Source organism: Pseudarthrobacter cellobiosi, assembly GCF_023913815.1.
Lineage (GTDB): Bacteria > Actinomycetota > Actinomycetes > Actinomycetales > Micrococcaceae > Arthrobacter > Arthrobacter cellobiosi.
In genome coordinates this window covers 55,238-168,382 of the sequence record NZ_JAMXBK010000025.1, presented here as the reverse complement: position 1 = coordinate 168,382, position 113,145 = coordinate 55,238, and the positions used below count along the sequence as shown (strand labels likewise).

At 65.1% G+C, this 113,145-nt stretch carries 108 protein-coding genes (2 of these 108 only partly in view); 58 read left to right on the top strand and 50 right to left on the bottom strand.

What is annotated here, in order from left to right; all coding sequences use genetic code 11:
• Positions 1 to 490, bottom strand: partial view of a hypothetical protein gene (locus tag NG701_RS12715; protein WP_252567967.1) — the 5' portion only. 107 nt of this gene lie to the left of the window's left edge; 490 of the gene's 597 nt are visible here — the first part of the coding sequence; it begins with the start codon at positions 488 to 490; its stop codon lies beyond the left edge, outside the window.
• Positions 491 to 1,079: 589 nt separating this feature from the next.
• A complete protein-coding gene (gene serS / locus NG701_RS12710) occupies positions 1,080 to 2,360 on the bottom strand; it encodes a serine--tRNA ligase (protein ID WP_252567965.1) in 1,281 nt (426 codons plus the stop codon).
• A gap of 90 nt (positions 2,361 to 2,450) precedes the next feature.
• Here serS and NG701_RS12705 point away from each other — a divergent pair, with 90 nt between their 5' ends.
• Positions 2,451 to 3,509, top strand: a complete 1,059-nt coding sequence (locus NG701_RS12705; RefSeq protein ID WP_252567963.1) for a diacylglycerol/lipid kinase family protein — start codon at positions 2,451 to 2,453, stop codon at positions 3,507 to 3,509.
• Positions 3,510 to 3,521: 12 nt separating this feature from the next.
• On the opposite strand, the gene NG701_RS12700 is transcribed toward NG701_RS12705, so the two are convergent.
• From NG701_RS12700 to NG701_RS12690, 3 genes are all read right to left on the bottom strand, one after another.
• Positions 3,522 to 3,731, bottom strand: a complete 210-nt coding sequence (locus tag NG701_RS12700; RefSeq protein WP_056347667.1) for a hypothetical protein — start codon at positions 3,729 to 3,731, stop codon at positions 3,522 to 3,524.
• A 124-nt stretch (positions 3,732 to 3,855) separates the two neighbouring features.
• Positions 3,856 to 4,794: a prephenate dehydratase gene (gene pheA, locus NG701_RS12695; RefSeq protein WP_252567961.1), complete on the bottom strand. Its 939-nt coding sequence runs from the start codon at positions 4,792 to 4,794 to the stop codon at positions 3,856 to 3,858.
• A gap of 39 nt (positions 4,795 to 4,833) precedes the next feature.
• A complete protein-coding gene (locus NG701_RS12690) occupies positions 4,834 to 5,160 on the bottom strand; it encodes a rhodanese-like domain-containing protein (protein WP_056347663.1) in 327 nt (108 codons plus the stop codon).
• A 110-nt stretch (positions 5,161 to 5,270) separates the two neighbouring features.
• Here NG701_RS12690 and NG701_RS12685 point away from each other — a divergent pair, with 110 nt between their 5' ends.
• From NG701_RS12685 to NG701_RS12675, 3 genes are all read left to right on the top strand, one after another.
• On the top strand, positions 5,271 to 6,014 hold the full coding sequence (locus tag NG701_RS12685; RefSeq protein WP_252567959.1) for a Type 1 glutamine amidotransferase-like domain-containing protein: 744 nt from the start codon (positions 5,271 to 5,273) through the stop codon (positions 6,012 to 6,014).
• Positions 6,007 to 7,461, top strand: coding sequence for an amidase (locus NG701_RS12680; RefSeq protein WP_252567957.1), 1,455 nt, complete (start codon positions 6,007 to 6,009; stop codon positions 7,459 to 7,461). Before NG701_RS12685 ends, NG701_RS12680 begins: the two co-directional genes overlap by 8 nt.
• A gap of 83 nt (positions 7,462 to 7,544) precedes the next feature.
• The gene (locus NG701_RS12675) at positions 7,545 to 7,748 is read left to right on the top strand and encodes a hypothetical protein (protein WP_252567955.1); all 204 of its coding nucleotides are present in this window, start codon (positions 7,545 to 7,547) and stop codon (positions 7,746 to 7,748) included.
• A gap of 91 nt (positions 7,749 to 7,839) precedes the next feature.
• On the opposite strand, the gene NG701_RS12670 is transcribed toward NG701_RS12675, so the two are convergent.
• Entirely contained in the window at positions 7,840 to 8,436 is a 597-nt protein-coding gene (locus NG701_RS12670) for a DUF4190 domain-containing protein (RefSeq protein WP_252567953.1), read from the bottom strand.
• 78 nt (positions 8,437 to 8,514) lie between these two features.
• Entirely contained in the window at positions 8,515 to 9,426 is a 912-nt protein-coding gene (locus NG701_RS12665) for a nuclease-related domain-containing protein (protein ID WP_252567951.1), read from the bottom strand.
• 287 nt (positions 9,427 to 9,713) lie between these two features.
• Between NG701_RS12665 and pgm the strand changes: the two genes are divergently transcribed.
• Complete coding sequence (gene pgm / locus NG701_RS12660; RefSeq protein ID WP_252567950.1) at positions 9,714 to 11,372, top strand: phosphoglucomutase (alpha-D-glucose-1,6-bisphosphate-dependent); 1,659 nt, start codon at positions 9,714 to 9,716, stop codon at positions 11,370 to 11,372.
• A gap of 117 nt (positions 11,373 to 11,489) precedes the next feature.
• On the opposite strand, the gene NG701_RS12655 is transcribed toward pgm, so the two are convergent.
• A complete protein-coding gene (locus tag NG701_RS12655; RefSeq protein ID WP_056347654.1) occupies positions 11,490 to 12,095 on the bottom strand; it encodes a malonic semialdehyde reductase in 606 nt (201 codons plus the stop codon).
• 233 nt (positions 12,096 to 12,328) lie between these two features.
• On the opposite strand from NG701_RS12655, the gene NG701_RS12650 reads away from it, so the two are divergent.
• Positions 12,329 to 13,330, top strand: a complete 1,002-nt coding sequence (locus NG701_RS12650; protein ID WP_252567948.1) for a serine hydrolase domain-containing protein — start codon at positions 12,329 to 12,331, stop codon at positions 13,328 to 13,330.
• A complete protein-coding gene (locus NG701_RS12645) occupies positions 13,327 to 14,679 on the top strand; it encodes a uracil-xanthine permease family protein (protein WP_252567946.1) in 1,353 nt (450 codons plus the stop codon). Before NG701_RS12650 ends, NG701_RS12645 begins: the two co-directional genes overlap by 4 nt.
• A gap of 42 nt (positions 14,680 to 14,721) precedes the next feature.
• On the opposite strand, the gene NG701_RS12640 is transcribed toward NG701_RS12645, so the two are convergent.
• From NG701_RS12640 to NG701_RS12625, 4 genes are all read right to left on the bottom strand, one after another.
• A complete protein-coding gene (locus NG701_RS12640; RefSeq protein WP_252567944.1) occupies positions 14,722 to 15,585 on the bottom strand; it encodes an SGNH/GDSL hydrolase family protein in 864 nt (287 codons plus the stop codon).
• On the bottom strand, positions 15,582 to 16,400 hold the full coding sequence (locus tag NG701_RS12635; RefSeq protein ID WP_252567942.1) for a GAF domain-containing protein: 819 nt from the start codon (positions 16,398 to 16,400) through the stop codon (positions 15,582 to 15,584). Before NG701_RS12635 ends, NG701_RS12640 begins: the two co-directional genes overlap by 4 nt.
• A gap of 122 nt (positions 16,401 to 16,522) precedes the next feature.
• Positions 16,523 to 17,038, bottom strand: coding sequence for a hypothetical protein (locus NG701_RS12630; protein ID WP_252567940.1), 516 nt, complete (start codon positions 17,036 to 17,038; stop codon positions 16,523 to 16,525).
• A gap of 42 nt (positions 17,039 to 17,080) precedes the next feature.
• Complete coding sequence (locus tag NG701_RS12625) at positions 17,081 to 17,980, bottom strand: SDR family oxidoreductase (protein ID WP_252567938.1); 900 nt, start codon at positions 17,978 to 17,980, stop codon at positions 17,081 to 17,083.
• 186 nt (positions 17,981 to 18,166) lie between these two features.
• Between NG701_RS12625 and NG701_RS12620 the strand changes: the two genes are divergently transcribed.
• Together NG701_RS12620 and NG701_RS12615 are read left to right on the top strand one after the other, a co-directional pair.
• Complete coding sequence (locus NG701_RS12620) at positions 18,167 to 18,661, top strand: DUF6328 family protein (RefSeq protein WP_252567936.1); 495 nt, start codon at positions 18,167 to 18,169, stop codon at positions 18,659 to 18,661.
• 50 nt (positions 18,662 to 18,711) lie between these two features.
• On the top strand, positions 18,712 to 19,374 hold the full coding sequence (locus tag NG701_RS12615; protein ID WP_252567934.1) for a DUF6766 family protein: 663 nt from the start codon (positions 18,712 to 18,714) through the stop codon (positions 19,372 to 19,374).
• Between the two features lie 70 nt (positions 19,375 to 19,444).
• Here the strand turns inward: NG701_RS12615 and NG701_RS12610 are convergent, their stop codons facing one another.
• The 3 genes from NG701_RS12610 to NG701_RS12600 form a co-directional block, all read right to left on the bottom strand.
• On the bottom strand, positions 19,445 to 20,569 hold the full coding sequence (locus NG701_RS12610; protein ID WP_252567933.1) for a glycerate kinase: 1,125 nt from the start codon (positions 20,567 to 20,569) through the stop codon (positions 19,445 to 19,447).
• 72 nt (positions 20,570 to 20,641) lie between these two features.
• On the bottom strand, positions 20,642 to 21,466 hold the full coding sequence (locus NG701_RS12605; RefSeq protein WP_252567931.1) for a class I SAM-dependent methyltransferase: 825 nt from the start codon (positions 21,464 to 21,466) through the stop codon (positions 20,642 to 20,644).
• Between the two features lie 54 nt (positions 21,467 to 21,520).
• Entirely contained in the window at positions 21,521 to 21,907 is a 387-nt protein-coding gene (locus NG701_RS12600; RefSeq protein WP_252567929.1) for a DUF7793 family protein, read from the bottom strand.
• A gap of 134 nt (positions 21,908 to 22,041) precedes the next feature.
• Here NG701_RS12600 and NG701_RS12595 point away from each other — a divergent pair, with 134 nt between their 5' ends.
• The 3 genes from NG701_RS12595 to NG701_RS12585 all read left to right on the top strand — a co-directional run bounded on the left by NG701_RS12595 (position 22,042) and on the right by NG701_RS12585 (position 26,456).
• The gene (locus tag NG701_RS12595; protein WP_252567927.1) at positions 22,042 to 23,667 is read left to right on the top strand and encodes a sensor histidine kinase; all 1,626 of its coding nucleotides are present in this window, start codon (positions 22,042 to 22,044) and stop codon (positions 23,665 to 23,667) included.
• Positions 23,668 to 23,687: 20 nt separating this feature from the next.
• Positions 23,688 to 25,226, top strand: a complete 1,539-nt coding sequence (locus NG701_RS12590; protein WP_252567925.1) for a putative bifunctional diguanylate cyclase/phosphodiesterase — start codon at positions 23,688 to 23,690, stop codon at positions 25,224 to 25,226.
• Positions 25,227 to 25,496: 270 nt separating this feature from the next.
• The gene (locus NG701_RS12585; RefSeq protein ID WP_252567923.1) at positions 25,497 to 26,456 is read left to right on the top strand and encodes an EAL domain-containing protein; all 960 of its coding nucleotides are present in this window, start codon (positions 25,497 to 25,499) and stop codon (positions 26,454 to 26,456) included.
• Positions 26,457 to 26,529: 73 nt separating this feature from the next.
• Here NG701_RS12585 and NG701_RS12580 read toward each other — a convergent pair whose 3' ends face one another.
• The 3 genes from NG701_RS12580 to NG701_RS12570 form a co-directional block, all read right to left on the bottom strand.
• Complete coding sequence (locus NG701_RS12580; protein WP_374208686.1) at positions 26,530 to 27,336, bottom strand: glycerophosphodiester phosphodiesterase family protein; 807 nt, start codon at positions 27,334 to 27,336, stop codon at positions 26,530 to 26,532.
• 27 nt (positions 27,337 to 27,363) lie between these two features.
• Positions 27,364 to 27,612, bottom strand: coding sequence for a hypothetical protein (locus NG701_RS12575; protein ID WP_104060210.1), 249 nt, complete (start codon positions 27,610 to 27,612; stop codon positions 27,364 to 27,366).
• Between the two features lie 104 nt (positions 27,613 to 27,716).
• Positions 27,717 to 28,535, bottom strand: a complete 819-nt coding sequence (locus NG701_RS12570) for an HAD family hydrolase (protein WP_252567921.1) — start codon at positions 28,533 to 28,535, stop codon at positions 27,717 to 27,719.
• Between the two features lie 216 nt (positions 28,536 to 28,751).
• On the opposite strand from NG701_RS12570, the gene NG701_RS12565 reads away from it, so the two are divergent.
• Together NG701_RS12565 and NG701_RS12560 are read left to right on the top strand one after the other, a co-directional pair.
• The gene (locus tag NG701_RS12565; protein ID WP_252567919.1) at positions 28,752 to 29,936 is read left to right on the top strand and encodes an ABC transporter substrate-binding protein; all 1,185 of its coding nucleotides are present in this window, start codon (positions 28,752 to 28,754) and stop codon (positions 29,934 to 29,936) included.
• Positions 29,937 to 30,092: 156 nt separating this feature from the next.
• Positions 30,093 to 31,007 carry a YdeI/OmpD-associated family protein gene (locus tag NG701_RS12560; RefSeq protein WP_252567918.1) on the top strand — a complete coding sequence of 305 codons (915 nt, stop codon included), beginning with the start codon at positions 30,093 to 30,095 and terminating at the stop codon, positions 31,005 to 31,007.
• Positions 31,008 to 31,052: 45 nt separating this feature from the next.
• On the opposite strand, the gene NG701_RS12555 is transcribed toward NG701_RS12560, so the two are convergent.
• Positions 31,053 to 31,991, bottom strand: a complete 939-nt coding sequence (locus NG701_RS12555) for a PfkB family carbohydrate kinase (protein ID WP_252567916.1) — start codon at positions 31,989 to 31,991, stop codon at positions 31,053 to 31,055.
• 66 nt (positions 31,992 to 32,057) lie between these two features.
• Between NG701_RS12555 and NG701_RS12550 the strand changes: the two genes are divergently transcribed.
• The 13 genes from NG701_RS12550 to NG701_RS12490 all read left to right on the top strand — a co-directional run bounded on the left by NG701_RS12550 (position 32,058) and on the right by NG701_RS12490 (position 47,679).
• A complete protein-coding gene (locus NG701_RS12550) occupies positions 32,058 to 33,812 on the top strand; it encodes a sialidase family protein (protein WP_252567914.1) in 1,755 nt (584 codons plus the stop codon).
• Positions 33,813 to 33,954: 142 nt separating this feature from the next.
• Positions 33,955 to 35,577 (top strand): ABC transporter substrate-binding protein, encoded by a 1,623-nt coding sequence (locus NG701_RS12545; RefSeq protein ID WP_252567912.1) that lies wholly within the window; start codon positions 33,955 to 33,957, stop codon positions 35,575 to 35,577.
• A gap of 164 nt (positions 35,578 to 35,741) precedes the next feature.
• The gene (locus tag NG701_RS12540; protein WP_256475805.1) at positions 35,742 to 36,698 is read left to right on the top strand and encodes an ABC transporter permease; all 957 of its coding nucleotides are present in this window, start codon (positions 35,742 to 35,744) and stop codon (positions 36,696 to 36,698) included.
• Positions 36,699 to 36,701: 3 nt separating this feature from the next.
• Positions 36,702 to 38,837 (top strand): dipeptide/oligopeptide/nickel ABC transporter permease/ATP-binding protein, encoded by a 2,136-nt coding sequence (locus NG701_RS12535; RefSeq protein ID WP_252567910.1) that lies wholly within the window; start codon positions 36,702 to 36,704, stop codon positions 38,835 to 38,837.
• Positions 38,834 to 39,649 (top strand): ATP-binding cassette domain-containing protein, encoded by an 816-nt coding sequence (locus NG701_RS12530; protein WP_252567908.1) that lies wholly within the window; start codon positions 38,834 to 38,836, stop codon positions 39,647 to 39,649. Before NG701_RS12535 ends, NG701_RS12530 begins: the two co-directional genes overlap by 4 nt.
• Before the next feature lie 48 nt (positions 39,650 to 39,697).
• Positions 39,698 to 40,627, top strand: a complete 930-nt coding sequence (locus NG701_RS12525) for a dihydrodipicolinate synthase family protein (protein WP_252567906.1) — start codon at positions 39,698 to 39,700, stop codon at positions 40,625 to 40,627.
• A 187-nt stretch (positions 40,628 to 40,814) separates the two neighbouring features.
• Entirely contained in the window at positions 40,815 to 41,762 is a 948-nt protein-coding gene (locus tag NG701_RS12520) for an ROK family protein (protein ID WP_252567904.1), read from the top strand.
• An 85-nt stretch (positions 41,763 to 41,847) separates the two neighbouring features.
• Positions 41,848 to 42,531, top strand: a complete 684-nt coding sequence (locus NG701_RS12515) for an N-acetylmannosamine-6-phosphate 2-epimerase (protein WP_252567902.1) — start codon at positions 41,848 to 41,850, stop codon at positions 42,529 to 42,531.
• Complete coding sequence (nagA, locus tag NG701_RS12510; RefSeq protein WP_252567900.1) at positions 42,528 to 43,769, top strand: N-acetylglucosamine-6-phosphate deacetylase; 1,242 nt, start codon at positions 42,528 to 42,530, stop codon at positions 43,767 to 43,769. The genes NG701_RS12515 and nagA overlap by 4 nt, the downstream gene beginning before the upstream one ends.
• Positions 43,770 to 44,122: 353 nt before the next feature.
• The gene (locus NG701_RS12505; protein WP_252567898.1) at positions 44,123 to 44,587 is read left to right on the top strand and encodes a CPBP family intramembrane glutamic endopeptidase; all 465 of its coding nucleotides are present in this window, start codon (positions 44,123 to 44,125) and stop codon (positions 44,585 to 44,587) included.
• 329 nt (positions 44,588 to 44,916) lie between these two features.
• A complete protein-coding gene (locus NG701_RS12500) occupies positions 44,917 to 45,726 on the top strand; it encodes a hypothetical protein (protein ID WP_252567896.1) in 810 nt (269 codons plus the stop codon).
• A gap of 863 nt (positions 45,727 to 46,589) precedes the next feature.
• A complete protein-coding gene (locus tag NG701_RS12495) occupies positions 46,590 to 46,934 on the top strand; it encodes a hypothetical protein (protein ID WP_252567894.1) in 345 nt (114 codons plus the stop codon).
• Between the two features lie 349 nt (positions 46,935 to 47,283).
• Positions 47,284 to 47,679: a MepB family protein gene (locus NG701_RS12490; protein WP_308292602.1), complete on the top strand. Its 396-nt coding sequence runs from the start codon at positions 47,284 to 47,286 to the stop codon at positions 47,677 to 47,679.
• 15 nt (positions 47,680 to 47,694) lie between these two features.
• Here NG701_RS12490 and NG701_RS12485 read toward each other — a convergent pair whose 3' ends face one another.
• From NG701_RS12485 to NG701_RS12465, 6 genes are all read right to left on the bottom strand, one after another.
• The gene (locus NG701_RS12485) at positions 47,695 to 48,516 is read right to left on the bottom strand and encodes an MBL fold metallo-hydrolase (protein ID WP_252567892.1); all 822 of its coding nucleotides are present in this window, start codon (positions 48,514 to 48,516) and stop codon (positions 47,695 to 47,697) included.
• Positions 48,517 to 48,694: 178 nt separating this feature from the next.
• A complete protein-coding gene (locus NG701_RS12480; protein WP_252567890.1) occupies positions 48,695 to 49,306 on the bottom strand; it encodes a hypothetical protein in 612 nt (203 codons plus the stop codon).
• Positions 49,307 to 49,425: 119 nt separating this feature from the next.
• Entirely contained in the window at positions 49,426 to 50,049 is a 624-nt protein-coding gene (locus NG701_RS21150; protein ID WP_252567888.1) for a suppressor of fused domain protein, read from the bottom strand.
• The gene (locus NG701_RS21385) at positions 50,046 to 50,573 is read right to left on the bottom strand and encodes a DUF2199 domain-containing protein (protein ID WP_374208685.1); all 528 of its coding nucleotides are present in this window, start codon (positions 50,571 to 50,573) and stop codon (positions 50,046 to 50,048) included. The genes NG701_RS21150 and NG701_RS21385 overlap by 4 nt, the downstream gene beginning before the upstream one ends.
• Before the next feature lie 145 nt (positions 50,574 to 50,718).
• Positions 50,719 to 51,147, bottom strand: coding sequence for a RidA family protein (locus NG701_RS12470; RefSeq protein WP_252567886.1), 429 nt, complete (start codon positions 51,145 to 51,147; stop codon positions 50,719 to 50,721).
• A complete protein-coding gene (locus NG701_RS12465) occupies positions 51,131 to 52,018 on the bottom strand; it encodes a helix-turn-helix transcriptional regulator (protein WP_252567884.1) in 888 nt (295 codons plus the stop codon). The genes NG701_RS12470 and NG701_RS12465 overlap by 17 nt, the downstream gene beginning before the upstream one ends.
• A 142-nt stretch (positions 52,019 to 52,160) precedes the next feature.
• Here NG701_RS12465 and NG701_RS12460 point away from each other — a divergent pair, with 142 nt between their 5' ends.
• Both NG701_RS12460 and NG701_RS12455 read left to right on the top strand, forming a co-directional pair.
• Positions 52,161 to 53,633, top strand: coding sequence for an MFS transporter (locus NG701_RS12460; protein ID WP_308292601.1), 1,473 nt, complete (start codon positions 52,161 to 52,163; stop codon positions 53,631 to 53,633).
• Between the two features lie 80 nt (positions 53,634 to 53,713).
• Positions 53,714 to 54,916 carry an MFS transporter gene (locus NG701_RS12455; RefSeq protein WP_252567883.1) on the top strand — a complete coding sequence of 401 codons (1,203 nt, stop codon included), beginning with the start codon at positions 53,714 to 53,716 and terminating at the stop codon, positions 54,914 to 54,916.
• A gap of 75 nt (positions 54,917 to 54,991) precedes the next feature.
• On the opposite strand, the gene NG701_RS12450 is transcribed toward NG701_RS12455, so the two are convergent.
• On the bottom strand, positions 54,992 to 55,450 hold the full coding sequence (locus tag NG701_RS12450; protein WP_252567881.1) for a VOC family protein: 459 nt from the start codon (positions 55,448 to 55,450) through the stop codon (positions 54,992 to 54,994).
• Positions 55,451 to 55,494: 44 nt separating this feature from the next.
• On the opposite strand from NG701_RS12450, the gene NG701_RS12445 reads away from it, so the two are divergent.
• The 4 genes from NG701_RS12445 to NG701_RS12435 all read left to right on the top strand — a co-directional run bounded on the left by NG701_RS12445 (position 55,495) and on the right by NG701_RS12435 (position 57,893).
• Positions 55,495 to 55,839 carry a MerR family transcriptional regulator gene (locus tag NG701_RS12445; RefSeq protein ID WP_252567879.1) on the top strand — a complete coding sequence of 115 codons (345 nt, stop codon included), beginning with the start codon at positions 55,495 to 55,497 and terminating at the stop codon, positions 55,837 to 55,839.
• 169 nt (positions 55,840 to 56,008) lie between these two features.
• Positions 56,009 to 56,395 carry a YunG family protein gene (locus NG701_RS21510; RefSeq protein WP_445260472.1) on the top strand — a complete coding sequence of 129 codons (387 nt, stop codon included), beginning with the start codon at positions 56,009 to 56,011 and terminating at the stop codon, positions 56,393 to 56,395.
• Between the two features lie 155 nt (positions 56,396 to 56,550).
• Positions 56,551 to 57,144 (top strand): RNA polymerase sigma factor, encoded by a 594-nt coding sequence (locus NG701_RS12440; protein WP_252567878.1) that lies wholly within the window; start codon positions 56,551 to 56,553, stop codon positions 57,142 to 57,144.
• Complete coding sequence (locus NG701_RS12435) at positions 57,141 to 57,893, top strand: hypothetical protein (protein WP_252567876.1); 753 nt, start codon at positions 57,141 to 57,143, stop codon at positions 57,891 to 57,893. The genes NG701_RS12440 and NG701_RS12435 overlap by 4 nt, the downstream gene beginning before the upstream one ends.
• A gap of 93 nt (positions 57,894 to 57,986) precedes the next feature.
• On the opposite strand, the gene NG701_RS12430 is transcribed toward NG701_RS12435, so the two are convergent.
• Both NG701_RS12430 and NG701_RS12425 read right to left on the bottom strand, forming a co-directional pair.
• A complete protein-coding gene (locus tag NG701_RS12430; protein WP_252567874.1) occupies positions 57,987 to 58,391 on the bottom strand; it encodes a VOC family protein in 405 nt (134 codons plus the stop codon).
• Between the two features lie 184 nt (positions 58,392 to 58,575).
• Positions 58,576 to 59,241: a class I SAM-dependent methyltransferase gene (locus tag NG701_RS12425; protein WP_252567872.1), complete on the bottom strand. Its 666-nt coding sequence runs from the start codon at positions 59,239 to 59,241 to the stop codon at positions 58,576 to 58,578.
• Positions 59,242 to 59,892: 651 nt separating this feature from the next.
• Here NG701_RS12425 and NG701_RS12420 point away from each other — a divergent pair.
• Complete coding sequence (locus tag NG701_RS12420; protein ID WP_252567870.1) at positions 59,893 to 60,423, top strand: hypothetical protein; 531 nt, start codon at positions 59,893 to 59,895, stop codon at positions 60,421 to 60,423.
• A 114-nt stretch (positions 60,424 to 60,537) separates the two neighbouring features.
• Here the strand turns inward: NG701_RS12420 and NG701_RS12415 are convergent, their stop codons facing one another.
• The 5 genes from NG701_RS12415 to NG701_RS12395 all read right to left on the bottom strand — a co-directional run bounded on the left by NG701_RS12415 (position 60,538) and on the right by NG701_RS12395 (position 64,847).
• A complete protein-coding gene (locus tag NG701_RS12415) occupies positions 60,538 to 61,041 on the bottom strand; it encodes a hypothetical protein (RefSeq protein WP_252567868.1) in 504 nt (167 codons plus the stop codon).
• 60 nt (positions 61,042 to 61,101) lie between these two features.
• Positions 61,102 to 61,911 (bottom strand): ArsR/SmtB family transcription factor, encoded by an 810-nt coding sequence (locus tag NG701_RS12410; RefSeq protein ID WP_252567866.1) that lies wholly within the window; start codon positions 61,909 to 61,911, stop codon positions 61,102 to 61,104.
• Between the two features lie 266 nt (positions 61,912 to 62,177).
• Positions 62,178 to 62,945, bottom strand: a complete 768-nt coding sequence (locus NG701_RS12405) for a glucosamine-6-phosphate deaminase (RefSeq protein ID WP_252567864.1) — start codon at positions 62,943 to 62,945, stop codon at positions 62,178 to 62,180.
• A 71-nt stretch (positions 62,946 to 63,016) separates the two neighbouring features.
• Positions 63,017 to 63,742, bottom strand: a complete 726-nt coding sequence (locus NG701_RS12400) for a FadR/GntR family transcriptional regulator (RefSeq protein WP_374208693.1) — start codon at positions 63,740 to 63,742, stop codon at positions 63,017 to 63,019.
• 157 nt (positions 63,743 to 63,899) lie between these two features.
• The gene (locus NG701_RS12395; RefSeq protein ID WP_256472025.1) at positions 63,900 to 64,847 is read right to left on the bottom strand and encodes an alpha/beta hydrolase; all 948 of its coding nucleotides are present in this window, start codon (positions 64,845 to 64,847) and stop codon (positions 63,900 to 63,902) included.
• A 292-nt stretch (positions 64,848 to 65,139) separates the two neighbouring features.
• Between NG701_RS12395 and NG701_RS12390 the strand changes: the two genes are divergently transcribed.
• From NG701_RS12390 to NG701_RS12365, 6 genes are all read left to right on the top strand, one after another.
• Entirely contained in the window at positions 65,140 to 65,901 is a 762-nt protein-coding gene (locus NG701_RS12390) for a GDSL-type esterase/lipase family protein (protein ID WP_252567860.1), read from the top strand.
• A 206-nt stretch (positions 65,902 to 66,107) separates the two neighbouring features.
• Positions 66,108 to 66,833 (top strand): GAF and ANTAR domain-containing protein, encoded by a 726-nt coding sequence (locus tag NG701_RS12385; RefSeq protein ID WP_252567858.1) that lies wholly within the window; start codon positions 66,108 to 66,110, stop codon positions 66,831 to 66,833.
• Positions 66,830 to 67,090, top strand: a complete 261-nt coding sequence (locus NG701_RS12380; RefSeq protein WP_252567856.1) for a hypothetical protein — start codon at positions 66,830 to 66,832, stop codon at positions 67,088 to 67,090. Before NG701_RS12385 ends, NG701_RS12380 begins: the two co-directional genes overlap by 4 nt.
• Positions 67,074 to 67,856: a GAF and ANTAR domain-containing protein gene (locus NG701_RS12375; RefSeq protein WP_252567854.1), complete on the top strand. Its 783-nt coding sequence runs from the start codon at positions 67,074 to 67,076 to the stop codon at positions 67,854 to 67,856. Before NG701_RS12380 ends, NG701_RS12375 begins: the two co-directional genes overlap by 17 nt.
• 151 nt (positions 67,857 to 68,007) lie before the next feature.
• Positions 68,008 to 68,751, top strand: a complete 744-nt coding sequence (locus NG701_RS12370; protein WP_252567852.1) for a GAF and ANTAR domain-containing protein — start codon at positions 68,008 to 68,010, stop codon at positions 68,749 to 68,751.
• Positions 68,738 to 69,025 carry a hypothetical protein gene (locus tag NG701_RS12365; RefSeq protein WP_252567850.1) on the top strand — a complete coding sequence of 96 codons (288 nt, stop codon included), beginning with the start codon at positions 68,738 to 68,740 and terminating at the stop codon, positions 69,023 to 69,025. The genes NG701_RS12370 and NG701_RS12365 overlap by 14 nt, the downstream gene beginning before the upstream one ends.
• 125 nt (positions 69,026 to 69,150) lie before the next feature.
• Here NG701_RS12365 and NG701_RS12360 read toward each other — a convergent pair whose 3' ends face one another.
• The 3 genes from NG701_RS12360 to NG701_RS12350 all read right to left on the bottom strand — a co-directional run bounded on the left by NG701_RS12360 (position 69,151) and on the right by NG701_RS12350 (position 72,734).
• A complete protein-coding gene (locus NG701_RS12360; protein WP_252567848.1) occupies positions 69,151 to 69,975 on the bottom strand; it encodes an IclR family transcriptional regulator in 825 nt (274 codons plus the stop codon).
• 81 nt (positions 69,976 to 70,056) lie between these two features.
• Complete coding sequence (locus NG701_RS12355; protein WP_252567846.1) at positions 70,057 to 71,313, bottom strand: aminopeptidase P family protein; 1,257 nt, start codon at positions 71,311 to 71,313, stop codon at positions 70,057 to 70,059.
• Positions 71,314 to 71,375: 62 nt separating this feature from the next.
• Positions 71,376 to 72,734 carry an MFS transporter gene (locus NG701_RS12350; protein ID WP_252567844.1) on the bottom strand — a complete coding sequence of 453 codons (1,359 nt, stop codon included), beginning with the start codon at positions 72,732 to 72,734 and terminating at the stop codon, positions 71,376 to 71,378.
• A 459-nt stretch (positions 72,735 to 73,193) separates the two neighbouring features.
• On the opposite strand from NG701_RS12350, the gene NG701_RS12345 reads away from it, so the two are divergent.
• The 5 genes from NG701_RS12345 (at position 73,194) to NG701_RS12325 (ending at position 78,362) form a co-directional block, all read left to right on the top strand.
• Positions 73,194 to 74,318 carry an S-(hydroxymethyl)mycothiol dehydrogenase gene (locus NG701_RS12345; protein WP_252567842.1) on the top strand — a complete coding sequence of 375 codons (1,125 nt, stop codon included), beginning with the start codon at positions 73,194 to 73,196 and terminating at the stop codon, positions 74,316 to 74,318.
• Positions 74,315 to 74,935 (top strand): MBL fold metallo-hydrolase, encoded by a 621-nt coding sequence (locus NG701_RS12340; protein WP_252567840.1) that lies wholly within the window; start codon positions 74,315 to 74,317, stop codon positions 74,933 to 74,935. The genes NG701_RS12345 and NG701_RS12340 overlap by 4 nt, the downstream gene beginning before the upstream one ends.
• A gap of 107 nt (positions 74,936 to 75,042) precedes the next feature.
• The gene (locus NG701_RS12335; RefSeq protein WP_252567838.1) at positions 75,043 to 77,376 is read left to right on the top strand and encodes an FdhF/YdeP family oxidoreductase; all 2,334 of its coding nucleotides are present in this window, start codon (positions 75,043 to 75,045) and stop codon (positions 77,374 to 77,376) included.
• A 112-nt stretch (positions 77,377 to 77,488) separates the two neighbouring features.
• On the top strand, positions 77,489 to 77,686 hold the full coding sequence (locus NG701_RS12330) for a hypothetical protein (protein WP_252567836.1): 198 nt from the start codon (positions 77,489 to 77,491) through the stop codon (positions 77,684 to 77,686).
• Entirely contained in the window at positions 77,676 to 78,362 is a 687-nt protein-coding gene (locus NG701_RS12325) for an aspartate/glutamate racemase family protein (RefSeq protein WP_252567834.1), read from the top strand. The genes NG701_RS12330 and NG701_RS12325 overlap by 11 nt, the downstream gene beginning before the upstream one ends.
• 78 nt (positions 78,363 to 78,440) lie before the next feature.
• On the opposite strand, the gene NG701_RS12320 is transcribed toward NG701_RS12325, so the two are convergent.
• The 9 genes from NG701_RS12320 to NG701_RS12280 all read right to left on the bottom strand — a co-directional run bounded on the left by NG701_RS12320 (position 78,441) and on the right by NG701_RS12280 (position 92,375).
• Entirely contained in the window at positions 78,441 to 80,597 is a 2,157-nt protein-coding gene (locus NG701_RS12320) for an amylo-alpha-1,6-glucosidase (RefSeq protein ID WP_252567833.1), read from the bottom strand.
• Positions 80,598 to 81,027: 430 nt separating this feature from the next.
• A complete protein-coding gene (locus NG701_RS12315) occupies positions 81,028 to 82,005 on the bottom strand; it encodes an ABC transporter substrate-binding protein (RefSeq protein WP_252567831.1) in 978 nt (325 codons plus the stop codon).
• A 75-nt stretch (positions 82,006 to 82,080) separates the two neighbouring features.
• Entirely contained in the window at positions 82,081 to 84,114 is a 2,034-nt protein-coding gene (locus NG701_RS12310) for an ABC transporter permease (RefSeq protein WP_252567829.1), read from the bottom strand.
• Positions 84,114 to 85,148 (bottom strand): quaternary amine ABC transporter ATP-binding protein, encoded by a 1,035-nt coding sequence (locus NG701_RS12305; RefSeq protein ID WP_252567827.1) that lies wholly within the window; start codon positions 85,146 to 85,148, stop codon positions 84,114 to 84,116. Before NG701_RS12305 ends, NG701_RS12310 begins: the two co-directional genes overlap by 1 nt.
• Positions 85,145 to 86,656: an aldehyde dehydrogenase family protein gene (locus tag NG701_RS12300; protein WP_252568344.1), complete on the bottom strand. Its 1,512-nt coding sequence runs from the start codon at positions 86,654 to 86,656 to the stop codon at positions 85,145 to 85,147. Before NG701_RS12300 ends, NG701_RS12305 begins: the two co-directional genes overlap by 4 nt.
• 38 nt (positions 86,657 to 86,694) lie before the next feature.
• Positions 86,695 to 88,392: a choline dehydrogenase gene (gene betA, locus NG701_RS12295; RefSeq protein ID WP_252567825.1), complete on the bottom strand. Its 1,698-nt coding sequence runs from the start codon at positions 88,390 to 88,392 to the stop codon at positions 86,695 to 86,697.
• A gap of 60 nt (positions 88,393 to 88,452) precedes the next feature.
• The gene (locus tag NG701_RS12290; RefSeq protein ID WP_252567823.1) at positions 88,453 to 90,948 is read right to left on the bottom strand and encodes a GcvT family protein; all 2,496 of its coding nucleotides are present in this window, start codon (positions 90,946 to 90,948) and stop codon (positions 88,453 to 88,455) included.
• 66 nt (positions 90,949 to 91,014) lie between these two features.
• Complete coding sequence (gene purU, locus NG701_RS12285) at positions 91,015 to 91,914, bottom strand: formyltetrahydrofolate deformylase (protein WP_252568342.1); 900 nt, start codon at positions 91,912 to 91,914, stop codon at positions 91,015 to 91,017.
• A gap of 110 nt (positions 91,915 to 92,024) precedes the next feature.
• A complete protein-coding gene (locus NG701_RS12280) occupies positions 92,025 to 92,375 on the bottom strand; it encodes a bifunctional 3-phenylpropionate/cinnamic acid dioxygenase ferredoxin subunit (protein WP_160675681.1) in 351 nt (116 codons plus the stop codon).
• A gap of 234 nt (positions 92,376 to 92,609) precedes the next feature.
• Between NG701_RS12280 and NG701_RS12275 the strand changes: the two genes are divergently transcribed.
• Positions 92,610 to 93,860 (top strand): NAD(P)/FAD-dependent oxidoreductase, encoded by a 1,251-nt coding sequence (locus NG701_RS12275; RefSeq protein WP_252567821.1) that lies wholly within the window; start codon positions 92,610 to 92,612, stop codon positions 93,858 to 93,860.
• Between the two features lie 51 nt (positions 93,861 to 93,911).
• Positions 93,912 to 95,048, top strand: a complete 1,137-nt coding sequence (locus tag NG701_RS12270) for an aromatic ring-hydroxylating oxygenase subunit alpha (RefSeq protein ID WP_252567819.1) — start codon at positions 93,912 to 93,914, stop codon at positions 95,046 to 95,048.
• Between the two features lie 58 nt (positions 95,049 to 95,106).
• Here the strand turns inward: NG701_RS12270 and NG701_RS12265 are convergent, their stop codons facing one another.
• The gene (locus NG701_RS12265; protein WP_252567817.1) at positions 95,107 to 95,916 is read right to left on the bottom strand and encodes an IclR family transcriptional regulator; all 810 of its coding nucleotides are present in this window, start codon (positions 95,914 to 95,916) and stop codon (positions 95,107 to 95,109) included.
• A 136-nt stretch (positions 95,917 to 96,052) separates the two neighbouring features.
• Positions 96,053 to 97,327: a helix-turn-helix transcriptional regulator gene (locus tag NG701_RS12260; protein WP_252567815.1), complete on the bottom strand. Its 1,275-nt coding sequence runs from the start codon at positions 97,325 to 97,327 to the stop codon at positions 96,053 to 96,055.
• A 135-nt stretch (positions 97,328 to 97,462) separates the two neighbouring features.
• Between NG701_RS12260 and hxlB the strand changes: the two genes are divergently transcribed.
• Positions 97,463 to 98,065, top strand: a complete 603-nt coding sequence (gene hxlB / locus NG701_RS12255; RefSeq protein ID WP_252567813.1) for a 6-phospho-3-hexuloisomerase — start codon at positions 97,463 to 97,465, stop codon at positions 98,063 to 98,065.
• A 62-nt stretch (positions 98,066 to 98,127) separates the two neighbouring features.
• On the top strand, positions 98,128 to 98,751 hold the full coding sequence (gene hxlA, locus NG701_RS12250) for a 3-hexulose-6-phosphate synthase (protein ID WP_252567811.1): 624 nt from the start codon (positions 98,128 to 98,130) through the stop codon (positions 98,749 to 98,751).
• A 163-nt stretch (positions 98,752 to 98,914) separates the two neighbouring features.
• On the opposite strand, the gene NG701_RS12245 is transcribed toward hxlA, so the two are convergent.
• Entirely contained in the window at positions 98,915 to 99,568 is a 654-nt protein-coding gene (locus NG701_RS12245; protein WP_252567809.1) for a GntR family transcriptional regulator, read from the bottom strand.
• 175 nt (positions 99,569 to 99,743) lie between these two features.
• Here NG701_RS12245 and glyA point away from each other — a divergent pair, with 175 nt between their 5' ends.
• From glyA to purU (NG701_RS12210), 7 genes are read left to right on the top strand one after another with little or no spacing between them, the layout of a single operon-like run.
• Positions 99,744 to 101,099: a serine hydroxymethyltransferase gene (gene glyA, locus NG701_RS12240; RefSeq protein ID WP_308292600.1), complete on the top strand. Its 1,356-nt coding sequence runs from the start codon at positions 99,744 to 99,746 to the stop codon at positions 101,097 to 101,099.
• Complete coding sequence (locus NG701_RS12235; RefSeq protein ID WP_252567807.1) at positions 101,096 to 102,316, top strand: sarcosine oxidase subunit beta family protein; 1,221 nt, start codon at positions 101,096 to 101,098, stop codon at positions 102,314 to 102,316. Before glyA ends, NG701_RS12235 begins: the two co-directional genes overlap by 4 nt.
• Positions 102,317 to 102,345: 29 nt before the next feature.
• On the top strand, positions 102,346 to 102,654 hold the full coding sequence (locus tag NG701_RS12230) for a sarcosine oxidase subunit delta (protein ID WP_308292599.1): 309 nt from the start codon (positions 102,346 to 102,348) through the stop codon (positions 102,652 to 102,654).
• Positions 102,651 to 105,599, top strand: a complete 2,949-nt coding sequence (locus NG701_RS12225; protein ID WP_252567805.1) for a sarcosine oxidase subunit alpha family protein — start codon at positions 102,651 to 102,653, stop codon at positions 105,597 to 105,599. The genes NG701_RS12230 and NG701_RS12225 overlap by 4 nt, the downstream gene beginning before the upstream one ends.
• Complete coding sequence (locus NG701_RS12220; RefSeq protein WP_252567803.1) at positions 105,592 to 106,227, top strand: sarcosine oxidase subunit gamma; 636 nt, start codon at positions 105,592 to 105,594, stop codon at positions 106,225 to 106,227. Before NG701_RS12225 ends, NG701_RS12220 begins: the two co-directional genes overlap by 8 nt.
• Positions 106,228 to 107,601 (top strand): L-serine ammonia-lyase, encoded by a 1,374-nt coding sequence (locus tag NG701_RS12215; RefSeq protein ID WP_252567801.1) that lies wholly within the window; start codon positions 106,228 to 106,230, stop codon positions 107,599 to 107,601.
• Positions 107,602 to 107,604: 3 nt separating this feature from the next.
• Entirely contained in the window at positions 107,605 to 108,501 is an 897-nt protein-coding gene (gene purU / locus NG701_RS12210; RefSeq protein WP_252567799.1) for a formyltetrahydrofolate deformylase, read from the top strand.
• 171 nt (positions 108,502 to 108,672) lie between these two features.
• Here purU (NG701_RS12210) and NG701_RS12205 read toward each other — a convergent pair whose 3' ends face one another.
• Positions 108,673 to 109,632 carry a DUF559 domain-containing protein gene (locus NG701_RS12205; protein ID WP_252567797.1) on the bottom strand — a complete coding sequence of 320 codons (960 nt, stop codon included), beginning with the start codon at positions 109,630 to 109,632 and terminating at the stop codon, positions 108,673 to 108,675.
• Between the two features lie 160 nt (positions 109,633 to 109,792).
• The gene (locus NG701_RS12200) at positions 109,793 to 111,349 is read right to left on the bottom strand and encodes a helix-turn-helix domain-containing protein (protein WP_252567795.1); all 1,557 of its coding nucleotides are present in this window, start codon (positions 111,347 to 111,349) and stop codon (positions 109,793 to 109,795) included.
• Positions 111,350 to 111,458: 109 nt separating this feature from the next.
• Here NG701_RS12200 and NG701_RS12195 point away from each other — a divergent pair, with 109 nt between their 5' ends.
• Positions 111,459 to 112,985 carry a purine-cytosine permease family protein gene (locus tag NG701_RS12195; protein WP_252567794.1) on the top strand — a complete coding sequence of 509 codons (1,527 nt, stop codon included), beginning with the start codon at positions 111,459 to 111,461 and terminating at the stop codon, positions 112,983 to 112,985.
• Positions 112,986 to 113,037: 52 nt separating this feature from the next.
• Positions 113,038 to 113,145, top strand: the 5' portion of a protein-coding gene (locus tag NG701_RS12190; RefSeq protein ID WP_252567792.1) for a polysaccharide deacetylase family protein. It continues 852 nt past the right edge of the window; the window shows 108 of its 960 coding nt (coding positions 1–108); it begins with the start codon at positions 113,038 to 113,040; its stop codon lies off the right edge, out of view.

Below are 113,145 nucleotides of genomic sequence, written 5' to 3'. Positions count from 1 at the left end.
CGCGGATCCGGTCTTCGCGGAGCTTTTCGCGGTACACAGCTTCCTCGGCGGTCATGTCGCCACGGATATCAACATCCAAGTACTTGGCCTTGCCGTCGAACTCACCCACAACACCGTGCTCCGGCCACCAGCAGTCGCTGCGGCCGATGAAGCCGTCGTCATCCCTGAACTGGTGCTGGAGTACGGGTTGCTCGAAGCCGAGGAAATCGAAAGCGGCCCTGCTGTAGGACTCGCCCGCCGACTCCGCCAGAGGACCAGCCAGCCCCGCAACATGCTCCGCGCGTCGCCGGGCTGCCTCGAACGGATGGGCTGCGATGCCGTGGCGAATGTCGGCCACGCTGAGCAGATTGGCATCATCCGGCAGGACGCCTTCGTCATGCAGCCGTCGAGCCAGCCCGTCAGCAACCACCAGAGCCTGGCTCAGCTTGCTCGCCACCATGACATCCACGGCGGTCTGGGTCACCCCCGTGCATCGGAATTCACCCTGCACGACGGGTTCCACCGCCGTCCTCAGCCGGTACCGAAGTGGATAGGAGCGCGTTTCCCGCACTTCTTTGGCCTAGCTTCCTCGCCGAGAACCATCAGCGGTGATCGTCGCGTCCCGCTGCGTCCGGGGAGTGTCGTTGCAAGTTCGACAAACGCGGGTGTCCTGAGTGTGGGCAGGCCGTTGGCCAGGGCAGCCCTTTCTCCGCACAGCACGGCGCCCTTCACTGATCTGGCAACCGCCGTCGTCGACCAGGCGAAGCGCTCGAGGGGCAGGCCCGAAGCCACTCAGACGTGGGGACGTAGAATCCGCGCCGGATTCTGACCAGCTTTCCTCTCCTGAAGTCACGGTGAATGGCGTCAATGCCGGCCTGTGTCCGCAGCGTGGCGGCAGAATCAATCAGTCCGGGCGTGATTTCCATGCCATCAGGCTGCCTGCAAGGGCCCCCTGTCAGCAGGCAGCGGGCCCTATGTGGACAAGCCAGGCGATGGAGGCGGCCTCGGAAGGAAGATTCCTAGGCGTATCCGCGGATCCGAACCTTCAACGTTCAGATCCACGAACAGCCTAGGAATGGCGCCGCGCCGCGGAGCGAAATCTAGAGGACCGGGAAGACTTCCATGCCGCCGAGGTACTTCTGCAGCGCGGCCGGGACGTTGACCGAGCCGTCGGCGTTCTGGTGGTGCTCCAGGATGGCCACGATCCAGCGGGTGGTGGCCAGCGTGCCGTTCAGGGTGGCCACGGCGCGGGTTCCCTTGGCTACGCCTTCGTCGTTGATCACACGCTCGCGGATGTTCAGCCGGCGGGCCTGGAACGTGGTGCAGTTCGAGGTGGACGTGAGTTCACGGTAGGCGCCCTGGGTGGGAACCCAGGCTTCGCAGTCGAACTTGCGGGCCGCGGACATGCCGAGGTCTCCGGCGGCAGTGTCAATGACGCGGTATGGGAGCTCGCACTTGGCCAGCATCTCCTCTTCCCAGGCCAGGAGCCGTTCATGTTCGGCTGCGGCCTTTTCCACGGTGGTGTAAACGAACATCTCCACCTTGTTGAACTGGTGGACGCGGATGATGCCGCGGGTGTCCTTGCCGTGCGAGCCGGCCTCACGGCGGTAGCAGGAGCTCTGCCCGGCGAACCGGATGGGGCCGGCCGTCAGGTCCAGGATCTCGTCCGCGTGGTAACCGGCCAGGGCAACCTCGGAGGTGCCCACCAGGTAAAGGTCGTCCTCGGCGAGACGGTAGATCTCGGCGTCGTGCTTTACATCAAAGCCGGTGCCCTGCATGGTTTCGGGGCGCACCAACGTTGGGGTGATCATGGGAACGAAGCCGGCCTCGATGGCCTGGTCCATGGCCATCTGCAGCAACGCCATCTCCAGGCGCGCACCCACGCCGCGCAGGAAGTAGAAGCGTGAGCCGGACACCTTCGCGCCGCGCTCCATGTCGATCGCGCCGATCAGCTCACCGATTTCCAGATGGTCCTTCGGCTCGAAATCGGGGAACTCGCGGGGCGTGCCAACGGTCTTGACTACCACATAATCGTCCTCGCCGCCCTCGGGGACCCCGGCCTCAATAAGGTTCGGGATACTGCGCAGCAGTTCGTCCTGCTTGGCCTGGGCAGCGTCTGCTTCGGCCGATGCGGCCTTTACAGTGTTGGCCAGTTCCTTAACCTCGGCGAGCAGGGCTTTCTTCTCATCGCCCTTGGCCTGCGCCACCTTCTTGCCGAAGACGTTCTGCTCGGCGCGGAGGTTTTCAAACCGGATCAGGGCGGCACGCCTGGCGGAGTCTGCGGCGATGATCGCGTCCACCACTGATTCGTCTGCGCCGCGGGCGCGCTGGCTGGCACGGAACTTGTCCGGGTTTTCGCTGAGGTCTTTTACGTCGATCACCAGACAAGAGTATCGAATCCGGCGGAACCAACACTGCCCGGCCGGACGGGGGGAATCGCGGCGCCGCGGCCGGGATACTGTTGGAAGACCATGAACGACTGGCTTCTCTACGTCCTGAGCGCGGCGGCGCTGGCTTTCGCCGTCTCCAGCTGGTGGGGCGTCCGGAAGCTCAAGGCCCTGCACATCCGCAGCGCGGTCCACGAAGAAGCACACGAATCCGGCCTCACCCAGCAACGCGTGGTCGTCATCCTCAACCCCGTCAAGGCACGTGCCCCCGAAGCGAAGGAAGCCATCCAGCGCGCCTGCCTGACAGCCGGGTGGGACGAACCTCTCTTCCTGGAGACGACCGCCGAGGACCCAGGATACTCCCAGGCCCGGTCGGCGCTGGACTACAAGGCCGACGTCGTTCTGGTGGGCGGTGGCGACGGTACTGTGCGGGTGGTGGCAGAGTCCCTCGCACACACGGATGTGGCCATGGGCCTGATTCCGCTGGGGACGGGAAACCTTCTGGCGCGAAACGTGGATCTGGACGTCAACGACCTTCACGCAAACATACAGACAGCTCTTTTCGGCCACCAGCGCTACATCGATACCGCGCGGATGGGCATCGAGAATTCCCGCACGGGACACTCATCCGAGCACGCCTTCCTGGTGATCGCCGGGATCGGCATGGACGCCGAAATACTCGCTGATACCAATGCCGGCCTAAAGAAAGCCGTGGGTTGGCTCGCCTATACCGAAGCCGGAATGCGTCACCTGCCGGGGCGGCGAAGGAAGGTCTCAGTCGCGCTGGATGACAAGCCCGAGCAGGTCCGGAACATCCGCAGCGTCCTCTTTGCCAACTGCGGGCTGGTCCCGGGCGGGATCGATTTCATCCCGGAAGCCATGATCGATGACGGCATGCTGGATGTGGTGGTCATGAGCCCCCGCAGCGCCATCGGCTGGCTGGCCATGTACGCGAAAATCCTCTTCAAACACAAGGGCAACCTGCCCATCATGACGATGTACCGGGCCGGCCGAATCGTCATCAAGTGCCCGGAGCCCATGCCCACACAAATCGACGGCGATACGTCCGGGCTGGCCACCAAGCTCACGGTCCGCGTGGAACCGCGCTCGCTCCTGATAAGGGTCAAGGGCCAACCGGCCTGAGCCGGTCCCGCCTCAGGCGGTTGCCTTCTTGGCAGCTCCAGCCTCTGCAGCAGCTTTCGCGGCACGTGCCTCGGACTGCTCACGGATCATGGCCTGCTCCTCTTCGAAGCGCAGGCGGTCGGCGCGGTCAGCGTCATCCCCGTCCCAGTCCTGGTTGTCGGCTGTGGGCTTCGGATTAACGATCATGCCCTGGCCGTCGTTGTCTGTGCTGCTGGTACTCATGACCTGTTCCCTTCATTAGGGGCCATCCCCCAAGTGGATCAAGCAAGCATACGCACAGTAACTATCCCGCGGAAGTACCTTGGCCTACGCTGTGGGCGAAGCCTCGGGCGGCGTCAAGCTGCGTTCATTCCCCATGCAGAATCCGCCCGACCCATTCATGCGCCGCCCGGAATGCCTCGTCAGAGGTGTGTTGCGCGACGCTGGAGCTTTGGGCGTCAGCCCGCCCATACGAGCCCAGGAAGCGGGTGGCCGGGCTGATGCGGTGGAGCCCTGCCAGTGCATCTGCCACACGGGCGTCCGCGATGTGCCCGTCAGCGTCGATGCTGAAGAAGTAGTGTCCCAGGTACTGACCCGTAGGCCGGGATTCGATCCGGCTGAGGTTCACTCCCCTCGTGGCGAACTGGTCCAGGATTTCCATCAGCGCACCCGGGCGGTCTTCCGGAAGCGGGACTACAACCGTGGTCTTGTCCGCACCGGTCCGTTCGGGCAGTGCGCCGGGCCTGCTCACCAGGATGAACCGCGTCACCGCACCCGGGTTGTCGCCGATGTTCTCCGCCAGGACGGTCAGCTCCGGCTGCTCCTGGGCCACAATCGGCGCACAGATCGCGGCGTCGTAGTGGGCGTCGCCGCCCAGGAGCCCCATGGCGGCCGCCGCCGTGGAGGAGCCGGCAACATATTCTGCGCCTGGAATATTCGCATCCACCCAAAGACGGCACTGTGCCCAGGCATGGCCGTGAGTGGAAATACGGCGGATATCGTCAATGCGCACACCGGGTCGGGCCACCAAGACAAAGCTGATAGGGACCAGAACTTCGCGGATGATTCGCAGTTCCTGCCCGCCGGCGATGGCGTCCAGGGTGGCCGTAACGCCGCCTTCCACCGAGTTCTCGATGGGGACCATCGCTGCATCCGCAGAACCGTCGCGGACCATGTCCAGCGCCGCGTTGACGTTGGAAGCCGGAATGCGGGTGGCCTCTCCGGCATCCGGAACCTGCATCAGTGCCGCCTCGGTGAACGTGCCCTCAGGCCCGAGGAAAGTGTACGTAACAGGTGTCGCGGGCATGGATTCCTCTGTGGTGACGGGACGCAGGTTCGGGCTGAACTACAGAATGAGCGGCTTGAGGCCGTTGTCGGACACGAGCGGCTTGCCGGACTCGAGCCACTGGTCCATGCCGCCGGCCACGTTGATGGCCGTATAGCCCTGTCCGGTGAGCCATTGCGCGGCGCGGAAGGACCGTCCGCCGGTGCGGCAGATGACATAGACGTCCTGGTCCGGGTCCAGTTCGTCAAGCCGCGCCGGAAGCTGGTCCAGCGGAATGTGAACAGCGTCCTCAGCGTGTCCGGCTACCCATTCGTAGTCTTCGCGGACGTCCAGGATCACAGCGTCGGCTGGGACGTCGTTGACGGGCACGGTATCAAAATCGCTCATAGAAGTCCTCTTTCGGAGAATCACGGGTCTCCTTTCAGCCTAGCGCCAGCCGATCGCGCCGCTCCCGAAACCAGGACAAGTTACGCTGTTGAAGACCCGTAGGAGGATCCTTGCCCGCTGAGCAGCCCACCATTTTGGCCACGTCTGGAGGCTACAGGCAAGGTGTTCGAACACGCTTGGAGTTTGACCGCCTGCTGCACTATGCCGTCGAGCTTTCCGGAGCCAGCGGACGGCCGCCGCGGGTCACCCACGTGGGTACGGCCGCAGGGGATCAGCGCGGATTCAATGCGGAAATGGATGAGGCAGCGCGGCTGGCGGGCTTCGACTTCAGCCACCTCAACCTCTTCACCATGCCAAACCACGCAGACCCGGAGGCGCATCTGCTGGAACAGGACGTGGTGTGGGTGAACGGCGGCTCCGTGGTGAACCTGCTTGCCGTCTGGCGTGCCCACGGGCTGGACGGCATCCTCCACCGCGTGTGGCAGCACGGAGTTGTGCTGGCGGGGGTTTCGGCCGGATCAATCTGCTGGTACCAGGGCGGCACCACTGATTCGTTTGGGCCGGAGCTGCGTGCCGTGACCAATGGCTTGGCCTTCCTCCCGTACGCCAATGGCGTCCATTACGACTCAGAGGAAAGGCGGCGCCCGCTGGTGCACCGGCTCGTGGCTGACGGAGTGCTGGGGGAAACGCACTGCACGGACGACGGCGTGGGGCTGGTCTACCACGGCACGGAACTTGTGGAAGCGGTTGCCGAAGTACGGGGCAAGGGCGCCTACATCGTCACCGCGGAAGCCGGTGGAGAGAATGGAGCCACCGCTTCCGAGAGGCGTCTGGAGCCTCGCTTCCTTGGCTGACATCCACGACCTGCCGGCTGTTCGGCTCCGGGATGCGCTCCGCACCGGAGAGCTCTCAGCGCGGGAAGCCACAGCCCATTTCCTGGCCCGGATCGCAGAGCAGAACCCGTTGCTGGGCGCCTTTGTCACGGTCACGTCAGATCAGGCGATGGCCGACGCTGCGGCGGCCGATGCCCGGTTCGTCCAGCTCCGAAAAGACTTCGGAAACGACTCCCCGAGGGACTACGGAGGCAGCGCGAACGGCCTGCCGCTCCTGCACGGCATGCCGGTGGCGTTCAAGGACCTGACCGACGTCGCCGGCGTGGTGACCACGCACGGAAGCGCTGCTATTGACCACAAACCGGCGCCCGCCGACGGCGCCCTGGCCTCAGTCCTCAAGGCCGCAGGCGTTGTCTCACTGGGCAAGACGCAGGTTCCGGAGTTTGGACAGACGGCGTACAGCGAAAACCGCATCGCACCGCCGTCGCGCAATCCCCATGCCCCGAGCCGGAGTTCCGGCGGCTCGTCGGGAGGCAGCGCTGCCGCCGTGGCCGCCGGCCTGCTTCCGTTCGCGCCGGGGACCGACGGCGGCGGTTCCGTCCGCATCCCGGCCGCCGCCTGCGGCCTGGTGGGCCTCAAACCCGGCCGCGGCGTGGTGCCGTCGGGCGAAAGTTCAGGCGATCCCGCCCGACTGGTGGCGGCGGGGCCCCTGGCCCGCAGCGCAGCCGACGCGGCCCTCCTGATGGATGCTCTGGCGCCGTCCGCTGGCAGCAGTTATCTCGACGCCGTGGCACACGAACCGCGTCCTCTGCGAATCGGCCTGACCCTGGACAGCCCCTGGTCCACCACCTTTCCGTTCACGCCGGAACCCGAAGCCTTGGCCGCGCTGCAGACGGGCCTCGAAATGCTGGAGCATACCGGGCACGCCGTCAGCGAAGCCGCCATCCGCTACGACAACCGCTACCCGGACGCCTTCACCACCGCGTGGACCGCCGCCGTCGGAACTGCCCGGATCAGTCCGCACCGCGAAGCGCTTCTGGCCCCGCTGACCCGCACGTTCAGGCGCCGGGCCCAGCAGCGCAGCGCCGCAAAACTCAATGAATCACTGGCGTTCCTGAGGCAATTCGAACGCGACACCATCACGCAGTACGGCGGCTGGGACCTGATGCTGATGCCGGCCCTGGCGCAGACGCCACGCCCCGTGGGCTGGTTTACCGGCGCCACGCACGGCGACGAACCGTGGCCGGCAGCAGAATGGCCCGGGGACGCCGACGGCGACTACCGCCGGCAGTGCGAATTCGCCCCGTGGTCCTCCATGGTGAATGTCTGCGGCCTGCCTGCCATCACCTTTCCCGTGCACTGGACCGGCGGGCAACCGGCTCATGGCCTCCCGATGGGCATCCAGCTCGTGGGGCCGGCGGGATCCGAACTGCTCCTTCTCCAAGTAGCGGCCCAGCTCGGCCTCTGATGCCCGTTTGAACGGCTCTGGGTGTCGACTCCGGGGCCGATCCGGAGGACGATTAAGGGGCAGTCACTATGAGGAGGTCTGTGATGTGCTATTCATCGATGGAGGATTTCGGGTGGCGTACCAAGAAGGAAGCCGACCGGAAACCCGAAGCGCGCCAGGAAACACCGCCGGACCGTCCGGAGCCGCATTACACGGCCCAGGACTTCACCTTCTGGGCCTTCCCGCGTCGCCGGAGGACCCACGAAGCCCAGGAACCGGCCGCTGAGCGCAGGCGCGAGAGAGTCTGATTTTGACAGTCAGGCCCACCTGAAGAAAGGCCCCCTGACGGGGGCCTTTCCGCTGCCCGGCAGTCTCTTAGCCTGGGTCGGCTGCGACCGCTCAGTAGCCGTAGGTGGAGCTGTACGTCAGCCCGATGATGAGGAGCAGCCAGAACGCTCCGTAACCCAGCAGGCAAAGGTAGCCCAGGACCAGCCCGGTGATGGACATGCCCTTGCCAGAGGGTTCACGGCGGAGGGCCAGATGGCCGGTGATGATTGCGGCGATCTGCGGAATCATGAACCAGCCAAGAATGACCGAGGAAATGCCGAGGACCATGCTGGCGATGCTCAGGCCCTTGGGCTCCTGCGCCGGCATGCCGTAGTAGGCAGGCTGGCCGTACGAGGGTTGCCCGTACGCCGGCTGGCCATAAGGGCTGGCACCCTGGCCGTAAGGACCTGCAGGCTGGGCATACGTCGCGCCGTACTGATCCCCGGGCTGGCTGTACGCGCCAGGTTGGCTGTACTGGCCCGGCTGGCTGTACTGGCCTGTGCCGTACTGGCTCTGGCCGTACTGATTCTGGTCATACAGAGGCGGCGCCGGAATGCTCGGGCCCTGCGGCGGCACAAACTGGGGCGGCTCGTAGCCTGCCGGCGAATCGCCTGGTCCTTGGGCGCCGGACCCTTGCGAATCAGGGCGCGGAGTTGGCTGGTCAGTCATGGTTTTCCCCATTCGAAGTCTTCGCTTCCCAGCCTACAGCCGCCTGCTGTACCGGCCTACAGCGGCCGCCGTCCAGTCCTACCGCCCCCAATACGGCAGCACGTAGGCAGCAAAAACCACAAAGGCAGCCAGGAACATCAACGGGGTCATTCCGCTGGCGGCGTGGTGCTGCGCCTTCGACTTCCTGGCACGTATGGAGCCGCCGCCCGCCCCACTACGCGCCCCACGGCCAGTACCGGCGCCGGTGCCGGTGCCAGGGGCGAGTTGCCGGGGCGCGGGCCGGCCTCCTGCCTGCCCGGACCGCGGCGGCCCCGCCACCGGCGGCCGCGGCACCACCGGCCGACCGGCCGCCGGCTTCACGGTCGGTGACTTCACGGACAGCGAGTTCACCGCAGGACTTTCAGCCGCAGATTCCTGCGTGAGCTGCTCGCCGAGGTGCGCATACAGGCCCACCACCGTCTGCTGGTTGAGCACCGGGGGCAGCGCAAGGACGGCACCAACCACACGGTCGGCACCTACAACGGCGACGTCGGAATTGGTGATGCCGAAGAGGCCCGGCTGCCCGGCGAGGCAGATCAACGGGCGAACGAACCGCCGGTGGGGCGGCGCCAGCACGGACGCGACGGCGGCGCACTGCGCCAACGCCCCGTCCACGGACTGCGTCCTCGCAAAACGGCCCTGCCACAGGACGCCCGCGGAAACACGGACCTCGCCGGTCCAGTTCTTGGCATCGACCACCACCACCCCGCCGGGACCCACCAGCACATGGTCAAGGTTCGCTTTGGGCCGGCCGGGCCAGTGCACATCGTTCAGCAGGTACCAGCCGTGCGGAATGAGCCCGCTCAGGCTGTCCGCCACGAGCCGCTCGCCAACCGCACCGGCATCCCACGACTTCGTGGCACGCTCGGCCTGATCGAGCTGGCGTTTCAGCCGCTGCACTCGTTCTGCAGCCAGCCTCGACCGCTCGGCCGCGCCGTCTCCTGTCCCCATGACCTACCCCCTGGCTCCCGCATGCCAACTCACTGCAGTGTGCGACTTACTGCAGTGCCAGACACTTACTGCAGAGCCCGACGGCGGCGCTCCCCGCCGTCGAGCATTCATTCCTGAGTTTTCCGAACGTAGCAGCGTCGCGGGGAGCCGGTATATAGGTACTTTTGGGGCGAGTACTTGCTTTAGCTACTTGCTGCCAAGCGTCCGGCGGGGACTTTTCCGCGTCATAGGGACCGGATTATGGACCGCGCGTTTTGACTCCAGCCCACGTCTGGCATGCTGGTGCCATGGCTAGCCGCGCGGGCACAGTTGCCCAACCCCAGGACCTTGTTGACATCACTGCGCTCCTCGACGCGTATTACGACATCACGCCGGATCTGGGTGATCCCGGCCAGCGCGTGGCGTTCGGCACTTCCGGGCACCGCGGCTCGAGCCTCAAGGCGTCGTTCAACGAAAAACATATCGTCGCGATCACGCAGGCAATCGTGGAATACCGCGCCGGGCAGGGCATCACCGGCCCGCTTTTCCTGGCGAAGGACACCCACGCCCTCAGCGAGCCGGCGCAGAACTCCGCCCTGGAGGTTCTCGCAGCCAACGGCGTACACGTGCTGATCGACGCGCGGCACGGCTACACCCCCACACCGGCACTGAGCCACGCCATCCTCAAATACAACAACAACCGCCAGCCCGGCACTCCGGAAGCGGACGGCATTGTGGTCACGCCCAGCCACAACCCGCCCGGAGACGGCGGCTTCAAGTACAACCCTCCGCACGGCGGCCCGGCCGATTCCGACGCCACGGGCTGGATCGCCAACCGCGCCAACGAACTCCTCGAAAACGACCTGCGGGGCGTGAAGCGCGTCCCCGTCTCCGACGCCCTGGCCGCGGACAGCACCGGCAAGTTCGATTTCCTCAGCAGCTACGTTGACGACCTCCCGTCTGTGTTGAACCTGGACGCCATCCGCGAGGCCGGTGTCCGCATCGGCGCCGACCCCATGGGCGGGGCTGCAGTGGATTACTGGGGCGAGATCGGCGAGCGCCACCACCTGGACCTGACCGTGGTGAACCCCACCGTGGATCCCCAGTGGGCGTTCATGACCCTGGACTGGGACGAGAAGATCCGGATGGACTGCTCCTCGCCGTTCGCCATGGCTTCCCTGATCAACAGGATGTCCGACGGCGGCAGTTCAGCCGCGTTCGACGTCGCCACCGGCAACGACGCCGACGCCGATCGGCACGGGATCGTGACCCCCGACGGTGGCCTGATGAACCCGAACCACTACCTCGCCGTCGCCATCGATTACCTCTACCGCAACCGCAGCGGCTGGAACCCCAACTCGGTGGTGGGCAAGACCCTGGTTTCGTCCTCGATCATCGACCGGGTGGCGGAAAGCCTGGGCCGCAAACTGATTGAGGTCCCCGTGGGCTTCAAGTGGTTTGTGCCGGGGCTGCTGTCCGGCGAAGGCGCGTTCGGCGGCGAGGAATCTGCCGGCGCTTCCTTTAACAAGCTGGACGGCAGCGTCTGGACCACCGACAAGGACGGCATCCTGCTGGCGCTGCTGGCCTCCGAGATCACCGCCGTTACGGGCAAGTCACCGTCCCAGCTGTACAAGGGCCTGACCGACCAGTTCGGCGCCCCGGTCTACGCGCGCATTGATGCAGCAGCCACGCGGGAGCAGAAGGCGGCACTCGGCAAGCTCTCGCCGTCGGACGTCACTGCAACTGAACTGGCTGGCGAAACCATCACGGCCAAGCTGACCGAGGCGCCCGGCAACGGCGCGTCCATCGGAGGGCTCAAGGTGGTTACGGAGAACGCCTGGTTCGCCGCGCGCCCGTCCGGGACCGAGGACGTCTACAAGATCTACGCCGAGTCCTTCAAGGGCGAGGAGCACCTCAAGCAGGTCCAGGCGGAAGCCAAGGCGCTGGTGGACGGCGTCATCGCCTAGCCTGCCGAGAAATACGAACGCTCTCTCACTAAATGCGCTTAAATGACCGACGCTCTCTCACTTTCCTCAGGAAAGTGAGAGAGCGTCGGCGTTTAAGCTGCGAAAAGTGAGAGAGCGTTAGACGGTGCGGACAACGTCCTCGTAGCTGAACTTGGGCTTCGCTGCGCCCCAGGCGTCTGCGCCGGCCTGGCCGATGTTGACCACCAGGAAGCTCTTCTGGTCGCCGGCCGGGAAGAACGCGGCGTCGATGGCGCCGAAGTCGGCTCCGGTCATCGGGCCGGCTGCGAGGCCGAGGGACCGGACGGCCAGGATGAAGTAGCCGGCCTGCAGGTGGGCGTTGTTGTTGCCGGTGGACGCGGCCAGGTCCGGGGCGGCGTCATACATGGCCTTCGGAGCGTTGTACTCGGGGAGGAAGTTGTCCCACTGCTCGGCCCAGGCGGTGTCGTAGCTGAGGATGGCAACCAGCGGCGCGGAGGCGGTCTTGGCCTTGTTGCCGGGCATCAGGGCGTCGACCAGCGTGGCGCGGGCCTCGTCCGAGCGGACGTAGGTCACGCGGAGGGGCTGGGAGTTGAAAGCCGTGGGGCCGAACTTGGTGAGCTCGTAGATGGCGCGGGCCTGGTCCTCGGTCACCTCACCGGTGAAGGAGTTGGCCGTGCGGGCCTCGGCAAAAATGGCGTCGACGGCGGCCGAATCGATAACCGCTTCTTCGTGGGCAATAGTCATGGCGTACCTTTCGCTGGGCCAGCTCATCGCAATCGATGGGCCGGCGGTCTGCTTTCCATAGTTGTAACTTCAAGCAGGCCGGACGTCTTCCCAATACACAGGTGACGTTCACCACAGCGGAGGCGGGAATTCCGATTGACCCCTCCAGAGAGCCTGAGGAACATGGGCAGTACAGGCGCAGCCTGCCTGATCGTGCTCCCTGCGCCGCCCGACCCCAGCAGGGACGTGAAGACATGTCGGAGCCTAGGAAGCGCCCATCACCGGTCCGGTTCTCAGCCGTTCTGGCCGCCATCGTGGCAGTAGTGCTGACGGGCTGCATAGCGGCGCCGCCGGCGCCTGTCCAGGTCACCCGAGCGTCCGTGACATACCGGACCATCCTGGAGGAATTCAGCAAAAGGATGCTGGACCTCGGAGCCCCGGCAGTCCTGATCGAGGCGCGGATCGATGGCGAGACCTTTTCGTCGGCAGGCGGGGTCCGCAGCCTTGAAACGTCGACGCCGGCCGAGGTCACCGACCCGGTCCACGTCGCCAGCTTCACCAAATCCATGGTTGCCGTTTCGGTCCTGAAACTGGTGGAGGAAGGCATCATCCAGCTCCAAGGTCCGGCTGGGAGGCACCTCCCCGAATTCGACAGCCTGATGAAGCCGCCAGGCCCTGTCACGGTGGAGCATCTCCTGCGGCACACGAGCGGCACGCCCAACTATCACGACACGCAGTTGACGTCGCGCACCCTGCAGCAGGCGCTGACGCAGCCCATCACGGCTGAAGAAATTCTTGCCCTGACAGCCAGCGTGCCCTGGGTGCTGACGCCCGGCGACCGCATGCTGTACGCCAACGCGAACTACATTGCCCTTGGCCTCATGGTGCAGCGCCTGCGCGGCCAGCCCATCGCCCAGATCTTCCGGTCAGACATTATCGACCCCCACAAGCTGACCGGCACGCATATGACCGGCCCCGGCCCGGCACCCGCAAACATGGACCATGGCTTCATCACTATCGACGGCGTTCGGCTGGACACGGCGTACCTGGCCGGGCTCACCATTAACCTGGCGCATCCACCTGGACCGCTAAACCTCACCGCCTACGCGCCCAGCAATGAGCTGGCCTGGGAAGTAATGAGGATCGCGAGGAAGGCACTCGATAGCACTTGCTTAACCCGGACCGGGCGCGCGGTATTGTTGCACCGGAAGATCCCAGCCCCAGCGGCAACCCCCTTTGAAAGGCCCCGACCATGAGCATGCTCGGAATGAAATGGAAGCTCCACGGCACCGGCAAATCGATTAAGCCCGGCCACGTGGTTGCTCCGGATGAGCGGCTGGCCTGGCCTCTGACCATCGGCGTGGGCATGCAGCACGTCGTAGCCATGTTCGGAGCCACCTTCCTGGTGCCCATCATTACCGGAATGCCGCCGGCCACCACCCTCTTCTTCTCCGGCATCGGCACGCTGCTGTTCCTGGTCATCACCAAGGGGCGTGTGCCCAGCTATCTCGGCTCCAGCTTCGCGTTTATCGCGCCCATCATGGCGTCCCAGCAGCAGTTCGGCGTGCCCGGCGCGCTGGGCGGAGTGGTGCTCGCCGGCGTCGCACTGGCCCTGATCGGTGCGATCGTGCAGAAGTTCGGCGCGGGCTGGATCAACCGGCTGATGCCACCCATCGTCACCGGCGCCATCGTGGCGCTGATCGGCCTGAACCTTGCGCCCGCGGCGAAAATGAACTTCGACGCCGCCCCCGTCACCGCCGTGATCACGCTGGCCACCATCATCCTGGTCAGCGTTCTTTTCCGCGGAATCGTCGGCCGGCTCAGCATCCTCGTGGGCGTAGTGGTGGGCTACCTCGTGGCCATGCTGCGCGGCGAAGTGAGCTACGAAAAAATGGAAGCCGCCGCCTGGCTCGGCCTCCCGCACTTCCAGACCCCCGAGTTCCACGTGGGCGTGCTTGGCCTCTTTGTGCCCGTGGTACTGGTCCTCGTGGCCGAAAACATCGGGCACGTGAAGTCCGTGGCGGCCATGACCGGCCAGAACCTCGACGGCGTCTCCGGCCGCGCGCTGATGGCCGACGGTGCCGCCACGGTCCTCGCCGGCATCGGCGGCGGCTCCGGCACCACCACTTACGCGGAGAACATCGGCGTTATGGCGGCCACCAAGGTCTATTCGACGGCGGCGTACTGGGTTGCCGGCGTCTTTGCCATTGTGCTGAGTTTCTCGCCGAAATTCGGCGAATTGATTGCAACGGTCCCTCCGGGCGTGCTGGGCGGCGCCGCCACCATGCTCTACGGCATGATCGGCATCCTGGGCGTCAAGATCTGGGTGCAGAACAAGGTGAACTTCTCCAACCCCGTGAACCTGACCACGGCCGCCGTCGCCCTGATCATCGGCATTGCCGACTACACGTGGACCATCGGGGAACTAACATTCACGGGCATCGCCCTAGGCTCAGCCGCCGCCCTGGTGATGTACCACGGCATGAAAGCCATCGCGAAGGTCCGCGGCTCGGTGACCGAACCGGAAACGGAGCAGGCGGGCCTGCCTCCCGCCGTCAAGGCAGCCGTCAACGCAGCAGCGAAACGCGCGCAGAAGAAGCGCTGACCCGTCCGCACCTGCGTCCGGCGGTTGCCTCAGACGCCTGCGTCAGGCCGCGTGACCGCCGCCGATGAATGGTCCGGGCGGGGTTCCGATGCCGAAGACCGGCTGCGGCTCGGGACGCTTGGCGGTCAGCTCCGCTTCTGCGGGGTGCTTCAGTTGCCGGATCACCCATGGAACCAGGTATTCCCGCGCCCAGATGAGGTCCTCGGTCCTGGCTTCCTTCCAACTGCGGGGCAGCGGCGGCTTGGGCGCCAGCGGCTCCAGCGTGTGCGGGACACCCAGGGCCTTCAGCACGGCCGCGGCGATGGTGTGGTGCCCCAGCGGTGAGAAGTGCAGCCGGTCCGGATCCCACATGCCCGGGTTCGACAGTTCGCGCAGGAACCACAGGTCAACCATGACCGCCTCATGGCGGGCCGCCACCGCGTGGAGGTTCTCATTGAAGATGGCCACTTTGCCGCGGATCTGGCTAAAGACAGGCGTCGAACCCCAGTCCGGCCCGGCAAAGAGGACCACGGTGGCGCCGGACCTTGCCAGTTGTGCCACACCGTCGTCGATTTTTTCTGCGAGCCGGTCAGGATCGCTGCGCCGGAAAACAATGTCGTTACCGCCGGCGGAGAGCGTGACCAGGTCGGGTTTCAGGGCGACCGCCGCGGCAAGCTGGTGGTCGAGGATCTGCTGTACCAGCAGGCCCCGGACGGCAAGGTTGGCGTAGGCGAAATCAGACTGGTTCGCACTGAGCTCCTCGGCCACACGGTCCGCCCAGCCGCGCAAACCACCCTCGCTGCGCGGCTCGGGATCCCCGATCCCCTCGGTAAAGGAATCGCCCAGTGCCACGAGCCGGTGCCATGGGTGGGGCGCCGGTTCCACAGCGGTGTTCTTGGCTGCAATGTCCTGTTTCCAGACGTTCATGCCGTGCTCCCTGTTTTGTAGGGTCCCTCGCTGAGGGAGGAGGTTTCAATTCCAGTGAGTCCCCGGAAAGGGGCGTTTTCCTGGCCACGTCCGGCAGGGTCCGGGCGCGAGGCAGCCACAATATTCAGGGCGGTCTCGCGAAGCCCCTGGCGGGTGTGCCGCGCGACGGTCCGGAGGTACTGCAGGGCCGCCTCATGGCCGAGCCCGTAATCGGATTTGAGGGTGCTCACTGCCAGGTCCATAAGCACCATGGAGCTTTGGGCTAACGCCAGTTGCGCGCCGGCTTCGGCCCGCTCCGCCACCCGCACCACCATCCACAGCGACCGGGCCACTTGCCGCGCATACCGGCGCGTCCTGATGATGTCCTCGCTGGTGAAGGCGTGGGGAGTGGACGCGTAGAGGCTCAGTGCGGCGCTCCATCCGGCAGCGGCCGCAATGGGCATGGACAGCAGCGACCTGACGCCGTGGTCCGCGGCAGCACTGGCATAGCCCGGCCATCGCCGGTCGCGGGCGACGTCGGCCAGGTGCACAAAATCCCCCGTGCGTACGGCCTCCAGTACGGGTCCGTCGGCAAACGAGCACTGTTCTTCGTCTGCCGCGCGGGCCGCGGGGGTGCCGGCGGCGGCGGTCCGGGCAGAGCCAGGGCGGAAGAAGGTGGCAGCCCAGCTGATCCCGCGGGAATCGCCGTCGATGTCACGCATGAACTCGCGGGTGACCGCAGCAAGGAAGTCTTCAACATCCGTGCTGTCGAACACCACATCCTGGGGGGCGGGAAGCGATTCCCAGCCCGGCTCTCCCGGTGTCTCCGCGGCCATGTTCCACGCCTAGGTTCGAAACGCGTGGCCCACTGCAAAACCTGCTTCTAGGATACGTCCGGCGAAGGCCCCCAGGGTGTGGTCCAGCCACATAAAAACCGCAGTCGGGCATAGATCAGTGCTTACCCGGCGTCGAAACTTGCGTCGCCGTCGTCCTTCGGTGATTTGTCTTTGGCGTGGTCGGTTCCGCTGCCGTCCGGCAGGCCGGCAGCATCCTGTCCGGATTCCGACGAGAAGGGTTCAGAACCCTGCGAATCGGCGTTGGCGTCGTTGATCTCCGCCTCGGCGGAGGGCACGTCGGCGTCGCGCGGGATAGGCGGTTCGCCCGGCTCGAAGCCGGGATCGTTCGTGTCACTTTCGGCATGATGCTGGTCATCGGTGCCGCCGAAACGGCCGGCACCCGGCTCGCCGGCACTGTCCTTGTCCTCCTCATCGAAGTGGCTGAGATTGGGCGTGCCCGTGGCGAATGTTTCACCGTCGGGGCTGTTCTGGTTCAGGCCGGCGGCATCAAAGTCCTCTTCGTCGCGGGGCTGGGCGACCTGCTTGTTCTCCGCGCCGCCCACCTCCTGTTCCGCCGTCGGCGTGCCGTAGCCGCCCACTTCCTCGTCCGGTTCCGTGCGCTGGTTGTCCTGACTCATGGTTCCTCCTGTTGTGGATGTGAATCTGACGTGCAGACTTCGCTACAGGCCCTTGCCGCCGGTCACCGGCAGCACTGCCCCCGAGATGTAGGATCCCTGATCGGACGCGAGCAGCACATAAGCCGCGGCGAGTTCCGCCGGCTGACCCGCGCGCTGCAACGGCGTGTCCTGCCCGAAGGTGGGCAGCTTGTCCGGCCATTCCGTGGCCGGGATCAGCGGGGTCCAGATGGGACCGGGGGCCACGGCGTTGACGCGAATTCCCTTTGGTCCGAGTTCCTGGGCCATTGCCTTGGTGAAGGCAACCTGCGCCGCCTTGGTCATGGCGTAGTCGATCAGCCCCGGCGACGGTTTAAAGGCCTGGATGGAAGCCGTAGTAATGATCGAGGCGCCGGCTTTCAGGTGCGGAACCGCGGCCCGGGCCGTCCAGATCAAGGAATAGAGATTGGTCTTGAAGACGCGGTCAAATTCCTCGGTAGGAAGGGACTCGAAACTCTCGCGGTTCTTCTGGTAGGCGGCGTTGAGCACCACCACGTCCAGACCGCCGAATTCAGCCACGGCATCAGCGACGATCCGGGTGCTGAATTCCTCCTCCCGTCCGTCCCCGGCCAGCAGCAGCGCGCGCTGGCCCGCTTTGCGGATCCAGGCGGCCGTGTCCTGGGCATCTTCCTCTTCTTCCGGAAGGTAGGAAATTGCGACGTCGGCCCCCTCGCGGGCGAACGCGATGGCCGCCGCCTTGCCGATCCCGGAGTCGCCGCCGGTGATGAGCGCGGCCTTACCCTGCAGCGCGCCGCGCCCTTGGTAGCTGAGTTCGCCATGATCCGGCTTGGGATCCATAGGCGCGGTGAGTCCCGGTTGCTTCTGTTCCTGCTTCGGAAACGGCCCGGAGTGATAGCCGTCCCGGGGGTCTGTGGGCGTGTCTGTCCGTTTCTGCGTGTCGCTCATAGTCCACCTCTTCATTGAATCGGTTTTCGAAGGGCTCCGGCCGGCACCGGCACTTCGAAACTATCCCGCCCGGAGGAGCAAGTCCATCGCCCGGAGGAAATAATCAGTAAACTTAGCAAACGTTGCCCTTGGCGGAACTTCCGCCTAGTTTTGGAGCACACGCCTAGCCCCGGAGCAAGGAGAAACATGTCGGATGTGGAGGACTTCACCGGCAGCACCGGCCGGAATGAAACCCGCGAGGAGCAGCTTGACCGGAACTGGGCTGAGTTGCTGCAGGAACTCCGGGTGCTGCAGACCGGGGTCCAGATCCTAGCCGGTTTTCTCCTGACGCTGCCGTTCCAACAGCGGTTCGAGGACCTGGACAATTTCCAGGTGGGCCTCTACCTCGTCAACGTGGTGATCGCGACGCTGACCACCGCCTTTATCCTGCTTCCCGTCAGCGTCCACCGCCGACTCTTCCGCCAAAGGCTCAAGGAAACCCTGGTCTCCAGCGCAGACACCATTACCAAAATTGCCTTGGCCTGCGTGGGGATGCTCAGTGTCGGGACAGCCGCCCTGGTCTTCGACGTGACAGCGGGCCGCACCGCCGGCCTGACCGCCGGCGGAATCCTGCTGGCGGTCCTTCTGGTGCTGCTGGTCTACGTCCCGCTGCGGCTCAATAAACGCGCAGCCGAACAATAACCAGGCCAACAAGCCAGCAAGCTGCAGGGGATCCATTCGAAGGAGTGCACATGCGCACGTGGGCCAAGGAACACGGGCTTTTGCTCGCCAACGCCGGACTGTTCCTGGCGTTTTTTGTTGGCATGATCCTCTCCGGAGCTGCCGCGTACAGCGAGGACCAGGCGGCCCACGGGCAGCCGGGAGTCTCGGTTCTGGAGTACCTGTCTACGGGCAATTTTGTGGAGGCCACGTTTGAAAACTGGGAATCCGAGTTCCTGCAGATGGCCATGTACGTGATCCTGACCGTGTTCCTTTTCCAGAAGGGGTCCTCCGAATCCAAGCCCGTGGGCAAGGCTGCGCCGCAGGACCAAGATCCGCGCGATGCCACCATCAGTAAGGCCACGCCGTGGCCGGTGAAGCGCGGCGGCCTGGTGCTGAAGCTGTATGAACACTCCCTGTCCATACTCCTGCTGCTGCTGTTTGTTGCCTCGTTCAGCCTGCACGCCGCCGGCGGAACGTCGGCCTACAACGAGGAGCAGCAAACCCACGGCCAGCCCGCCATCACCGTGCTGCAGTACTTGGCCACCAGCAGGTTCTGGTTCGAATCCTTCCAGAACTGGCAAAGCGAATTCCTCGCCGTGGCGGTCCTGGTGGGCGCCTCCGTCTACCTCCGTGAAAAGGGCTCACCGGAGTCCAAGCCGGTGGCCGAGCCGCATTACGAGACCGGGGCCTGAGCAGCGCGCGCCTAGGCCGCCGCAGTAAGCCCGGTGCCGCTGGGGGCGCTTGCCGCCGGGGGGGCGGGCTTCAGGCGCCTTCCAGGACCTGGCTGGTGGCCCAGGCCAGGTATTTTGCGGCGTTGGCGACGGCGTCTTCCGGGCTGGCCGCGACATCCAGCAGCTGCGCTGCGGCTACCACGCCGTGGCTGGCCAGGTCCTCGGGCGTGACCAGGATCCGCCCCGCCACCACGATCACCGGGATCCCGCGCTCCCGGGCTGCGTCAGCGAGCGCGATGGGGGCCTTGCCGGTCAGCGACTGCGAGTCCATGGAACCCTCGCCGGTGATCACCAGGTCCGCGTTGTCCAGTTGGCCCGCGAGGCCGGTGAGCCCGGCGACGAGCTCGAACCCGCCTTCCAGCCGGGCGTTGGTGAAGGCAAGGAACGACGCCGGGAAGCCGCCCGCCGCCCCGGCGCCCGGGATGTTGACGTCCCGGTCAGTGGCCTCGCGGAGCACGGACGCCCAGTTGCGGAGACCGGCGTCGAGCTCTTCCATTGCCTCGTCGTCGGCGCCCTTCTGGGCCCCGAAGACGTGGGCCGCGCCTGTGTGGCCATAGAGCGGGTTCTGGACGTCCACGGCGATCCTGAAAGAGACGGCGGACAGGCGCGGGTCCAGTCCGGTGGTGTCCAAGGCTGCGACGTCGGCGAGTGATCCGCCGCCCAGCGGGACAACGTTGCCGGCGGCGTCCAGCGGCTTGAGGCCCAGCGCGCGCAGGGCCCCGCTGCCGCCGTCGGTCATGGCCGATCCGCCCAGACCCAGCACAATCTCGGTGGCTCCGGCGTCGAGGGCCGCGGCGATCAGCTGTCCGCAGCCGTAGCTGTGGGCCCGCAGGGCGTTGGCGGGGGTGGGCTCCATCTCGGCCAGGCCGGAGGCCTGCGCCGTCTCGATGACGGCGGTAGCACCGCCACCGGCGTTCTTCCGGATGGCCCAGGCGGCGCCCACGGGGGCGAGGATGGGACCCACGACGGCGTTGAGCCGCTCCTCGTAGCCGGCCGAAAAGGCAGCCTCCAGGGTTCCTTCACCGCCGTCGGCGATTGGAAACTGGTTGGCGACAGCGTCCGGGTAGACGCGCAGCGCACCTTCGGCGATGGCGGCGGCGGCCTCCGCGGCGGTGAGCGAGCCCTTGAACTTGTCCGGAGCAATGAGAATGCGCATGCCGTCCATCATGCCAGCCAAGTCCAGGAAAGCGCTTGCCCAATCCGGCATGCGGACAGCACGGGACGCCCCCTACCGGTCGGCGTCGGGATCCTTGGGCTTGAGCACCGCAAAGTAGCCCGGTACGCGGCTGTTCCCCGCAGCGTCCATCAGCGGGTTCGTCTCGATGGTGGCGGCCCCGTCCTCCACCAGCGTCCACCGGTCCTTCGGCATCACACGGGCGAGCTCCTCCGGTCCGAAGTGGCCCGGCATGGGCAGTTTCCGGATCGCCAGCTCCAGCGCGGCCGGGATGCTCCGCAGTGACGCACCCAGGTGGGCGACATACTCCACCGGATTGCCCTGGAAGTTCGTCTCCGCCAGGAAGACTGTGCCACGGGCGCCCACGAGCTCCCTCAGATTTTCCAGAAGCGCGGCCTGATCGGCCGGGGTCAGGACATGCAGCACGCCACGGACAAAGACGTTGGCATCCGTGGATCCCACCAGCCCGGAAGCCGCCCCCAGCTCGGTCATGTCACGGGCCAGGTAGCTGACACCCTCAACGCCCGCCGATTCGTCCCGGGCACGGGCCACCGCGTTCGCAGACACGTCAACGCCCAGGACCTGGGGTGAAAACGCTGTCAGCGCGCGGCTGAAGGCGCCGTGCCCGCACCCCACATCCACCACGGGAAGGCTGGGATCGAAGTGCCGCTGCAGGACGTCCCGGTAGCCCAGCAGTTCGTGGTCAGTGCCCGAGTCCCACAGCACGTCACTCCGGGCGCCCGTCCTGGCGATTCCGGCCCAATACCTGTCCCAGGCCATGGTCCTGTTCTTCGGAGCCGACCAGGACAGCCTGATCAGTTTGGGCAGGATCAGGTACTTCCGCAAGGCGGCTAGCACCGGTTTCGCTGGGGATGACATCGTACAAATATAGGACGCCAAACACGCCGCGGCCGTTTGGCCGGGCTGGTCCGTTCAGGCTGTGGCCGCGGGCTCCTTCAGCAGCCAGGCCATGGCGTCGTCTCGGGACGTAAAGAACCGCGTGGGGCAGGGCAGTTTGTTGATGCCCAGGATGAAGTTGGCCAGTACTTTGTCAACCGGCGACGCCCCCAGTAGCGCAATGCGGGAGGCCTGGCAGGGGCGGCCAAAAACGGCACGGGCTCCCCGGCTGACCTGGGCCGTGGCGGCCATATCCACCAGCATGGGGTGTCGGCGGGCCCCACACAGGTCATTAACCTTCTGCATGGCCGCCTCGGCGTCGGATTCCGTGATGGACACACCCCGCGGCCACTTCAGCTGGATAACACCCTGTCCATCCAGCGTCAGGTCCGCCTTGGCTGCTTCTGCAGGCTGACTCGTCACGATTACCCTCCGCGCATTCTTATAGGAACAGGTGTGCTCCGCCACCCTACAATGTACTCAGTCAGGAGCAAGCGGGTGCTCACTCAGGAGCGAAGGGGGCAGGTTTGCCAGCGAACACACCACATTTCGCAACCGTGCCATACCTGGCTGTCGTTGCGGACCCCGACGCCGGGCGCCGGGAATTCACCACGGCGGCACTGGAGGCGGCGGGCTTCACGGTCAACACTGCCGGCGACGCCGCCAGCCTGTCGGCGCTTCTGGACCAGCGCGAGCCCTCCGTCCTGATCCTGGACAGTTCACTCTCCGACGTCGACGCGACCGCCCCTGTGCTGGTCCTCGTGGATCTCGACAGCCCGGCAGAGGTCAAGTCAGTGGAGCATGCCGGCGTACGGGACTCCATCGCCAAGCCGCCTGCTGCCAAGGAACTCGTCCACCGCGCCACAGCCCTGATCAACCTGGTCTCCCGCCGGAATGAAGCGCGGCAGGAAGCGGAGACGCTCCGCGAAAGGCTGCGGCAGGTATCCGCGGCGGTCCGCGGAACCAACCATCCGCAACAGATCGCCGACTTTGTGGTCAGGGGGTTCGGCGAGACGTTCGGCGCGGACCGCGTCTGGCTGACCACATTCGACGACGACAGGGTGCCACCCATCACCGCCCAGTGGCAGCGGCCCGGCCTGGCTCCGCTGCCCGAACGATTGTTCACGGACGAAGCCCCGGTGCGCAGGACGGCCGACGTGCTGTGGTCGCGGGCTGAAGCCCTGACGGCCGACGGAGCGTTCGCACCGCTGGGCACCGGCGACGTCCAACTGCCGGCCGAACTCGCGAAACTGCGCGCAGCCGCATCCGTGGCCGTCCCGATGGGGGAGGGCAGCTCGTCCTTGGGAATTATCTGGATCGCCCTGCTTAACTCGCCCAGGGAATGGTCGCGGGCCGAGCTGGCACTGATCCAGCACGTGGCCGGCAATACCGCCCACGGCCTGATCCAAAGCCACCTGATCACCAGCCAGCAGCAGGTGGTCAAGCAGCTCCAGCAGCTGGACAAAGCCAAAACAGACTTCCTGGCCACCGTCAACCATGAGCTCCGCACGCCGCTGACATCGATCATGGCGTACCTGGACATGATCCAGGAGAAAACGACCGATCCCGTGTCCAGCGAGGTCCACCAGATGCTGGACATCGTGGTCAGGAACACCGAACGGCTGCGGTTGCTGATCGAAGACATGCTGAGCGTTTCCCGCAACGGGCATGAACAAAGCCCGCTGCACCTGACCCCTGTCCGGCTGGCTCGGACTCTGGAGATCGTCACCGCTGCGCTCAGGCCGCTCGCGAAAGTGCAGAACGTCGCCATTGTGATGGCCCCCGCATCGGAGGATCAGGAAATCCTGGCCGATGAGGTTCAGCTGCAGCAGGTTTTCACGAATCTGGTCTCCAATGCCATCAAGTTCACCCCCGGCGGCGGACAGATCGATGTCGTCAGCCTGACGCGGGCAGATGCAGACGGCACCCGCTGGGCGACGGTCAGCGTCTCGGACACCGGGATGGGGATCTCCAGCGACGAGATAGCCCACATCTTCACCCGCTTCTACCGCGCCTCGAACGCGATGTCCGGGGCGGTTCCGGGCACCGGACTTGGGCTCGCCATCACGCAGGACATCGTCCAACGCCACGGCGGCCGCATTGACGTAACCTCGGAGCTGGGCGTTGGCACCACTGTCACCGTGAACCTCCGCCTTGGAGCCCACGCGTCCCACGGAACCTGAACCCGAAAAGGAGGCACCAGATGTTCGCTGACGATGACCCCAGGCTCTCCCAGCTGCTCGATGGCATCGTCCGGCTCGCCTCCGGAGACCTCCAGTCGCGGATAGAAGTATCGCCGGCCCGGGACGAGCTCGACGCCATCATCATGGGCACCAACCTCCTGGCCGAGGACCTGCAGATCATCTACGAAGAGCTTGAGCAGCGTGTTGAGGTCCGCACACAGCTGCTGCACGAAGCCCACCGCGAAATGCAGATGATGGCCATGCAGGATCCCCTCACCGGCCTCGCCAACCGCTCGGCGCTTCTGTCCGCGCTGAAGTCCGCCCAGGACCACGACGGCGATCCCCTCAGCCAGCCCGTCATCCTCCTCCTTGACCTTGACGCCTTCAAATCCATCAACGACACCCTCGGTCACACTGCCGGCGATCAGGTCCTGATCACCGTGGCGCAACGCATCCGCAGCGCCGTCCGGACCAGCGACGTGGTTGCCCGGCTGGGCGGGGACGAGTTCGCCATCGTTATGCCGGCCACGGGCGCCGACCAGGCCGCCGTCGTAGGCCAGCGCATCCTGGCAGCCATCAAGGAACCCATCGACCTGCCTGACCGGACCGTCCACTGCGGGGCGAGCGTAGGACTCAGCGTCGGGGCGGCCGGGCAGAGGGCCGAGGACATGCTGATGGAGGCCGATGTGGCCATGTACGCCTCCAAAGCCGAGGGCCAGAACCGGCTCCACGTCTTCGAACCCGGGCTCCTGCTCATCCGCAGGCTCCGCAGCCAACTCCTGGAGGATCTCCGGGCCGCCATCAAGGGCAACGGGCTGGTACTGCACTACCAGCCCGTGGTTGAACTGGGCACCGGCCGCATTGAAGGGGTGGAAGCCCTGATCCGCTGGGACCACCCCACCCGCGGCCGCATCATGCCGGACGAGTTCATCCCGCTGGCAGAAGATGCCGGCCTGATCTCCGAACTGGGTCTGTGGGTGCTCGGCACCGCTGTAGGCCAGCTACGCACCTGGATTGATGCCGACCTGGTGGACAGCCGGTTTTCCGTCCGGATCAACATCTCCGCAACGGATCTGCAGAGCCTGCAGTTCATCGAGGACGTCCGCGCCGTGCTCAAGCAGACAGGCGTCCGTCCCGAGCAGGTTGTCCTGGAGCTGACCGAAGCGGCCATCGTCAGGGGCAACGAACTGGACCGGTATTCCCTGGGCGGGCTGCGCGGGCTGGGGGTCGGGATCGAGATCGACGACTTCGGTACCGGATACTCCTCCATCAGCTACCTGCGCCGGCTCCCCGTGGACCGGGTCAAAGTGGACCGGTCCCTGATCGAGGGCCTGGGCACAGACCCCAGCCAGCCGGCACTGGTGGCTGCAGTCCTGCAGTTGGTGCGCGCCTGCGGGCTCGAAGCCGTGTGGGAAGGCGTGGAAACAGCGGAACAGGCCGAGCATCTCCGGAACCTCGGGTGCCTCAGCGCACAGGGCTATTTCTTCAGCAAACCCGTCCCGCCCGAACGGATTCCTGCGCTGCTGGCGGAAACTTCTTCCGAAAGTAGTAGAGGTTGATCGATTAAGGGCTGCGCTTTTTGATCATCCCGATATACCATCAAGTTGCGGTATCCGATTCTTCGAGGCCAGGAAGATCGGCATTAATCAGAAGTAGCGAATTCCGAAGGCATCTGGAAATTTGAAAATAAAGGGTCCAAGGAGCCATTACTTCGTCAACTGGGGGCGTTGCTAATGACGGTTCGGGTACAAGCTTGGGGAGTTATTGCGGCGGTTTTGGCGGATTCCGATCCTGCCGGGGCGGCAATACGTCAGCGCCTTAGCAACCGCTTGGGGGAAAACCCCGGCATGCCGGAACGGGCCCTGCTCGAATATCTTCTGGAACGCCGGCAACAGGACACCACCGAGGCGGATACGCCCGACACCGCGCGCTTCCCGCAGCCTCTCAGCGCCATGCCGCCACAGGTGGCCGAGCAGCTGGACTCCCTGCGCAGCCTGTCACGGATCAGCGCGCTGCTGGAAAACCAGATGCTGATGACCGCGTTCCAGCCCATCTACGGCCTCGAGTCCAAGGCCGTTGTGGGCGTAGAGGCGTTGTCGCGCTTTGTCAGCGACGACGGCGCAAGCGCGGAACTCTGGTTCGCCGAGGCTGCCGCCGTTGGCTTGGGCGCCAACCTGGAATTCTCGGCCCTCGCATCCGCAGCCGCCGCTGCCGCGAAACTCCCCCCGCATCTCTATGTCTCCCTGAACATCTCCCCCACGTCATGCCTGGATCCCCGGCTGCCCGAATTGTTTGACCACATCGAGCTGCCAATAGACCGCATTGTGCTCGAATTAACAGACGGAATTCCGGACGAGGAATACTCGCATTTCGTTTCCGCAATTACGCCGCTCCGGGAACGCGGGCTGCGCATTGCAATCGATGATTCACACCCCGGCGCCGGCGCCCTGAGCCGGATGCTCCATCTGCGGCCCGACTTCATCAAGCTGGGCAGGAATGTGATCAGCGGCGTGGACACGGATACCTCCCAGCACGCCCTGGCCGCGTGCCTGGTGGACTTCGCGGAGCAGATCGGCAGTGTTCTTGTGGCCGAAGGTGTTGAAACCACCGAGGAACTGATGGTCCTCACCGAGTTGGGCTTCAGCGCCGGCCAGGGCTACCTGCTGGGCCGGCCCTCAGTGCGGCCGAAGGATTGGGCGGCATGGAATACGCCGCTCGACCCCGATGGGTTCCGCCACCTCGCCGCCGCAGCCGATCACGGTCCCGACGGTTCCGGCGGCTCCGACTGACGTAGACCACGCGGCGGCATACGGCGGCACAGCGCGTGCCGGCACGCTCGAAAACAGCAGGCTCGAATCCGGGTCAGCTGCCGGGCCACTCGCCTCGCTCCTGCAGGACCTGCTTCAGCAGATCCGCGCGGTCGGTCACGATCCCGTCCACGCCCAGGTCCAGCAACCGGTGCATCTCAGCGGGATGGTTGATGGTCCACACATGGACCACCAGGCCCAGGGCGTGCGCCCGCCGCACATAGGCAGGCGTCACCACGCGGATCGCCCCGTACCGGACCGGAACCTGCAGCGCCTGGATATCCCGCAACGGACCCCGCAGCACATAGCGCAGCCACGCGGCCGGAAGCACCGGACCCAACAGGACGAACAGCGCGTTCGTCACCATCCCTGCCGACGACACCACCGGACGGCTCAGCAGCTTCAGCACCGCCCGGCGTCGGCGGTCTGAAAAACTGGCCACCAGGACCCGGTCATGCGCGCCGTGCCGTTCGATGCCGGCGGCAAGGCTTTGCACGGAGTTCCAGTCTTTGACGTCCAGGTTCAGCCGGGCGGCCGGGAAGGCCATCAGCAGGTCATCGAAGAGCGGCACGGGCTCGCGCCCGCCGATCCGCGCGGTGGAAACCTCTGTGGCGGTCAGCTCGGAAATCCGGCCACGGCCGTCAGTGACCCGGTCCAGGGTGTCGTCGTGGAAGAGCAGCAGCACGCCATCGGAGGTGGTGTGCACATCCGTCTCGAGGTACACATAGCCAAGTTCGGCGGCGGCCCGGAAGGCGGCCATCGAGTTCTCCAGCCCCTCCCGCGAGAATCCGCGGTGGGCCATGGCAATGGGATGCGAGGGACGGGCAGCACCGCCGGAAGCATCAAAAAACGGCTCAGTCACGTTTGCGAGCGTACCGGAGCCGCTGGGCTATGTGTCCTGCGGCACAATCTCCACGCCGTCACTGCAGTGCAGCAGTGTGCGGCCGTGGCCGTTGTCCAGATCCACCCACACAGCGGTGTGGTCCCAGGTGATGGCGTCCACGAAACCGCTGGTTTCGTATCCCTGGGTGAGGCGGACGCGCACGCGGTCGCCCTCTTTCAGTGCCTTCCAGTGCGCTGCCGGCTCTGCCGGGCGCAGCGGCGCTTCGGCCGCGCGTTGGTTGCCGTTCCTTGCCATGACTTCCCCTTTAGCCGCGGATGTGTATCCGTAGCCCACGGTAGGCGGCAAACGTGAACGGAAGGTGAGCGGAAGCTGTGAATTTCCGGCTACAGAGCCGGGGGTCAGGACAGCTCTACGCCCAGCGCCGCGAGCCTGGCCTCGAGAACCTGGGCCACGCCGTCGTCGTCAAAGTGGGGTGCCTGCTGCCCGGCGGCGCTGATGGCGTCCGGATGGCCGCTGGCCATGGCGTACCCGTGGCCTGCCCAGCGCAGCATCTCGACGTCGTTGGGCATGTCCCCGAACGCCACGACGTCGGCCGCGTCAATGGACAGGGAGTTGGCGTATTCGGCCAGGGTGACGGCCTTGTTGACGCCGGGGAGGGACAGTTCCAGCATCGCCACGGTGGGCGCGGAGTGCGTGGCGGACGCCAGATGGGCGACGGCAGGCCGCACCGCGGCCAGGAAGTCGTCCGCGGTGCCATCCCTGACAATCGCCAGGAACTTCACGACGGCGTCGTCCGGGGTGAGCGTTTCGGCCAGCGGGGCGGGGGTAAATTCGACCAGCAGCTCGCTGGAACCGTTCTCGATGAAACCGGGCTCGAGATGGAATCCGGTCAGCGTTTCCGCGGCGAAGAGAGCGGCCGGGCGCAGTTCCTTGATGATCCGCCGCAGTTCCAGCACCGCGTCCATGCCCAGCGTCCGGGCGGAAACCAGCCGGTCCGCTTCGAGGTCCCACACCACGGCGCCGTTGGAGCAGATGACCGTGCCGGTGTGGCCAAGCTGTTCCTCCAGCGGGTGGAGCCAGCGCGGCGGGCGGCCAGTGACAAAAACGAGCTCGATGCCAGCGTCCCGGCAGGCGTGGAAGGCCCGGACGGTGCGGTCGCTGATCTTTCCGTCGTGCCCAAGAATCGTTCCGTCAATATCACTTGCTACCAGCCGCATCCTGCCAGTCTACGTGGGGCAGGAGGCTTCCCGGGCCGTGAAGCTTCGTCCCTGGGGCTGGCCTGTTGGAGTCGCCCGGCGACGTTTTTTGACGCCGCGCTACGTTCTGTTGAGCCTGCACGTCGTTGCGTGAACGTCCGTGTCCGGTGCCGTTGTGGGGCGTGGGGGCCGTCCGTAACTTCATCTTCAACATCTTCCGCAAGCAAAGGAAATACCGTGACAACTCCCCCGGATAACACTCCGCAAAACCAACCGGCCGCCACCCGCATCGTGGCCGGCCAGGCTTCCGCTCCGAAGCGTCCGCTCGGCCTGAAGATCGGCATCGTAGCTGGCATTCTGGCCTTGGTCGGCGGCGGCGTGGCCGTGGCATCGGCCTTCTCCGGCAACGACGCCGGCACCTCCGCAGCGTCCTCTGCCGCCCCGGCCGGCAACCCGGCAGCAGAGCTTAAGCTCGGCTATTTCGGCAACGTAACGCACGCAACCGCGTTGGTGGGTGTCAGCCAGGGCTACATCCCCAAGGAGCTGGGCGATACCAAACTGAGCACGCAGGTCTTCAACGCCGGGCCCGCCGCGATTGAGGCCCTGAACGCCGGAGCCATCGACGCCACCTACATCGGCCCGAACCCGGCCATCAACTCGTTCGTCAAGAGCGGCGGGGAGTCCATCAGCATCATTGCCGGAGCGGCCGCCGGTGGTGCGCAGCTGGTGGTCAAGCCGGAAATCACCTCCGCCGCGGACCTGAAGGGCAAGACGCTCGCCTCGCCGCAGCTCGGCGGCACGCAGGACGTGGCGCTCCGCGCCTGGCTCGCCACCCGGGGCTACAAAACCAACGTGGACGGCAGCGGCGACGTGGCCATCAACCCCACCGAAAACGCCCAGACGCTGAAACTGTTCCAGGACGGAAAGCTCGACGGCGCGTGGTTGCCTGAGCCGTGGGCGTCCCGCCTGGTGCTGACCGCCGGGGCCAAGGTCCTGGTGGACGAAAAGGACCTCTGGGACGGCTCACTCTCCGGCAAGGCGGGCGAGTTCCCCACCACCATCCTGATTGTGAACAAGAAGTTCGCTGCCGAGCACCCGGACACCGTAAAGGCGCTCCTTAAGGGCCATGCTAAGTCCGTTGACTGGCTGAACAGCGCGGCTGCAGCCGAGAAGGCCAGCGTCATCAACGCTGCCCTCAAGGAAGCGGCTGGCGCCGAACTCAAGGCCGACGTGATCGAGCGTTCCCTGAAGAACATCGTCTTCACTGTGGATCCGCTCGCCGGAACCTACCCCAAGCTGCTCAAGGACGGCGTGGAAGCCGGCACCACCAAGCAGGCGGACATCAACGGCATCTTTGACCTGACGGCCCTCAACGAGGTCACCGGGCAGAAGACGTCCGCGGCCAGGCTCGGCAAGGAGTAGCCAGGACCTCATCGGTTGCTCCGTAGGCGCCCTTTTGACCCCTCAAAACGGCGCCTACGGAGCAGTCGATGAGGCAGAACCCACGTACTCCGCCGGGGCCGCGTTCAACCCGCGGGGTTCCTTTTCGAGCCGACCGGCCGGGTCGATAATGACCGTATGGTTCGCTTCACCGCCACCGTTCGGCTGCGGGGTCCCAATCCGTTCGTGGACGTCCTGACGGCAGCTGCGGCTGAGCTGCTGCCGCTTGCCGAGCATGGCCGGATCAGGGTGACCGGCACGCTCAGGGGCACGGAGTTCAATGCCACGGTGACGCCAGTCAGGTCCGGTCGGCACGTCCTGTATCTTTCCGGCGGCCTGCGGACGGCAACGGGCGTGCGCGTCGGGGAAACGGTCACAGTGGACGTTCAAGCGCTCAACGCCAACGAGGTCATCCCACCCGGAGATTTGGCTGCCGCCTTGGACGCAGCGGTGGGAGCGTCGGACAGCTGGGGGCAGCTCCCCGTTTCGCACCGGCGGGAGCTGACGCGTTTCCTTGAGGACGCCCGGACCCCGTCGACGCGGGCACGCCGGGTTGAGCAGCTCGTGGCCCTGGTGCAGGGCCAGGACGTCCGGCCGCCGGGCCTGCGCACCGGCGGCGCCTTGTGGACCTGCCCGTCTTGCGGACGGCAGTTTGTCACGCGGAACATGAACCATTCCTGCTCACAGCACACCCTCGACGAGCCGTTCCGTGACAGGCCAGAAAGCATTCACCGGCTGTTCGAGGTGGTTTGCCGGACGGTTGAGGCGATCGGTCCGGTAACGCTGGTTCCGTACAGGGACCGTGTCGCCTTTATGGTTCGGGTCCGGTTCGCCGGGGTCAAACCCGCGAACAAGTGGCTCGATGTGGAGTTCTGGCTCACGCGCCGGGTTGAGTCGCCCAGATTCCGACGGGTCGAGATGCTGTCTCCGTACACGCATCTCTACACGGTGCGGGTGACCGAGCCATCCGACGTCGCCGGCGAACTGGCCGCCTGGCTCCGTGAGGCCTATGCGCTGGGCTGCCAGGATCATCTGCGCAGCCCGACGGCCTAGCGGTCATGGGGCCTGGACGTCGGGGCCTGGGCGTCGCGTCCCGCGTTACTCCCCCGGGACCGCGTTCAGTTCGGCACGCGTGGGCGGGTTGGCGCCCGGGCGGGAAACCGTAACGGCCGCCGCGCGGGCTGCGTGGGCCAGGAGTTCGGCCAGGCCCTCGGCCGGAAGTTCGCGCAGGTCCTTCCGGTTCTGCGCGCCGTCCAGGCCGCGGTCCACGATCCCCGATAGCAGCGCGGCCATAAAGGAGTCACCGGCACCCACGGTGTCAGCCACTTCCACGCGAGGCGCGTCAATGGCAGCTTCACCGGCGGCCGTAATGCCCCACGGTCCGGCCGCACCGCGCGTGACAACCACCAAAGCCGGCCCCTCGGAACCGCCCAGCGACAGCCAACGCCGCGCCGATTCCAGCACATCCACACCCGGGTACAGCCACTCCAGGTCCTCGTCCGAGGCCTTGACCACGTCCGAGAGGGTGACAAACTTCTCCGCCTGCGTCCGCGCATAAACCACGTCGGTGATGATGCTGGGCCGGCAGTTGGGATCGAAGCTGATGGTGGCGGCGGGGTGGGCGTGCTCGACGGCGGCCAGCACCGCCGCGGCGCCCGGCGCCAGCATCGTGGCGATGGAGCCGGTGTGCAGCAGGGTGGTTCCCTGGAGCATAAAGGCGAGGCGGTCCGCCAGGCCGGGAAGCTCCCAGGCGAGGTCGAACGTGTAGGTGGCGGCGCCGTCGTCGTCAATTACGGCGGTGGCCACGCTGGTAGGCAGCTCGTCGGGGCCCAGCGGCAGCATGACCGAACTGGAGCGCAGGTGCGCCGCCACCGAATCCCCATAGGCATCACGGCCGTAGCGGCCAACGAACTGCACGGGATGGTCAAGGCGGGCCAGGCCCACCGCGACGTTAAGCGGACTGCCGCCCACGTGGGCTTCGATTCCGGAGGCGCGCTGGACAACGTCAACAAGGCCTTCGCCAATAACTGTGAGCATGGTCATAACTCTGCCAGACATGCGCCCGCCTACACACGCGTGTTACGTGTCCCCTACCATGGAGATATGACATCCCATGTCCTTCAGCCAACGGCGGCTGCCATGCCCGACGTCGAACACGTCCTCGCGGTCCGCGGCACTGGCGGCTACCGGCAATACAGGATCCCCGCCCTCGCCGTCTCGCGCCGGGGCACCCTGCTGGCCGCTTACGACGGCCGCCCTAACCTTGATGACCTGCCCAACCCGATCGACCTCCTGCTCCGCCGCAGCACGGACAACGGCCGGACGTGGGGCGCGCAGCAGGTAGTAAGGACGGGCAGCGGCCTCAACGGCTACGGCGATCCGAGCCTCCTGGTGGACGTGGAGACCGACCGGATCCTGATGTTCCACGCCGCCGGAACGCGCGCCGGATTCTTTGAAGCCGCGGCCGGGCTGGAACCCGATGACAACGTCCAGCACTGCGACCTCAGCTACTCGGACGACGACGGCCTGACCTGGCAGCACCGCAGGATCACCGCCCAGCTCAAGCTCCGCCCGCCGGTTCACACGCGTGGGCCAAGTACGGGCGAGCCGGACATCACCGGAATCTTCGCCGCGGCCGGGCAGGGCATCCAGATCCACGCCGGCCTTTACCGCGGCCGGCTGGTGCAGCAGTTTGTGGTCCTGGCTGGCGGCGAGATCATGGCCGCCTCGGCGTACAGTGACGACCACGGCGACACCTGGACCCTCGGGGAGCTCATCGGCGCCCGGACGCACGGTCACGCCCCCAACGAAAACAAGGTTGCCGCCCTCCAGGATGGCCGTCTCCTGCTGCACAGCCGCGGCACGCCGCGCCGCCTTGCCGCAATATCGGACGACGGCGGGGCCACCTGGAACGCACTGCGACCTGTCGCGGACCTCCCGGACCCGGGTGACAACGGCTCGCTGGTCCGCTTCGACGGCCTGCCGTCCGTGACCTCCCTCGCCGACGAGTCCACCGGCTCATGGCTTCTGGCCACCAACAACCAGGACACGGCCCTGCGGCGGAACACGGCGATCAGCCTGTCCACAGACAACGGCCTCAGCTGGCCCGCGAAGATAGTCCTCTGCCCGGGCAGCTCGGCATATTCGACGGCCGCCCGGCTCCCCGACGGCAACATCGGCATCCTCTACGAGCGCCAGGGCTACCGGGAAATCGTGTTCGTTTCCGTGCCCGCGGAGCAACTCACCGAACAGCTCACCGCCCGTCCCGCCGCCACTGGGAGCGCCGCCGGGATTATCCCGCCTGAGTCCGCCGGCGAAGCCCGCGTGCCCGGCGCGGGTCTTGTATTCGACATGGTTCTGCGCTCCATCACGCCCGGCCGCCCGAAGGCCTGGCAAAACGCCGGCGAGTTCCACGTCATGAAGTCCGGCGGTGGGGACTGGGGCGTGCACACCTGGAAGGAAATCGGCCAGGGCTACTCGGCCGAAGCTGCGCAGGTCATCGGCACGCGGGAGGCGCAGGACCTGAATTACGGACCCATCATTCCCGGCTACAAGGCCGGGGACATCCTGGCCTTCACGGGCCGGGCACGCAATGACGGCCCCCTGCCGGCAACCTCGGTCCAGCTGTCCGGTCCCGGCTCGGACGCCTTCCCCGTCGCGGATCTTGGCCCCGGAGAAGAAGCCCTCTACTTCACTCCCGGCTACACCGTCACCGCCGCCGATGTGGCGCGCGGCTACGCCGAGGTGGCCTACGAGGTGGCATTTGAAATGACCGGCGAGCGCTGCGGCACTGCCGAGCGCCGCCGTCGTGCTTTCAGGTTTGACACTGTCTCCGGCGACGTCAGCGCGCCCGGGTGAGAGAGCGTTCGCCGAAAACCCACAGAAAGTGAGAGAGCGTTGCAAGAGTGGCGCTTGACGTGAACCTGTGATGACGCTTACAGTCGACATACGAGCTCGGACGTCCTACATCCGATAAACCTTCTGGAATGGCGAGGCCCTCATGAACAACATCACCAAGAACCTGCCGCTGGTCAATGACGCCAGCCGCCGGAACTTCCTCAAGCTCACCGGTGCCATGGGCGCCGCTGCAGCATTCACCGCCTCTGTCGCCGCGTGCGGCAGCCCGGCAGCTACCACCACCGGCAGCTCGGCAAGCGCTGCGGCAGTCAACAAGGACCTCACCATCGAAGCGGGCATCTCCTACGCCCTCTCCACCGGCTTCGATCCGCTGAGCTCCTCAGGCGCCACCCCGATGGCCGCCAACCTGCACATCTTCGAAGGCCTCATCGAGCTGCACCCGGCCACCCGCGTGCCGTACAACGCGCTGGCGGCCTCGGACCCCAAGAAGGTCAATGACACTACCTACCAGGTGACCATCCGCGAGGGCGCCAAGTTCCACGACGGCACCCCGGTCACCACCGAAGACGTGGCCTTCTCCTTCACCCGCGTGATGGACCCGGCGAACAAGTCCCTCTTCTCGCAGTTCATCCCGTTCATCAAGGAAGTCAAGCCCATTGACGCCAAGACGGTCGAGTTCACCCTCAAGTACGCCTTCCCCGGCTTCGGACCGCGCATTTCCGTGGTCAAGGTTGTCCCCAAGGCCTTGGCCACGGACCTCAAGGCCTTCGACGCCAAGCCCGTCGGCACCGGCCCCTACAAGCTCATCTCCGCCGCCAAGGACGACAAGATCGTCTTCGAAGCGTTCGCAGACTACAACGGCCCCAAGCCGGCACTGGCCAAGGGCATGACCTGGCTCCTGCTCTCCGACGCCGCAGCCCGCGTCACCGCCGTCCAGTCCGGCCGTGTCCAGGCCATCGAGGACGTCCCCTACCTGGACATCGACGGCCTCAAGTCCAAGGTCAAGGTTGAATCAGTCCAGTCCTTCGGCCTGATGTTCCTCATGTTCAACTGCAACAAGGCCCCGTTCAACAACAAGCTGGTCCGCCAGGCCCTGCACTACGGCCTGGACAAGGAAGCCATCATCAAGAAGGCCCTGTTCGGCAACGCCAAGCCCGCCAGCTCCTACTTCCAGGAAGGCCACCCGGACTACGTCAAGGCCAAGAACGTCTACGGCTACGACGCCGCAAAGGCAGCGGACCTCCTGAAGCAGGCCGGCGTCACGAGCCTCGAATTCGAACTGCTCACCACGGACACTGCCTGGGTCAAGGACGTTGCCCCGCTGATCCTCGAATCCTGGAACAAGATCCCGGGCGTCAAGGTCTCCGTCAAGAGCATTCAGTCCGGCGCGCTGTACACCGACCGCGTCGGCACCGGCGACTACTCAGTGGTCGCAGCCCCCGGCGACCCCTCAGTCTTCGGCAACGACGCGGACCTGCTCCTGAGCTGGTTCTACTCGGGCGCCACCTGGATGGAAAAGCGCGCCTACTGGACCGCCCCGGAACGCGCCAAGCTGCAGGAACTCATGAACAAGGGCTCGCAGGCTGCCGCAGCAGACGCCAAGAAGATCACCGGCGAAATCGTGGACCTCGTCTCCGACGAAGTTCCCCTGTACCCGATCTTCCACCGCCAGCTGCCCTCCGCCTGGGACGACAAGAAGCTCAACGGCTTCAAGCCGCTGCCCACCACCGGCATATCGTTCATCGACGTCGGCCGCACCGCCTAAGCTGCGCTGAGAACCAGCGCATCACCCGGGACTTCCCGGGAAACGGCATCACCAACTCGACGCAGCAGAGGGGCTGTGGCCCGCTGGCCATGGCCCCTCTGGGCTGAGAAGCACCACCCCGTGACGCTCCCCCCGCGGCACAACCAAACAAACCGGAGAACAAATTGGTCACGATATTGCGTCTGCTTGGCCGCAGACTCGCAGCACTGCCATTGATGATCCTGGGCATCACCCTGCTCGTCTTCCTAGTCCTGCAGGCCGCTCCCGGCGACCAGGCAAGCTCCGCCCTCGGCGACGGCGCCAGCGAAGAAGCGAAGCAGCAGTACCGCCAGGAAAACGGCCTGAACGATCCGCTGGTCATCCAGTACTTCAGCTTCCTCGGCAAGCTCCTGCAGCTGGACCTCGGCGTCACCACGCCGCCGGCCAAGTCGGTGGCCTCCATGATCGGCTCCGCGTTCCCCCTGACGCTGCAGCTGACCTTCCTGGGCGTGCTGATCGCCATCGTCCTGTCCCTGACCTTCGGCATCCTCGGCGCCCTCTACCGCGACAAATGGCAGGACCAGCTGGTCCGCGTTTTCTCGATCGCCGCGATCGCCACGCCGTCGTTCTGGCTGGGCATCCTCCTGATCCAGTGGTTCGCCCTCGGCGCCAGCCCCCTGTTCCCCTCCGGGGGAATCGCGACGCCGGAATCCGGTTTCGGCGGCTGGCTCAACTCGATGGCCCTCCCGGCCCTGGCCCTCGGCATCCCTGTCTCCGCCTCGCTGATCCGCGTGGTCCGCACCTCGATGGTGGAGGAGCTGGACCGCGACTACGTCCGCACCGCCATCGGCAACGGTGTCCCCTACCGCGAAGTGGTCTCCAAGAACGTCCTGCGCAACGCGCTGGTGACTCCGGTGACCGTGCTGGGACTCCGCGTGGGCTACCTGCTCGGCGGCGCCGTCGTGATTGAAATGATCTTCGCCCTGCCCGGCATGGGCCAGCTGATCCTCAACGGCATCACCAATCTGGACGTCAACCTGGTCCAGGGCGTGGTGCTCACCATCTCCGTCACCTTCGTTCTGGTGAACATCGTGGTGGACCTCCTGTACCTGCTCATCAACCCCCGAATCAGGACGATATAGCTCATGCGTAGCAAGCTTGCTGAACGGCTGAGTGCCCCGGGCATCCGTTTCAAGGCCCTGCCTTGGGGCTCCCGCATCGCCCTCCTCTTCCTCATCATGATCGTCCTCTCCGCCGTGTTCGCGCCGGTCATCGCGCCGCACGATCCGCTGGAGACCTTCATCCCCGCCACCCCGCCGGGCGCCGAGCACTTCTTCGGCACGGACCGGCTGGGCCGCGACATCTTCTCCCGACTGCTCTTCGGCGCCCAGTCCTCGCTGATGATCGGCCTCGGCGCCGTGATCCTGGCCATCCTGGTAGGCGCCCTGCTGGGCTCCTTCGCCGCGACGTCCAGCAAGGCCGTCAACGAACTGATCATGCGCCTCATGGACATCCTGATGGCGTTCCCGGGCATCGCCCTGGCCGCAGTGCTGCTGGCCGCGTTCGGCAACTCGGTTCCCACCATCATCATCGCGATCGCCATCATCTACACCCCGCAACTGGCCCGCGTGGTCCGCGCCAACGTGCTCTCCCAGTACGGCGAAGACTACGTCCGCGCTGAGCGTGTGATCGGCGCAGGCCGCTTCTACATCCTGCTCAAGCACATCGTCCGCAACACCGCCGCCCCCGTGCTGGTGTTCGCCACGGTCATGGTGGCTGACGCCATCATCCTCGAAGCCTCGCTGTCCTTCCTCGGCGCCGGCGTCCAGGACCCCGCCCCGTCGTGGGGCAACGTGATCTCCTACGGCCGCAACCTGGTCCTGTCCGGCGGCTGGTGGGCCACCACCTTCGCCGGTGTGACCATCCTGCTCACCGTGCTGTCCCTGAACATCCTCGCCGAGGGCCTCACCGACGCCATGGTGAACCCGAAACTGCGCAAGGCACCTGTAGTAAAGGACGACGACGGCTCGGCAGCTGTCGTTGCCGGCGCAGCGGTGGGTGCCGGCGTCGACACCCAGATCGGGACCTCCGTGGCCCAGCCGTCAGTGGTGGAAGAGCACGAGCTCGACGGCGTGCGCGCCGCCTACGGCGACGTCCTCACCGAGGAGCACTACAACGAGGCAGCCATCCTCTCCGATCCGAAGCTGGCCGCGGCGAACCCGCACCTGCTGCTGGACAAGGAACTGGAACTGCTCTCCGCCATCGAGGCCACGCGCACCGACCGCCTCCCCCAGGTACCGGCCGGCGCCCGCAACGTCCTGGAGGTCAGGAACCTGTCCATCCGCTTCCCGGGCCGCTTCGGCGACACCGCGATTGTGGACAACGTCTCCTTCACGGTCCGCGAAGGCGAAACCATGGGCCTGGTGGGCGAATCCGGCTGCGGCAAGTCCATCACGTCCCTCGCGGTCATGGGCCTGCTGCCCAAAACCGCGCAGGTCACCGGTTCCATCAAGTTCGACGGCAAGGAACTGCTGGATCCGGCCACCAGCCACAGCAGCATCAAAGCCTACGAAGGCCTGCGCGGCGAGCAGATCGCCATGGTCTACCAGGACGCCCTGAGCTCCCTGAACCCGTCCATGAAGATCAAGGACCAGATGGAGCAGCTGACCAAGCGCGGCGGCCGCAAGACCCCCACCGAGCTGCTGGAACTGGTCAAGCTTGATCCCGTCCGGACGCTCGCCAGCTACCCGCACGAGCTCTCCGGCGGCCAGCGCCAGCGCGTCCTGATTGCCATGGCCCTGTCCCGTTCGCCGAAGATCGTGGTTGCCGATGAGCCCACCACCGCCCTGGACGTCACCGTCCAGAAGCAGGTAGTCGACCTGCTCAACGAGCTGCGCGATCAGCTCGGCTTCGCCATGGTCTTCGTCAGCCACGACCTCGCCCTGGTGGCCTCCCTGGCCCACCGCATCACGGTGATGTACGCCGGCCAGGTGGTGGAATCCGCGCAGGCTTCGGAGCTGCTGCAGAACCCCAAGCACGAGTACACCCGCGGCCTGCTCGGCGCTGTCCTCTCCATCGAGGCCGACGCCGTGCGCCTGCACCAGATCCCCGGCACCGTCCCGTCCCCGAGCGACTTCGCCCCGGGCGACCGCTTCGCCCCGCGTTCACTGCGGTCCGACGCCGACCCCAACCAGCAGCTGGTCCTGACGTCAGTGGGAGCCGCCACTGGCGGGGACGCTGATCACTACTGGGCGAGCCACCTGAAGGAGGATGCAAAATGAGTCAGTCAATGCAGCAAGACTCAAAGCCGGTCATTGAGCTCAAGGACGTCAAGGTCTACCACCACGCACGTGGCGGCGGGCTCTTCCGCCCGAACATCGTCAAGGCGGTCGACGGCGTCGACTTCAGCATCAGCCGCGGCGAAACCGTGGGCATCGTGGGTGAGTCCGGCTGCGGCAAGTCCACGCTCGCGTCCGTGCTCGTGGGACTGCAGACGCCGACGTCGGGCGAGGTGCTGTTCCACGGCAAGCCCGCCATCAAGCGGAACGCCGCCATGCGCAAGGAATTCGGCCGGTCCGTGTCCGTGGTCTTCCAGGACCCGGCCACGGCGCTGAACCCTCGCATGACCGTCCAGGACATCCTCACGGACCCCCTCCAGATCCACGGCATCGGCACCGCAGCAACGCGCGCGGCAAAGGTCAAGGAACTCCTGGCCCTGGTGGGCCTGCCGCAGTCCGCGGCCGAGGTCACGCCGTCGCAGGTTTCCGGCGGCCAGCGCCAGCGTGTGGCAATCGCCCGCGCACTGGCATTGGACCCGGACATCATCGTGGCGGACGAGCCGACGTCGGCCCTGGACGTCTCCGTCCGCGCCCAGGTGCTGAACCTGCTCTCGGACCTGAAGACCCAGCTGAGCCTCGGCATGGTGTTCATCTCGCATGACATCCAGACGGTCCGCTACGTCTCGGACCGCATCTGCGTTATGTACTTCGGCAAGATCGTCGAGCAGGGCACCGCCACCCAGGTCTTCGACAGCCCCACCAACGACTACACCAAGAAGCTCCTGGGCGCCGCCCCGAGCCTGCTCCACATCTAGCTTTCCCACCTCAAATTTTCGTCTAACCATCAATATTTGGAGAACACTGTGACCACCGTCGCTTCCCGTTTCCAGGGCGTCATTCCGCCCGTCGTAACCCCCCGCACCGTCGATGGCGCCATCGACGTACCGTCGCTGGAAAACGTCACCAAGCACCTGCTCGACGGCGGCGTCAGCGGCCTGTTCGTGCTGGGTTCCTCCGGCGAGGTCACCCATATGACCAACACCGAGCGCGACCTTGTCGTGCAGACCGTGGCAGGCGTGAACGCGGGCCAGGTGCCGGTGATCGTGGGCGCTGTAGAGCAGACCACCAACCGCGTCATCGAAGAAGCCAAGCGCGTCATCGCGCTGGGTGCCGACTCGATCGTGGCCACCAGCCTGTACTACGCCATCTCCAACGCCCAGGAGAACGGCACGCATTTCCGCTCCATCGCCGCCGCCGTCGACGTTCCCGTCTTCGCCTACGACGTGCCGGTGCGCACCCACTTCAAGCTGCCCACAGACCTTCTGGTCGAGCTGGGCCGCGAGGGCGTCATTGCCGGGGTGAAGGACTCCTCCGGCGACGACGTCTCGTTCCGCCAGCTGCTGCTGGCCGCCAAGGACATCCCCAACTTCGACATCTTCACCGGCCACGAAGTGGTTGTGGACGGCGCCCTCCTGGGCGGCGCCCAGGGTGTTGTTCCGGGCCTCGGCAACGTTGACCCGGCCGGCTACCGCCGCCTGTTCGACGCCGCACAGGCCGGCGACTGGGCCCAGGCCGCAGCCGAGCAGGACCGCTTGGCTGACGTCTTCGAGATCGTCTACACCCCCAAGGCCGGCCGCATGTCCGGCAACGCCGCGGGCCTGGGCGCCTTCAAGACCGCCCTGCAGCTCATGGGCATCATCAAGACGAACGTCATGAGCGCCCCCATGCTCTCCCTGGACGAGGACGAGACCGCCGCGATCAAGGTCATCCTCGAACGCAACGGCCTGGTCTAGTCATCGCTGCCGGGCGAGGCACTTAGGTGCCGGGCCGGGGTCTTGCGTAGGCGCGCATCGCCGACCAGAGTCGTCTGCAGGTCGCCCCGCGACCGGAAGACGACGCCGGGAGGCGTCTAAGCGCCGGCAAGGCCGCGGACTGGCACCGACCCGGCCACAACGAAACTGACAGGACAGAAGGACAGAAATGCAGTACGCGATCGGTGTTGACCTTGGGGGTACTAAGACTGCTGCCGGGGTTGTTTCCGGGGACGGGGAGGTCTTGTTTTCGGAGACCATTCCTACCCTGAACCGGGATGGTGGCGACGCGATCCTGGACGCTACTGCGGCACTGGTTTCTTCCCTCATGTCCCGTGCTCAAGCAGAGGGCCTGGACGTGGTGGGGGTCGGGGTTGGCTCGGCCGGGGTCATCGACGCCGCTCACGGTGTTGTGGTGTCCGCTACCGATGCGATCCTCGGGTGGGCCGGGACCGGGCTGACCGCAGGGCTGGCCGCCCGGCTGGGCCTGGCGCCGGAGGCTGTACAGGCAGTGAACGATGTCCATGCGCATGCCCTTGGTGAGTCGTGGACGGGTTCCGCCGCAGGGACTGCAAGTTCGCTCCTGGTGGCCTTCGGCACTGGCGTCGGCGGCAGTTTTGTCCTGGCCGGGCACCCGGTCCTCGGACACCGCTACGCGGGCGGACACGTGGGCCACTTCGCCTCGCCGTACGCATTCCACGAGGGCCAAGCTATTGGCTGCGTTTGCGGCGGCGCCGGGCATGTTGAGGCCATCGCTTCCGGGCCCGCCATCCGCGAGGCGTACGTGCGGCTCGGCGGCAACGAGCCGGTGATGGACGCCCGCGGCGTCTTTGCCCTCGCCGGCGACAGCGACGCCATAGCCATCAAGGCGGCGGGTATGGGCGCCGCCGCGGCCGGCCAGGCCGTGGGCGGACTCGCCAACATCCTGGACCCCGAAGTGGTGGTGGTTTCCGGCGGGCTCTCCGACGCCGGCGCGCCCTGGTGGCGTCCCATGGAACGCGCCCTGCGCGCCGAACTCCTGCCGGCACTGCTCGGCCTCCCCGTCCTCCCGGCTAAACTCGGCAACGCAGCGGCAATGGTGGGCGCCGCGCGACTGGTCCTCACCACTCCGTCCTGACACCGTCGTCCCAAGCACCTCGCCTGACCACCGCGCCCCACCCCGATCTTCAGCCCGCTCCGCCAACCTTCCAGAGGAACCGACCGTGATTCTGACCCCCGAAGCCCTCGAAGCCCTGCGCGGGCAACTCATCGTCTCCTGCCAGGCGTATCCGGGCGAGCCCCTGCGGGACCCGCGCACCACGGCGCAGTTTGCCGCCTCCGCGGTGATCGGCGGCGCCGCTGCTGTCCGTGTCCAGGGCCTGGCCGATGTTCAGTTCACGCGTGCAGCCGTTGAGGTTCCGGTGATCGGGCTCTGGAAGGACGGGCACGACGGCGTCTTCATCACTCCCACACTCCGCCACGCTTTGGCTGTGGCCAACGCGGGCGCCCACGTGGTGGCGATCGACGGCACGCGCCGGGAGCGACCGGACGGCCTGACCCTGGCCCAGATGGTGGCGGGCATCCACCAGGATTCCCACGCCTTGGTGATGGCGGACTGCGGCTCGTTCGACGACGCTGCCGCCGCTGTCGAGGCCGGGGCCGACCTGATCGGCACCACGCTGTCCGGTTACTCCGGCGAGCGCCCCAAGACGCACGGCCCCGACCTGGAGCTGCTGGAGCAGATCGCCGCGGCCGGCTTCGGCGTGCCGCTCATCGCCGAAGGCCGCCTCCACTCCCCCGCCCAGGCCCGGCAGTGCCTCGACGCCGGCGCGTTCGCCGTCGTCGTCGGCACCGCGATCACGCACCCGGCCACCATCACCGGCTGGTTCGCCGAGGCCCTCAAGTGACGCCCGGGCCCACCGCCGCTGAGTCCGGGAACTACCTGCTGGCCGGCACGGTCCTGACCGACGGCTCGATCCAGGACGACGCAGTAGTGGCCGTCGCGGACGGCCGCATCGCGTATGTGGGGTCCCGCGCCGGTCTTGATGAGGCGTCGCTGCCCGGCCTTGAAGAACTCCTACTGCCGCCGGGCAGCATGATTCTGCCCGGCCTCGTAGACCTGCACTGCCACGGGGCTGTGGGCGGCGACTTCCCCAGCGGCGACAGCGAGGCTGCCAGGACCGCCGTGGACTTCCTGCACCGCAGCGGCTCCACTACGCTGCTGGCAAGCACGGTGACCGCGTCCCGCGAGGACCTGCTGCGCGGCCTGGAAACCCTGCGGCTGCTTGCCGATGAAGGGCTCATCGCGGGCATCCACTCCGAGGGGCCGTTCCTGTCCCGCGCGCGCTGCGGCGCCCAGGACCCCCGGTACCTGCGCGAACCGGACCTCCCCTTGCTGGGCGAACTGCTGGCCGCGGCCGGCGGCCACCTGCGGACCATGACGTACGCGCCCGAGCTGCCCGGCGCCGACGCCGTGGTGCGTTTGCTCGCCGAGCACGGCGTCACGCCGTCGTTGGGCCACACTGACGCGGACGCGCGGACGACGGCGGCCTCCCTCACCGAGGCGGCGGAGCTGCTGGCGGCATCCGGCCTGGGGACCGTATCGCGCCCCACCGTCACACACCTCTTCAACGGCATGGCGCCGCTGCACCACCGCAGCCCCGGACCTGTTGCCGCGTGCCTCCGGCTGGCCGGGGCCGGCACGATTGCCGTCGAACTCATCGCCGACGGCGCGCACCTGGACCCCGAAACAGTCCGGATGGTCTTCGAGTTGGTGGGGGCTGAAAACGTGGTCCTGGTGACCGACTCAATGGCCGCCACCGGGCTGCCGGACGGGGACTACGAGCTTGGCCCCGCCGCCGTCTCCGTCAGCGGTGCCGTGGCCCGGCTCAGCAACGGCACCCTCGCCGGCGGGACGGCCACAATGCTGGACGTTGTGCGGCGGACCATTAACGCCGGTGTGGAGCCGGCCGCCGCTGTTTTGTCAGCCACCGCAGTTCCGGCGGCCATCATCGGCCAGTCGCAGGAAATCGGAAGCCTCCGCGCGGGGCTGCGGGCCGACGTCGTGGTGGTGGACCGCAACTTCCGCCGGGTCCTGGTCCTGCGCGAGGGGCTCCCCCTGGGCCGCCCCGCCGTCGGGGTTTAGCGCCGGCTCTGGACTGCGGGAACGCCGTCAAGGCCAGCGTCCAGCACTGGCGCGCACGCGGGCAGGGGCGGACAACTGGAGCACCTTGCAGCGACCGTTTGGAGCCATCATGCGCCGTTCCACGGGCTGGCTAAAACACCACAGGCTTTTGGCATTCTTTGTCCTGACCTACGCGATTTCCTGGGCATCGTGGCCCGCTTGCTGCGGCCGTTATCGTCATCGCCCTGGCCGAGGGCCTCCCTGGCTTCAGTGCTTGGGGACGGCGACTCATCCGGTGGCGCGTCGGGTGGATCTGGTACGCCGTCGCGCTTCTCCTGCCCGCCGTCCTTGTCCTGGTCGCGGGGCTCATCACCATGGCAGTCGGGGCCTCCGCTCCGGGCCTCGCACAGCTGACGTGGAGCGGGCTGCTTACTGTCTTCGCCGTCCGGCTGGTCAATCCGCTGGACGGACCACTGGGCGAAGAACCCGGGTTCCGCGGCTACGCCCTCCCGCTGCTTCAGGTGTCCTGTCCCCCGCTGCTGTCCGCAGCCATTCTCGGCGTCCTCGTAGCTCTGTGGCACCTGCCGCTGGTCCTCTTTGGCGGGCTAAGCCTGATCGGCCTGCCGACGACGTTCGCCATCACCTTCCTCTACGTCTGGCTTTTCAACCGCACAGGCGGCAGCGTCCTGCTGACGCTTCTGTTCCACAACAGCCAGGGCACCTTCACGACGGGTTCCTTCGGCTTCACCGGCGCCGGTGCCGACCGCGCGGAACTGATCTACTTCGTGGTCGTTGTTCTCGCGGTTCTGGCCACTTTGACGCTGGATCGCCGGGCCTAGCGCAAGGCACCCCGCCCGGCCACCGCCGTCGGGCGCTTCTCCCTCAGGAGGCGACCCAGGTGAACGACGGCGGGCAACAGTCGCCCTGCGAACGGCGCCTATAGTCCCGGTCAGGACCAGGCCACCCCATTCAAGCAAGGAGGAAAAATGGCCTCACCGCTAGCTAAGGCTGCCGGCCCTATCGCGCTGGTGTCCGGCGTCATCTTTTTCGGCTGTGGATGCGGCCCGCCTGCTCGCTGCCGACCGGAGCCTCGACCGGATCGAAAATGATGAGGCAGACGCCTTTCAAGTAACCAACGCCCTGGCCACATCGCGCTAGACTTTCGATCATGACCGGTGCCCCTGCCCGTCTTCTGGCTTGGCTCGTCTCCCTGACGACGCTCCTCACGGCGTGCGCGCCCGCGATCGGCTTTGACGAGACCGCCACCGATCGACCGATAGCGACGTCCTCGGCCCGGCCAGCGCCTGGCGACGTCGCCCCTCACCGGACTCCGGACCCCACCCCGACGCAAGTTCCCACGCCAACGGCGGTGCCCCAGGCGTTTGCCCTCAACCTCTACCAGGAGGGGGACTTCGTGCCGCAGTACACCTTCGACTGGTGTGTTGCGGCGAGCATCCAGATCGCGCACAACCTCATCGATGACACGGGGGGCGGCACGTGGGCCGATCGCGCTCAGCAGAACGACCTATGGGAGATGGCCCGGGCACGGTCGTCCAACTCGTTCAACGGTGCCAACCCATTGGGTTGGGCCGAGGTGCTGACTGACGTGGGGATGGGGTCATACGCCGTCGTCAGCATCGCCGACTACGAGGACGCGCTGCGAACCGCTGCGCGCGCCATCTCCGACACGGACCGGCCGGTCGGGCTGGTCATGTGGAGTGGTCGCCATGCCTGGGTGATGAGCGGGTTCGAGTCGCTCGGCGATCCCGACCAGTTCCCTGAGTTCTCGGTTACCGGCGTACGCGTCCAGGATCCGCTCTACCCGCACGGAAGCGGGCAGTGGGGTCCATCGCCTGCGCCCAACAGCCTGCTCAGCCCCGAGCAGCTGGCGACGCAGTTCGTGGTCCGCGAGCCGCGACGCTGGAGCAGCGATCTGCCAGCGGGCTACCTGCTGGTGCTGCCGCAGGCCGAGGCATGACCAGGCCTTTTGTGCCCTGGGCTTATTTCAACCTGGATTGAAGCCTAGCTCCAGACCTAGCTGGCCTACTCGGGAGTTAAGAGAAGCTCGCCAGCGATTCCGATTGGGCGTCAGCACGTTCAAGGAAGAGGCAGCGCGCCTAGCTTCTGTCATTGCCGTTGGCGGTGTCCTCGGGCGGGGCCGCACGGGGAGCGCCATCATCGGGTGATCAGCCTGCCGTCGCGGCTCGCCGGCCGCGCTGTTGAGGCCGGCCGTTCTTCAGATTCGTCCCTGGGCGTAGGCTCGGCCTATGCGTAGCGTCCGAGCTGATTCGAGTGATTCAGTTGGGGGTGGTGATTCCGCGCCGATTTACAGAGTTCGATTCTGGACCCCGCCGCCTGCACCGCATTTCGCCTAGTACGTGGATGAATGGGATGTGACTGAGGCCGAGCAGGTTACGGACGTCATCGAATGGGGGGCGAGGAACGCAGACGGCCACCCATTCGAGGTTTTCCTTCGCTGGGAGGACCACCATTTCACGAGAGACGGACGGCCGGAGCCATACTCGCGTTACGCGCTGATTTACGGCCGGCCGGCCGGGAAAGCGACCGCAATCGAGATTGTCTACTCGGAGTCGAATTAGATAAGTCGCGGACCTCTACGAGCAATCGTCATTCGGCGCCATGATCGTTGAGTGCTTCATCGTCCGGGGCGACCTGCTAGGCCGCGTCGAATTCGCCAATGGAACGGGCTTTGGCGCCTCCGAAGCGCTCAACGAGATCCGTTGACCCGGGACTCCAGGCTTGGGTTGACCAATCACTGGGAGGGAGCCATCCGATATGAGTCCCCTATTTCAGACAACTACGGCATATCCGAATGCCTTAATGCTCTTGATAACCGAAGACGACCCCAACGTTCCGGACATCGACGGAATAGCCAACATTTGGCAAAGTGAGAGCATGCTCGCCCTTGCCGTCCAACACGACGTAGACGGTGACGTTGAACTCCGGATCACTCACGAAGCCCCCTCTTCGCCCAATATGATCCTGCTTTTCGATGGCATCCTTCCGACGGGCCACAGGCTTGTTGAGATCGAGACTGTCTATTTGGACCGCATCGCCGGCATCAGGACCCTCACTGGGGAACTTCCGGTTCGCATTTGGGGTGACGATCCCCGGCAGCCTGAACAAGTTGTCATCGAATGCCTTGGGCTGGTGGAGCTCACGTAGCGCGAATTCCGAGCGCGTTCAACGTCGAGCAAAGACCATCATGGCGTTCCGTAGAACGTGTCCCGTTTTGAGCCTTCAAATCGAACCCTTAGGGGCCGTTCGTGAACCAGAGGATTCGTTGTCCAGGACCGCCTCTCCGGTAGACGTGCAAGTGCGGATATCGTCGGGGTAGTGAGGGCTGAGCTCTCGCGCGCAGCCCCGTCGCTCCTGTCGGGGATTCGTTTCGATGGGAGTTCTATGTCTGGTGTTCAGGTCCATCCGGATGTCGCCATGGTGATGAGGGTTCTCGGCGANCCTCGCCTGTTCCCCCGCCAAAGTCGAGGCCGACAACGCTGAGTACGGTGCCGCGATCTCGGCAATCGGTCGGTCTCCGGTTCGCTTCAGGGTCGGAAAGCTGACCCCGACGAAGGTGGGCTTGTTCGTGACGGTGTGGCGGCGCTCTCTCGATGGGTCGACCGAGCCGCTGCCTGCGGAGGAGTACAGCGACGTGCTGGTGGTCTGTGTGCGGGAGGATTCCCGGGTCGGAGCATTCGCGTTTCCGAAGGCGGCGCTGGTAAAGCATGGCGTCGTCTCCGTGGGCGGGGCCGGAGGCAAGCGAGGATTCCGCGTCTATCCGCCGTGGTCAGCTACGACGAATCGGCAGGCGAAAAAATCCCAGCAGTGGCAGTGTAATTACTTCTTCGAGATGGCTGACGGATCCGCCTTCGATGCGCAGCGAGCCAGCCGACTCTTCGTCGTGGCCTAGACGGAACGGCGACCGCTATTCGGGCGTCTCGTTCCGTTCTCTTTGGGCGAGCCGCTGTAGTTGCCATCGGTGCACGTCGGGCAGCCAATCCAAAGGAGCCGATGGGCCGATCCGCGGGTCGTCGGGGACACCGCCGTCGAGCAGGTCCTGCACGTACGCGCGATCCTGTTTGATACGTGCTTGTAGCTGCCCAGTTCCGCCGACCGAGCCGTGACCGGGGATGACGGCATCAACGTCGTCGGCCACGCTGTCGAAGAGCCGCAACGCGGCGAGGTAGTCCTCAAGCGGATCCGCTGCCTCCAGGTCGAGAAACGGCATCAGGATGTCAGAAAGCATGTCGCCGGCGACGAGGACGCCGCGTTCCTCGATCAACAGCGCCGCATGGCCCGGGGCATGGGCCTGATGCTCGATGATCCGGACTGTGGGGCCATCCCAAGGAATCTGCGAAGTATCGACGGGCAGACCGGTAATGAGACCGAGCAGATCCATCGGGATATCCTCGGCGTACTCCGGCGGGAGCCCCTCGGCTATGCGGGCCCTCCAGTCCGCGTTCGACAGCAGATCCTGGATAGAGGCCGCGCAGCGGGCTGTACCGTAACGGGGCGCGTCGCCGAAGTCCGCGTGCCAGAGCACGTGGTCCCAATCAGGATGCGTCGAGAAGCCTGCCACGACGGGCTGGCCCAACTCGCGAAGGTCGTTCGCGAGGGCCGCCATTTCGTCGACCGTTATACCGGGGTCAATGAGCAACACACCGTCCCGGCCCTGCACGACAACGGAATTACTCTGGATGAACTCGCTCTCGTGAACAAGAACGCCCTCAGCGACTTCCTTCAGCATGAAATGCCTTCCGCTTGCGGTTTGCAACCCCTTGTCGAGACGGTATTAGCGGCTTCGCGTTTCGTGGTGAATACCAACCCGCTGAGATCCCCGTTGTGTCACACGGGAACCCCCAACGGGACAGCCGTCCGCTAATGGACCGCGACTCTTGGTTTCGTATACTTTGTGCGGCCTCGGATCAGTCAAATAAGCGTGCCAAAATCCTCAAGGCTGCTAGTTGAGGGTATTCATCTCGCGCCATTTCGGAGCGGTAATCATCCAGCCAATAGCTCGCTGCTCTCTGCTCCGTCAGGCTGATGAACTGAGGGTTCTCATTGGAAAATTGCTTGTAAGCCCTTTGGAGAACCGATCTGCCTGGCAGGTCCCGGTTCAGGAAGGCCAACACATCCTTCCCCAATTCGATGACATATTCGCCGCAGAGCTGAACAACGAAGGGTATGGTCCACGGGGCATCTGAGGCAAAGATCAGCGAAAGTGCCCTTTGCCTTACCCGCCCGTCGTGGTGGCGCGACATCCAGCAGGCCAGGACGAGATGCTCAGCTGGTGTGAGCTGCGAAGTTATGTCCTCGTCGGGCCGGGAGTAGTACATGCGGTAGGGGATCTGCATCAGCTCCCCAGCGACGTGGATCTCCGGGTAGTCGGCCACGTGCCAGTTAGTGTCTTGAATCAACGAGGCCGAGGTGGAGATCTCGGGTCGCTCTAGGATCCGCATCGTCTGTTGAGCGGCGGGACGGGCACTCAGAGGGATGGCACGCAGCAGGAGCGGGTCTTTGAACGAGGACACTTTCACCGGCTCATTCAATCACCTCTGCAGCATTCGGTTTCTAGTTCATTGGCCAACTCGGGGCCTTTACGTTTAGTGCTCCTGTTGGCGGACCCGGTACGGTGTTTCGGCTCCCCTGGTCCGTGTCATCGCCGTCCCATATTCCGGGCGGACCTCAGCCACGAGGTCCTTTTCGGCTTCTTTAGGCTTGGGTGCAGCTGCCGGTCCAGATCCGCGGGCTTCACTTCCCATTCTTCCCACATCCCGAGCAGATCGTCCGCTCGGTTGCCGTGCCTGAACTCTGCCTCTTCAGGGAAGACCGGCAGCGCGTCAAGGAAAGTGATGTGGCGCCCGTCCTTCAGCTGCAGGTCTGGAATGAGTTCATCCGGCCGTTCGGTCAGGACCCAGCCGGTGAACTTTCGGCCTTCGATAACTTTCCAGTCCCCCGCGACAAAGACGCCGTGACAGGCCGGGTGCGGCGTGGTGCTGCAGACCATGCTCGTGATGAGGTTGGCGAATGCCTCTCGAACTTGAGGAGAGTCCTGCTTGATGCCGGTGAAGACTTCCACTGTGTGTGAATGGCCGCGGCCGCCGGGACCGGGGACGCTGATGCCGGCGGAAGCGTAGAAGTGGACCCCCATCCGTGATGATGCCTTGGGCCAGTAGAAGATGCCGACAGTGTTGCCCTCCAACGAGGTCATCGTGCCGAATTCAGGTTCGGCGCCGACAGCGGACGTATAGTGCGCTTCCAGATCCTGTAAATGTCTCACGGGGCCTCCACTTCGACCAGGTGATTGATCTCCGCTAGCCGATGCAGCGTTATGCCCATACCCTGCTCTCCGACCAAGGGGTGGTCCACCGACGGGTCGAGCTGAATGAACGGAACAACTCCTGGGTCCCTACTATGCACAAGGGTTGGAGTGGAGATGGTTGACTGCTTGTAGGGCAATTCGTTGCATAACCACCCGAACAATGGGGGCAGGGACGCACGTGCCGGGTCTTCCCAGTGGTCTGCGACCTGTTGGATGCTTTCCTCACTGACTGAGACCCACACGGACCAGCTGAAAACTTCACCAGGTACATCGAGGATAGGGATTTCGATATGTCCCCTGAGAAAGTAATGCCACTCGCCTTTGATTTCGAGGACGCACATGTCAGAGTTCAGTTCGCCTGCGTCGCGTTCCGACTGGGTTGCCTGCAACCAAGGATCTGGCGCCTGCGGCCCGAACACCATGGCGACCCCAGCATGTTGCTGTCCACAAGTTCCGCATTCCCACTTCGCATGACCGTCCATTAGTTCCCCCTCTATGTCTTGTGGCGCTCAACTTGCCGAGCCTACCGCCTCACAATGTTCCTTCTCTCTCAAATCGTCCCGTTGCCGGTCGATCACCGCACCCTTGGTGCCCGCTAGCCGAACCCTCTACGGGACGGATTGACCGTTATCGGTCCTTCTTCTGTTGCGGGAACCTCGAAGTGGTCGAAATGGCATCTATTTGTACTTTCGCACCGAGCGGGAGCGCGGCTACTTGGAGGGTGGTCCGGGCAGGGAACGGTGCCTGCAAGTGTTTTGCGTAGGCGGTGTTGATTGCGGCAAAGTCCGCGTAATCCGTCAGGTAGAGCGTTGTGCGAACGATGTCGGACAGTCCTGAACCGACCTCGTGCAGGAGCGTTTCGAGGTTGGTGAGCATGGCAGCGCATTGCTTGCCGACGTCGTCGGACCCGAGGGCACCTGTGCGTGGGTCCTGGCCGATTATCCCTGCCGTGTAGCCGGTATCTCCGTGCTGCACAAAGTGCGAGAACGGGGCGGTGGACTGATGAAGTTGGGGGCTGAAGTGATGACGGATAGCTACCTCAGACTGCCTGATCAAAATCCGCTCCTTCCCGTGCGATGGCCAGGGGTGCACGCTGCAGGCGGGACAAGGCTTTGGCTGTTTCAGTGCCTGGTTCTGCTGTGTAGGTAAGGACGCGGTGGCCGGAATCGTCCGGCATGGTCAGGACCTCGAACCCCAGCTCCAAAACGCCGATCTGTGGGTGATCCAGTGTCTTGTACCCCGACATGCAGTTCTCGACCGGGTGCTCAGCCCACATGCTCGCGAACTCAGGACTTTTGAGGGTCAGTTCCCCGACGAGGGCTGCAAGGTCTGTGTCGTCGGCGAAGCGTCCGGAGAGCAGGCGCAGGGACGCCACTGCCCGGCCGGCTTCGGTGCGCCACTGCGGATACAGGGCGCGTGTGGCCTCGTCCAGGAAGAGCATACGGGTCATGTTCGGCCGCTCGGCCGGGGTGTCCGGGGCGTCGAAGTCCAGGTGGGAGGCGACGAGCCGGTGCCCGGCCTGGTTCCAGGCAAGGACTTCGGTGCGTTTGCCCAGCACCACCGAAGGAACCGGACCCATGGAGTCCACGAGGCGTTTTGTTCCGGGGCGGACCTGATCCGGCCTGCTCCGCATGGTCTTGGTTGTGCGGCGCTTGGCGCCGGACAGGTCGACAAGGTGTTTTCTTTCGACCTCGGTCAGGGCCAGGGCCCGGGCGAGGGAGTCGATGACGGCGTCGGAGGCGTTGACGTGCTGGCCCTGTTCCAGCCTGGCGTAGTAGGTCACGCTCATGCCGGCCAGTATGGCCACTTCTTCACGGCGCAGTCCGGGTACACGGCGGGTGCCGTAATCCATCAGCCCGACGTCGGCAGGCGTCAGCGCGGCCCGTCGCTTGCGGAGGAAGTCGGCCATGGCTGCTGGTTGGTTCACATCCCCGAGTATTCACGAACTTTCCCGAAGGTGGGTAGCACTGCCAGTGCTACCCACAACACGGCGTGGCTGTTCCTGTACGGCATCGGCAGGGTGGAGAGGAAAACCCGTACACACTCACAGTGATTGGACACCTTCGGCGATGACAGCACACGACACCACACCCCTTCCCCAACTCACCGCACCCCCGGAACCGCCGGTCAGCCATGCCCCTGCCCGGATGACGGGGCGGGAGCGGCTGATCATGGTCCTGCTGCTGACCGCGAGTTTCACCCTCGCCGTGGACTTCTCGATCCTGAACGTGGCACTGCCCCGGATTGGGGCCGACATAGGTTTTTCACTGGAGCACCTGCAATGGATCGCCACGTCCTTCGCGCTGTGCGCGGCAGGGTTCACCCTGTTCTTCGGCAGGGTCGCTGACCTGTTCGGACGCAAGCGGCTCTTCATCGCCGGCATGGCCCTGCTCGGCATCGGCTCACTCGTCGGCGGGCTCGCCACCGACCCCGGCCTGCTCCTCACCGCCCGCGTCGCCCAGGGCCTCGCCACTGCCGCCGTCACCCCGGCTGCGCTGTCGCTGCTTACCACGTCCTTCCCCGAAGGCCCGCTGCGGGACAAAGCATTGGGCCTGAACGGGTCCCTGATGGCTGCAGGGTTCACCGCCGGCGCGCTCTTCGGCGGGCTCCTGACAGATCTTCTGTCGTGGCGTTGGGCGTTCTTCCTCAATATCCCCATCGCCGTCTTCGTCCTGATCCTTGCCCCGAAACTCCTCACAGAATCTGCCCGCGGAAACAAGACGAAGCTCGACGTTCCCGGCGCGATCACCGTCACCCTGGCGCTGCTGCTGCTCGTCTTCGGCCTGACCACTGCCGGTGAAAAGGGCTGGGCTGACACCTTGGCCTGGGGACCACTGGCAGCTGGCCTTTTCCTGTTCGTCGTATTCTTCTTCATCGAAAAAAACACAACACACGCGCTGGTGCCCGTGACCATCCTGCGGCGGAACAACATCGCCTGGGGCAACATCGCCGGGATCCTCGCATTCGCCACTGAAACCTCCCTGGTGTTCGTCCTGACCCTGTACCTTCAGCAAGTCCTCGGCTACACCCCGCTCGGCGCCGGACTCGCGTTCGCGGTCCTGGGCGCCGGGACCGTCGTCGGCGGAATCATCGCCCCGAAACTGATCGGCAAACTCGGCAACAAGAACACCATCATCACCGGCCTCACCATCCAGGCCACTGCAACTGGCTCCCTGCTCTTCATTAACACTGATCAGGCCTCCCTGGTCATCGTGCTGATCGGAACGTTCGTCGGCGGCGTCGCGAACCTCGCCGCGATCGTCGGGTTCATGGTCACCGCCACCACCGGGCTCCCCGACACTGAACAGGGCCTTGCCACCGGCCTGACGACCATGAGCCAGCAGGTCGGCATCACGATGGGCATCCCCGTCATGAGCACCATCATCGCCGCGTCCCTGCTCCAGCACGGCACCGGCAGCGTCGCTCCGGACCGGGTCCTGGGTGCGGTGCTCCCCGCGATTGGCATCAATGCTGCGCTCTGCCTGGCAGCGGCACTCCTGGTCGCCCTGTTCCTCCGGAAGCCCGCAGCCGTCGCGGCCTAACCCTCACCACGGCACCTGGCTGGCAGAGGCCTTACGCCTGGTCGGCCGGGCGCCGCTACCTGCCAGAAGGAAGCGATACGATGCCCCTTGGTTTGATAGCCCTCGCAGCAGGCGGGTTCGGGATCGGCCTGACCGAATTCGTCATCCTCGGACTCCTTCCCGAAGTCGCCACTGACTTCAACGTCAGCATCCCGGTCGCGGGCTACCTCGTGTCCGTCTATGCGCTCAGCGTCGCCTTCGGCGGAATCTTCGTCACAGCGGTTGCTGCAGGACGGAACCCCAAAAGCACCCTTGCCTGGCTGATAGTCCTGTTCATCGCGGGGAATCTCATCTCGGCACTCTCCCCCGACTACACGGTGATGCTCATCGGCCGGATCGTGGCCGCGCTGTGCCACGGAGCGTTCTTCGGGGTAGGAGCTGTACTTGCTGCAAACCTTGTTCAACCTCACCGGAAGGCCGCCGCGGTCTCCATCATGTTCGCCGGGCTCACCACCGCGAACGTCCTCGGCGTCCCGTTCGGCACCTTCCTCGGGCAGAACTTCGGCTGGCGATCCACGTTCTGGGCCATCACCGGTGTCGGGATCATCGCCCTGGTCGGGATACTCGCATTCATCAAAACCCAGCCAGCGGCCCGTCCGGCCAATCTTGGGCTGGAACTCACCGCGTTCACCAACGTCCAGGTGTGGCTGTCCATCCTGATAACTGTGTTCGGGTTCGGTGCCATGTTCGGCGCCTTTACGTACATTGCCCCAATGCTCACCCAGGTCGCAGGGTTCCCGGAGGCAGCAGTGCCGTGGATGCTGGTCCTCTTTGGCGTTGGGCTGTTCGCCGGCAACATCTTCGGCGGCCGTGCAGCGGACAGAAACCTGGACAAAAGCCTTCTGATCCTCCTGTCCGTGTTGGCTGCCATCCTGTTCAGCTTCACGGCCGCCCTGGAGACCCAGTGGACGGCGGCCACCGCGCTGTTCCTCCTCGGGGTCTTCGGGTTCGCAGCCGTGCCGGGCATGCAGATCCGCGTCCTGCACTTCGCACGGGAAGCACCCGCCCTCGCCTCGGGAGTGAACATCTCAGCGTTCAACGTGGGCAACGCTATCGGTGCGCACCTGGGCGGGATCACCATCACCGCGGGACTGGGCTACGCGTCCCCGACCTGGGTCGGAGGATGCTTGGCCGTCACAGCGATCACCCTCATGGCAATCTCCGCTCGGCACCTGAACTCGCGGAACATTCATCACGAAAGGAGGAGGCAAGCGGCCCTTCCAGACCAGACCATTTCAATGTGACGCACTATGCTCCGCCACAGGGAATGGGCTGGAAGCAGATCAACCAGTAGTGCCTGGTTGATCTGCTTCCTCGGGTCAGGGGCGTTTGAAACCGGGCCTGGTGCTTCGTTCTTCGAGGGGTTCGAGTTCTTGGAACAGCGTGACCTGAAGGCCTGCAGGTGCCGCGAGCCTGGAGTTCAGTGACTTCCATGGGGTTTCCCTGGGTTCAGCGATCAAGGTGCCGCCGGCTTCAACCAGTTCTCTGGTCGTGGCAGCAGAATCGTCCACTTCGAATGCGACCCGGATCTTGGCGCTGGGTTGACCGTCGGCTTCTACCTGGTCAATCATTCTTACCTGGGAGGGGTTGGAGAGTTCCAGCGTGGCCCTGCCTGCTTCGAGGATCGTCACGCGGGCATCTCCGTCGCCTTCAAAAACGGCCTGCTCCGTCAATCCCAGAACATCGCGATAGAAGACTAAAGCGGCGTCATAATCCTCGGCCTCCACGATCAATCGCAACTGCCGGACCGGTGGTTTGGAACTTGTTTCAGTAGTCATGTCTGTACCGTAAAACCTGACACCAATGTGAGGGGCAAATCCCAATGCGTATCGGCGAGCTGTCAGCGGCAACCGGCGTGAGTGTGCGCTCTCTTCGCTACTACGAAGAACAACGCCTGCTAATGCCTGAGCGTTCATCCTCGGGGCAGCGGACGTACTCCCCCAACGCGGTTCAGCTCATCGGGTTGATCCAGCGACTCTTCAACGCCGGGCTGTGCAGTAAGGCCATCGCAGAACTTCTGCCCTGCATAAATGACCCGGCATCGCGAACACCTGAATTGCGCTCACGGCTCCTGCGCGAGCGTGAAAGGCTAAGTCACGACATCTCCAAAATTGCCGGGAACCGAAATTCCCTGGACAACCTGATCAGCTCACTGGAAGCGAAGTGAGTCAGACTCATCGGACCGGCGCTGACAGCTGGAACACCGTTCCCGGCTTCAGGGTGGCGGCACCAAGTGCCAGTGCTTCGTTTATTAGCTGTGCCGTCGGCCTCCCGCAAGGGCACGGTTCGATAGCCGATCCCTCACCGTTCAGCAGGTCCCTTGCTACGCTGTCGCCATGACTCATACGTTGCTCGAGCTCGAGCGAGCATTCCGTCTGTCTTGGAGCGCAGATACGACTTGTCTCGACGCCAAGAGCCTCGCGAACTGGCACCCCGACAATGCGGCACACGGCCAGTGCGGACCCACTGCTCTCATCGTTCAAGACCTGCTCGGCGGTGATCTCCTCATCGCAGACGTCAGAGGGGGCAACGAGGAGGACGAAGTCCATTACTGGAACCGATTCCCAAGTGGCCTTGAGATCGACCTCACGCGAGAGCAATTCAGAAGTCACCGCATCATCGGGGAACCCCGCGTCGTCGTCCGAACCCCAGAAGGGCCACGAGCGTACGTCAGCGAGTACCAGCTGCTTCGCACAAGAGTGCTGTCCGCGCTGAACCTCTGATCCATTCGCTCATGGAACGTCCGTTGAAGGAACCTCTACCGGGCGATTGTCGGGGCGCAAGCGGCGATTAGGTGTTCGATCACAGCACGGAGCGAGATTTTCCTAAGTTTTCCGTTCTGGTGAAACTTTTTAGGTGTTCCCGGACAATACAGGGCATGGGGAACCTGACTTCTGACGATGGCCAGCTGTGGCGCCGCAGCCTGGAGGGTGCGGGGGAGGCCTTCGCGGTGCTGTTTGACCGGCATCGTGACCGGGTCTTCCGTCATGCCTACCGGCTGTCCGGGAACCGCCATGATGCAGAAGACATTATGTCGACGGCATTCCTCGAACTGTGGAGGTGCCGGAGGAAGGTTCGGCTCGTTGATGGGTCTGTTCTTCCCTGGCTTCTCGTTACGACAACCAACGTTGCCCGCAACAGTGGACGGGCGGCGTTCCGCTACCGGAGGCTGCTTAATTCCCTCCCCCGCACCGAGGACGTTCCTGCCGCCTTTGGTGAGGTTTCCCACCACGATGAGGCTGTGGATAGGAGCGTGGCGACTGCCCTCGGAACGCTCAATGCCCTGGATTTGCAGCTGGTGAGCCTGGTTGTCTTCGAGGAATACACGATCGCTGCCGCCGCGTCCATCCTTGAGATGTCACCGGCTGCGGCAAAGAGCCGGATGCACCGGGCACGTCAGCGAATGAAAACGGCGATCAATGGAGCGGCCGGGCCAGAGCCCGCAGCGGCTCTGGAAGGAGAACTGCCATGAACCAGCTGCGCGTCGATGACAGCTTCAGCAATGCACTCCGGGCAGAACTCGTATCACGAGTCGAGAAAACATCGCATTCCCGGGCCCGGAAGCCGGCGCGGCTGTGGCTGGCCGCCGGGGCACTGGCCGGCGCCGCGATCCTGGGCGGCGTGGCTGCCGGGGTGTTGTTCCCCAGTAGCCAGCAGATCAGCCCACAGCCATCCGCGCTGGCGTCATACAAGCCCGAGGACACTTTGGCTGCCTTCAGCGGCCTTTCCCATGACTACGATCCAGTCCGTTCCCCGGAGGCGCTTGCCGCGCTTAGCCAGCTGATCGTGCAAGGAACCGTAGACGGAGTCCGCGAAGGAAGAACCGGCACGGGCACTAACACCATTGTCCTGATCGTGGACACCGACCACGTGGTCCGTGGCGAACTCTCTTCGGGCAATGACGGAAATGTGTACCTCGAACTGCCCGCCGGGGGCCATCCAGACCCCTCGTGCTACACGAAGGCGTTCCCCGAGGGCGCCGCGGTCGTCGCGTACATGGTGGCCGCCGCCCCTGACGGCCAGCCTGCAGAAGGAACCGACGTGAAGATCGAGAATCCAAAAGCGGGGCGTCCCGACGGTCAAGCACTGTACCTTCCCGCGGGGCCGCAGGGTCTCGCCCTTCAAGTCGGAAAAGAAGACGTCGTCTGGCCCCTCACCGGTGCACGGTCACCAGGGAAACTAGCGGACACGCTCCCCGGCGGGGGCCTGATCGCCGAATAGTCCGCGGTCTTGATCTTGAGAATCACCACCTCAACGGGACGCGGCGTTCAGTTTATGGAACCCTGAGCGGGCGGCCTGAATGAGACATCATTCCTACGCAGTGGCAACGAGCTCTAGTTCGAAGCCATCGGAGTTCACGAGGTAAGCGGCGTAGTGTTCGGGCCCACCAGCGTTCGGGTACTTGTCCAGGAACAACGGGCTCCAGCCGTGATGCGCGCTCTCTGAAGCCAGAGCGTCTACACCTTCTGGGCTCCCGGCCTTGAATGCCAGGTGATTCAGCCCAGGCGCGGTGCGCTGATGCTCTCGGCTGCTTAAGTCCGGTGATTCTTCGATAACTATGTAGGTCGGACCCAGTCTCCAGCTGATGCCGCTGATCCACGTCTGATAAGTCTCGTATCCCAAGCGGGACAAGACCCAGCCCCACTCATCCTTGGCCCGCTGGAGGTTGGGCACCCACAGTTCGATATGGTGCAGGGCGCCTTTGGAGTCATCGTTCACGTTGTGAGTCTTTCATGCGTCCAGATCCGGTTGAGCGACCGCGCTAAGGGTCTGCCACGTCGTCTCTTTGGGGATCCCTCACCGGGACAGACCCATGATTCATAAACATGGAAGGTCACCAACCGTGGCACATCGGACCGTGGAACAGCACCGGCATCGTTGTCGTCCGGCTACTCAACGAGCGTCAGGTTGCTCGGGCTGACAGCAGTAAAAACAACGGAACACGCCTTCTGCGCGCCAACTCGGCTTCGTCTCCGCCGAATCGGCCGGGTTCCGGTTCGCACTCGCGCAGAGCTGTCAGGGTGAATCCTGCACCAATAAGCGCGCCCACATACTGTTCGGCTGTCCGGTGGAACCAGGTCACGGTGTCACCCATCCACACGCGCTCCCGGGCTCCACCTACGAAGTAGTCATCAACCGTCCAACTTCCACGCGGCTGGTCCGGGGATGCTTGCACATCCGATGAGGTGATCACGGGGTGAAGGACTGAGAAGCACACCCTCCCGCCGGGGCGCAGTGCTGCACGACAGGACCGCAGAACGGCATCCAGGTCCTCAAGGTAGTGCAGCGCCATCCGAGAGACAACGAGGTCAACGCTCTCGGCGGGAAGCGATAGCTCCTCCATGTTCTGAAGGGCCACCGTCCCCCGAGCGTCTTGGAGTGTCTCCTCCGCCCGGGAGACCATCTCCCGGGAACCATCAATACCCAGATAGCTGGCACTTCCCTGTTGCAGGAGCATCGCACCCAGGGCTGCGTCCCCACACCCAAGGTCAAGGACATGTAGCCCTGCTACCTTTCCTAGCTCAGCAAGCAGCGCCGGCTCCTCCATCACGAAGTTCGGGCTGGACACTCCGCTATGGCGATGAACACCGTACCGCTCGGCCACGCCGGGACGGTCATAGAACAAGGCACCACTTTCAACTCCGGAGTGAGTCGCTGGGGATGAGTGGCCATCTTCCGAGATTGAGTGAGTCACCCTCACAGTCCACCACGCGGTGCACGAAGTTCGCCTGCGCCACTGGGCAATGCCTCGCTTCTTTGGGTTTGAGGTAAGGCCAACTGACGATCATCATCGTCCCGTTTGAGGGTCCTCTACCGACCGCAGCAGAGTATCTTGTTGCACTCCTCCAGAAGCGCGGGTGTGACTGTTAGTCGGGAATGGCGGCTAAATCGCAGCTCAGACTGGCGGTTCTGCTGTCCCGTTTACCGAAGGTTCATTGCAACACCGTTGCGGGGTGAGCTCGTCTGCGATGGCACCTGGTGTCCGGCATCGAGCGGCGAGACGCATCGTCCATGGGACATACCGAGACCTTCAATCTGGCTCTTGATTCAAGACCGCTCGACTCGTAAGAAGCGGGTCACATTCCGATACGCTGAAATGGTGATTTCAGACTCGATTCCATGGCGCGTAGAGCTTGCTCGCATCGCAAGCCGCCTCGAACGGAAATCTCGCCAAGAGAGTTGGTCGGACCGCAGCACTTTTCGCACAGAGAAGGACCTGATGCTGGCTGGTTACGCGATCCGCCGCCTCACAGAGGCCCGCAAGCTCTCCGACAGCCTGGTAGCAGCCCAAGTACCCGTTCTCCGGTATCCCCGCGTGGGAGTTATTCCTGACGTGTACAACAAAGAAGACATCGACAAGCATTACGCCCTCGATGCGCCAATACAGTCCCAAATAACACTCGGGCACTTCTGCAACCAACTCGTTCACAGCTACATACTCATGCACAGCTTCGAGGACATCATCGAACCGGTCGAGGAGGAAGACGGCACGATACTGGGCGGAGTGCGCTACTTCAACGGCGCGTTCGTGGCATCCGAGCACGAGCGGCGCAAACACGTCTATTTCTTCCCCTTGGACGTAATCACTGCCATATGCAGAAAGATTGCAAGCGAGGATGTCGTCGCTGTCGATATGCGGCGGGATAAAGATGGTCTGATGCAGATCACCCGCGTCATCTCCAGTACAGATCCTGCGTGGGAGGCTGAATTGCCGATACTGAACCACGAGGCCACACGGCCCTACTCATAACGAAGACGGACGAAGACCTCGGAGCTATTGCGGTCTGATCGATGAGGGATCCTTGAGCGGGCGGGGCCACCGCGTACCGCAGTCGTCCGTGGTGTTGGTGAACGGCTTGGTTCCTTATGCTTTGGGCCGTGCACTTCTCGGCAGTAGGTCCAGGAGTTGTTGGGTGTGCCCGGGTAGCTCTACGGCTGCCAGTCCGGTGATGAGTTCCCTCAAAGGGACGGGCTGATCGACCAGGACTTCATTGTTGGACAGGAGCCTGCTGGGCACCATCGTGTCGAGTTCGGGCTCGCTCAGTGTGGGGCCGGTCAGTGTGCACAGTGCATCTGCTTGGGCTTGGATGCGGTCGCGAAGTCCGGTGGTGCCGCCGGCCAAGGTGATGACGCGCCCGATGGTCCATGTATCGAGAGCGATGCGGTTGTCGTACGTCGTGTTGATCCCCGCGGCCACAGCTGACACGGCCGCGATCGTGGTCGCGTTCACGAGCGTGACGTGGGCCAGGATCTGCTCGGCATTCCATCCTCCGTCCTGCGGCGTGCAGCGCGTTTCGCCTGCATCCGCCACGGTGGAGGTGGCGTCGAGCAGTGTTTGGTAGGCATTTCGAAGTTGGGTGGTGTCCATTGCGTCTCCGGCTTCCTGCGGTCGTGGTGCACGTCGGGATGACTGGCAGTGGTGGGTTTTCTACGTGTGCGCGGGTGCCATGCCCCAAGGCGCTTGTGGGAGTACCTCGCCAGTTTCTAGAAGGGATTTCAGGTTCGCCAGCACGGCCGGCCAGCCGTGGGAAATACCGTTCAGCATCTCCCGGTTAGGAAGATTCTCGTGGGTCACGGTGAGCCGGACGATGTCCTCGTGCGGCTCGACAAGGAAGGTCACAACGGATGGTTCCCTCAGGGATTCGTCGTCGGGAGCATCATCGAAGGTGATGACCAGGCGTGTGGGAGGTTCGACCGTAATCACGCGTCCGGCGACATCGACGATCCCGGATCCATCGATGCGTTGATGTTCCCAAGCCGAGCCTGGCTGCCAATCTGAAACGTTCGCGTGGGCCCAGTACCGTGCGGTCACGTCTGCATCCGTCAGGGCTTGCCATACCTGCTCAGCGCTTGCCCGGATATAGGTGACATAGAGATAGGTCGGGACGGGGACAGGTTCGGTACTCATGGCGCTCTCCTCTGCTTGGTTCCTGATCGCATCAATCGTTCGCAATCGGGGCTTGTCGAATTCGGCGATCCACCGCTGCTCGATCTCTTGGATCGGCGTCGGGTTCAGGTAGTGGAGTCGTTCGCGTCCACGCCGCACGACAATCACCAGATTGGCTTCTTCCAGGATGTTTATGTGCTGGGTAGCTGACTGACGCTTCATGTCCAGGCGTTCGCACAGCTCGCGCAACGACTGACCGTTATGCTCGCGCAGACGGTCAAGCAGTAGCCGGCGGGTTGGGTCGGCCATCGCTTTGAAGACCGAGTCCATTTCTCTGTCCTCAGAACTCACAGGACCATTATGCAGGTACTTGCCTGCCTAACGTCAAGCGCCAGAGAAATCCGCACGCCCATGTTGGCCCTACCTCTGGTGCCCGTAAGCCGGTCCTTCACCGGCCCAAGCGCCACCCAAGATCTCCGGATCACGATCGCCGCATTTCCGGGGCCTGTCGATTCCCGCAAGACCCGCCCGCAAAAATGCCCGGTGAAGGGGCCCTATACGGCGCACTCCTGAGTCATCAGGTCCGCAGTAAGAATGCCAGGGCCAACAGCCGCGACCTAGACGCTGGCGGCCGCCCCGGACACGCGCACTGCGACCTGCCCGCTCCCCTGCGCCAGCTGCGAGGCTGCGGCTTCGTCGGCCACCACCGTCACGTGCGGGTGCAGCTGCAGGACCGACCCCGGGCAGTCAGCAGTGACCGGCCCGTTGAGGGCGGCGGCCAGGATGCCGGCCTTGTCCGCGCCGTTGACCACCAGCAGGAGATGGCGGGCTTCCAAAATGGTGCCCAGACCCTGCGTGATGCAGCGGAGCGGCACTTCTTCCGGCGTGCTGAAGTAGCGGGCGTTCGCCTCGCGGGTGCGTTCGGTGAGGACTTCCACGCGGGTCCTCGAATCCAGGGCGGAGCCGGGCTCGTTGAAGGCCAGGTGGCCGTTGTGGCCGATGCCGAGGATCTGCACGTCGATGCCGCCAACGCCGGCAATGGCGGCGTCGTAGTCAGCGGCGGCAGCCTCGGGGTCCGCGGCGCTTCCGTCCGGCACGGCAACGTTGGCGGGATCCAGGAGCAGCCGCTCCGTCACTTCCCGCCGGACAACTTCGGCGTAGCTTTCGGGGTGTCCGGCGGGGAGGCCCACGTACTCGTCGAGGGCAAAGGCCCGGACGGAGGACATGTCGGGCCGGTGGTTGGCGAGCGCCGCGTAGATGGGCAGCGGCGATCCTCCCGTGGCCACGCCCAGGACGGCGTCGGGCTTGCTGCGGATGACGGCAGCCAGGATCCCGGCGGCTACGGAACCGGTGGCTGAGGCGGTAGGCACAACGAAAATTTCCACAACAGGGGCACTCTCTACGAAAAAGGCAGGGCTAAGTCCGCCCGAGGCGTGGGCGGCGAAGGGAAAACAGGCTAGGCGGCCGCGACATCCTTGAGTTTCAGGCGGATGCCGTCAAAGTGGCGCTGCAGGCGTTCGGACGCAAGAGCCTTGTCCTTGTTGGCCACGGCCTCGAAGATGTCCCAGTGGTCCTGCGTCTGCTGCTCGAGGTTGACCGGGCCGGTACCGATGGCCAGGTGGATCTTGCGGTAAACCTGCCAGAACACATCCATGAGGTTGATCAGCAGCTCATTGTTCAGGGGGGCGTACAGGCGGCGGTGGAATTCGGCGTCGTGCTCATGCAGCGGCTCCCCCTTCTTGGCCGCGTCCTCCAAGGCTTCCATGGTGGCCCGCAGATCAGCCACGTGCTCGTCGGTGAGCAGGTCAATGGCCGGTCCGATCAGCCCGGACTCGAGGGCCTGGCGGACATCGATGAGCTCCATGGCTTCCTCGCCCTTGTGGCGGAGAGACAGCCGGCCGCGGAACGTCAGGCCGGACACCAGGGCGCTGAAGTTGTTGGGTGCAACGAACATGCCAAAGCCATGCCGGATCTCGATGACGCCCAGTGCCTGCAGTACTTTCAGGGACTCGCGGACGGTGTTTCGGCCCACGCCGAGTTCGGCGGAGAGCTCACTTTCGGTGGGCAGCGCGTCACCGACGTCAAGGCCGCGGTCCAGAATGAGGTCCATGATCCGCGTCTGCAGGGCATGCGAACGGAGCTGCGCACTGAAACGGGCGGGCGATACTTCTTGCGATGCGATGGCCACGTGGGTCTCCTCCTTGCCGCGCTTAGGGGTCGCGACTTGTCCTACATCTCAAGGGTACAGGAGATGGGACGTCCAATGTCTAGATATTGGGAACGTATTTTTTGAGCAGTGCCAACCCTGAGGGACCGAATCTAACCCAGGAGCGCCGAATCTAACCCAAAAGGGACCGAACAAGCTCGCGGCACGCCCGGTAACCAGGCGTTTTGGGGTCGATCAGGGCGTAATGGTCCCCGGGGACCCTGATCAGCCGGGTCTCCATGTTTGCCGTGGTTCCGGCGTTCACATAGGACTCGGACTGACCCAAGGGAACGGTGGTGTCCTCCGATCCCTGGACAGCGATGACCGGCACGGCCAGCGGAAGGGCGGTCATGGGGTCAGCGTACCTGTAGCGGTGCGGATATTTCGACGACGACCCGCCCAGGAGGTTGCTCACCGCACCGTTGCTGAGGTTCAGCTTCTCCGCCTCGGCCAGGTTGAGCAAGCCGGACTGGCTGACCACTCCGGTGAGGTGCACCGCGGAGGCATCTGAGGTGCGGGGCACCTGGCGGTCAGCATCCGGCATTCCCAGCTGGGCAAGCTTCCCCCGGCCGGCAGCCCAGGCGGCCAGATGCCCGCCGGCTGAATGGCCCAGCGCCACCACCGGACCCAGGTTCAGGGCATGCTTGGCCGCGAGGTCACCCAGCTTGTCGATACCGGCCAGCACGTCAATGAAGGTGTTTGGCCAGCCGCCGCCGTTTCCGGCCCGGCGGTATTCAAGGTTCCAGGCGGCCATGCCATGGGCGGCCAGGTCCTTGGCGATGGGCTCCCCCAGCTCTGCGCCGTACTGCGAGCGCCAGTAGCCGCCATGGATCACCACCACCACGCCGCGGTGCTCGGCGCCGGCCGGCAGCTCCGGCAGGAAAAGCTCGCCCCATTGGCTGGCGTCCTCGCCGTACTGGTACTTGTGCCGCTTCACTGCATCCCCCTTGGCACCGCCACCGGCGGTACCGTCCCGCTCGGCGCCGGGCGAACACGCGGCGCCGAGAATTCCAACGGCCGCCGCGGCAGCCGCACCAACCAACGTGCGAAAGACAAACGCCCGACGCCGCAGATCAGCCATGTGCCGAGCCTACAGCGTGGTGCCTCCCGGCAAAGTCGCCGAGCAGGTAACCGGTAGATTTGTGCCCGTGAATTCCATCAACGCGCACTGGACCGGGGCCTTTTGGGGTCATCACGGACCCCGAAGGCTGGCAGCACTTCCGGCGCCTCGATCCGGCCCTGCTGATATCCCCGGCCACTGACGGACTCGAGGACCGGGCAACCATGGGCGCCGCATCCGGGCAAGCTGGACGGCGTCGTCAGGAACGCTGGTCCTGGAAGCGGGAGGCACAGCCGACAGCTCGCCTTTTGACGTGCTGGTGGATGGGAAGCTCGCCCACCGGGTCACCTCAGCGGGCCGGGTGAGTTACGAGCTCGCCTTGGGAACCCTCAAGCAGGGGACTTCGGTCCAGCTAGGGCTCCCCCAGTTTGGGACGGTAAGGATCCGGGAAGCATCGCTGCGAGGAGAGGGCGTGGAATCGGTGACGGAGTCCGACAAACGCTGGCTGACGTACGGCAGCTCGCTGACGCATTGCCGGCAGGCTGACGGCCCGTCGGAAACCTGGCCTGCCCTGGTGGCGAACCGGTATGGCTGGCAGCTCACCTCGCTTGGATTCGCTGGCGATTGCCAGCTGGATCCCGCTTCGGAGTCAACGCTGCAGCAACTGTCGGCCGATTTCATCTCGCTCTGCCTGGGCATCAACTCCTATAGCGCGGCCGTTTTCTCCGAACGCAGCTACGCCAGCCAGGTCCTGGGTTTCCTGGCGAACATCCGCAAAGCCCATCCCTTGGCGCCGATTGCCGTCATCACCCCCATGCTGTCGCTGCCCCGGGAGGAATTGCCCAACGCCGTCGGGATGACCTTGAGGGACTACCGGGACGCAACCGCCGCCGTCGTGCGTGTCCTGCGGGAACGCGGCGACCACGGGTTCCACTGCCTTGACGGCGCCGCCGTCTTCACTCCCGACGAAGCCGCCGAACTGATGCCGGATACGCTCCATCCCGACAACACGGGCTACCGGCTGATGGCCGCACGGCTGGGCCCACTGCTTTCCGCCGTGGCGAACACGCCCTGACCCACTTTCTGCGGGCGCTCCCGGCCCTGGCTACTGATACTCAACCGGGACCACAGGCGGCCGCCCTGGAAGGGCGTAGTGTCGGTAGTAGGAGATTTCGGGGTGGCAAATAGGTCCGGGGTTGAATAATACGGGCCGCGCGCGAAGAGAGCGCACAGCCGCCAGCTGGGTCGTGTGACCCCGGCGATGCATGGAATTGAGGCCGCGTGGCCGAGAATGATGCCCTGCCGACGGTGGAGCAATTACAGGACCTGCTTCTTGAGAGTCCGGGTTTCACCGAATTCCTCCTGGGACTGACCGCGATTTCCACGTCCTTGCTGGGCGGGGAGACGCCCCTGCTGTGTGCCATCACGGTGGAACGGGAGACCGGGCCAGCGACGGTAGCCAGCAGCACGGAGACGGCCCGGAACCTGGACGAACGCCAGTACGCATTAGACGACGGTCCCTGCCTTACGGCGCTGCGGGAGCAGCGCACGGTCCTCATCCGTGATCTTCAGGCGGACGAGAGTTGGGCCTGGTATGCCGGGGCGGTCGCAGACGAAGGCATCCGGACAATCCTGGCCGTCCCCACCGACAACGGTTCCCGCTCCGCCCTAAACTGCTACTCAACCCAGCTGAATACGTTTGCCCCGGACACGGTTACCGCCATTGAGGAGCACGCTGCATCGCTGTCCCGGATCCTGCGGCTGGCAATCCGTGTGCACGCGTCGGACCCGTACCCGGAGCATTTGAGGTCGGCGCTGCGATCCCGGGCCGTTGTGGACTCGGGCGTGGCCCTGATCATGGTGCAGAACCGCTGCAGCCATGAAACCGCCGTCAAGCTCCTGCACCTTGCCTCCCGCAGCAGCAACCGCCGGCTGCATGACATCGCCGAGGACATCCTGCGCCATGCGTCAGATATCCCCGTCGTCACCGGAGGCGGGGAGAAATGATGGACGACGGCGGATTGGGCACCCCCCAGCCTGCCTTCGAGGCGGACCAGCGCAAGTTTGCGGCCGCCCAGTTCCAGAGCGGGAACATCAGCCTCCCCGGGCTATGGACCTGCTATTACGGGATCGGCGGAAACGTCGATCAGCTTGGGGTGGACGCCTATCTGCACGAGCTGGTGGAATTGGCCCCACTGCAGATGGATCTCATCCAGACCGCCACGGCGGACGGACCGGGAAGTGCACATGTCCCAGGACTTTGATATCCGAGAACCCGAATCCGGCAACGTTGGACGCGCCGGCGCCGGCCTGCACGAGTTTGTGCTCCACCTGCAGGACCTCGTCCTGGCAAGCTCCGACGTCCGTGAATTCCTGACGGACACGGCCGCGATTTTTGCCACGCAACTGTCACAGTCCGGGAACCGCTTGTCCTGCGGGATCACGGTAGTCCGGCAGAAGCGGCCGGTCGCTGTGGCGAGCAGCGATGCCCTCGCCCGGAACCTGGACGAATTGCAAAACAGCTTCGGCCGCGGACCGTGCCTGACAGCCCTTCGGACAGAATCGATGGTCCATGTCCCGGATCTGGACGCCGATGTCCGTTGGCCGAAATACAACCAGGCTGCCCGCCAGATGGGCATCGGCTCCATCCTGGCAGTACCAATGCATCTGCATGCTCCTGCTCAGGCGGTGATTAACCTCTACTCCCCCAACACGGATGGCTTCCCGCATCACGGGATTGATGCGACTGTTGGTCTGGCGGGCATCGCCGCCAAGGCGCTGGACCTTGCCCTGAACATCGCACAGTTGCGCGACGCGCGTGACGACCTCGCCGCCGCCCTGAAGTCCCGCACTGTCATTGACACGGCCATTGGGGCCATCATGGCGCAGAACCGGTGCAACCGCGATGCGGCATTCGAGATATTGGTCAAGGCCTCCAGTTACCGCAATATCAAGTTAAAGGAGGTGGCCGCCGGCATCATTTCCGGAATTGGCGGCGAACGGGAATTCCCCACCACCTACGATGAATAGCCAAACAGCCTGAATCCGTGCAGGTCCGGGTGCGCAGCCCACCACGCACGCTAGGCTTTACCTGAAGCGCTGAACGGTTCACAAACAGGCTCATCCGGCCCGCCGGAGGCCCGCCGGAGGCCGGTCACGCAGAATGGCCGGAGGCAAAAACATGATCAAGAAGTATCCCCTGGATGAACTATCCACTGCCTTGGGCAGGATTATGGGGCTGCTCCTCACGGAAGAAAAAGTGGACCACGCCGTCCAGCATCTGGCCCGCGCCGTTAGGGATTCCATCCCGGGGACTCTTGGGGCAGGTGTCTCAATCCTTGATCCGCATGCCCGCCCGATCAGTTCCGGGTCTACCGACAGCGTGGTGGAAGGCGCTGACGCCCTTCAGTACGAACTGGTCCAGGGGCCCTGCCTGACAGCCTGGGCCACCCAACAGAGCATCCTCATCCATGACGTTGCAACTGAAGCCCGCTGGCCAAACTGGAGCGCCGCCGTCGTTGACATGCCAATCCGCTCAGTCATCAGCACCCCGCTGATCGCCGACGGGCAGGCCATAGGTGCAATGAAGATCTACGCCGCCACCCCCGGCGCTTTTGTGGATGCCACCGCTGCCCTCGTGGAGCTTTTTGCCTCACCCGCGGCAACCCTTCTCTCGCATATCCAGACTGCCGAAACTCCGGAACGCATCAGTGAGAGCCTTCAATCGGCTCTCCACAGCAGGGATCTGATTAACCGGGCCTGCGGAATACTCATGGAGCGCCGAACTCTCACAGAGGACGCCGCCCTGCAGCAGCTGATGCGGCAGGCTCGCGCGACGCGCAGCATGCTTAAGGAAGTCAGCGCCATTGTCTTGGCAGGTGTGGCCTCCCACCCGCGTAGAGGCAGTAGTGATGGGCTTCGATAGCAGCGAACCGGAGCAACGCCGCCGGCTCCAGGCAGCATTGGCAGCAGCACAAGTCAGCACGGGTGACCTGTGGCTTTACTACTTCGGCATCGGCGGATCGGTCGGTGAGTATGAAGTGGAGGCCTACATGCAGGGACTTCTTTCCCTGCCCGAACTGCAGCGGGACCTCCTGGCCATGGCGGCCAACGAGCTTTCCTCCGACCAGCCCGGCCCGCGCGCGCCCTTTGCGGACGAGCTGGGGTCCGGGGATCCGGCCCGGCCCGAGGATTCCTAGCGGGCCAAACGCTCTCTCACTTAATGCCCCTTTTAGCCGAACCCTCTCTCACTTGATGCAGCTTTGAGCCGCACGCCCTCTCGCTTTCTTGAGGCAAGTGAGAGAGCGTTGGTGATTTTCCTGCGTTAAGTGAGAGAGCGTTTGATGGTGCCAGGGGCGTTGCCGCCCAGCCGTGCGGTGACTTTGTCCGCCGCTGCCCTGCAGGATTCGCCGAGGCTCTGCAGGCGCTCCTTGGAGACGCGGAACCGCGGGGCCGGGATGAGGACTGCTGCCACAAGGTCGCCGCGGTGATCATAGACGGGTGCCGAGATCCCCACTTCGTCAATGGAGGATTCGCCGTAGTTTATGGCCCAGCCGCGTCGGGCGTCGTCCTTGAGCCGGACCATGTAGGCATCCAGGCTGGATTCGTCCAACCCTGCATAGGTGATGGCCCCGCTGCGCAGGAGGGTACGGACGCGTTCTTCCGGTTCCTGCGCGAGGAAGACCTGCACGGAGGAGCTCATGGCGTCCCTGTAGCGGGCGCCGAGCGGGGTGGTGTGTTTTATCTGGTGATGGCTGGCGATCTGTTCCACACACATTGACTCATTACCGTTCCAAACCATGAGTGCGCTGGTTTCGCCTGTCCGCTCCGTGAGTTCGCGCAGGACAGGATAGGCGACGCGCCGTTCTTCCAGCTCGGCCAGGAGCGGGCCGGCGACGGCGATCAGTCCCAGGCCGAGGCGGAAGCGGCGTGTGTCAGGATCCCGCTCGACCAAATGTTCCTGTTCGAAGGTTGCGAGTATCCGTGAAACAGTGCTCTTGTGCAGACCCACCCTGTTGGCGATCTCGGTAACTCCAAGCAACGGTTCGTCTGCCGTGAATGACCTCAGGACCGCAATCGCGTTGACGATGACTGAGGCGCCCTTGGCATCGCCGTTGCCGTTGGTGTCAGGGTGTTCTGTTGCGCTCATGGTGCTACCTATCATTACCTATGAATGCCTGGAAGCGGCACCGCAGGGGCTGTGCCGCTTCCAGGCGGGCATATCGGCGGGTCAGGCTCCGATGATGTTGTATTCCGGGCCGAAGGGGAACTTGGTGATGTTCTCGGCGCCGTCGTCGCCGACAACCAGGATGTCGTGTTCGCGGTAGCCGCCGGCGCCTGGCTGGCCATCGAGGACGGTGATCATGGGTTCCATGGAGACCACCATGCCCGGCTCCAGCACGGTGTCGATGTCCTCGCGGAGCTCCAGCCCGGCTTCGCGGCCGTAGTAGTGGCTGAGGACACCGAACGAGTGTCCGTAGCCGAACGTCCGGTTCGCCAACAGCCCGTGGCCCACGTAGATCTCGTTGAGTTCCGCGGCGATGTCCTTGCACACGGCGCCGGGCTTGATGAGTTCAAGGCCGCGTTTGTGGACCTCCACGTTGATGTTCCAGAGTTCCAGGGAGCGGGCATCGGGTTCGCCGTAGAACAGGGTGCGCTCGAGGGCCGTGTAGTACCCGGAGGTCATGGGGAAGCAGTTCAGGGACAGGATGTCGTGTTCCTGAATCTTGCGGGTGGTGGCCCAGTTGTGGGCGCCGTCGGTGTTGATGCCGGACTGGAACCAGACCCAGGTGTCGCGGATTTCGGAGTCCGGGAACGTCCTGGCGATCTCGTGGACCATCGCCTCGGTGCCGATCAGGGCGACCTCGTACTCCGTGATGCCGGCCGTGATGGCGTTGCGGATGGCCTCGCCGCCGAGGTCGCCGATCCGGGCACCGTGCTTGATGACCTCGATCTCCTCCGCTGACTTGATCATGCGCTGGCGCATCGCTGCCTGCGCCACGTCCACCAGGGTGGCGCCGGAGAAGGCGGCCTGGATCTTGTTGCGGTTATCCAGCGGCAGCGAGTCGTCTTCGACGCCGAGGCGGCGCGGGTTGATGCCGCGGGTGCGCAGGACTTCCTGGATGGCGAAGATGTAGTTGTCGCGGCGCCAGTCCGTGTAGACGATGTTGTCGCCGTAGCTGCGGCGCCAGGGCATGCCGGCGTCGATGTTGGCGGTGACGGTGACGGTGTCGTCCTTGGTGACCACCATGGCGTAGGAGCGGCCGAAGGTGGTGAACAGGAAGTCGGAGTAGTACTTGATGGAGTGGTAGCTGGTCAGGACGACGGCGTCCAGGTCTTTCTCTGCCATGATCCGGCGAAGACCGGCAATGCGCCGCTCGAACTCTGTGTCGGAGAAGGTCAGGGAGACCTTCTGGCCGTTGTTGAGGACCTTCAGCCGCTCCAGTTCGGCGACGGACGTGGCGTTTTCAGATGCTGTGGTGGTCATGGTGGTGATGCCTTTCTTTGGTGCGGTTTTGCTTGAGGGGAGAAGCGGTTGAACGAGGTTGGCTATTCGTGGCGCAGCGGTTCTTTGCAGGTTTCCCTGGATAGTGAAACGGCGATCAGGGAGATGACTGCCGCAGCCACGAGGTACCAGGCCGGGGCAAGATCGCTTGCAGTGGCCGCGATCAGGAGCGTGGCCATGAACGGGGCGGTGCCGCCGAACAGGGCGTTGGAGAGGTTGAAGCTGACCGCGAAGCCGCTGTAGCGGACCCGGGTGGGGAACATCTCGGCGAGGAAGCTGGGCAACGTTCCGTCGTTGAGGGTGAGCATCGCGCCCAGCAGGATCTGCACGAGGACGATGACCAGGAAGTTCCCGGTTCCCAGCAGTGCGAAGGCCGGCACTGTCAGCACAATGAAGGTAATGGATGCGGCGATGAGCACTTTCTTGCGTCCGTACCGGTCCGAAAGCATCCCGGTCAGGAAGATAAAGCCGATGTACGTGACCAGCGCGATGGTGGTTGCCAGGAAGGATTCGGTTGCTCCGAGGCCCAGTTCCGAGGACAGATAGGTGGGCATGTAGCTGAGGATCACGTAGAACCCGACGGCGTTGAGAAGCACTGCTCCGACGGCCTGCAGCAGCTGCCGCCAGTGGTTCCGGAACAGGCTGGACACGGGCGCCTTGATGGCCTCGTCCTCGGCCGCCAGCTCGCGGAACACCGGGGTGTCCTCGAGCTTGGTCCGGATGTAGCGGCCGATCAGTCCCATCGGGGCGGCCAGCAGAAACGGCAGGCGCCAACCCCAGCTTTGCATGGCCTCGGAACTGAGAAGGACTGTCAACAGGCCTGCGATCAAGGAGCCGAGGAGCAGGCCCGCTGCCGTACTGGCGGGAACAACCGCGGCGTACAGGCCGCGCTTGTTGGCGGGAGCGTACTCGACCAAGAAGGCGGAAGCTCCTGCGTATTCACCAGAAGCGGAGAAACCCTGCGCTACCCGGATGACCAGAAGCAGGATGGGAGCCCAGATGCCGATCGTGGCATAGCCCGGAATGAGGGCTATACAGAAGGTTGCTCCTGACATGATCAAGATCGAGAGGGAGAGCGCTGTCCGCCGGCCCACCCTGTCACCGATGTGGCCCCAGACGAAGCCTCCGAGGGGCCGCACCAGGAACGAGATTGCGAACAGGGCGAACGTCAGCAGAAGCCCTGTCTGGGGATCTGATTCAGGGAAAAAGACTGTCGCGATCGTGACGGCAAGATAGCCGTACACGGCGTAGTCAAACCACTCGACGAAATTGCCGATGAAGCTGGCCGCAATGACTCTGCGGCGCGTTTCTTTGCTGACCACGTTGTCAGCAGGTTCAAAATTCTGGCCGCTCATGGTGCTGCGGCCGCCCGCACGAGCGGGAGAGGAAGTTTCGTTACTCATGTATCCACCAAGTTGTTGGGGTTGCAATCAGCGCAACGCTGTTGCACCAGACTAGGCGTGATCAGGAACACAGTCAATGGTTATTTTGCATCACGGCATACAGCTCCCCGCGGGGGCAGTGTCTGGCTTCCCGGCGACGCGCGGCAAGAGAGGACGACGCAAGCAGTTGCGTAGGATGAAAGCATGTTGCGACAATTGGCAGGCGCCCACGCCCTCACCCGGACAGCGGACGAACGCAGCCCAAGAGCGCTCTATTGACACCCTCCGTGGCGGCTGACATATTTTCGATTACGCGCTATGTGCACCGTGTTGTGTAATACGCAATAACTTCAGTTCAGCAGCCAGCGGTTGAGGGCCCGGAGCTGCGGCGTTAGAACCTTTTGAACCCGACGGGTCGTCTGGATTGCCCGGAGCGCCGTCGCCCAGGAGTCCGTGGACTCAGGAAAGGAACACCAGCTAATGGTTCACAGAGTCAAGGCGGTCATCGCCAAGGAAAAGAATGCCCCGGTATCGGTGGAGACCATCCTGGTCCCGGACCCCGGTCCGGGGGAGGCGTTGGTGGACATTCTCACTTGCGGGGTTTGCCACACGGACCTGCACTACAAGCAGGGCGGCATCACTGACGATTTCCCCATCCTGCTGGGCCATGAGGCCACGGGGGTGGTCAGCGCCGTCGGACCGGGCGTCACCGAGGTGTCTCCCGGTGACCGCGTGATCCTGAACTGGCGTGCGGTGTGCGGTGAATGCCGGGCATGCGCCAAGGGCCAGCCGCAGTACTGCTTCAACACGCACAACGCCACGCAGAAGATGACACTTGAGGACGGCACGGAACTCTCGCCCGCGCTGGGCATCGGCGCCTTCGCGGAGAAGACCCTGGTCGCCGCCGGGCAGTGCACCAAGGTGGATGACGACGCCGATCCCGCCGCCGTCGGGCTGCTCGGCTGCGGTGTGATGGCCGGCATTGGCGCCGCCATCAATACCGGTGAGGTCAAGCGCGGCGAGTCCGTGGCCGTAATCGGCTGCGGCGGGGTGGGCATCGCCGCGATCGCGGGCGCCAAGCTGGCCGGTGCCACCACGATCATCGCCGTGGACATCGACGCCAACAAGGTGGCCATGGCCAGGTCCCTCGGGGCCACGCACGGCGTGGATTCCAGCAAGGAAGACCCCGTCGAGGCCATCCGGGCCCTCACGAACGGCCATGGTGCCGACGTGGTGATTGACGCCGTCGGCCGTCCCGAAACGTACAAGCAGGCGTTCTACGCCCGCGACCTCGCCGGGCGTGTGGTCCTGGTGGGCGTCCCGACGCCGGACATGAAGCTTGAGCTTCCCCTGCTGGACGTTTTCGGCCGGGGTGGCTCGCTGAAGTCGTCCTGGTACGGCGACTGCCTGCCCTCCCGTGATTTCCCGATGCTGGTGGCGCACTACAAGCAGGGCAACCTGGACCTGGACGCCTTCGTCACCGAGCGCATCACCATTGACCAGGTGGAGGAAGCCTTCGCCAAGATGCACGAGGGCAAGGTCCTGCGCTCGGTCGTAGAAATCCGTCCGGCCGCTGGGGCCGTGTCCGCGACGGAGACCGCGTGAGCGTCACCATCGAAAACCTGGTCACCTCGGGCACTTTTGCGCTCGACGGCGGCACCTGGGACGTGGACAACAACGTCTGGATCGTGGGCAACGAGGACGAATGCGTGATCATCGACTCCCCGCACGACGCCGCGGCGATCATCGGCCAGGTCCGGGGCCGGAAGGTCCTGGCCATCCTGCTCACGCATGCGCACAACGACCACATCGGGGCTGCACGTACCGTGGCGGAGGCCGTGGGAGCGCCCATCTACCTGAACCCGGAGGACCTGGTCCTCTGGAAGCAGGTCTATCCCGACACGGAACCGGACCGGGAGCTGGCCGACGGCGACGTCTTCGAGGTGGGCGGCACCGCGCTGCGGGCCATCCACACGCCCGGCCATTCCCCCGGCTCCACCTGCTTCCTGCTCGAAAGTGAGGGAACTGTCTTCACCGGGGACACGCTGTTCAACGGCGGCCCGGGTGCGACGGGACGCTCCTACAGCGACTACCACACGATCCTCGCCTCGATCCGCGAACGGCTGCTCATCCTCCCGCCCGAGACGGTGGTCCGCACCGGCCACGGCGAAAACACCACCATCGGGGCCGAGCGGGAAACGCTGGCTAAGGTTTCCCAGTAAGCAGGGTCTTGAACATCAGCATCCCGTTGAGGCGCGCCAGGTCAGCTGGCGCGCCTCAATGGGCGTTTCGGACATGAATGGCGTGAGCCGCAAAGGAAGTTGGAACAATGAAGTTCGGTAAGCAGCCAGCCCCCGTCGCAGACATCAACGAGGACAACCTCGCAGTCCACAAACCCAAAACGGAAGCGGCCGGAGTCAAAGCCGTGATGGTGGCACTGGAGCGGGCCGTGGCCCAGGCTGGCGTGACCCGGACGGCGCAGTCCCTGCTGCGGCTGAATCAGCAGGGCGGGTTCGACTGCCCCGGCTGCGCGTGGCCGGAATCTGCCACGAAGCGCAAGGCGGCCGAGTTCTGCGAGAACGGTGCCAAGGCCGTGGCCGAGGAAAACACCCTCCGGACGGTTGGGGCGGAGTTCTGGGCCAGGCATTCCATCGCCGAACTGTCCGGGAAAACGGAGTACTGGCTGGGTAACCAGGGCCGGCTGAGCGAGCCGGTGGTGATCCGGGAAGGGGAGACCCACTATTCGCCGATCTCCTGGGCCGAAGCGTTCGACCTGATTGGCGAGCACATCCGGGCCTCCACGCCTGACCGGTGCGTCTTCTACACCTCCGGCCGCACCGCGAACGAGACGGCGTTTATGTACCAGTTGTTCGCGCGGGCCCTGGGCACGAACAACCTGCCGGACTGTTCCAACATGTGCCACGAGTCCTCGGGCTCGGCGCTGAACCCGACCATCGGCATCGGCAAGGGGACAGTGTCCCTGGAGGACATCCACGATTCGGAGCTGATCTTCGTCGTCGGGCAGAACCCCGGCACCAACCATCCCCGGATGCTGTCGGCGCTGAAGGAGTGCAAGGACAACGGCGGCAAGGTCGTGGCGGTCAATCCGCTGCCGGAGGCTGGGCTGTTCAACTTCAAGGATCCGCAGACCATCTCCGGTGTGGTCGGCGGCGGCACGCCGCTGGCGGACGAGTATTTGCAGATCAAGGTGGGCGGGGACTTGGCGCTGTTCCAGGCCCTCGGCCACCTGCTGCTGGCCGAGGAGGCCCGGAACCCGGGCACCGTCGTCGACCGCCCCTTTATCGATGCGCAAACGGACGGGTTTGATGCCTACAGTGACGCCCGCCGTGAGCTGGACTGGGCGGAAACTGAGAAGGCGACCGGACTGTCCCGAGAACAGATCGAAATCGTGGCCGGGATGCTGGTCCGGTCCAAGGCCACCATCTTCTGCTGGGCCCTCGGCGTGACGCAGCAGCCGCACTCGGTGGACACCATCAAGGAAATGGTCAACGTCCTGCTCCTGCAGGGTAACTTCGGCAAGCCCGGCGCCGGGGCCTGCCCGGTCCGCGGCCACTCCAACGTCCAGGGCGACCGGACCATGGGCATCTGGGAAAAGCCCAAGGAGTGGCTGCTCGAAGCCCTGGACAAGGAATTCGGAATCACCTCCCCCCGCCCCCACGGCTACGACGCAGTGGAAGCCATGGAAGCCTTCGACCGGAACGACGTGGACGTCTTCGTCTCCATGGGCGGCAACTTCTCGCTGGCCTGCTCGGATACGGAGACCCTGGAGGCCGGGATGCAGCGGATCGGCCTGACGGTGCACGTGTCCACCAAGCCGAACCGGTCCCACGTGGTGCACGGGCGCACGTCCCTCATCCTGCCCACGCTGGGCCGGACTGACAAGGACGACAAGCATCCCAAGGGTGCCCAGTTCCTGTCCGTGGAGGATTCCATGTCCGTGGTCCACTCGACCCAGGGCAGGCTGCAGCCGGTGTCAGAGCACCTGCTCGCCGAGCCGGTGATCATTGCCCGGATGGCCGAGGCCACCTTCGGGCCGGACCACCTTGTGGACTGGAAGGCCATGGCCGGGAACTACGACGTGGTCCGAAACCACATCTCCCGCGTCATCCCGGGCTTCCAGGACTTCAACGCCCGGATCCGGACCAGGAACGGCTTTGTGCTGCCCAACCCCCCGCGGGATACCCGGTCCTTCAAGACGGACATCGGCCGTGGCCGCTTCACGGTCAGCCCGCTGGAGTACCTGATCCCGCCCGAGGGCCACCTGGTACTCCAGACCATCCGCAGCCACGACCAGTACAACACCACCTTCTACGGCCTGGACGACAGATACCGCGGAATCTCCGACGGCCGCCGCGTGATCCTGGTACACCCCGAGGACCTGGCCGAGCTCGGTTTCCTGGACCGGGACCTGGTGGACGTGGTGAGCACGTTCCGGGGGCATGATCGACAGGCGGACAAGTTCCGTTTGGTGGCTTACCCGACGGCGAAAGGCTGCGCTGCGGCGTACTTCCCCGAGGCCAATGCCCTGGTCCACAAGGAGAACGTGGCCAGGGAATCCAACACCCCCGGCTTCAAGGCGATGTTCGTCCGGTTCGTGCCGCACGCTGCTGATGCCTCCGCAGGAGCGGCGCCGGCGGGATAGCTCCCACCGCGTGCGGCTGGCCCATTCCCAATGAATAAGTGAGCCGGGAACGACGGCGACACTCCGGCAGGTCCGGAGCGTCGCCGTCGCTTTTTGGTGCCAGATCGTCTTCATGATTCTTCTGGGCGTTTTCTTCGACGCCCTCGAGCAGAACGCTGATGCCTCCGGACTGGGCGGCATGTTCACCACGCTCGCGGTGCTGTTCGGCATCCTGGCCATCACCGTCCAGTTCCCGCCTGAGACCTTCGGCAAGCCGCTCGAGGAAGGTGCCGATGCCGCAGAGGAGGAGGTTGCGATCTATGGGCACTGAAACTTCACACACCGTTCTGCTGATCAACCTGAACACGAATGCCAGGACGACGGCCATGATGACGGACCTGGCCGCTGCCGGGCTCGCGCCCCACGGCCTGGAAGTCATCGGGCTCACTGCGGCGGCCGGACCAGCCCTGATCACCGACCCAACCGCCCTGGCCGAATCCCGGCAGCACGTCCGGCGTGCAGCACTGGATTACCTCGTGGGGCCCGGCGGCGGCACGGTGGCCGCGGTAATCGTGGCTGCCATCGGGGATCCCGGCCGTGAGCAACTCAGCGAGGAACTCGCCGTTCCCGTCTTTGGTATAGGCCAGGGCTCCATCCACGCGGCATCACGGGGCAACCGGAGGTTCGGGATGGCCGCGAGCACGCCGCTGCTGGCCGCATCCCTCGCCAGACTCGTGGCGGCACACGGCAAGTCCGAGTTTTTCACCGGAGTGCGCCTGACTGCTTCGGAACCCCTGGTGCTGGCAGCGGACCCCGAGCAGCAGTACCGGGAGCTCGCGGCCGCCGTCGGGGAATCAACTGCGCTGGACGGCGCCGAGGCCCTCATCATTGCCGGGGGACCGCTCAGCGCCACAGCCCTGCGGCTTGCGCAGACCACCCGTGCGGAGATTATCCAGCCTGTCCCGAGCGCCTGCGGGCTGCTGCTGGAGACGCTCGGCCGAAAGTAGCCCAGCAGAACATAGGACAGCCGCACCTGCCGGACCGGGTGCGGCTGTCCTCGCAATCCCGGGCCTCTCCTGCAGTCCCTAGTCCTTCTTGTGCATCCTGGCGTTCTGCACCAGGTCGGCCATCCAGGGCCGTGTTCCGTTGTGGAGCACCATGCCCTCGGGCAATCCGTGGATGGTCGCCTCGGAGCCGGAAACGTCGATGGTGATCCGGCCGCCGGCCATGGGTGCGTTGGTGATGTGGAGGTCCCCGTAGGATTCCGGCAGCACGGGGTCCATCCACAGCCCACCCTCGGAGACGTGCGGGTTGTAACGCATCAGGTTCGTCACCAGGAAGATTGGTGTGGTGGCCGCCCACGCCTGCGGTGAGCACGCGGTGGGGTAGGGCACAGGCGCGGCGAAGTGCTCCCGGTCGAAGCCGCAGAACAGTTCAGGCAGTCGCCCCTCCGAGTACTCGGCCGCCTCCAGCAGGGCCGTGGAGATCCGCTGTGCCTCTTCCACGAACCCGTAGCGCAGGAGGCCGGCTTGGATGACCGCATTGTCGTGCGGCCAGACCGAGCCGTTGTGGTAGCTCGCAGGATTGTAGGCGCCCATGTCGGTTGCCAGGGTCCGCACTCCCCAGCCGCTGAACATTTCCGGGGACATTAGCCGTTCCACCACCATCGGCGCCTTGTCCTCGTCGATGATGCCGTTCCACAGGCAGTGGCCCATGTTGGACGCGCACGCATCGACCTGACGCTTGTCGCGGTCCAGCGCGATGGCGTAGTAGCCGCGCTCGGGCATCCAGAACTGTTCGTTGAACTGCTTCTTCAGCCGTGCCGCGCGGTCCCGGAGGTCAGAGGCCAAAGCCTCGTCACCGGCGTCGTATGCCAACCACGACCTCGCCATGTACGCGCCGTAGACGTACCCCTGCACCTCGCACAACGCGATCGGTGCCTCGGCCATGCGGCCGTCGGCGAAATTGACGCCGTCCCACGAATCCTTCCAGCCCTGGTTGATCAGGCCCCGTTCGTTGAGGCGCGCGTACTCGACGAAGCCGTCGCCGTCGCGGTCCCCGTATGTCCGGATCCATTCCATCGCCCGGTCCGCATGGGGCAGCAGTGCGGCAATGGTCTCCGCGCCAAAACCCCAGCGGCTCACCTCGCCAAGGACTATCAGGAACAGCGGCGTGGCGTCGACGCTGCCGTAGTAGGCGGATTTTCCGCCCAGCGCCAGCCCGCTGGAGACGTCGAGCCTGACTTCGTGCAGAATCTTGCCGGGCTCTTCCTCGCTCATCAGATCCACCGCGCTGCCCTGGCGGTCGGCCAGCGTCTGCACGGTGCCCAGGGCGAGGGACGGGTCCACTGGCATCGACATGATGGAGGCAAACAGCGAGTCGCGTCCGAAGAGGGTCATGAACCAGGGCGCACCGGCAGCCACGACGATCCGGTCCGGGTGCTGCGGATCCTCAATCCGCAGGGCGCCGAGGTCGTCGTAGCTGCGGCGGAGGGTCCGTTCGATGGAGCGGTTGCCCATGTGCAGCACGGGAATCTTGGACACCCAGGCCTGCCGGCGCCGGTCGCGGGGGGACAGTTCCCCGGCAGCAGAGTGGGCGAACGGCTCCGCGGGGCCCGTGCCGTCGACCTTGGGCACTACGCTGACCCAGGTGTTCCACTCTCCGTGCGGCGGGATGACCGTCCGGTAGGTCAGGGCCTCCGCTTCGATGTCGGCGCCACCTGCGTTGACAACGACTCCCTTCCGGACGTCCTGCCAGGCGGCCCGGATGGTCAGCGTGTCACCGTCCGGCTCGCGGCTTTCCTCCCAGTGCCGCTGGATCCGGGCCTCCTTGACCTCGAAGAGATCCGCGAAATCCGCTTCAACGCTCAACTCCACCACGCACTCAGCGGCGTCGGCCGAGTAGTTCCTGACGGTGATCTCCTCCAGGATTCCCGCCCCCACTTCGCGCAGCCGCTCCACGATCAGCGGGCTGTCCGCATACCCGTCCGAACGCGGAACGCGGCCGGCAAACAGCGCGCGGTACGGCTCCTTCGTCTCCGCCGCCAAGGGCTCGATGGACTGGCCGTTGACGGTCAGATTCCAGCGGGACAGGATCCGGGTGTCCTCATGGAAAACCCCGTGCGGGTGTTCCGGATGGATGTCTCCGTTGGCCGAGGAAATACAGAATGATGAACCTTCCACCAGCGTGACCGTCCCGGACCCCAATGGCCCGGCAGCTGTATCCGCGTTCCATCCGGCCATCGCCGACTCCTTCAAAGGCTTGACACCGGTGAGGCGGCGCCCGACCACAAATCCAACCCGACGACGCCGCCGCCTGCCTGTGTGAATGACGCTACGCCTAGCTACTCCGCGATGCCAGAGTGGACGCGTGGCCGGGCCTTGAGCCAAGCCTTGCAATGCCTTGAGCCGATGCTGAACTACTTTCGCGACACTCGAAGGGAACAGTTCAAGGAAGATATTGTCCGCGCACTGGGGATGGCCGAGCCCTCGAAGACTCCCGGGAGGCCTCCAGCTGGCCCGGCGACCGGCTCCAGGTCGGCACCCGGATGTCCCGCCGGGTCGAACTGATCACCCAGCGCCTGCAGCGCGAAACCGACGTGTGGGGGAAACAAGTCACCCACCCACGGATCTCCCTGGGTGGGTGACTTTTCCTGGCCCGGTACGGTCGCGCTTAGTTGAGCCAGGAATCTACAACCTGCTGATTCGCGTCCACCCACTTCTTGGCCGCGGCCGCGGGCGTCATGCCGCCCTGGATGTCTGTGGCCACGGAGTTTTGATCCTCGTTGGTCCATTTGAAGGCCTTGGCCAGTTTGGCTGCAGGTGAGCCGCTGTCCTCGAACTTCTTGGAAATGATCTTGTTCAGCGTGTAGGTCGGGTAGTCGCAGGCCACCTTCTCGGGCTCGGCGTCGCAGCCTTCGGTCCACTCCGGCAGATTGACCTTCTTGAGTGGAACTTCGGACAGGAACCACTGCGGCTCGTAGAAGTAGCCGAGCAACGGCGTCTTGTTCTGCTCCGCCGTCCGGAACGACTGGATCAGCGCCGCTTCCGAACCAGAGAAGACCACCTTGTAGTCGAGGTTGAGGTTTTTGACCAGCGCCTCGTCATTGGTGACGAAGGCCGGGTCGCCGTCCAGGAGCTGGCCTTTTCCGCCGGATTCGGATGTTGCGAACATTGAAGCGTACTTGTTCAGGTTCTTGCTGTCGGTGATGTCCGGGTACTTTTCTGCCATCCACGGCGGTACGTACCAGCCGATATGTCCTTCATTGCCGGTAGGGCCGGCGTCGACAGCGACTTTCTGCTCCGTGATGTATTGCTTGGCCAGATCCTCATGCCCCCAGTTTTCGATCACCACGTCCACTTCGCCTGAGGCAAAGCCCTGCCAGGAGATCTGCTCGTTAAGGTCCTTCTGGACCACGGTGCAGCCAAGCTTGTTCTCCGCCACATAGCTGTACACAGCGGCATTGGCCGTATACCCCACCCAAGCGTTCATCGCGACATTAACACTTCCGCAGGGCGCCTCGGCAGCACCGGTGGCAGCAGCCACCTGGTTCACCGAGGCGCCGCCGCAACCAGCCAGTAGTAGGGCTGCGGCAGCAGCTCCAGCCACCGCCGGGACAGTTCGTTTCAACAGCAGTCCAGCTTTTTTCATCTTTGGTCTCCTTGTTGGGGGGAATGCGTGGGGGTCCTCCATGCCCTGCGCCAGCCACAGGACGGTTACATGCGGTTAGGTTGATGGGGATTTGGGTGAGGGGATTTTCCGCACCGGGGTGGCTGCGGCAGCCTGGGTCATCCTGTCCAGCAGGATGCCGAGGAAGACAATTGCAAGGCCCGCGGCGAGGCCCTTGCCGAAGAGCGCGCTTTGGACAAAGCCGGCGACGACGTCGTACCCGAGGCCGCCTGCGCCCACAAGTGCACCAACCACCACCATGGCCAGGACGTAGATCAGCCCCTGATTGGCAGCGAGGGCCAGCGTCTGCCTGGCCATCGGAAGCTGGACTTTGGTAATGACTTGCCAGGGCGTTGAACCGCTGGCAACTGCGGCTTCGACCACGGTGGGGGAAATCGCTGCGATGCCGTCGGCCGTGATCTTGATGGCCACCGGGGCGGCATAGATGATGCCTGCGATGATCGCGGTGAAGCGCGTGGCTCCGAAGAGGCCAAGGAACGGCACAAGATACACAAAGGCGGGCATCGTCTGGCCCGCATCAAGTAGGGGCCGCATGATCTGGTCCACCCGCTCGGACCGGCCCATGGCCACCCCGAAGATGACGCCCAGGACCATGACAACTGCGGTGGCCACCAGGGTTCCGGCAAGGGTGACCATGGAGTCGCTCCAGAGGCCGAGGTAGATGATCACGCCCAGGCACGCCGTGGTCAGGGCAGCGAGCTTCCATCCGCCCAGCGCGTAGGCCGCAATGGCGATGACGGCGACGAGGAGGTAGAAGGGTGTGTCCGTCAGCAAGGACTGGAACGGGTTGAGGATTCCGGTGGTGACGGCTTCCCGGAAGGACACCGTGAACAACGACAGGTTGCTCTGCATCCACTGGCTGGCTGAGGCCACCGCTTGGACGATGACCGGACCGATGTTGAGATCCTTGGGGAACGCTGCTGCCCACAGCATGGTCCGGGAGAACTGCACCATGGCCATTGCCAGCACAAGGGTGAAGCCGAGGAGGATGTACCTGGTCCTGCGGGAAACCCTGCGGTTCCGGGCCGTCGCCGGGTCTGCGCGGCGGCTGGCGGCGGTGGTGACCCGGTCCAGCACGATCGCAAGCAGGACGATGGAGAGCCCGGCGTTGACAGCTGTGCCGACGTCGAGCGATTGCAGCGCCCGTACCACCACCTGGCCAAGCCCGGGCGCCGCGATCAGCGCCGCGATGGTGACCATGGACAGAGCCGCCATGGTGCTCTGGTTGATTCCCATGACGATGGTCCGCCGGGCCATGGGAAGCTGCAGGGTGACCAGCCGCTGCAGGCCCGTTGTGCCCAGCGAATCGGAGGCTTCACGGGTGTTCTCCGGGATGGCGCGGATGCCGTGTGCTGTCAGCCGGATCACGGGCGGTGCAGCGTAGATCACGGTGGCTATGACGGCCGACGCCGGGCCGATGAGGAAGACCAGGGCGAGCGGGGCCAGGTACACGAATGTCGGCAGGGTCTGCATAAAGTCCAGCACGGGCGTGATCACCTTGGCAACCCGGCCGTAGACGCCGGCCAGAACGCCGAGCGGGATCCCGACCAGAAGGGTCAGCAGCACTGCCGTGAGGACCAGGGCGAACGTGTACGTGGCTTCGAGGAACAGGCCCTGGAGGCCGAAGAACGTAAAAACGGCGACAGTCAGCAGCGCGACCCGCGCGTTGCCGATCGCGAAGGCGATCCAACCCAGCAGGCCTACGGTTCCGAGCCAGCCGATCTCCGGCAGGCGCAGGCCCGTGGAACTCGCGGCAAAGGTGGTGATGAACAGGTTGGCCACGGCGTCGACGGTGGCACGCAAGGGCGTGAAGACGTACAGGAAGACGGGGTTGTCTGCGCGGTTCGCTGCTACCCATGCGTTGAACTGGTTCAGGGACCGGTGCAGGTCCGTCAGCTCTGAGGCGGGCAAGGTCAGGGTGGAGGTTCCGCGCAGGACAAGGAATCCCAGGATCCAGACAACGGCGGCGCCTCCCAGCAGGATGGTGCGGCGGCTCGGCCTGCGGCGCGGTTCACGGACGGGGACGGGCGTGGGTTGCACCGTTGCCCGATCTCGGACGAGGGTAGACATTAGGCCGCTGCTTCCGCGGGCTGCAGCACCGACAGGATGCTGTCGCGGTCGATCTGCCCCGTAATCCTGCCGCCATCTTCCACCAGGACGGGGCAGGAGGAGTGCATGACCGCCGCTATGGCATCCCGGATGATCATCCGGGAACTGAGGACCGGCGCGTCTCCCGGCGTTCCGGCCGCCACGGGCCGGGTGATCCATTTCAGGGTCAGGACATCCGCGCGTGGGACCTCGGACACAAAATCCTCAATATACTTGTCCGCCGGGGACCCCACCAGGTCGTCCCCAGTACCGCACTGGACCATCTCGCCGTTGCGCATGATCAGGATGCGGTCCCCGAGCTTGAGCGCCTCGGACAGGTCATGGGTCACGAACACCATGGTCTTGCCCATCTCCTTGTGCAGCCGGATGACTTCCGCCTGCATGTCCCGGCGGATCAGCGGATCCAGCGCGGAGAACGGTTCGTCGAAGAGGATGGTGTCAGGATCGCCGGCCAGGGCCCGGCCCAGGCCGACGCGCTGCTGCATTCCCCCTGAAAGCTGGTCGGGGTAGTGCTGTTCGTAGCCTTTCAGGCCAACCAGTTCGATGATTTCCCGCGCCCTGGCGTAGCGTTCTTTCTTGGCCGCCCCGCGGATCTGCAGCCCGTAGGAGACGTTGTCCAGCACGGTGCGGTGGGGAAGGAGGCCGAAGTGCTGGAACACCATGGACATCTTCCGCCGGCGCAGTTCGCGCAGCTCGGCGACGCCTGCCTGCAGGACGTCCTTCCCGTCCACCAGGACCTGCCCCGATGTGGGTTCGATCAACCGGGTCAGACAGCGGATCAGGGTGGATTTGCCGGATCCGGAAAGTCCCATGACCACAAAGACCTCGCCCTTGGCCACGTCGAAGCACAGGTCGCGGACGGCTGCCACGCAGCCGGTGCGTTCCAGCAGCTCCGCGGAGTTGAGAGCCGAGAGCTCCGGATTGTTGGGGATCTTATCGCCCCCGGGTCCGAAGACCTTCCAGAGGTTGCGCACTGAGATGTCGGGGCTGTTCATTGCTGTACTCCTGCCTGTGGAGGCTCGAACCAGTGGCTGGGCTTGGGATTGATGTTCTGCCAGATGTGCTTGGTTTCGCGGTACTCTGCCAGACCTTGGAGCCCCAGTTCGCGGCCGTTTCCGGACTTGCCGAATCCGCCCCACTCTGCCTGGGGAACGTAGGGGTGGTAGTCGTTGATCCACACGGTGCCGTGGCGGAGGGCACCGGCCACGCGCTGCGCCCGCGATCCGTCGCTTGTCCAGACGGCGCCGGCCAGTCCGTAGGCGGTGTCGTTGGCCAGCTTGATGGATTCTTCCTCCGTGCTGAAGGTCTCCACGGTCAGGACTGGCCCGAACGACTCATCCTGGACTGCGTTCATGGAGGTGTGGCAACCGTCCAGGATGGTGGGAGGGTAGTAGCTGCCGAGTGCCATCGCACCGGTATCGGGGATATAGCCGCCGCACAGAAGCGTGGCTCCTTCGTCGATGCCGGCCTGGACGTAGGCGTGGACCTTGTCACGGTGTGCAGCCGAGATCAGCGGGCCGGTCTCCGCGAGCTCGTCGAAGGGGCCGCCAAGCCGGATGGCCTGCGCACGTCGCACCAGTTCCGCCACGAATTCGTCGTGGATCGATTCTTCGATGATGAGTCTGGTTCCGGCCGAGCACACCTGACCCGAATGCAGGAACACCGCGGTGAGGGCGTTGTCCAGGGCGGACTCGCGGTCGGCATCGGCGAAGACGATGTTCGGATTCTTCCCGCCCAGTTCCAAGGCAACCCGCTTCACCGTGTTGGCCGCGGACTTCATGATGTTGATCCCGGTGGCCAGGCCACCGGTGAACGAGACCAGGTCAACGTCCGGGCTTTCGCTCAGGACTGCGCCGACGTCGGGACCGGTGCCGGTGACGAGGTTGGCGACCCCGGCCGGCAGCCCGGCCTCAAGGAGCGTATCCATCAGCAGGATGGAGGTGGAGGGAGTCAGCTCACTGGGTTTCAGGACGAAGGTATTGCCGGCCAACAAGGCCGGGGCCACCTTCCAGGACGCCTGCAGGAGGGGGTAGTTCCATGGCGTGATGAGCCCGCACACACCCACAGGGGCGTGGACCACGCGGCTGATGGTGTCTGGTATCCCGGTATCGATCACGCGGCCGGCGTCCGTTCCGGCGATGCCACCGTAGTACCTGAAGCAGGCGGCGATATCGTCGATGTCGTATTCCGCTTCGACGTAGCGTTTGCCTGTGTCGAGGGCTTCGGCCCGGGCGTAGAGCGCCTTGTCGCGTTCCAGCAGTTCGGCGGTGCGGAGCAGGACCTGTCCGCGTTCCTTCTCGCTGGTGCCGGGCCACGCGCCGCCGTCGAAAGCCCTGCGGGCGCTGGCAACCGCGGCCTCGGCATCGGCGGCCGTGGATTCGGCGACCTCGGCGACTTTTTCACCGTCCGCCGGGCATGTGATGACCCGCGTTTTCCCGGCGCCGGATTCGCTCCACCGGCCGTCCACGAAGAGGCCGCGTACCGGCGCCGCATCCTGGTCCATCACGGTCCGGCTGTCGATCCCGGCAAGCTGAACGCCGCTCATGAGCGACCCAGGCTTGGTGCGGCTTCGGGAGCCACTGCGGATTCGTGCCGGTAGAAGTCCGCGTGCTCGGGTGCCAGCGGCGTACGGCCCAGGATGAGGTCCGCGGCCTTTTCGGCGAGCATCATTACCGGGGCGTAGATGTTGCCGTTCGTCACGTAGGGCATAGCGGAGGCATCCGCCACGCGGAGCCCCGAGGTGCCGTGGACCTTCATGGTGAGCGGATCCACCACCGCCAGGGGGTCGGAGGCCGGGCCTATCTTGGCGGTGCAGGAGGGGTGGAGCGCCGTTTCGGCATCCCGGGCCACCCAGTCGAGGATCTCCTCGTCCGTCTGGACGGAGGGGCCGGGCGAGAGTTCGCCGCCACTGTAGGGCGCGAGGGCCGGCTGGGAGAGGATGTCGCGGGTGACCCGGATGGCCTCCACCCATTCGCGCCGATCCTGGTCCGTGGACAGGTAGTTGAACTGCATGGACGGGTGCGCGGCGGGGTCCGTGGACGTGATCTTCAGGCTGCCTCTGGCGTCGGAGTACATGGGGCCCACGTGGACCTGATACCCGTGCTTGGCGTCGGCTTTCTGGCCGTCGTAGCGCACAGCCACCGGCAGGAAGTGGAACATCAGGTTGGGGTAGGCGACGTCTTCGTTGGAGCGGACGAACCCGCCTCCTTCGAAGTGGTTGGTGGCTGCGGGGCCCTTGCGGCCGAGCAGCCACTGGAGTCCGATCAGCGGGTAGCGCCAGAGGCTGAGGTTCGGCTGCATGGACACGGGCTGTGTGCAGGAGTGCTGGACGTACACTTCCAGGTGGTCCTGCAGGTTTTCGCCGACTCCCGGCAGGTCCACCACGGGCTTGATGCCCAGCGACAACAGGAGCGCGGAATCCCCCACGCCGGAGAGCTGCAGCAACTGGGGCGTATTGATCGCGCCGCCGCACAGCACCACTTCCTTGGCGTTGACCGTGTGCAGCCGGCCGTTCCGGCGGTAGGTGACCCCTGTGGCCGTTGTGCCGTCGAAATTGACCTTGGCCGCAAGCGCCCAAGTGCGGACCGTCAGGTTTTTCCGGCCCTTATTGGGGCGCAGATAGGCACGTGACGCCGAGAGCCGCTGGCCCTTGTGGACGTTTCGGTCGAACGGGCCGAAGCCCTCCTGCCGGTACCCGTTGACGTCATCGGTGCGCTTGTGGCCCGCTTCCTCGGAGGCGCGGAAGAAGGCCTGGAACAGGGGATTGCGGGCGGGCCCGCGCTCCAGGACCAGGGGTCCGTCATGGCCGCGCAGTTCATCGTCCGGAGCTGCGGCGAGCGCGGTTTCCATGCGCTTGAAGTAGGGCAGGCAATGCGCGAAATCCCAGGTTTCCATGCCGGCGTCAGCTCCCCAGCGTTCGTAGTCCAGGGGGTTGCCGCGCTGGAATATCATGCCGTTGATGGAGCTGGAGCCGCCCAGCACCTTGCCGCGGGCGTGGGCGATCCTGCGGCCGTGCATGCGGGGTTCGGGGTCGGATTCGTATTGCCAGTCGTAGAACCTGTTGCCACTAGGGAAGGTCAGGGCCGCCGGCATCTGGATGAAAAGGTCCCACGGGTAGTCGCTGCGTCCGGCTTCAAGGACCAGCACGGTGTGCGTCCCGTCCGCGCTCAGCCTGTCCGCCAGGACGGATCCGGCGCTTCCGCCGCCGACAATCACGTAGTCGTAGCTCTCGTTCGTCATCAGGTAAATCTCCTTGGGGCGTGGTCTGGGAGGAGTGTTGAAGGGCCTGGATGGTCCGGTTCAGCCGCGCAGGCGTTCCATGCCCGGGTCCACCAGCGGCTCCGCCGTGACGGTTGCGGCGATCCGGGTGCCGAAGTATTCGATTTCCACGCCATCGCCTTCGGAGGCGCTGGCCGGGAGCCAGGCGTAGGCAATCGGCCGCTTCACCGTGTAGCCGTAGGCCGCGCTGGTCACGTAACCGGCGGCTTCGCCCTTGAAATACACGGGTTCCTTGCCCAGCACCACCGAAGTGCCGTCGTCGACCGTCAGGCAGCGCAGCTGCATGGCAGCCGGTTGCGCGCGGCGTTCGGCGAGGGCTTCGGCGCCCACGAAGGAGTCCTTGTTCTTGGCGATCGAAAAGCCCAGGCCTGCCTGGTACGGCTCGTGTTCGGGCGTCATGTCCGTCCCCCAGAGCCGGTATCCCTTTTCCAGGCGGAGGCTGTTGAAGGCGCCGCGGCCGGCGGCGATGATGCCCTGTTCCTGGCCGGCCTCGAAGAGGAGGTCCCACAGCTTCAGACCGTGTTCGGCGGTGGTGTAAAGCTCCCAGCCCAGCTCGCCCACATAGGACAGCCGCATGGCCGTCACGGGGATGCCGCCGATCCGCACCTGCTTGGTACGGAAGTAACGAAGACCGTCATTGGTGAAATCATCGGTGCTGACCTTAGCAATAACTTCCCGCGCCTGCGGACCCCAGAGGCCGATACAGCACGTGGAGCCCGTAATGTCGCGGACCTGCACCCACTGGCTGACGTTATCAGCCGTCTGCCTGCGGGCCTCCCGGGTGAAGTAGTCGAAGTCGATGTTGCCGTTGGCGCCTACTTGGAACGTGGTCTCCGTGAGCCGTGCGATCGTGATATCGCTACGGATGCCGCCGTCGTCGTTCAACAGAAGGCAGTAGGTAACGGCGCCTGGCTTCTTGTCGACCTGCCCGGCGCTGAGCCGCTGCAGCAAGGCCAGGGCGCCGGGACCCGAAACTTCCAGCCGCTTGAGTGCCGTCATGTCGTAAAGCGCGACGGCGGTGCGCGTCTTCCATGCCTCGGCGGCGGAAATGGGGGAGCTGAACATTGCGGCCCAGGGGCCGCGTTCGGGCGCCTTCCAGTCAGCCGGCAGCTCGTCCAGGAGCGGGCGATTGGCCTCGAACCAGTGCGGGCGCTCCCAGCCGCCGGCCTCGAGGAAGAACGCTCCCAGTTCCTTCTGCCGGCAGTTGAACGGGCTGACGCGCAGGTCCCGGGGTGATTCGCGCGGCTGCAGCGGGTGCAGGATGTCGTAGATCTCAACGAAGTTCTGCTGTGAGGTCTCACTGACGTAGCTCTCGGCGGTCTGCGCGGCCTCGAATCGCGAGACTTCGCACTCGTGAAGCGGGATGCGGGACTGGCCCTCGATCAGCAGTTCGGCTAGCGCACGTGCGACGCCCGCCGAATGCGTCACCCAGACCGCCTCCGCGACGTAGAACCCGTCAAGCTCCGGCGCCTGGCCGATGAGTGGTCCGCCGTCCGGGGTGAAGGAGAAGATTCCGTTGAAGCCGTCGGCGATCTCCGCGCCGCGGAGGGCGGGCAGCAGTTGCCGGCTGTCCTCCCAGCAGGGGAGGAAATCCTCCTCGGTGAATTCGAGCCGGGAAGGCATGCGGTGCTCGGACATCTGCCCTGGTGCCACCTCCGGCAGCCGGTCCAGGTCCACGGGCATGGGGCGGTGGGCATAGGAGCCGATTCCGATCCTGTCTCCGTGCTCACGGAAATAGAGGTCCTTGTCCTGGTGCCGGAGAATGGGCATGCGGGCGCCGTTAGAGGGGTCCAGGGGGTTGGCGCCCACGAGTTCCGGCACCGTCGTGGTCTTGACATACTGGTGGGCCAGCGGCAGCAGCGGCACGGCCATGCCAGCCATCGCGCCGATCTTGGGGCCCCAGAAGCCGGCGCAGGAGACCACGATGTCCGCCGGGACCACGCCGTCGGGAGTCTGGACACCGGTGACCTTTCCGCCGGCCTGCTCGATCCCGGTCACCGGGGTTGATCCGATGAACGTGACGCCGGCAGCCGTGGCCTTGCGGATGAGCAACTGAACGGCGCGGGCTGCGGACGCGAGGCCGTCGGACGGGACGTACAGGCCGCCGAGGGCCATGTCGGGATTCAGCAGCGGATAGTGCTTGCTGCACTCGTCGGGGTCGATGATCCTGCCCTCGATGCCCCATGAGGTTGCGTAGCCGAGCTTCCGCTTGAGGTCCTCAAGCCGTTCGGGGGTGGTGGCGATCTCCAGGCCGCCCACCTGGTTGAAGCAGGAGACACCCTCGTCGCTCAGGGAGAGCAGCTTGTCCACGGTGTAGGCGGCGAACTGCGTCATTGTCTTGGACGGGTTGGTCTGGAACACCAGGCCGGGCGCGTGCGACGTGGAGCCGCCGGCGAGGTTGAGCGGTCCCTGATCCAGTACGGTGATGCTGGTCCAGCCTCGGGTGGCCAACTCGTCTGCCAGATTCGCACCGACAATGCCGGCGCCGATGATGACGACGCGGGGTGTAGCGCTCATACGGAAGCTCCTGTTCGTGACTTACTGCGTGCATGGAAGCGGCCCTTGGGGGCCGGCGGTGTGGCTCTAGCGGAAAACGACGGTCCGGGAGCCGTTGAGGAGGACGCGGTGTTGGCAATGCCACTTCACCGCGCGGGAGAGGGCGATCGCTTCGGCGTCACGGCCTGCCGTTACCAGGGAATCCGGGTCCACGCCGTGGTCCACCCGGAAGACTTCCTGCTCGATGATGGGACCTTCGTCGAGGTCGCCGGTGACGTAGTGGGCAGTGGCCCCGACCACCTTCACGCCGCGTTCATAGGCCTGGTGGTAGGGCTTGGCCCCTTTGAATCCGGGCAGGAAAGAATGGTGGATGTTGATGGCCCGGCCGTGGAGTTCCCGGCAGAGGCCGTCGGAGAGCACCTGCATGTAGCGGGCCAGCACCACAAGGTCCGCGTCGTATTCGTCCACGAGTTCCAGGAGCCGGGACTCCGCCTGCGGTTTGGTGGACGCCGTTACGGGTACGTGGACGAAGGGAAGCCCTGCTGTTTCCGCCATCGGGCGCAGGTCCTCATGGTTGGAGACGACGGCGGCGATGTCCGCCCCCAGGCTCCCGGCGCGCCAGCGGAAAATGAGGTCATTGAGGCAGTGGCCGAACTTGGAGACCATCACCAGGATGCGCTGCGGCCTGTCGTCGTGGAAGCTGTAGGCCATACCGAACTCGCCGGCGATCTCCGCGAAGTCGGCCGCCAGGGAATCGGCCGTGCTGGCGGCGCTGCCGGCACGATTGCCAGCAGTTCCTGCCAGCGTGCCGGTGAAGGCGGTGCGCAGGAAGAGGGTATTGCTGACGTGGTCGTCGAACTGCTGGTGCTCGGCGATGTCGAGGCCGCGCATCGCGAGGAAGCTGGACACGGCGTGGACGATCCCACGGCGCTCGGGACAGGCAACGGTGAGGACGAACGGCGTCGCCTGCTGCCCGGATCCCGCCAGTTTCTGCCCGACGGGGGCCGCGGAACGGGTCCGTTCCTGCAGCTCGTAGCTCAGTTGTAGGGTCAAGAACTTCACCTCTTAGCTTGAAATGGAGTACTGCCTGATGGTGCCTAGACGTGGCCGTTGACGGTCAGGCCCGGTGGAAGATTGGGTGCCTCGCTGGATTCCTCGACCATGATCTGGCCGTCCACCACGGAGACCTTGTGGACTCGCACCGGCAGCTTGGCCGGCGGGGCGTCCACTTCGCCCGTGCGGAGATTGAATTTGGATGCGTGAAGGGGGCATTCCACCTCGCAGCCTTCCACCCACCCGTCTGCGAGCGACGCGTCCTGATGGGTGCAGGTGTCGTCCAGGGCGAAGAGCTCGCCGTCCTCTGTGTGGAAGACAGCGATTGGTGGGGACGTGTCGAGACGGACTGCGTCTCCGGGGGCCAATGCGGTGAGTGGGCAGGCGATGTGCATCTGATAAACCTCTTTCCCAGTTGACGGGGTCAGCCCGGCCAGCGGGTTGTGCCATCATCAACGCCGATCACAATACGCAACAGAGTGATCCATGCCACACTGCCTTGTCAAGGGGGTCCCGCTTAACAAAACGAACCCTTGACACCCCCTTATGGTCTGCGTCACGCTGTCTCGCATACAGAACGTTGTTGCGTCATACGCAATTTGTTGCATTCGTGCAACGGGAAGGCGGCCATGCAGACACTGGCAATAGTGGGGGCGTCCTTGGCGGGAATCTCGGCCGCACGTGCCGCACGTGCCCAAGGCTTCGCCGGAAGGCTCATCCTGATCGGTGACGAACCGCAGCGGCCCTACGACAGGCCGCCCCTGTCCAAGGATTTCCTGGCGGGAAAAATCAGTCCGGAACACCTTCTCCTGGAGACGCCAGAAGAACGTGAAGGCGGAGATCCGCTCCAGGCCGAGTGGCTGCTGGGATCAGCGGCCCGCAGCCTGGATGCCGAGACCCGGACGTTAACACTCAACGACGGCACGGAAATAAAGGCCGACGGCGTGGTCATCGCCACGGGGTCATCCGCGCGGACGCTGCCTGAACTCGCCGGGCTGGCGAACGTCTTTACCCTGCGGACCGTGGACGACGCGCAGGACCTGGCTCCCGAACTGGTGCCGGGGACCAGGCTCGTCATCGTCGGCGCCGGTTTCATCGGCGCCGAGGTGGCCTCCACCGCCTGCGCCCTCGGGGTTGAAGTCACCGTCGTCTGCTCGGGCGCCGTTCCGCTCGGCCGCCCTCTGGGTGCGGAGATGGCGGGAACCCTGGCCGCGTTACATGGAATTAACGGGGTGGAGCTGATTTGTGACGCGGCCATCGAGTCCTATTACAGCGGCGAGGGAGTTGTCACTGGACTGCGCCTCGCGGACGGCCGCTACGTGCCAGCCGACGTCGTGCTGGTCGCCATCGGGGCCGTGCCCAACACGGCCTGGCTTGCCGGCTCCGGCATCGAGCTCGGCGACGGCGTCCTGTGCGATCCGATGGGCCGGACCAACGTGCCGGGCGTGGTCGCCGTCGGCGACTGTGCTGCATGGCTGGACGAAGAGTCCGGAAAGTACCGCCGCGTGGAGCACTGGAGCGGCGCCGTGGAGCGCCCGGCGCTCGCCGTTACGGCGCTCCTGGACCCCGGGGCCGCCCGTCAGCCGCTGAACCTGCCGTATTTCTGGTCCGACCAGTACAACGTCAGGATCCAGTTCGCCGGTCACGCCCGCGACGCCGACAGGGTGGACATTGAGGCCGGAGATCCCGCGGCTCACAGTTTCTTGGCCGTCTATTACCGCGGCGGCCAGCCTGTAGCCGTCCTTGGCGCCAACCAGCCCCGCCTCTTCACCAAGTGGCGGCGGCAACTGAACGCCGCACGAGCCGCCGCTACCCATGCCCCTCCAGCCCAGACCACCGCTGCCCAGCCTGCGCTGGCAGCATCCGCCAGTTTCGCCTAATCCCCGATACACCTTCCAAACCCCGACGTCAGTCACCGCAGAGGAGTAAGAATGACCACCGAAGTCTTCACGCCCAGCCTGATCCCCACACTCCCGGGCCAGGCCTACGTCAGCGAAGAGATCTTCCGCGCCGAGCAGGAGCGGATCTTCGAGCAGATGTGGTTCTGCGCCATCCGCTCGGCCGACCTGGACAAGCCCGGCGCCTGGCGGACAGTCCAGATCGGGCGGGAGAGCGTGCTGATCAGCCGCACCCGCAAGGGCGGCATCCGCGCCTTCTACAACGTGTGCCGGCACCGCGGCGTCAAGCTGTGCATGGAGGAGCAAGGCGAAGCTGCGCGCTCCTTCCAGTGCCCCTACCACGCCTGGACCTACGACTTTGAAGGCAAGCTCATTGCGGCTCCCAACCTGACCAAGATGCCGGACATCGACCGGGACGAGTACGGGCTCGTGAAGGTCCACATCCGCGAGTACCTCGGGTATGTGTGGGTCTGCCTTGCCGACGAGCCGCCGTCGTTCGAAGCGGATGTCATGGGCGCCATCGAGGAACGGCTCGGGGACCTGCGGGCGGTGGAGGACTATGACATCGCCAATCTGAGCCTGGGCCGCCGCATTAAGTACGACGTCAAGGCCAACTGGAAGCTCATCATCGAGAACTTCATGGAGTGCTACCACTGCGCCACCATCCACCCCGAACTCACGGAGGTGCTGCCTGAATTTGCTGACGGCCTGGCCGCCCAGTACTTCGTGGGCCACGGCGCCGAATTTGGCGAGGACATCAAGGGCTTCACCATCGACGGCTCCGAAGGTCTGGACCGGATTCCGGGCGTAGGCGAGGACCAGGACCGCCGCTACTACGCGGTAACCATCAAGCCGACGGTCTTCGTAAACCTGGTTCCGGACCACGTGATCATCCACCGCATGTTTCCCATGGCCGCTGACCACACCATCGTTGAATGCGACTGGCTGTACCTTCCCAGCGTTGTGGAAAGCGGCAAGGATGTTAGCGCCTCGGTGGAACTTTTCCACCGAGTCAACGAGCAGGATTTCGACGCCTGCGAGCGCTGCCAGCCAGCCATGGGCTCAAAGGTCTATGCCAAGGGTGGCGTGCTGGTCCCGAGCGAGCACCACATCGGCGCGTTCCACGACTGGGTACAGCAGAAGGTGGGGGACGTCACGCCCGGCCATTAGGCCCTGTCTCCGCTGATGGAGCCCGCCGAAACCCTGGTTTCGACGGGCTCCGTCAGTTTTACCGCCGGGAGTAGCCCATCTTGGCGCTGATCTGCAGTCCGGCCTGTTTCAGCGCCTCGAGGAGTCCCGGCGCCGTTTCCGGATCAAAGCGGAAGGCCGGGCCGGAGATGCTGACCGCACCGATGACCGCACCCAAATGGTTGTACACGGGCACGGCCATCGAGTTGAGCCCTATCTCAAACTCCTCCCGCACCACCCCGTAGCCGTCGCGGGCGACGTCGAGCAGCTGGGTTTCGAGCTTGTGCCGGTTGGTGATGGTCCGCGGGGTCCGGGCCGACAGCCCGGTCTCCTTCAGGACGCGGTCCCGGTCGTCCGCGGACAAGGCCGCCAGCAGGACTTTCCCGCTCGAGGTCGCGTGGAGCGGCGTCAGGCTGCCCACCCAGTCATAGGTGGCCAGCGTTGACGGGCCCATGGCCTGGTCCACGTTGACGGCGTAGTTGGAGCGCAGGACGGCGAGGTTCACCGTCTCCTTGAATTCCTCCGCCAGGCTCTCCAGCACGGGCCGGGCCTCGCGGACCAGGCTGAGCCGCCCGGGGATGGAGCTTGCCAGCCTCAGGATGCCAAAGCCCAGCTGGTACTTTCCGCGCTCGCTGTTCTGGTGGACCATTTCCCTGCTCACCAGCGAACCAAGCAGCCGGGAGACGGTGGACTTGTGGATCCCCATCTCCTCGGCGATGTCGCTCACGCCGGCATGGCCGTCCCGCGCCAGGATCTCCAGGACCGCCAGGGCCCGGTCCACTGACTGGACGCCGCCGTGCTGGCCGGTTTCCGCATTGACGTCGGGTTCGCGGTCATTGTCTGAAGCCATGATCCATACTCTCAAGTAGTGTGCGGCTTGCTTACCCGCCGCGAGGCCGCCTGTAGCGTCCTCTCGGTTAGTTCCACGCTTTCGATCCTATGCCGCCAGACGCGCCGGAGCCGGTATTTCGTTACGCGGCCGGACGTCAGCGCAGGCCGTTGCTGTGGGCCATCGCGATCGCTTCGGTGCGGGACGAGGCGCCAACCTTCCGGTAGATGTTGCGGAGGTGGAACTTCACGGTGTTCTCGCTGATGTGCAGGTGCGCTGCGATGGCCCGGTTGCGCTGGCCGGCGGCCAGCAGTTGGAGGACCTCCAGTTCGCGCTCCCCCAGCTTCCAGTCGGAGACGTCGGCCAGCGGCCGGGTAGGCGGGTCGAGCGGGAGGGAAACAGCGACGTCGGCACCCCAGCCGGGCATCACATCCACCGACATGCTGCCGTCCAGGGCTTCGACGCGCTGGGCGAGCCGGGCCATGGCGGGTGCCGTCGCGGACAGTTCGCCGGCACCGTCGTCGCGGACGTTGACCAGGAGGTTCTCGCCGTCGCAATCCCACTGCGTGCGGATCCGGCGGACTCCCGCCTGGTCCACCATGGCCAGGACCAAGCCGCGGACAATTGCCCGGGCCGCGTGGGCCACTTCGCCGGGCAGTGCGCGGCCGTTGACCGGCGGTTCGATGAACTGGACGTCGATCCCGCTGAAGTTCATGAGCGGTTTCAGGTCCTCGCGGAGGCGCTGGAAAGCGGTGGCAACAGGCTCCTCCACGAGTTCGGTGGTGCGGTCGCTGAGCGTGCGGAGCCCTACGAGTGCCTTGGCGGCGACGTCGGTGGCGGACTTCCGCGCCGCGTCATCGCTCAGCGCCGGCGACCTCAGCGCGGCGAGCAAGGTTTCGAGGGTGGTGGAGTGGCGGTCCACCAGTTCGGCGGTCACCCTCACGCGTTCGGCCGAGGCCGCGCGGGATTCAATGAGGTACGACGGCGGCGCATCAGCCACCTTTTCCCGGATCCGTCCAGCGGCCAGCGTCCAGAGATAGCGGAGTATGCGCTCTGCCTCCTCACTGTCAGCGGCGTCCGGCAGGAGCTGCGGATCGGCGATGACCAGCAGCGCGTTGCTGGGTGAGGACAGGGCCAAGACCGGGCGTGGCTCGCCGCCGAGCGTTGCTTCTCCGCGCCAGGCGCCGTCGCGGTTGTCATCCGCCATTGACGCCCGGAGGTGGTCCAGTTCAGCGATGGACACCCTGCTGATGATGGACTCGTCGCCCGCCTTCTTCTGGGGCCTTCCCGTACAGTCCTCGGTGAAGATGACCAGCGCGGTGCTGCCCACGTAAGGCAGGGTGGCCTCCCGCAGCCGCTGCGCGATGGTGGCCAGCGGGGAGGTCGTCAGGGCGGCGATGGCTTCGAGCAAGCCTGTACTGGGCGTTTCCACCTGCCCAGTTTACGGGGGTTGCCCGCTCTTACTACCCGTTTGGGCAGGCAAGACCGTCCAATCATGGCGTTGGACCGGCCCAACGGACGGGTCAGGATGAATGAGTCACAACATTCGTCAAGGAGGTACACGCCTATGAGCGTCATCGCAGACACCGATCCAGCAGCCCTGACCGGTACGTCCCGAGCCTTTGACTGCAACCGCGTTTTGGTCCAGGACGAGATCAACGCGGTGTTCCAGCGCGTTGACCCGGCACAGGTCGCAGCCCTCGTGACCGAGCTCAGGCTGGCCGACAGGATCTTCGTGACCGGCGCCGGCCGCAGCGGCCTCGTCCTTAAGATGGCGGCGATGCGGCTCATGCACCTCGGGCTGACGGTCCACGTCGTCGGCGAGACCACGGCGCCCGCCATCCGCGCAGGTGACCTGCTGCTCGCAGCCTCCGGCTCCGGCACCACCGCGGGTGTCGTCAAGGCTGCGGAAACCGCCGCTGCCCAAGGCGCCCGTGTGGCCGCCTACACCACCAGCTCCGGTTCCCCGCTCGCGGCCGTAGCTGCCGCCGTCGTACTTATCCCGGCGGCCCACAAGACGGACCACGGCTCGGCGGTGTCACGGCAGTATTCGGGCAGCCTCTTCGAGCAGGTGCTGTTCACCACCACCGAAGCGGTGTTCCAAAGCCTCTGGGACGAGGATGCGGCGTCGGCGGAGGACCTCTGGCAGCGCCACGCGAATCTCGAATAAGCGGCGAATCGACCACCATCCCATCACCACCGAAACCACCCCAACCCGAAAGAAGAGCACACGTGAAACTGCAAGTAGCCATGGATGTCCTGACCGTCGAAGCCGCCCTCGAACTGGCGGGCAAAGTCGCCGAATACGTTGACATCATCGAACTCGGAACGCCGCTGGTGAAAAACGCCGGCCTGTCCGCAGTGACCGCCGTCAAGGCGGCCCACCCGGACAAGATCGTGTTTGCAGACCTGAAGACCATGGACGCCGGCGAACTGGAAGCCGAGATCGCCTTCAGCGCCGGCGCGGACCTGGTGTCCGTCCTCGGCGGCGCCGACGACTCCACCATCGCCGGCGCGGTCAAGGCCGCGAAGGCCCACAACAAGGGCATCGTGGTGGACCTGATCGGCGTGGCGGACAAAGTGACCCGCGCCAAGGAGGCACGCGCCCTGGGAGCCAAGTTCGTCGAGTTCCATGCCGGCCTGGACGAGCAGGCCAAACCGGGCTACAACCTGAACGTGCTGCTCAGCGCCGGGGAGGAAGCGCGGGTGCCGTTCTCTGTTGCTGGCGGAGTGAACATCTCCACCATTGAAGCCGTGCAGCGCGCCGGCGCGGATGTGGCCGTCGTCGGCGGCTCCATCTACAGCGCCGACGATCCCGCCCTCGCGGCCAAGGAGCTGCGGGCCGCAATCATCTGATTGGTTGCGGTGGTTGAGCCTGCCGGGTTTCGACAAGCTCAACCGCCGACCTTTCCGGACGCTCTCTCACTTCCTGCAGCAATTTACGAAACGCTCTCTCACGCGCGTGAGAGAGCGTTTCGGTTTTAGATGTAGAAAGTGAGAGAGCGTTCGGGGGTTCGGCTTAGAGAACCTTGCGGATGGTTTCCTCAAAGCTGGTGACGTGGTGCAGGGCCAGCTCGCCGGCCTTGTCGGCGTCCCCCGCGGCCACCGCCTTGAGCAACTCCACGTGCTCGGTGATGTGGCCGCTGACCGAGGGAACCTTGTCCAGGACCAGGCACCAGATGCGCGTGGCCAGGTTGTCGTAGCGGATCAGAGTGTCTTCCAGGTGCGGGTTGGCGGCCGCCTTGTAGATCAGCCGGTGCACGGTCAGGTCGTAGCGCATAAGGTCGCGGGACTCCCCCGCGCTGGGATCCAGGTCCGCGATGGCATCGGCCACCTGCAGTAGTTCACGGCGCATGGACTCGCTTGCCCTCTTGGCGGCCCGGCGCGCAGCCAGCGGCTCCAGCAGCTCCCGGATCTCCGAGACATCGGCGAGCTCCGTGAAGTCCACATTGGTGGCAAAGGTCCCCCGGCGAGGATAGGAAACCACCAAATGGTCCACCTCAAGCCGCTTGATCGCCTCGCGCACGGGCGTGCGGCCGAAACCTAGCTCTGCCGCCAGCTGCCCGTCATTAATGGGTTCACCGGGCCGGATCTCCAGCATGATCAGTTTGTCGCGCAGCTGCCGGTAGGCGGCCTCCGCCTGGGACGGCGCTTCAGCCTCGGCGAGAGGCATTACAGGAAGTGCATTCAAGGCGCCGCTCCGTTCTTCGCTACTGAGTCTCCGACTTCAAACGGAAGCTTCGTGCCACTTTGCTTCCAGCTATTGACTCTCGTGTGACCTCAACCATACCATTGACCTCACACTGATATATCAGTCATAACAACAGTGGTATTTCAAAGGAGCATCCGTGGTTGAGCAGTTGAACGAGCGACTTTCCGCAGTCGATCCCGAGGTCCAGCAGGCCATCGCCAATGAGCTGGGCCGGCAGCAGTCCACCCTGGAAATGATTGCGTCGGAGAATTTCGCCCCGGCGTCAGTCATGGAGGCGCAGGGCTCTGTGCTGACGAACAAGTACGCCGAGGGCTATCCGGGCAAGCGCTACTACGGTGGCTGCGAGCACGTGGATGTCATCGAGCAGTTGGCCATCGACCGGGTCAAGGCCTTGTTCGGTGCAGAATTTGCGAACGTTCAGCCGCACTCCGGCGCGCAGGCCAACGCCGCCGCCATGTTCGCCCTGCTGAACCCGGGCGATACCATCATGGGCCTGAGCCTGGCGCACGGCGGCCACCTGACCCACGGCATGAAGATCAATTTCTCCGGGAAGCTGTACAACGTCATCCCGTACCACGTGCGTGAAAACGACCTTCGGGTGGACATGGCCGAGGTCGAGGCCTTGGCCCTGGAGCACCGGCCCAAGCTGATCGTGGCCGGCTGGTCTGCGTACTCCCGCCAGCTCGACTTCGCCGAGTTCCGCCGGATCGCGGACCTTGTGGGCGCCTACCTGATGGTGGACATGGCCCACTTCGCCGGCCTCGTCGCCGCCGGGCTGCACCCGAACCCGGTGCCATACGCCGACGTCGTCACCACCACTACCCACAAGACCCTCGGCGGCCCGCGCGGCGGAGTCATCCTGGCCAAGGAGCAGTACGCCAAGAAGATCAACTCTGCTGTCTTCCCCGGCCAGCAGGGCGGCCCGCTGGAGCACGTGATCGCGGCCAAGGCCGTGGCTTTCAAACTCGCTGGCACCCCCGAATTCAAGGAACGCCAGGAACGCGTCCTGCAGGGCTCCAAGCTGCTGGCCGAAAGGCTCCTGCAGGCGGACGTTGCCGCGGCAGGGATCTCCGTGGTCAACGGCGGCACCGACGTGCACCTGGTCCTCGTGGACCTCCGCCACTCCGAACTGGACGGCCAGCAGGCCGAAGACGCCCTGCACCGGATCGGTATTACGGTGAACCGCAACGCTGTACCGTTCGACCCGCGCCCGCCGATGGTTTCCTCCGGCCTCCGGATCGGCACGCCGGCCCTCGCCACCCGCGGCTTCGGCGCCGTGGAGTTCACGGAGGTTGCGGACATCATCGCGACGGCGTTGATCGCCGCTGCCGGCACCGGCACCACCGGGACAACGTCCCTGAGCGACAGCACCGTCGTCGAACTCCGTGCCCGCGTGACCGCATTGGCTGAGCAATTCCCCCTTTACTCTCACCTCAATGACGGCACAGAAGTTGCCGCTTTCGAATCTGACATGATTGGAGCAGCCCAGTGAGCAAGCAGCAGCTCCCGGAGCACCCGGATTTCCTCTGGCGGAACCCGGACCCTAAGAAGAGCTACGACGCCATCATTGTTGGCGGCGGCGGGCACGGGCTGGCTACCGCATACTTCCTGGCCAAGAACCACGGGATGACCAACATCGCCGTCCTGGAAAAGGGCTGGCTCGCTGGCGGCAACATGGCCCGGAACACCACTATCATCCGTTCCAACTATCTCTGGGACGAGAGTGCGGCCATCTACGAGCACGCCCTCAAGCTCTGGGAGATCCTGCCGGAGGAGCTCGAGTACGACTTCCTGTTCAGCCAGCGCGGTGTGATGAACCTCGCCCATACCCTCGGTGACGTCCGCGAGAGCATGCGGCGCGTGGGAGCGAACAAGCTCAACGGTGTGGACGCGGAATGGCTGGACCCGCAGCAGGTCAAGGAACTCTGCCCCATCCTGAACATCAGCGACAACATCCGCTACCCCGTCATGGGTGCCACGTACCAGCCGCGGGCCGGCATTGCCAAGCACGACCACGTGGCCTGGGCCTTCGCCCGCAAGTGCGACGAGCTGGGCGTGGATATCATCCAGAACTGTGAAGTCACCGGCTTCATCAAGGACGGCAACCGTGTCACCGGGGTCAAGACCAACCGCGGCACCATTAACACCGAAAAGGTGGGCCTGTGCGCCGCTGGGCACAGCTCGGTCCTGGCGGAAATGGCTGGCTTCCGGCTTCCCATCCAGTCCCACCCGCTCCAGGCATTGGTTTCCGAGCTGCATGAACCGGTCCACCCCACGGTGGTGATGTCCAACCATGTGCATGTCTATGTTTCGCAGGCCCACAAGGGCGAGCTGGTGATGGGCGCGGGCGTGGACTCCTACAACGGCTACGGCCAGCGCGGGTCTTTCCATGTGATTGAGCATCAGATGGCGGCCGCCGTCGAGCTTTTCCCCATCTTTGCCCGGGCCCACGTGCTCCGGACCTGGGGCGGCATCGTGGACACCACCCTGGACGCCTCGCCCATCGTGGGTAACACCCCGGTGGAGAACATGTTTGTGAACTGCGGCTGGGGAACCGGCGGCTTCAAGGGCACGCCGGCCGCGGGCCTGACCTTCGCCCACAACATCGCCACCGGGACCCCGCACAAGCTGAACCAGCCGTTTGCGCTGGAACGCTTCGAAACCGGCGCGCTGATCGACGAACACGGCGCAGCCGCCGTCGCCCACTAGCCGCCAGCGACCTTAGAAAGAAGACGCACATGCTGCTCATCCCATGCCCCAACTGCGGCTCGCGCGACGAGACCGAGTTCCACTACGGCGGCCAGGCCCACGTAGCCTACCCCGAAAACCCCACCGAGCTGAACGACCGCGAATGGGCCGAGTTCCTGTTCTACCGGGACAACACCAAAGGCGCCTTCGCCGAACGCTGGCTGCACAGCACCGGCTGCCGCCAGTGGTTCAACATGCTCCGCGACACGGTCACCTACGACATCCAGGCCGTCTACCCGATGGGTGAAAAGCGCCCCGACACCCCCAGCATCACCGCCCCGGAAGGAGCAACCAAGTGACTTCCCAGAACGCCCGCCTCACAGCCGGCGGACGCATCGACCGCACCATCTCCTGGCGTTTCACCGTGGACGGCGAGGAATTCGCGGGCCACCCCGGCGACACGCTCGCCTCGGCCCTGCTGGCCAACGGCCGCATCGCCGCCGGAAACTCCCTGTACGAGGACCGCACCCGCGGCATCATGTCCGCAGGCGTTGAGGAATCCAACGTGATGGTCAAGATCTCGCCGCGCTTCCCCGGTGACGTTGCAGAGTCCATGCTCCCCGCCACCACCGTCACCCTGGTGGACGGCCTGAAGGCAGAACTGCTCAACGGCCTGGGCAAGCTGGACCCCGAGGAAGACCGGGCCGAATACGACAAGAAGTACGTCCACACCGACGTCCTGGTGATCGGCGGCGGCCCCGCCGGCCTGGCCGCGGCCCGTGAAGCGGTCCGCGCCGGTGCCCGCGTGATGCTCATGGACGACCAGCCCGAACTGGGCGGATCGCTCCTGTCCGGATCCACGGCGCCCGGCCTGGCCGAGGCCATCGAAGGCAGGCCCGCCTTGGAATGGGTGGCTGATGTGGAAGCCGAACTCATTTCCGGAGCCGAAAGCACGGTCCTGAACCGCACCACGGCCTTCGGCGCCTACGACGCCAACTACGTCATCGCGGTCCAGAACCGCACGGACCACTTGTCCAGCCCGGCCGCCCCCGGCGTTTCCCGGCAGCGGATCTGGCACGTGCGTGCCAAGCAGGTGGTGCTGGCTCCCGGTGCCCACGAACGGCCCCTGGTTTTCGAGAACAACGACCGCCCCGGCATCATGCTCGCCTCGGCCGTCCGCAGCTACCTCAACCGCTACGCCGTGGCCGGCGGGCAGCGCGTGGTCATCAGCACCACCAACGACAGCGCCTACGCCCTCTCCGCGGACCTGCGCGCCGCCGGCGTCAACGTGGCGGCCGTCGTCGACGCCCGTCCGCAGCTCACGGACGTGGCGGCCGCCGCCGTCGAAGCCGGCACCCGGGTGCTGATCGGCAGCGCCGTGGCGGACACCGCCGCCGGTACCAGCCCCGACGGCCGCGTTACGAGCGTGACCGTCCGCAGCATTAACGACGACGGCGAACTCACCTCCGGCATCGAGGAAATCGCCTGCGACCTGCTGGCTGTCTCCGGCGGCTGGAGCCCGCTGGTCCACCTCCACTCGCAGCGGCAGGGCAAGCTGCGCTGGGACGAGGACCTGGCGGCGTTCGTGCCGAGCACCGTGGTGCCGAACCAGCAGTCCGTTGGCTCCGGCCGCGGTAGCTTCGACCTCGGGGACTGCGTGGCCGAGGGCATCTCCGCCGGCGCCGCGGCTGCCATTGCGGCGGGTTTCGAATCCGACACTAAGCCGGCCGTCCTTGGCGAGCCGAAGGCGTCCGGTCCCACCCGGCAGCTCTGGCTGGTCCCCGGCCAGGCCGGCACGCCGGACGACTGGCACCACCACTTTGTGGACTTCCAGCGGGACCAGTCCGTGGCAGACGTCCTGCGCTCCACCGGCGCCGGCATGCGGTCCGTGGAGCACATCAAGCGGTACACCTCCATCAGCACCGCCAACGACCAGGGCAAGACCTCCGGGGTCAACGCGATCGGCGTCATCGCCGCCGCGCTCCGGACCGCCGGCGAAGCCTCCCGCGGCATCGGCGACATCGGCACCACCACCTACCGGGCACCGTTCACCCCGGTGGCATTCGCGGCACTCGCCGGACGCCAGCGCGGCGAACTGTTCGACCCCGCCCGCAAAACGTCCATCCACCCGTGGCACGTCGCACAGGGGGCACTGTTCGAGGACGTGGGGCAGTGGAAGCGTCCCTGGTACTACCCGCAGGGCGGGGAGGACATGGACGAGGCCGTGCTCCGTGAGTGCGCCGCCGTCCGCGAATCCGTCGGTTTCATGGATGCCACCACCCTGGGCAAGATTGAAATCCGGGGCAAGGACGCCGGTGAGTTCCTCAACCGGATCTACACCAACGCGTTCAAGAAGCTCGCGCCGGGTTCCGCCCGCTACGGCGTGATGTGCATGGCGGACGGCATGATTTTCGACGACGGCGTGACCCTGCGCCTGGACGAGGACCGGTTCTTCATGACCACCACCACCGGCGGCGCCGCGAAGGTGCTGGACTGGCTGGAGGAATGGCTGCAGACCGAATGGCCGGAACTCGACGTGCACTGCACGTCGGTGACCGAACAGTGGAGCACCATTGCCGTCGTCGGGCCTAAATCCCGGGCGGTGATTGCCAAACTGGCGCCGGAGCTCGCAGCGGACGGCGGGCTGGAAGCAGAAGCCTTCCCGTTCATGACATTCCGCGAAACCACCCTGGCTTCCGGCGTCCAGGCGCGGATTTGCCGGATCTCCTTCTCCGGCGAGCTGGCCTACGAGATCAACGTGCCGTCCTGGTACGGGCTGAACACCTGGGAGGCTGTGGCCGCGGCCGGGGCCGAATTCAACATCACCCCCTACGGCACCGAAACCATGCACGTGCTCCGCGCCGAGAAGGGCTACCCGATCGTTGGCCAGGACACCGACGGCACGGTCACCCCGCAGGACGCGGGGATGGAATGGGTGGTCTCCAAGGCCAAGGACTTCATCGGCAAACGCTCCTACGCCCGGGCCGACGCCCAGCGCACGGACCGCAAGCACCTGGTCAGCGTCCTGCCCGTGGACGGCACAATCCGGCTGCCCGAAGGCACCCAGCTCGTGGAAAAGGGCATCCCCACCAACCCCGCCTACGGCCCCGTGCCCATGCAGGGCTTCGTGACCTCGAGTTACCACAGCGCCGCGCTGGGAAGATCCTTCGCGCTGGCCCTGATCAAAAATGGCCGCAACCGCATCGGCGAGACCCTGGTGGCCGCCGCCGGCGACCAACTGGTTGACGTTGTTATCGCCGAAACCGTACTTTTTGACCCCGAAGGAGCCCGTAAAGATGGCTAATACAGCAGCGCTCGATGGCATCAATGGACTCCGGGACATCCGCCGCAGCCCCGCCTCCCACCTGGCCGCAGAACTGGAGGCCGGTTCCGTCCAGGGAACGGTGGCCCTGAAAGAGGGGCCGTTCCAGACCATGGCGGGCGTCCGCGTGGACCCCTGCTCCGAGGAAGGGACCCAGATCGCCGCCGTGGTCGGCGGCCTGCCGGCACGCTGCGGCGACGTGGGCGGCACGGACCGCGTCACCGTCCTCTGGCTGGGACCCTCCGAGTTCCTGGTGGTGGCACCGGAAGAGGCCCACGACTCCCTCGGCGGTGACCTCATCGGCTCCCTCGTGGCTGCGCTGGGCGAGGCGCCGGGCCAGGTGGTGGACCTCTCCGCGAACCGCACCACGTTCGAGCTTTCCGGCCCCCGCTCCCGTGCCGTCCTGGAAAAGGGCTGCGCCCTGGACCTGCACCCGCGCAGCTTCACCCCGGGAACCGCCCTGTCCACGGAGATCGGCAACATCCCGGTGGTCCTGCAGAAGACCGGGGAGGAGAGCTTCCGGCTCTTCCCCCGGGCCTCGTTCGCGGACTTCCTGGGCCGCTGGCTCCTCGATGCAATGCGCGAGTACGCCTCGCCAGAGGTCCCCTAAATGGCGCTCAGCGTCCTGGACCTGTTCTCCGTCGGCATCGGGCCGTCGTCCTCACACACGGTCGGCCCGATGCGGGCGGCGAAGCTCTTCGCGGACGGGCTCAAGGGCGACGGCCACCTCAGCGCCACCAAACGCGTCCAGGCTGAGTTGTTCGGTTCGCTCGGTGCCACGGGCCGGGGCCACGGCTCGGACAAGGCCGTGGTCCTGGGCTTCAAAGGACTGGACCCGGAAACCGTGGACACCGCCACGGCGGACGACCAGGTGGCCGCGGCAGCCCTGGACGCCGAACTCATGATCGGCGGGCACCACCGCGTGGACTTCAACTGGGACGAGGACGTGGTGCTGCACCGGCGCAAGTCCCTCCCGGCGCACCCCAACGGCATGACCTTCCGGGCCCTCGACCACGCCGGGACCGTCCTGAGCGAACGGAGCTTCTACTCCATCGGCGGCGGCTTTGTGGTGGACGGGGACGCCGACGCCGGCGACCGGGTGGTGGCTGATGCCACCGTCCTCCCCTACCCCTTCACGACCGCCGACGAGCTCCTGGCGATCTGCAAGCGCGAGGGCATGTCCATCTCCGATGTGATGCTGGCCAACGAGCTGGTGTGGCGCAGCGAGGCGGAACTCCGCGAAAAGCTGCTGGCACTCTGGGCGGTGATGCGCGAATGCGTGGACAACGGCTGCGCGGCGGAAGGGATCCTTCCCGGTGGTCTGAACGTGAGGCGCCGGGCGCCGTCGTTATTCCAGACCCTGACCGCGGACACGGGCGTCACCGACCCCTTCCGCGCGATGGAATGGGTGAACCTGTTCGCCCTCGCCGTCAACGAGGAAAACGCCGCCGGCGGGCGTATCGTCACGGCCCCCACCAACGGCGCGGCGGGAATCGTGCCTGCCGTCCTGCACTACTACGTGAAGTTTGTTCCCGGAGCCGACGACGACGGTGTCATACGCTTTCTGCTGACAGCGGCCGCCGTCGGGATTCTTTTCAAGATCAACGCCTCCATCTCCGGCGCCGAGGTCGGCTGCCAGGGCGAGGTGGGCTCTGCCTGTTCCATGGCGGCCGCGGGCCTGTGCGAGGTCCTCGGCGGCACGCCCGAGCAGGTGGAAAACGCCGCCGAAGTCGGGATCGAACACAACCTCGGCCTGACCTGCGATCCGGTAGGCGGCCTGGTGCAGATCCCCTGCATCGAACGGAACGCCATCGCCAGCGTGAAAGCCATCAACGCCGCGCGACTGTGCCTCCACGGGGACGGCAGCCACAAAGTATCCCTCGACAAAGCCATCAAAACCATGCGTGAGACAGGAGCGGACATGAAAACCAAATACAAGGAGACCTCCCGCGGAGGCCTCGCCGTCAACGTCATCGAGTGCTGAGCCATGACTGCCATCCAGACTGAAACGTCCCTCCCCCAGCCCGTCACCACAGTGGAACACGTCCTGACCCTCGACTGCCCGGAGACACCCGGAATTGTCCACGCCGTGTCCGGCTTCCTGCTCGAACACGGCTGCGACATCGTGGACAGCAAGCAGTTCGGCGAACGGTCGGAGGCGCACTTTTTTATGCGCGTGCACTTCGCGTCCGACGGCGATGCCTCCACCGCGGACACGTTGCGGGCCGCTTTTGGCCCCGTGGCGGAACGCTTCGGGATGAGTTGGCGGCTGGAGCGGCTCGGTGCCAAGCGCCGCGTGCTGATCATGGTGTCCAAGTTCGGCCACTGCCTGAACGACCTGCTGTTCCGTGCCAGAACCGGCGAGCTTCCGGTGGAGATCGCGGCGGTGGTCTCCAACCACACGGACCACCAGGGCCTGGTGGAATGGCACGGCATCCCGTTCTTCCACGTGCCCGTCACCGCCGAAACCAAGCCGGCCGCCGAGGCCCGGCTCCTGGAACTCGTGGACGAATTCGACGTGGAGCTGGTGGTGCTGGCCCGGTACATGCAGGTGCTCAGCGACGAGCTCACCCGGCGGTTGGATGGCCGGGCGATCAACATCCACCACTCGTTCCTGCCCAGCTTCAAGGGCGCCAAGCCCTATCACCAGGCCTACGCGCGCGGGGTTAAGACTGTTGGCGCCACCGCGCATTACGTGAATGCCGAGCTGGACGAGGGGCCGATCATCTCGCAGCAGACGGTGGAAGTGGACCACACGTACGGGCCCGAGGACCTGGTTGCCGCCGGCCGGGATACCGAGTGCAAGGCGCTGTCTAATGCAGTGCGCTGGCACTGCGAAGGCCGCGTGATCCTGCAGGGCAACAGAACGGTAGTGCTCCGCTAACCCCCCACCCCCTAGGACGCCCCCACCCCCGACGCTCTCTCACTTAATGCGGGTTTTCAGGCGATCCTTTCTCACTTAATGCGGGTTTTACCGTGACGCTCTCTCACCGTGGTGAGGGAGCGTCACGGTCTTAAGGGCCGACGTCGTCTCGACGCGCGTTTCCGCGGACGCTCAGTCGCTGCTGGCAAAACCAGCGGCTTGCGGGTGGTCAAGCCAGCCCTTGCGGAGCCCCTTCTTGATCTTCACGACTGATTGCTGGAAATCGTCGGCAAGATCGCTCTGATCGAAAACCAAAACCGTCCAGCCGGCTGATTCGAACGCCTTATCCCGTCTCCTGTCGCTGAGGATCTGTGCGTCACCAAGGTGATGTCCGCCGTCGTACTGGATGGCGAGCCGGCAGTGACGGTAGGCGAGATCGGCCGACGGCGATCGCGCGTCTCCGGCGCGCAATGGCACTTGGAGTTCGGGCTGGGGCAGCTCGGCGTCGGCGATAGCCAGCCGAAGCAGCGACTCGGGGGCGGAATCGGCACCCACACGCATCAGATCCAGCGCTTCACGGGCCCGGACGATGCCTTGGAGATTTGGGTGGCGGGCCGCCAGTATGCGCAGCCCCGCCACCGTGTCGTAAGGCTGCGTCCTGCCCTCGAAGTCCACGCGCGGGATGCGGATAAGTTCGTCACCCATGCTCACCAGGTCCTTGAGCGGCAGGATTGATGTCAAATCGAGCCAAGTTCGGGACCGTGTGCTCATGCGGATGCCGTCGATAAGTTCGATCTCGTCTTCCAGCGCCAGGACGGTATGGCCGGACACTCCCTTCCGGCGGACCGCTGGCAGTGAACGCGGCTTGCTCAGATGAAGCTCTGTGGAATCGGCAAGCCGCGGCGGCAGCAGCTGGCACCGAAGCCGGGCCGCGGTGACGTGTGAGATCCAGGCTCCGTGCGAAGCAGCCGATAGAGCCCTGGCGGCGCCTTCCAGATCAAAGTCCCAGTCCGCCGGGCGGTAGAGACCGCGGCCCACGTTAACTACATCCTTGCGGCGAAGCCGGTTCAGGGTGACGCCGGAGGCCCGGGCTGAGCCGAAGGTAAACGGACCAGCCGCTAACGGCTGGGGCAGAAAATCTTGCTTTCGCATGAAGGCATTGTGACCCGAAACGGTGTGATGCTGCAGAAGTTATCCACAGGCGGGCGCTGGCCCCGGGGCAAGTGCGAGAGGGTTTGCCGAAAAGCTGCAGGAAGTGAGAGAGGATCGCCGGAAAACCCACATTAAGTGAGAGAGGGTCGTTCGGGGCCGGCTACAGCGCTGCCAGCCGGGTTGCCAGGTGCAGCGCTGCCAGACGGCCCGTTCCGCGGGGATCGCCGCCGCAGAGTGAGAAGATCCGCTGCAGCCGCTGATGCATCGACTGCCGCTCCAGGTGAAGGTCACGCGCAGCCTGCGCCGTGTTGCAGCCGGAATCCAGCCAGACCCGGAGTGTCTCAACCAGCGCGGAATTTCGTTGGGCATCGTGGACGAGGAGGGCGCCGAGCTGCTGGCTGACATAGTCCGTGCGCTGGGTTTCATCCAGCGTATGGAAAGCGAGCCGCTCCACCGCGAAAGCGTCGGCGTCGAGGACAACTCCGGACTTCCCCGGCCCGGCTCTGAGCGGCCCGGCCTTGAGCGGCTCGGCGCCGGCGGCAAGGTCCAGAGTCAGCCGGGCTTCCGTCAGTGACCATGGCGCGGCGGAGATTCCGGTGGCCACCGGACCGACGGCGCTGACAGTTCCCTCTGGCAACGCCAGCGACTGCAGTCCGGCCAGAATTGCGTCCCGGTCTTCCTGCGCCTTCCCGGGGCGGAGCACGGTCAGCGCCAAGAGTTCCGCGTTGTCGGCGTAGCTTGCACTCTGATGCCCCACCCGCTCCAGCAGGTGCTCCACAGCCATCCGGGGTTGCCGTGAGCCGGGGGAACGAACCACAACAGCCACCAGCTGCGCGGCCAATGGGATCCCGGCCGCCGGAGCGAGCTGCTGGAGCCGCCAGTTTTGAGCTCCGGAATCGACGGCGCGGATCAGCGCCGCACCCGCCATCTCCTTCAGGCCGGGGGGCATGCGCTGCAGCAGGGCCAACGCCAGAATGTCCACCGAGCGGTTCCCCGCGATCCTCGCCAGGTTCACGTCGGCTCCTGCCAGGGCGTGAATGGTAAGGCGGGCTGAAGGGATGCCACGCACGGACACGTCAACCTGGATGATTCGCGCACGATCCGGCGCGGCCTCGATGGACGCTGTGGGTTCCGGCTCCCCCGCATGATCAGCCGGCAGCGCGCTGGCCAGCGGGGCGCCCGCGATGGACGTCAGCACAACTTCCGCGCCGGTAGCGTCCGCCAGGACAGCCAGGATCCGGTCAAGACTGCCGCCATGGGCCAGCTCCACCGCCATGGCATGGCTGGCCCGGTCAGCCTGCTGCAAGTGGGCAGCTGTCTCGCTCACTAGCAGCGAGTTGATCGCTTCCATCACGCCTACAAAGGGCACCACCTTGCGAAGCTCTATCAGCGGAAGGCCGGCCGTTTCAGCTGCTGCCACCATCGACGACGGTATCGAGGCCAGCTCCGTGCCAGTCTCTATGGCCAGCGCGGCCACGCCGCGTTCTGCCAGCTCCCAGATGTAGTCCGCGCGCCGTTTGTCCGTTGCCAACGCAAGAGCCTGGCCGCCGGTCAGCAACAGTTCACCGCCGCCAAGTAGCGGGGCAATGTCCAAAACCTCACTGGAGTGAATCCAGCGCAGCTGCGTCTGGGCCGCAATGGCCGCCGCTGCGCGGATCACCGGATCCGCGGGCGTGAGGGTGGAATGTTTCAAAACATCCTGCAGGCGTATTGGCATGACACTCCGTCGCGTTTTCTCATAAACTTCAAGACACATTGTATGTGGTGCATGTGGCCTGGGACACATAATCTTGAGGAATCCCCATCCCCTCAACGAAGAGGCCCCAATGCAACAAAAACCCTCAACCGCAGGAGCAGGACAGCAACCTGCACTTGAAGATTGCGAAGCCTGGCTCCAGCCGATCCCCGAATCCCAGCGGACACACAAGGTCTCCGGACAGTTCTGGATCTGGGCCGGCGCCAACCTGGCGCCCATCAACTGGGTACTGGGTGCCCTCGGAATCCACTTGGGGCTGGGTTTCGCGGATACCGTCATCGTCCTGGTCCTGGGCAACCTGATCGGCATGCTGCTCTTCGGCTGCTTTGTGCTCCTCGGCCAGAAGACCGGCGCCACCGGCATGGTCCTGGCCCGCGCAGCCTTCGGCCGCCGCGGCAACTACCTGCCGGCAGCCATCCAGGCGGTCCTGGTGATCGGCTGGTGCGCGGTTAACACGTGGATCATCCTGGACCTGGTCATGGCACTCTTCGGCACGCTGGGATGGGTGGATCCCACAGCACACAACTATGGCTGGAAGATTGGCGTCGCCACCGCCATCATGGCCGCGCAGGTAGCCATCGCCTGGTTCGGCTACAAAGCCATCGCAGCCTTCGAAAAGTGGACCGTGCCGCCCACCATCCTCATCCTGGCCGTCATGTCCGCTGTGGCCTGGTTCGGCATGAAGATCAACTGGACGTACGCCGGTCCCGCCGGCAACATCCTGGAAGGCTCCGAACGGATCGCGGCCATGAGCGCCGTGATGACCGCCATCGGCATCGGCTGGGGCATCACCTGGTTCACCTACGCCGCCGACTACTCCCGGTTCGTGAGCACCCAAGTTCCCAAGAAAAAGGTCTACATGGCGTCGGTCCTTGGCCAGTTCATCCCCGTTGTCTGGCTGGGCATCCTCGGCGCAAGCCTGGCCACCAACAGCGGCGAAATCGACCCCGGGAAGCTCATCGTCCAGAACTTCGGCGTCCTCGCGCTGCCGGTGCTGCTCATGGTGCTGCACGGCCCCATCGCCACCAACATCCTCAACATCTACACCTTCTCGGTCGCCACGCAGTCGCTGGACATCACCATCAGCCGCCGCAAACTCAACCTGTTCGTCGGCGTCTTCTCCCTCGCCGCCGTCGTGTTCTTCATCTTCCAGGAAGACTTCGCAACAGTCCTCGACGCCTGGCTCATCGGGCTCGTGGCGTGGGTTGCCGCGTGGGGCGGAGTCATGCTGGTCCACTACTTCTGGATCGAGAAGCGCTGGCCGGGCAACCCGGAGAGGCTCTTCGACGCCGTCGGCACCAAACGCCTCCCCGGCGTCAACTGGGCAGGTGTCGTCTCCCTCCTGGTCGGCATCTTCGCCACCTGGCTGTTTATGTACGGACTCGTTCCGGCGATGCAGGGCCCCATTGCCGTGGCTCTGGGCGGCTGGGACCTGTCCTGGCTTGCCGGCGGCCTTGCCAGTGCCGGCACCTACGCCATCCTCGGGCCGAAGGTCCACCGCAAATACCTCGAGGCCGACCAAACGGACACCGCCGCCCACCCGGCGTCCGCAGACCTGGGATTCGACGCCCAGACCAGCGCCCCCGCCGGTCTCTGAAACGCCCCGGACCTGAATTACTAGCGGACACTGAAACTCAAGGAAACAAGACATGACCTTTGAAGCATTCGCGGATTCAGCCCATCCCATCACCTGGCCTGACGGTAAGCGGGCAGCAGCCTCGTTCACGTTCGACGTCGACGCCGAGTCCTGCACCATC

Excerpts from the sequence above, each read along its gene's own strand:
- NG701_RS12705 (WP_252567963.1), top strand. The coding sequence starts at position 2,451 with ATGAACGACTGGCTTCTCTACGTCCTGAGCGCGGCGGCGCTGGCTTTC.
- NG701_RS12700 (WP_056347667.1), bottom strand. The coding sequence starts at position 3,731 with ATGAGTACCAGCAGCACAGACAACGACGGCCAGGGCATGATCGTTAAT.
- pheA (WP_252567961.1), bottom strand. The coding sequence starts at position 4,794 with ATGCCCGCGACACCTGTTACGTACACTTTCCTCGGGCCTGAGGGCACG.
- NG701_RS12690 (WP_056347663.1), bottom strand. The coding sequence starts at position 5,160 with ATGAGCGATTTTGATACCGTGCCCGTCAACGACGTCCCAGCCGACGCT.
- NG701_RS12675 (WP_252567955.1), top strand. The coding sequence starts at position 7,545 with ATGTGCTATTCATCGATGGAGGATTTCGGGTGGCGTACCAAGAAGGAA.
- NG701_RS12670 (WP_252567953.1), bottom strand. The coding sequence starts at position 8,436 with ATGACTGACCAGCCAACTCCGCGCCCTGATTCGCAAGGGTCCGGCGCC.
- NG701_RS12665 (WP_252567951.1), bottom strand. The coding sequence starts at position 9,426 with ATGGGGACAGGAGACGGCGCGGCCGAGCGGTCGAGGCTGGCTGCAGAA.
- pgm (WP_252567950.1), top strand. The coding sequence starts at position 9,714 with ATGGCTAGCCGCGCGGGCACAGTTGCCCAACCCCAGGACCTTGTTGAC.
- NG701_RS12655 (WP_056347654.1), bottom strand. The coding sequence starts at position 12,095 with ATGACTATTGCCCACGAAGAAGCGGTTATCGATTCGGCCGCCGTCGAC.
- NG701_RS12650 (WP_252567948.1), top strand. The coding sequence starts at position 12,329 with ATGTCGGAGCCTAGGAAGCGCCCATCACCGGTCCGGTTCTCAGCCGTT.
- NG701_RS12645 (WP_252567946.1), top strand. The coding sequence starts at position 13,327 with ATGAGCATGCTCGGAATGAAATGGAAGCTCCACGGCACCGGCAAATCG.
- NG701_RS12640 (WP_252567944.1), bottom strand. The coding sequence starts at position 15,585 with ATGAACGTCTGGAAACAGGACATTGCAGCCAAGAACACCGCTGTGGAA.
- NG701_RS12635 (WP_252567942.1), bottom strand. The coding sequence starts at position 16,400 with ATGGCCGCGGAGACACCGGGAGAGCCGGGCTGGGAATCGCTTCCCGCC.
- NG701_RS12630 (WP_252567940.1), bottom strand. The coding sequence starts at position 17,038 with ATGAGTCAGGACAACCAGCGCACGGAACCGGACGAGGAAGTGGGCGGC.
- NG701_RS12625 (WP_252567938.1), bottom strand. The coding sequence starts at position 17,980 with ATGAGCGACACGCAGAAACGGACAGACACGCCCACAGACCCCCGGGAC.
- NG701_RS12620 (WP_252567936.1), top strand. The coding sequence starts at position 18,167 with ATGTCGGATGTGGAGGACTTCACCGGCAGCACCGGCCGGAATGAAACC.
- NG701_RS12615 (WP_252567934.1), top strand. The coding sequence starts at position 18,712 with ATGCGCACGTGGGCCAAGGAACACGGGCTTTTGCTCGCCAACGCCGGA.
- NG701_RS12610 (WP_252567933.1), bottom strand. The coding sequence starts at position 20,569 with ATGCGCATTCTCATTGCTCCGGACAAGTTCAAGGGCTCGCTCACCGCC.
- NG701_RS12605 (WP_252567931.1), bottom strand. The coding sequence starts at position 21,466 with ATGTCATCCCCAGCGAAACCGGTGCTAGCCGCCTTGCGGAAGTACCTG.
- NG701_RS12590 (WP_252567925.1), top strand. The coding sequence starts at position 23,688 with ATGTTCGCTGACGATGACCCCAGGCTCTCCCAGCTGCTCGATGGCATC.
- NG701_RS12575 (WP_104060210.1), bottom strand. The coding sequence starts at position 27,612 with ATGGCAAGGAACGGCAACCAACGCGCGGCCGAAGCGCCGCTGCGCCCG.
- NG701_RS12570 (WP_252567921.1), bottom strand. The coding sequence starts at position 28,535 with ATGCGGCTGGTAGCAAGTGATATTGACGGAACGATTCTTGGGCACGAC.
- NG701_RS12560 (WP_252567918.1), top strand. The coding sequence starts at position 30,093 with ATGGTTCGCTTCACCGCCACCGTTCGGCTGCGGGGTCCCAATCCGTTC.
- NG701_RS12555 (WP_252567916.1), bottom strand. The coding sequence starts at position 31,991 with ATGCTCACAGTTATTGGCGAAGGCCTTGTTGACGTTGTCCAGCGCGCC.
- NG701_RS12550 (WP_252567914.1), top strand. The coding sequence starts at position 32,058 with ATGACATCCCATGTCCTTCAGCCAACGGCGGCTGCCATGCCCGACGTC.
- NG701_RS12545 (WP_252567912.1), top strand. The coding sequence starts at position 33,955 with ATGAACAACATCACCAAGAACCTGCCGCTGGTCAATGACGCCAGCCGC.
- NG701_RS12535 (WP_252567910.1), top strand. The coding sequence starts at position 36,702 with ATGCGTAGCAAGCTTGCTGAACGGCTGAGTGCCCCGGGCATCCGTTTC.
- NG701_RS12530 (WP_252567908.1), top strand. The coding sequence starts at position 38,834 with ATGAGTCAGTCAATGCAGCAAGACTCAAAGCCGGTCATTGAGCTCAAG.
- NG701_RS12520 (WP_252567904.1), top strand. The coding sequence starts at position 40,815 with ATGCAGTACGCGATCGGTGTTGACCTTGGGGGTACTAAGACTGCTGCC.
- NG701_RS12505 (WP_252567898.1), top strand. The coding sequence starts at position 44,123 with ATGGCAGTCGGGGCCTCCGCTCCGGGCCTCGCACAGCTGACGTGGAGC.
- NG701_RS12500 (WP_252567896.1), top strand. The coding sequence starts at position 44,917 with ATGACCGGTGCCCCTGCCCGTCTTCTGGCTTGGCTCGTCTCCCTGACG.
- NG701_RS12495 (WP_252567894.1), top strand. The coding sequence starts at position 46,590 with ATGCTCTTGATAACCGAAGACGACCCCAACGTTCCGGACATCGACGGA.
- NG701_RS12485 (WP_252567892.1), bottom strand. The coding sequence starts at position 48,516 with ATGCTGAAGGAAGTCGCTGAGGGCGTTCTTGTTCACGAGAGCGAGTTC.
- NG701_RS21385 (WP_374208685.1), bottom strand. The coding sequence starts at position 50,573 with ATGGACGGTCATGCGAAGTGGGAATGCGGAACTTGTGGACAGCAACAT.
- NG701_RS12460 (WP_308292601.1), top strand. The coding sequence starts at position 52,161 with ATGACAGCACACGACACCACACCCCTTCCCCAACTCACCGCACCCCCG.
- NG701_RS12455 (WP_252567883.1), top strand. The coding sequence starts at position 53,714 with ATGCCCCTTGGTTTGATAGCCCTCGCAGCAGGCGGGTTCGGGATCGGC.
- NG701_RS12450 (WP_252567881.1), bottom strand. The coding sequence starts at position 55,450 with ATGACTACTGAAACAAGTTCCAAACCACCGGTCCGGCAGTTGCGATTG.
- NG701_RS12445 (WP_252567879.1), top strand. The coding sequence starts at position 55,495 with ATGCGTATCGGCGAGCTGTCAGCGGCAACCGGCGTGAGTGTGCGCTCT.
- NG701_RS21510 (WP_445260472.1), top strand. The coding sequence starts at position 56,009 with ATGACTCATACGTTGCTCGAGCTCGAGCGAGCATTCCGTCTGTCTTGG.
- NG701_RS12440 (WP_252567878.1), top strand. The coding sequence starts at position 56,551 with ATGGGGAACCTGACTTCTGACGATGGCCAGCTGTGGCGCCGCAGCCTG.
- NG701_RS12435 (WP_252567876.1), top strand. The coding sequence starts at position 57,141 with ATGAACCAGCTGCGCGTCGATGACAGCTTCAGCAATGCACTCCGGGCA.
- NG701_RS12420 (WP_252567870.1), top strand. The coding sequence starts at position 59,893 with ATGCTGGCTGGTTACGCGATCCGCCGCCTCACAGAGGCCCGCAAGCTC.
- NG701_RS12415 (WP_252567868.1), bottom strand. The coding sequence starts at position 61,041 with ATGGACACCACCCAACTTCGAAATGCCTACCAAACACTGCTCGACGCC.
- NG701_RS12395 (WP_256472025.1), bottom strand. The coding sequence starts at position 64,847 with ATGGCTGATCTGCGGCGTCGGGCGTTTGTCTTTCGCACGTTGGTTGGT.
- NG701_RS12380 (WP_252567856.1), top strand. The coding sequence starts at position 66,830 with ATGATGGACGACGGCGGATTGGGCACCCCCCAGCCTGCCTTCGAGGCG.
- NG701_RS12375 (WP_252567854.1), top strand. The coding sequence starts at position 67,074 with ATGTCCCAGGACTTTGATATCCGAGAACCCGAATCCGGCAACGTTGGA.
- NG701_RS12370 (WP_252567852.1), top strand. The coding sequence starts at position 68,008 with ATGATCAAGAAGTATCCCCTGGATGAACTATCCACTGCCTTGGGCAGG.
- NG701_RS12365 (WP_252567850.1), top strand. The coding sequence starts at position 68,738 with ATGGGCTTCGATAGCAGCGAACCGGAGCAACGCCGCCGGCTCCAGGCA.
- NG701_RS12360 (WP_252567848.1), bottom strand. The coding sequence starts at position 69,975 with ATGAGCGCAACAGAACACCCTGACACCAACGGCAACGGCGATGCCAAG.
- NG701_RS12355 (WP_252567846.1), bottom strand. The coding sequence starts at position 71,313 with ATGACCACCACAGCATCTGAAAACGCCACGTCCGTCGCCGAACTGGAG.
- NG701_RS12350 (WP_252567844.1), bottom strand. The coding sequence starts at position 72,734 with ATGAGTAACGAAACTTCCTCTCCCGCTCGTGCGGGCGGCCGCAGCACC.
- NG701_RS12345 (WP_252567842.1), top strand. The coding sequence starts at position 73,194 with ATGGTTCACAGAGTCAAGGCGGTCATCGCCAAGGAAAAGAATGCCCCG.
- NG701_RS12335 (WP_252567838.1), top strand. The coding sequence starts at position 75,043 with ATGAAGTTCGGTAAGCAGCCAGCCCCCGTCGCAGACATCAACGAGGAC.
- NG701_RS12330 (WP_252567836.1), top strand. The coding sequence starts at position 77,489 with ATGATTCTTCTGGGCGTTTTCTTCGACGCCCTCGAGCAGAACGCTGAT.
- NG701_RS12325 (WP_252567834.1), top strand. The coding sequence starts at position 77,676 with ATGGGCACTGAAACTTCACACACCGTTCTGCTGATCAACCTGAACACG.
- NG701_RS12320 (WP_252567833.1), bottom strand. The coding sequence starts at position 80,597 with ATGGCCGGATGGAACGCGGATACAGCTGCCGGGCCATTGGGGTCCGGG.
- NG701_RS12315 (WP_252567831.1), bottom strand. The coding sequence starts at position 82,005 with ATGAAAAAAGCTGGACTGCTGTTGAAACGAACTGTCCCGGCGGTGGCT.
- NG701_RS12310 (WP_252567829.1), bottom strand. The coding sequence starts at position 84,114 with ATGTCTACCCTCGTCCGAGATCGGGCAACGGTGCAACCCACGCCCGTC.
- NG701_RS12305 (WP_252567827.1), bottom strand. The coding sequence starts at position 85,148 with ATGAACAGCCCCGACATCTCAGTGCGCAACCTCTGGAAGGTCTTCGGA.
- NG701_RS12300 (WP_252568344.1), bottom strand. The coding sequence starts at position 86,656 with ATGGACCAGGATGCGGCGCCGGTACGCGGCCTCTTCGTGGACGGCCGG.
- betA (WP_252567825.1), bottom strand. The coding sequence starts at position 88,392 with ATGACGAACGAGAGCTACGACTACGTGATTGTCGGCGGCGGAAGCGCC.
- NG701_RS12290 (WP_252567823.1), bottom strand. The coding sequence starts at position 90,948 with ATGAGCGCTACACCCCGCGTCGTCATCATCGGCGCCGGCATTGTCGGT.
- NG701_RS12280 (WP_160675681.1), bottom strand. The coding sequence starts at position 92,375 with ATGCACATCGCCTGCCCACTCACCGCATTGGCCCCCGGAGACGCAGTC.
- NG701_RS12275 (WP_252567821.1), top strand. The coding sequence starts at position 92,610 with ATGCAGACACTGGCAATAGTGGGGGCGTCCTTGGCGGGAATCTCGGCC.
- NG701_RS12270 (WP_252567819.1), top strand. The coding sequence starts at position 93,912 with ATGACCACCGAAGTCTTCACGCCCAGCCTGATCCCCACACTCCCGGGC.
- NG701_RS12265 (WP_252567817.1), bottom strand. The coding sequence starts at position 95,916 with ATGGCTTCAGACAATGACCGCGAACCCGACGTCAATGCGGAAACCGGC.
- hxlB (WP_252567813.1), top strand. The coding sequence starts at position 97,463 with ATGAGCGTCATCGCAGACACCGATCCAGCAGCCCTGACCGGTACGTCC.
- NG701_RS12245 (WP_252567809.1), bottom strand. The coding sequence starts at position 99,568 with ATGCCTCTCGCCGAGGCTGAAGCGCCGTCCCAGGCGGAGGCCGCCTAC.
- NG701_RS12230 (WP_308292599.1), top strand. The coding sequence starts at position 102,346 with ATGCTGCTCATCCCATGCCCCAACTGCGGCTCGCGCGACGAGACCGAG.
- NG701_RS12220 (WP_252567803.1), top strand. The coding sequence starts at position 105,592 with ATGGCTAATACAGCAGCGCTCGATGGCATCAATGGACTCCGGGACATC.
- NG701_RS12215 (WP_252567801.1), top strand. The coding sequence starts at position 106,228 with ATGGCGCTCAGCGTCCTGGACCTGTTCTCCGTCGGCATCGGGCCGTCG.
- purU (WP_252567799.1), top strand. The coding sequence starts at position 107,605 with ATGACTGCCATCCAGACTGAAACGTCCCTCCCCCAGCCCGTCACCACA.
- NG701_RS12205 (WP_252567797.1), bottom strand. The coding sequence starts at position 109,632 with ATGCGAAAGCAAGATTTTCTGCCCCAGCCGTTAGCGGCTGGTCCGTTT.
- NG701_RS12200 (WP_252567795.1), bottom strand. The coding sequence starts at position 111,349 with ATGCCAATACGCCTGCAGGATGTTTTGAAACATTCCACCCTCACGCCC.
- NG701_RS12195 (WP_252567794.1), top strand. The coding sequence starts at position 111,459 with ATGCAACAAAAACCCTCAACCGCAGGAGCAGGACAGCAACCTGCACTT.